Raw genomic sequence first — 107798 nt, 5'->3', positions numbered from 1 at the left:
ACCGGCGAGGCCTCCTGGAGCGTGTCCTACGGACACCTTCGACGGGTCATCGACATCTGACTGGTCCGTAGCTGTTCGCCGTCAAGCGACGGGGAAGACCGGACAGACACGTCGCAACCGCACCTTCATCTGCCGCACGGCGCCGAACGAGTGATTCAATCAAGAGCAAATACCAAACAGCCGCTCATCAAGGAAGAACAGCCAAAATCCAAACACATCCACCTGACTCTGCGGGAAGTCCTTGTAGGCGGCTTAGGACGGGCGGCTCGTCTGCGAGCCGCTTGGGCAACACGCCGTCCACTTCTTTTGCCGCGCCGGTCATCTCATGGCTGCTCCCTCAGACCTGTCTCTGGCCGAGTTAGCCGCGACGCCGATGATCGGCACGCGCGCTTCCGTACGCCTTGGTCCTGTGCTCACGCGCTTCGACGGCCGCGCAGGTTCGACCGACAATGCCCCGGAGACTTCCTGTCGTCGCGGGAAGTCGATTCGGCCAGGCTGGCGAAATCCACCGTCAATCGAGCGACGCCATCAGCGTGTCGGCGCTGAGCCAGATCGCGGACGAACTGGAGGCTGGCACGCTCGCTCTGCTGCCACTGCGTTCAGATTGGCTCACGCTCAGCCATGGTTTCATTCGCCGTCGTGACCTGATCGCATTGCCTTTTCGAAGGAGGAAGGATCGTTGCCTAGGGGCTTCACCAGCGGCGACTTTCTCGTCGACACCTCGACGCTCGGCCAAGTGAACCTGATTGTGCAATCGGGCGGCTTTGCGCTGCAGTACTGGGACGGCACCAACACTACGGCCAACAACGCGGTGGATGGCGGAACGTCGACCTGGAACACCACGACAACCAACTGGACCAACGCCACTGGCACGGTCAATGCCCCTTGGCAAAGCGGCTTCGCCGTCTTCCAAGGGAGTGCAGGGAGCGTGACACTGGGCCAGGACATCGCGCTGGAAGGCATGCAGTTCCGCACCACCGGCTACACCATCGAGGGCAGCGACTTCGCACTGGCGGGCGGGCCGGAGACGATCATCCGGGTCGATCCGGCCATCACCGCCACGGTCAATGCAGTACGCCGCGCGCCTGGCTGAAGGCCATGAGGTCGAGTAGTGCCTGAACGAGCAATGGTTCGAGGCACTGCAGAAAGCCAGATCGGCCATCACGCTCTGGCGCCACGACTACAACGAGGTAAGGCCCCATAGCAGCTGCCAACACATGCCCCCGGCGAAGTTCGCTGAGCTGCATCGCCAGCGCGCTGGCGATGCAGCTCAGACCATCCCAACAACCACCGAGATCAATTAATCTTGCAGCCACCGCTACGGTCCCGACCGATACAAGGGGCCGCTATATGTGGTGCGTGAGTGTGAGGAATTCTCTTCTTTATCACGGTACGAGTCGATCCGCTGGCGAGGACAGCGCCGACGCGTTGGAACCCGCCTTCGCGAAAGCGTTCGCGCTGGTTCCGCAGGTCGCCCGGCACTATGCGCCCACCGCGTGCAGGCAGCACGCCAAATAGGCGGCAGACGTGGCAAGGGCGCGCGACAAGGTAATGGGAAAGGCCTTGGCTGCTCACGCCGCCCAAGCGGCCTGCGGCTGATGCACAGGATCGGCGCGTGGATGCTGCGTTGCTGCGTGCCAACATCGCCATCGTCGACTTCGCCTATGGGCTGGCCAAGCCTGCGCTGAACATGGCAGAGGCAATCGTAAACAGCGCATGTTTGCCAGATGCCGCCCGCCTGATGACCCAAGAGTCGATTTGACATGCATGAGCGGGCAACACATGCTGCGGCGGGTAACTATGCTTCCAAGTTCGGGAATAACTTTCGATGAAGAATCGCTATGCGATTGGGTACAGAGACAGCGCAGGCGGTAGCGTTCACCTGGGCGGAGGTGGCAGGCGCCCTTTTTGCAGCGCGCGGCATCACTGAGGGGTTTTGGAGGCTCAGCGTTGCGTTCGAATTCGCGGGCGTCACAAACGAATGAACGAATGCGGTGACGGACCACAGCGACGTCGCGCCGACCGCGTTGGTGGGCATTCGAGGCCTGGCGATCGAACCGGCATGCACTCTTGCTCCGATGGTTTTTGCTGCCCGCATTTCATCTTCGTAGCTGACCGGACCAATTCTTCCGGAGGGGGTGGTCCGCTACCTTGGAGAGCCGGCGCCGATGCCGCACGCCTTGGCCTCCTTCCTCGCACGCATTTGTGATGCAAATGTCCGCTGTTCCCACTTCTTGCGAATGGATCGTTGAGGGGAAACAGAGAAAGGTCGATGCCTTCAAATGGAGAATGTCGATGGATCCGGACGAGCATGGCGACGCGCGGGCACATGGATCGCTGACGACACAACCATGCCAGCCTCGCCGACAAAGGTCTTGTGGAGGCCCGATGCGGCGCCCGTGTTCACGACGAATCGGTCCGCGAAGTCTTCACGTCTTCACCTCGATGGTCTCGAGCGCGCGTCGCAATTCCGCCGGCAAGGGCACGGGGCGACGCGTGACGCGGTCCACGTACACGTGCATAAAGTGGCCCTGCGCCGCAGCCTGCTGCCCGTCGTTGGCGAAAAGACCCACCTCGTAGCGCACGCTGGAGGCACCCAGATGCACCACGCGCAGGCCGGCACGTACGATGTCCGGGAAGGCGATGGAAGAGAAGTAACTGCAGCTCGTCTCGACCACCAAACCCACTGTTGGGCTGCGCTTGAAATCGAGCACTTTGCGCTCCAGCAACCACGCGTTGACGACGGTGTCGAACCAGCTGTAGTACACGACGTTGTTGACATGCGCATAGACGTCGTTGTCCATCCACCGCGTGGTGATGTCGCGGAAGTAGCGGTAAGCGCTGCGGCTTTCCGGCACGGGCTTTGCCATGGCTTCAGGCCTCGGCTTTCACGCGGCGCACGAGGATGGCTTCGACGGTGCCGCGCACTTGCGCCTGGTTGCCGGCCTTGGCCTGGGCGGTCTGGCCGCTCTTGATGACTTGGATCATGGGTTCTCTGTGGGGTTGAAGATATTCGCTATGCGGCCTGGGGGCGAAGCTCGGGCGCGACCCGCCGGAAGACGGTCAGCAGGATCAACGAAGCCACCACGTACACGCCCATCACGAAGTAGAGGCTGTGGACCGTGCCTCCGGTCGCGGCGTTGATGGCGGTGGTCACGGGCGGGGCAATCGCGCCGCCGAGGTTGCCGATGCTGCTGACGAGCGCGATGCCGGCCGCCACCGAGGTCCGGGGCAGGTATTCGGAGACGATGGCGAAGAACACGGGCGGCACCGAGGCGATCCCCATCACGGCCAGGCTCAGGCCTGCGATCGACGCCGCGAGATTTTCGTCCGCCATCGCGATGACCGAGAGGCCTGCCACCACCACCAACGCCGCGCCGGTGAAGTGCCAGCGCCGCTCCTGATGGCGATCCGAGCTGCGGCCCAGGAGGACGACGCCGAACATCGCGCACACCTGCGGCAGCGCCGCGTAGACGCCGATCCTGAGCATGTCGTTCACGCCCCAGCTCCGGATCAGCGTCGGCGTCCAGAAGGCGATCGAATAGGTGCCGGCCACGACGAGAACGTAGGTCAGCGACAGGGCCCAGACCTTGGGGTCGCGCAACAGGTCGATGAGGGACGCATGCGCGGCCTTGTCCACCGATGGGCCTTGCGCATCGAGCTGGTGACGCAGGGCAGTCTTCTGCTCCGTGCTGAGCCACGAGGCCTGCTCCGGCTTGTCCACCAGGACGAACCAGGCCACGATGCCCAGCAGCGGCGCAGGCAGGCCCTGCACGAGGAAGAGCCACTGCCAGCCATGCCAGCCGTTGGCGCCGTTCAGGTACTTCATGATGGCGCCCGAGAGCGGCCCGGCGATCAGGCTCGCCACGATGGCGCCGAGCAGGAAGACCGCGATCATGCGGGCGCGTCGCGCCGGCGGATACCAGAAGGTCAGGTACAGCAGCACGCCGGGCGTGAAGCCCGCCTCGAAGGCTCCGAGCAGGAAGCGCAGCACGTAGAACTGCATGGCCGTCTGCACGAACATCATCGCCACCGCCACCCCGCCCCAGCACACCATGATGCGCAGCAGCGTCTTGCGCACGCCGATCTTCTCGAGCATCAAATTGCTCGGCACCTCGAACAGCAGGTAGCCGATGAAGAAGATGCCCGCGCCCAGCGCATAAACCGCATCGCTGAAGGCCAGCGTGTCCTTCATCTGCAACTGCGCATAGCCGACGTTGATGCGGTCGAGGAAGGCGACCACATAGGCCGCCAGCAGCAGCGGCATGATGCGCCAGCTGATAATCGAATACATCGCGCGGTCGGCGGGCGTTTCCGCCACCGTGTTCGACGTCTGGTTCATGAATTGTCTCCGTAGTTGATGTTTGCAATGGGCTCGGGAACCGCCCTGCCCCTATGCGCTCGAGCCCAGCACGAGCCGGCCCGGCAGTTCGCGCAGCGCCTCGGAAAATGAGCCGCTTTGGCGGCCTTCTTCAAGAGAGTCCGATGACGCAATCGATCATTTCACTCGCCGGCTGAGGCGCGGTAGTCAGCTCAGCAAATCCTAGGGATGAACTGCACGAGCGCCCCCCTCACTTTTGGGCGGGTCGCCGCATGCCGAGTAACGCTGTTACAGCCTTCCTGAATTCACCGACACGATGGCCGCAGCGCGTTTCCTGCCACGCGCGGCGGAAGCTGCTTTCCCGGCACTCTCCTCTATCCGACGTACTGAATCCCTATAGCACGCGCGCACGCACGAGTGACGGCCGGTCTTTCTGATGCGGCATTGCGCATGTTGAGCGGCCCCTCGCAAGCTGGATCATGTGCGCTTTCAATGGCCGGTCCGGACTCAAATGCTTGGCAGACGCTGATCTTGCTAGGGAAACGCTGATTTATTGACCCAGCCGGCACGGCGTATGCATGCGAGCGAGGACCAGATTCCTGAGGCCTGATCGACATGAGCCAACGCAGTTTTGCCAGCGCCGAGTACGCATTGAAGAAGAAGCGAACGCGCCGCGAGAAATTCCTGGGCGAAATGGAACGCGTCGTGCCATGGGCGCGCTTGATCGCGGTCATCGAGCCGATGTATCCGAGGAGCGGACGCGTCGGTCGGCAGCCTGTCGGCGTTGCGCGGATGCTGCGCATGTACTGCCTCCAGCAGTGGTACGGCTTGGCCGATGAAGCGCTGGAAGACGCGCTCTACGACAGCCAGGCGTTGCGCGACTTCGTGGGCATCGATCTGTCGCGCGAATCGGTGCCCGACGCCACGACGCTGTTGAAGTTCAGGCGCCTGCTGCTGGACAACGACCTCACCAAAGCTCTGTTCGAGGAGATCAACGCTCACCTTGCCGAGCAAGGGCTTCTGATGCGCGCGGGCACCATCGTGGATGCGACCATCATCGCAGCGCCGAGTTCGACCAAGAACGCGAGCAACACCCGCGACCCCGAGATGCATCAGACCAAGAAGGGAAACCAGTGGCACTTCGGGATGAAGGCCCATATCGGCGTTGATGCCGAGTCGGGCCTCGTGCACACGGTGCTCGCAACGGCGGCCAACGTCAGTGACGTGACGCAAGCCGGCGCGCTGCTGCACGGCGAAGAGGCCACCGCCTTCGGCGATGCCGGCTATCGGGGTGTCGACAAACGCGAAGAAGCGCGGGCACCGACGTGGCACGTGGCAATGCAGCCTGGCAAGCGCCGACAACTGGACCTGACCCGCAAGTGGGCGCGCATGCTTGAGAAGGCCGAGCAGTTGAAGGCGAGCATCCGCGCCAAGGTCGAGCACCCGTTCCACGTGATCAAGAACCTGTTCCGTCACAAGAAGACCCGCTACAAAGGTCTTGCGAAGAACGAGGCGCAGCTGTTCAGCCTGTTCGGTCTGGCCAACCTGGTCATCGCCAAGAGATCATTGATGCGTGCCACTGGCAGAGGTGCGTCCTGAACCGAGAAAACGGCCTCCAGAGCTGCTCAAATGCCGCGCTGAACGCCCCCGCCATCTCGATGTTGCGGGATCACGCGGTCGCACGCGTTGTGGTTGCGTCGACCCGGCTCAAGGAGCCCATAGTTCAGCGTCTCCCTAGAGGATTGGCCGGCCATTGCGCTCGCGCTGTTCGCCTGACACGACTGGCCCCACGAACGGCCGCGGCGCGCCGGTTACCCATCGCGGCCAGCGCGTGGCCGAATACAAAGAAGAGCGTCAGCCGCCAGAACAATTTGCGAAACATCGGCCTGAAGGCTCGGGGTGCATGGCTTGCGCTGCTGGAGAACCGTTATTCCCCGCCGGAGCTTTCTTCAACTTTTGGTACATGCGGTCAATGGCCTTGGGGCGTCGAAAGCAGTCGGCTTCGTCCCGACTGCTTGACAAGCCCTTAGGTTGAGTTACCCGCCATTCGCGTTCCCCGCCCCCGAACCCGCTGTACGCGCCCCCCACAAAAGGGCGGGCCACAGCACGCCCTTTGCTCCTATGCTCCATGCGCCACAACAGTAACGGGACATGTGCAAGGCATTCGAGCCATTACCTGATGACAGACCTGCAGCCGATCGGTGGTGACAACAACCCGCGACGGATTTCCGCGGCGCGTCGGGTGCAGCGGCAGCCGCTGCTACACGCAGTACAGGACGCGTGCTCTCTGTGCGGTGTCATCAATGGTGTCAGCGGCCCGCACATACGAACATTAAATCTACTTCGAAAATGACATGAGAAAGATCGATCTGACCGGCAAGATTGCCATCGTCACCGGCGCGGGCGCCGGCCTCGGGCGTGAGCACGCCCTGTTGCTGGCGCGCCTGGGCGCGAAGGTGGTCGTCAATGACCTGGGCAGCGACCTCAACGGCCGTGGCGGCAGCGCCTCGGCGGCGCAGAAGGTGGTCGACGAGATCATCGCCATGGGAGGCCAGGCCGTGGCCAACGGAGCCTCCGTCACTGACTTCGAAGCCGTGCAGCAGATGGTGGCCGACACCGTGGCGCGCTGGGGGCGGGTGGACATCCTGATCAACAACGCCGGCATCCTGCGCGACAAGAGCTTTGCAAAGATGGAGATGGAAGACTTCCGCACTGTCGTCGAGGTGCACCTGATGGGCGCCGTGCATTGCACCAAGGCCGTGTGGGAGACGATGCGCCAGCAAGGCTGGGGCCGCATCGTGATGACCACCTCGTCCTCGGGCCTCTACGGCAACTTCGGCCAGGCCAACTACGGCGCGGCCAAGATGGCGCTGGTGGGCCTGATGCAGACGCTTTCACTCGAAGGCGAGAAGTACGGCATCCGTGTGAACTGCCTCGCCCCGACAGCGGGCACGCGCATGCTCGACGGGCTGATGCCCCAAGACAAGCTGGACGCCCTGTCGCCAGCGGCCGTGAGCCCTGCCATCGGCGCACTTGTCACCGAAGACGCGCCCACGCGCATGGTGCTGTGTGCCGGCGCGGGCAGCTTCGAGGCAGCGCACATCACGCTGACACGCGGCATTCACCTGGGTACCGGGGAGCAAGTCGTGCACGAACTGGCCGCGCGACTGCCCGAGGTGGCCGAGCGCGATGCAGAGACTGTGCCCCGCAGCGGCGCGGCGCAAGGCGACCTCGAATTGAAGAACGCCGGTTTCGCACCCGCCACCCTTGACGCCATCGCGGCTTGAAACACCCACTGAGAAACAACACATGATTGACGCAGTGATCGTCTCCACCGCCCGCACGCCCATCGGCAAGGCCTTTCGCGGGGTCTTCAACGACACCAAGTCCCCCACCCTGCTCGGTCACGCTATCGCGCATGCAGTGCAGCGCGCAGGCATTGAACACGACCGCATCGAGGACGCCGTGATGGGCTCGGTGCTGACCGCGGGAACCGCTGGCTCCAACATCGCTCGCCAAGCGGTGCTGGCCGCTGGCCTGCCGGCCACGGTCGCCGCGCAGACCATCGACCGCCAGTGCGCCTCCGGCCTGATGGCCATTGCCACCGCGGCCAAGCAGGTGATGGTCGACGGCATGGAGGTCGTGCTGGCGGGTGGACAGGAAAACATCTCCGCCGTGCAGCAGCGCTACTTCGAGTGGGTGGGCGCGGAGCAGGACCCCAACGTGCTGGCCCACGTACCGCACGCACACATGCCGATGCTGCAGACGGCAGAGTTCGTCTCGCGCAAGTACGGTATCTCGCGCGAGGGGCAGGACCAGTACGCATTCGAGTCGCAACAGCGCACCGCGCGCGCACAGTCGGAGGGTCGCTTTGACGCGGAGATCGTGCCCATCACCACGCAGATGGTGGTGACGGACAAGGCGACGGGTGAGACGAGCCGCAAGCAGGTGACGCTTGCCAAGGACGAAGGCAATCGGCCCGAGACGACGCTGCAAAGCCTGGCCGCGCTCAAGCCCGTGGTCGAGGGTGGCATGGTCACGGCCGGCAATGCCAGCCAGCTTTCCGACGGCGCGAGTGCCTGCGTTGTGATGAACGGCACGCTCGCGCAGCGGCTCGGACTCCAGCCGCTGGGCATCTACCGCGGCATGGCCGTAGCCGGCAATGCGCCTGAGGAGATGGGCATCGGTCCCATCTACGCGATTCCCAAGCTGCTCAAGCAGCACGGGCTGCGGGTGGACGACATCGACCTGTGGGAACTCAACGAAGCCTTCGCTTGCCAGGTGCTTTATTGCCGCGACCACCTGGACATCGACCCCGCGAAATACAACGTCAATGGCGGCAGCATCTCCATCGGCCATCCCTACGGCATGACCGGCGCGCGAACGGCTGGACATGCGCTGATCGAAGGCAAGCGGCGCTGGGCGAAACGCGTGGTTGTCTCCATGTGCGTGGGTGGCGGCATGGGCGCTGCGGCGCTGTTCGAGATTGCCTGACAAACCCCTCCTCGAAGCGGCCGATCGCCGCAAGGAAAGGGAGGTCGGCGTCAAAAGTCGCGCCTGCTTGTTGTAGCGCATTGGGATCCCCCCGCTCTCCATTCGGCCAAGCTTCGAGTCGTCGAAATCGGCCTGCCCGAACGAAGTCAGCACGGGTGAAGTGCTGTCGCAGTCCCGGGGGCTTCTTCAGCTTCTTCACGTGCCCCCAGCGCAGAACGACCGATATAGCAGCCGCTGCGGTGCGAGCTTCTTCGCTTCTTCCAGACCTGAATGGCCGGGCGAGCAACCATCGATTGCGTCGACGTAGGCGACAACCGGTCGGGACGGTGGTCCGCGCCGTAACCTTGATCCGATCGCGCCCTTGCTGGGGCTGCGTGCTGACAGCGCGGCCACGCATGTCAGCAATTCGTGATCCGACCAAAGGCTATACGGCTGGAGGCGGACGGGGTGAAAGATGGACGGTGAGGCGGCCCCACGCTGCTCGGCCACCGTCAGGGCCGACGGCACCCTGCTCGGCTTCGCTCGTTGCAGGCAGCGCAATCCCAGGCGTCTAGGGGCCTCCCAAGGCCAGACTCGTTGACAATCATTCGTGCCTCGCGCAACGCGCTGTCCTTGACAGCACCACTCGCGGTCCCTGCGCGACTACGGCGCCGACGAACTTGAGGCTGCAATGGTTGCGGCCTCGGCGCTGCATGCAGCCGTAGGCGCGCCCCCTGCGGTACGGGCCTTGGCGATTTCGGCCCGTGCGGCGGCCATTTGTGCATTGAATACCGGATTGGCATGCAGGCGTGCCACTGTGGCGGCACCGACCAGGCGGCCTGCCTCGATGTCACTCTGCCAATGAACGCCGCAAATGGCGCGGCTTTGCGAGAATGCCCGCCCGCGTTGCAGCAGCACGTCGGCACGGTCGGGCGTCAGTTCGGTCAACATGAGTGCCCAGCTCCAGCCGATGGCCGAGTGGCCAGACGGATAGGAGCCGTCTTTGGCCAGAGCGGCTTCTTCCTTTGGTGTGCAACTTCCACTGTTGAGCATGACGAACGGACGCGTGCGCACGTACTTGTCCTTGGCTTTGTAGGTGGCCAGCGCGGAGTCGGTCAAGGTACGCCGCAGCAGCATGTTCAGGTTGGGCGTCGCTTGCTCGGAAATCTGGATGCCCAAGGCGCACGAGAAAACCGCAGCAGCCTCGGGAAAGCGCAGATTCGCGTCTGTCACGGCCATGGCGCCGCGCGGCGTATTTTGAAGTTTGGTAAGGCTGCGGAAGGTGTCAATGTCCGCCGTCAGCGCAGGCGAGCCTTCAGCCGGTGGCGGTGGCAACAGGGCGAGGCTGTCGGGCAACTCGGCGGGCGCGAGATAGCCTTTCAAGACTCCGGTGCCAGCGCGCAACTCGCCCACTTCGGCCGGCGAGACGGGGGCCACAATGCGGGGTGCCAATGTGCACGCACTGGCGACAAGCGCGGCCGCAATTGCTGCGGTAAGGGATTGAATCTTCATCGATGTCTCTTTGTGAAGCGGACGTGCCCACTTTAGCGGCTGTGCGAATGATGCGTCCAACTCAGCACGTTGCCTCGATGCGAAGGCAGTTGAACACTGCGCTGCCTCCTTTCTCGTGGCCAGCCGGGCCGGCAAATGATTGCCATCTGGGAACGGCGCGGGGCAAGGTGTTTTGAAGCCGCGGTCTACGCCATCTCGAAGTCGCAACGCGAGCGACAACGTTCTACGAGCGGACTTAATTTTCATGGTTCCATCGCGTCATCGCGGGGTCATCCGTATTGCGCCATCCAGGCGCACGCTCGCGCCATTGAAGTACGTCAGCCGGATCATGGCCTCGACCAGTCTGGCGAATTCGTCCGGGTCGCCGGCGCGCTTGGGAAAAGGCACCGATGCGGCCAGAGCGGAGGTCACCCCCTCGGGCGCCGCGCGGAAGAGCTCCGTGTTGAAGATGCCGGGCATGATGGTGTTGACGCGGATGCCGTGGTCCATCAGGTCGCGGGCGATGGGCAGTGTCATGCCGACGATGGCGGCCTTCGACGCCGAGTAGGCTGCCTGTCCGATTTGTCCGTCCTCGGCGGCAACCGAGGCCGTGCTGATGATCACGCCGCGCTCTCCATCGGCCAGTGCCTCCAGCGCCAGCATGCCGGCGGCGGACTTCGCGATGCAGCGGAAGCTGCCGACCAGGTTGATCTGGATGATGCGATCGAAGCTCTCGAGCGGGTAGTGCAGCGCGGCGCCCGTCGCCTTGTTCAAGCTCGCCGTCCTGATCGCTTCACCGGTGCCAGCGCAATTGACCAGCAAACGCTCCTGCCCGTGCGCTTTTCGGGCTAGGGCAAAGCCGGCATCGACCTGGGCCTCGCTGGTGACGTCGACCTTGCAGAACACGCCCCCAACCTCGGCCGCCAGCGCATTGCCGGCTTGGGCGTTGAGGTCAAACAGCGCCACCTTCGCGCCCAGGCTGGCCAGATGTCGGGCGGTTGCTGCGCCAAGACCGGAAGCCCCCCCGGTGACGACGGCTGCTACGGATTCGAGTTGCATGTCTGAATGCTCCTGAAGTTTCGGATCTCACGTGCGGTGCAAGGACGTCATCGATCGCGTACGCCGCTGAGAGGCTTTGGTGGTGGCCGTCGCTACACTGGATTTCCACGGCGAGAAAGGTGCCGGGTTACTGGGGGTCCTGTTGGAGAGCAAACGGCGATGTTCCCAAGAGCGCACGCACGGCTGCCACTGACGCCTCACCACGCTCGTCCATCTCCCGCACCGCAAATGCGAGCAGCGCCTGTTCGTGTCTGGTGATGTGGCGTAGCAACTGCCGCTCCCGGCTGTCCTTCGGGGCGAGCCGTTCGGCCGCACTGAACTCGGCCACAAAGTTTTCCAATGCCGGGCGCATCACGTTCAGGAACTCCAGCCACGGCAGAGCGGAGAGCTGCTCTGCGAGCTGCCGGCCGCGTTCGATGACATTGAGTGGCTCGCCCGGCTCCACGCCAAGACCCTTCAGCGCAGCACGAATGTGTTCCTTCGTTTCAGTTTCAAGTTGCGCCAACAATTGCCACCTGCCTTTCCGGTCGCCGTCCCCGGCGCGTTGTGACATGCCGCGGAAGAATGCCTCGCCCTCGACCTCTCCTTCAAATCGTTCGATCAGGTATTGCTTGTATTCGGTACTCAAGCGTGCTCCTCGTTAGATTGGTCTCATTTTCGACACCGCTGCGCAGCACAGCGGTTGAAATCCGGCGATGTCATGAAGGCCGACGCACCGCCTGGTCCCGTCGATGCTCGGGCCACAGGACCTTCAACGCTTCGCCGCTTTCGCGATAGGCATGGCAGCTCCCCGCCAGTCCTGGCCTGGGAAGAGGGTCGGTGCCTTCCAGCATGCGCCTCAAGACGCCGTCTGCGCGGCGCACGGCGTACATGGTCTGTATTGCCGTGGTCGCAAGCGGCCCCATCAATTCCGTCAGATGGGTACAGCCCTTGTCACCGCCAACGATCTCATGGACCTTTTTCTTGAAACCCGGCCCGATCCGCAACCCCTCGAGCGCCGCATAGAACCGGCCGGCTTGCTGGCAATCCTCCATCGGGCCCTTGGCCGTGTGCGCTTCCATGCGATGGATCAGCAGCGCGCTGTCGACGGTCATGACGACGCGCATGTCGTGAATGCTGTCGCCGGCATCCAAGCGCTTGAAGAACATGTCGGTCGCCACCGGTGTGATGTCGCGCAAGCTGGCCTCGATATCGTACAGGCCGTCATCGCGCTGGAAGCCTTGGCACTCGATGCGGCGCGTGTGCAACAGCCTGCGACCGGTCATGCCTGCCGGTGCGGTGCAACTCATGCCAGGCTGCGCCCGATGATGAGCTTCTGGATGTGGCTCGTGCCCTCGTAGATCTTGGTCACGCGCACGTCGCGGTAATAGCGCTCCACCGGGAAGTCGGTGAGGTAGCCATAGCCGCCATGGATCTGCAGTGCATCGGAGCAAACCTTTTCGGCCATCTCGCTGGCAAACAGCTTGGCCATCGAGGCCTCCGCGGCGCAGGGGATGCCGGCCTCGCACAGGCGGGCCGCGTGCAGCATGAACTGATAGGCCACTTCGACCTTGGTCGCCATGTCGGCAAGGTCAAAGCTGACGCCCTGCAGCTTGATGATGGGTGCGCCGTAGGCCTCGCGCTCCTTGGCGTACTTCACCGCCGCATCCAGCGCGGCGCGCGCCGTGCCGATGGCAACGGCCGCGATGGCCACCCGTCCTTCGGAGAGCGAGCCCATGATGCGCTTGTAGCCCGAGCCTTCCTCGCCGATGACGTCCTCCACCGGCACGCGGCAGTCATCCAGCTGGATCTGCGCCACATGCGCCGAACGCTGGCCGAGCTTGTGCTCCACGCGTGCGACCTTGTAGCCTGCCGCCTTGCCGTCGACGATCAGCAGGCTGCTGCCGTTCTTGCCCGCAGCCTTGTCGGTCACGGCCAGCACCAGCCCCACGCTGGCCTCGCTGCCGTTGGAGATGAATTGCTTGCTGCCATTGAGCACGTAGTGCGCCCCTTCACGGCGCGCGAAGGTCCGGAAGGCCGCGGTGTCCGAGCCGGCGTGCGGCTCGCTCAGCAGGAAGGCGCCGATGTGCTCGCCCGTCGCGAGCCGGGGAAGGTACTTCTGCTTCTGCGCTTCGGTGCCCGATTTCGAGATCATGAAGCCCACCGAGTTGTGCACGTGCATCAGCGTCGCGAAGCCTGCATCGGCCGCTGCGAACTCCGTGATCGCCAGGCAGTACTCGACGAAGCTCGCACCCGAGCCGCCATGGGTCTCCGGCGTGAGCATGCCCATGAAGCCGAGTTCGCCGACGGTCTCCAGTTCAGCGCGCGGCCATGCGCCGGTGCGGTCGCGCTCGGCGGCGGTCCGTGCCACGACTTCCTGCGCCACCTTGCGGGCGCTCTCGCGGATCATGGTTTCCTGTTCGCTCAGGAAGGCGGTCGAGGTGTCGGTCATTGCATGCACTCACAAGAAAGAGGTTTCAGGCTGGGAGCTCGTCACAGGGCGGCTTGTCGAATCGATGGCGCTCGCTTCATCGGTGCGCTTGGTTGCACCCACACCGCGCAGCAGGAAGTGCGACAGCGCGGGAATGAGGACCAGAGCGCCGAGCATGTTCCAGAGGAACATGAAGGTCAGCAGGATGCCCATGTCGGCCTGGAACTTGATCGGCGAAAACGCCCAGGTGACTACGCCCGCCGCCAGCGTGACTCCCACCAGCGCTACCACCTTGCCGGTGAAACGCAGCGCCTCGCGATAGGCCTCGGCCAGCGTGCAGCCGGCACGCTGGCGCGCCAGCTGGATGCTCAGCAGGTACAGCGCGTAGTCCACGCCGATGCCCACACCCAGCGCGATCACCGGCAGCGTCGCCACTTTCACGCCCATGCCCAGCATCACCATCAAGGCCTCGCACAGGATGGAGGTGAGCGCGAGCGGCACCACGGCCACCACCACCGCGCGCCATGAGCGGAAGGTGATAAAGCACAGCACGATCACCGCCGCGTACACGTAGATGAGCATGCTCACGTTGGCCTGCTTGACCACGATGTTGGTGGCGGCCTCGATGCCGGCGCTGCCTGCGGCCAGCAGGAACTTGTGCTCCGGCGTGCTGTGCGCGTCGGCGAAGCTCCCGGCGGCCTTCACCACGCGCTCCAGCGTATCGGCCTTGTGGTCGGCCAGGTAGGCGATCACCGGCATCACCGAGCATTCGGTGTTGAAGAGTTCCGGGTTGCTGGTGATGGCGGTGCGCGCGGCGTAGTTCAGCACGTCCTGGTTGGGCGAGATGCTGAGCCACTTGGGGTTGCCCTCGTAGGAGCCTGCCGTGATCTTGCGCACCGCGTCGGCCAGCGACACCGTGCTCTGTACACCCGGTACTTGCTGCAGCGCCCAACCCAGGCGGTCGGCTTCCATCAGCGTCTGGTACGTCAGGCAGCCCTCGGCGGGCGTCTTCACGATCACCGCGAACTGGTCGCTCGACAGAGAGTACTTGCCGTTGATGTAGGCGTTGTCCAGGTTATAGCGGGAATGGGGGCGCAGCTCGGACGCACCCGGATCGAGGTCGCCCACGCGCAACTGCGTACTCACGGCGAACCCGGCCACGGCCAGCACTGCCGCGGCGCCCAGCGCGACGGTGGCCCAGCGACGCTGCGTGAAGCGTTCGAGCCATTGCCATATGCCGCCAGACTCGCGCTGGTCGGCACGCAGGCTGCGCTCGGCCGCTTTCGGGCTCACGCCGGTGTACGACAGCATCACTGGCAGCAGCACGAGGTTGGTCACCACCAGGAGCGCCACGCCAAGGCTCGCCGTGATCGCGAGTTCCTGGATCACGGGGATGTCGATCAGCATCAGCACCGCGAAGCCCACCGCATCGGCCACCAGCGCCGTGAGGCCCGCGAGGAACAGGCGCCGGAAGGTGTAGCGTGCGGCAACCAGCCGGTGCGTGCCACGTGCCACGTCCTGCATGATGCCGTTCATCTTCTGCGCGCCATGGCTCACGCCGATGGCGAAGACCAGAAAGGGCACGAGGATCGAATACGGATCGAGCTCATAGCCCAGGAGCGTCACCAGCCCGAGCTGCCACAGCACTGCCACCAGCGAGCAGGCCAGCACCAGCGCGGTGCTGCGCACGCAGCGCGTCCAGCCGAAGAGGATGGCCGCGGCGATCACTGCGGCAATGGCGAAATAGCTCATCACCTGCGTGAGGCCGTCGAGCAGGTCGCCGACCACCTTGGCGAAACCGACGATGCGGATCTCCACGTCGGCACCGCCCGAGTGGGCGAAGCGGCTACGGATGTCCTCCAGGCGCTTGGAGAGCGCCTGGTAGTCCAGCGGTGCGCCGGTGCGAACGTCCTTGTCGAGCAGCGGCACGAAGATCATGCTGGAGCGCCAGTCGGTGCCCACAAGGCTGCCCAGGATCTGCGCGCGCGAGATGTTCTGCCGCAGCTGTTCGGTGCTGGCCGGGGAGCCGTCGTAGCGATCGGGCATCACGGGTGCGCCGGTGAAGCCTTCCTCCGTCACCTCGTTCCAGCGCACCACCGGCATCCACAGCGACTTGACGTTAGCGCGGTCCACGCCCGGCGTCAGGAAGAGTTCGTCGTTGACCTGCTTGAGCGCTTGGATATATGCCGGATCGAAGATGTCGCCCTTCTTGTTTTCGACCACCACGCGCACCGCGTTGCCGAGACCCTTGAGCTCGGCGCGGTTTTCCAGGAAGTTGCGGATGTAGGGCTGGTGAAGAGGAATGGTCTTCTCGAACGCCGCATTGAGCGTGAGCCGCGTCGCCTGCCAGCCCAGTAGCACCGTGGCCAACGCGCACAGCACGACCACGATCAGACGGTTGTTGAAGATGAGCCGCTCGAAGCGGTTTCCGCTGTGCGCGTCGAAGTCCTTGAGGTCCCGGATCACCGGCATGACCTGGGTGTTGTCGTCACTGAGCACGGTTTGTCTCCTTGTTCTTCAGCCATTCAACGCGCACGCCGTCCGGTCCGCCCAGGGCCACGCCTTGTGCAGTGGAAGCGGCGAGCGCGAATACCGGCGCCACGCGGGGGAGCGGCACGCGATCGAAGCTGGCGCCCTGGTCCTTGCTTCGCAACAGCTGTCCGGCCTGGCTGGCCAGTAGCATCGAGCCGTCCTTGCCCACCGCACCGCTGACGAGGCCGGCATTCACGCCGGTGTCGGTGCGCGCCCAAGTCGCGCCGCCGTCGGTGCTGCGCCAGGCGTTGCCGCGCAGTCCGTACACCATCACCATCTGAGGCGTTCCCATGACGCCGAACAGGGTGCCCTTGTAGGGCAGCGCGACGCGCTCGAAGCGGCGCTGCTCGCGGTCGAGCTTGAGCACCAGGCCCTGCTCGCCCACAATGAAGAGCGTGCCGGCGGCGGGCCGAATCGCATACAGGTGCAAGGCGTCCGGGTTGTCCACGCGGTCCAGCCATGGCGTCCAGCTCTTGCCGCCGTCTTCGGTGCGCAGGATCAGGTTGAAGGCCCCAATGGCAAAGCCCTCGCGCTCGTTCTCGAAATAGACGTCCAGGAAAGGCTTGTCAGCGCCTTGCTTGGCGAAGGTGGCAGCGTCGCGCGCCAGACGCTCGGCCGAGGCGTCTCCGGGCGATGAGGGTTGGCCGTACCGATGCACCAGCAGTTGGGCTGCGCGCTCGCCGTCCAGTTGCACCTGCCAGGTCGCGCCGCTGTCGGCGCTGTGCAGGATCACGCCTTCATGGCCGGTGGCCCAGCCTTGGTGGGCATCGACGAAGTAGACGGCAGTGAGGTCCGAACTGACGGGCACTCCCGCCTGCGTCCAGGTCTTGCCTTCATCGTCCGAGTACAGGATGTGCCCGCGCTGGCCGGCGGCCACGAGGCGGGTTCCGGCCATGGCCAGTGCATTGGCGGGGGCGCGGCTCGCCAGGGCGCTTGGCGCCGAAGGCAGGGTCAAGGGCGATTGGAAGGCCGGTTGGCCCAGTGCCGCGCCCGCGACGACAGCGACCATGCCGGCCAGCGACCATCGAATGAGTTGAGGAATGTGCAACGACATGGTTGCTCCAGGGAAGATGGGGCGCGGCGCAGGTGGTCTGGCTGCGCCCCCTTGAAGAAATCGGAAGGGGCACGGGCGAGCCGTGCCCCGCGGGATCAGCGAACCCCTTGCGACGCCAGGGCGTCGGAAGTCCAGTTCGAATCGGACTGCAGGGTGTTCAGCACCTTGATGCCGCTGGCACCCGGCCACTGGTTGATGTAGTAGGTGCCGGCGATCAGGTCATAGTGGCCCGACACCGCGTTGCTCGGCACGGCCGACTCGTAGTGCTGCGTGAAGTACGCGAAGCCCGGGCGCCAGAGCTGGCCACGGCCGTCATACTGGTCGGAAGCCAGGATCATCCAGCTGTCTTCGTCGATGTAGAAGGTGCGGCGCGAATAGATGTGGCGTGCGCCCTCCTTCAGCGTCGCTTCCACCACCCACATACGGTGCAGTTCCCAACGCACGAAGTCCGGGTTGATGAACTTGGGCTTGAACAGGTCTTCCGCCTTGTCGTGGTAGACGAAGCGGTAGTCGTTGTACGGAACGTACATCTCCTTCTTGCCCACCAGCTTGAAGTTGAAGCGCTCCTGGCTGCCGTTGAAGAGGTAGATGTCGTCGATGGTCGACATGCCGCCGGTGCTGGAGTTGGGCGTGTCGAAGGCGAGGTCCGGCGCCAGGCGCACGCGGCGCTGGCCGGGCAGGTACTGGTAGGCGCGTCGGCCCTTGGCGTCGTCGATGAAGTCGTTGGTCATGACCGACTCGCCGGCGCGGCGGGCCGGCCCGGTGTAGTTCGCCTTGGCGCGCGTGATGAGCGTCGGATACGCGGTGTTGCTGTCGTCATAGAAAGGCAGCTCCACCGTCCACACACCCTGCGTGCTCAGCACCAGCTTGCCCGCCGCATCGATGTTGTAGGCCGAGTACTTGGGCATCACCGTAGACAGCCCCTGCCAGCGGGCGATGTGATTGAACATCACCTCGTTGCCGGTCTTGGGAATCGGGAAGGGAATGCCGCCGCGCGCGCCGCTCAGCGCAAGCCCGTTGTCCGAGAGCTTGCCGCGCGTGGCGTTCTTCAGCGTGTTCTCCAGCACGAAGGGCGGGTACGCTGCGGTGCGGTGCGTCGGATAGACGTCGACACGGTAGTCGGCATTGGCCTTGATCAGTGCCTTGGTGCCTTCGGTCAGCTTGTCGGCGAACTTGTCGACGTTCTTCGCGTCGATCTGCACCACCGGTTTCTCGCTGGCGAACGGGTCGGGGCGGACACCCTTGTCCTTGTCGAAACCGGCGGGTGGGGTGGTGAGGCCGCCTGTATACGCGGGAATGGTGCCCTCCTTGTTGCCGGCCTTCTCGGCGCCGACCGGTGTGAGTTCAGTGCCGAGCTTCTTTGCTTCGTCAGCGGACACGCCTGCGAGCGCCGCGGACAGCAGCCCCGCGCAGAACAATGCTGTGGTGAGTTTCTTCATGATGCTTGTCTCCGTTTAGAACGTTGTCTTGAAAGTGAGATAGACGGCGCCGCGGTCCTTGAGCAGGGCCTGGCTGCCATTGGCTGTCGCCACCACCGTGCCGGCGGGGTTGAGCGCGTTGTCGCCGTAGTAGCCGACGTACTTCAGGTCGAATCGGTACTTGCTGTACACATCGAGTCCGAGGCCCACCGCGTAGCTGCCGGCGTTCTTGCTGCCACCCGTCGCCACGGCCGAGTTGCCCGAGATGCCCCTGGAGTAGCTCAGCGGCATCGACAGGTCCATGCCCGGGAAGACCTGGTACCAGGTCGGCGTGAAGTTCAGCGCGAGGCCGACGGCGTTCTTCGAGACCCGGTCGATGGCGGTGTAGCCATCGCGTCCCTTGAAGTACTGCGCGCCCTGGGTGACCGACAGCCACTGGCTGAAGGTCAACTCGGTGGACCACGTCGCACTGCTGAAAAAGGGCGTTGCACCGACGCTGCCGATTGCATTGAGCACGACGTGTGCCGTGTTGCCGCGCGCGCCGAGCGTTTCACCCTGCGCCGGCAACTGGCTCGCGGAGCGGACCGAGACGATGTCGCTGACCAACGGCATGTTGCGGCGGTAGTTCACGTCCAGGCCGAAGCTGATGCCGCCAAGCTCCTTGGACAGGCTCATGCCGTACATGTCGATGTCCGACGCGTAGTTGAAGAAGTACTGGCTCCTGGCGCCGGCCAACAGGACCACCTGCGGGATGGTGTCGGAGAGGTTGCGGGCGTAGAAGCCCATCGTGCCGTCCAGCCACTGCGGCGCCCAGCGCGCCATCACTCCCCAGTCGCCGCTTTCCTTTGGCGTAATGTCGTTGCCCCGATACGCGCGGCCGCCGGGCAGGGCCGGGTTGATCAGGGACTGGCCGCCAAACTGGTAGAAGTCGCCAAAGCCCAGGTAGGTGCCCGATTCGGGAACGCGTGTGGGGCGCCACTCCAGGAAATACTGCGCACCAATGGCCAGCTCCGGCGTGGCCTGCAGTTGCGCGGAGACCTGGTTGCGCGGGATGTACAGCTCCTTGGCCTCGATGCCTGGAACCGCCAGTGCCTTGCCCTGGTCGAGCGGCGCCTGGCCATAGGCGATGCCGTGGATGGCGCCGGCGCCCAGCAGCGATTCGCCCCAGTTCACCGTGTGGCGGCCGAGCCGCATGCTCAAGGGCATGCCCGCGACCTCCGCGGAGCCGAAGACGAACGCGTCCATGACTTCCGCGGACGGGCCTTCGTAGTAGCGCTTGGCGTAATCACTCAGGCCGAAGGCGGGACGGCCATAGTCGATGTGGTTCTCCGTGGCCAGGCTGGTGTTCGCGAAGCCACCGGAGTAGGCAGCGTCGTACCACGAGGCGGCGCTCACGCGCGCACCAAACTTCTTCTGGTACACCAGGTCGAACTCGGTCAGCACGTCGACGCGGTTGTTGATCGTGTCGCCCTTGTTGAAGTTGCGGTCGCCGTCGTCGTAGTTCGGGTTGGCGATGATGGTGCTGTCCTGCCCCTGCACGCGCTTGCCGTAGTTGTAGCGGACCGTGTTGTCCAGACGCACCTGCACGTCTTCGTTACCCGTGTCGAACTCGAAGGCGCCGGCATTGCCGCAAGCGGCTGCGCAGAGCGCCAGTGTGGCGATGCTCAAGGCGTGGCGACGCGCGTGGGGGGCCCCTGCCGGTCTGAAACGATTCATGTGTCTATCTCCTCGGAAATTTCTTGGGTGTGGTTCGGTTGCGCGGGAAAAACTCTGTGGAAAGGCAGGGATGCGGCCCTCGGTACGCCGGGACTTCAGGCCGTGGCCTTGAGGCCGTTCATGACGGCTTCCATCAGCGCCTGCACCTGGCCGTTGGAGTGCTCGTAGGGGCGCTGCGTGTCCCAGTCGGTGATGCTGGCGAAATGCTCGGCGACGCCCTCGACCGAGCAATCGGCGCCCGCGAGGTAGACGGGCTCGGTGTCGACGAGGCGGGTCGAGGTGAAGGCACCGCCACCGGCCGACAGCGTGATGCGCGACGGCGCGTTTTCGCTCACGAGGAACAGGGCCGCAGGCGTGACCTTCTCTGGCTGCACCGCGGCGAGCATCTCGGGCGGCATGACGTCCTCGGTCATGCGCGTCGCGCCGATCGGGGCGATGGTGTTGACGCGTATGTTGTTCTTGGCGCCTTCGACGTGCAGCATGTGCATGAGGCCGACCAGTGCCATCTTGGCGGCGCCGTAGTTGGCTTGGCCGAAGTTGCCGAACAGGCCCGAGGCCGAGGTCGTCATGAGGATGCGGCCGTAGTTCTGCTCGCGCATCGTTTCCCACACGGCCTTGCTGCAATTGGCCGAGCCCGTGAGGTGCACGTCGACCACCGCCTGGAAGTCCGCCATCTCCATCTTCGAGAAGGTCTTGTCGCGCAGGATGCCGGCGTTGTTGATGAGCACGTCGACGCGGCCGAACGCTGCCTTGGCCTGCGCGACCATGTCCTGCACCTGTGCGAAGTCGCAGACGTTGGCGCCGTTGCTGATGGCCTCGCCGCCGGCGGCGCGGATCTCTTCCACGACCTTCTGCGCAGCTTCTGAAGAGCCGCCCTTGCCGTCACGGCTGCCGCCGAAGTCGTTGATCACCAGCTTGGCACCGCGGCGCGCCAGTTCCAGTGCATGCACGCGGCCCAGGCCGTTGCCGGCACCGGTCACGATGGCCACGCGGCCGTCAAATCGAATCGTCATTTCTCTCTCCTCAAAAATTGAACAAAAGGGATTCCCTGCCGGCCGATCGCAGCGATCGCCGGGCATGCGGAAGTTGTTGGAAAAATCAGTAGCGGCGGGTGATGGACTCGGCCACGCAGACGGGCTTGTCCGAACCTTCAAGTTCCATCGACACTTCGATCGTGAGTTGCGCGCCACCGTTGTCGATCGCATCCCAACCCACCAGCTTGAAGTGCCCGCGCACACGGCTGTTCACCGGCACCGGCTTGATGAAGCGGACCTTGTTGAGCCCGTAGTTCACGCCCATCAGGCTCTTGCGGATCTCGAAGCCCGTGCCCATGAAGGCGGACATGAGGCTCAGCGTCAGGAAGCCATGGGCGATCGGCGTGCCGAAGGGGCCGTGCTTCGCACGCTCCGCATCGACGTGGATCCATTGCATGTCGCCGGTGCACTCCGCGAACATGTTGATGCGCCGCTGGTCGATGAAGACCCAGTCGCTGGTGCCGATGACTTCGCCCACGAGGGGCTTGAGATCGGCGAGGGTTTCGTAGCTTTTCATGGGGTCTGCCTCAATAGCCCTTGAACTGCGGCTGGCGCTTCTCGACGAAGGCATTCAGGCCTTCCTGGATGTCCCACGAGCGCTGGTGGTCGCGCAGCTCGTGCAGTTCGTGGCGCAACGCATCGGCCGTCGACTTGTCGGCGGCCTCGTTGGCGACCTTCTTCATGCGGGCCAGCACCAGCGGGCTCTTCTTGGCGAACTTTTCGCCCAGGGCCTGCGCGCGCTCCGCCAGCTCGGCGTCGGCGACGACTTCATTGACGAGGCCAAGCGCCTTCATCTCGTCGGCCGAGATCGCATCGCCCGTGAACAGCAGGTACTTGGCCACGTTGGCCGGCACCTTGCGCGGCAGGATGGCCGCGCCGCCGCCGCCGGGGAACACGCCGAAGTTCGAGTGGCCATCGCCGAGGCGCGCGCTCTTCGCGGCCAGCACGATGTCGCACGCCAGCACGGCTTCCAGGCCACCGGCCAAGGTCAGGCCGTTGACGGCCGCGATGGTCGGCTTGGGAAAGGCGCGCAGCGTGTCGAAGAAGATCACGATGTGGTCGAGAAAGTCCTTCTCGCCAGGTGCGACGGCGGCGCTGGCCGTCTTCAGGTCGGCGCCGGCGCAGAACGCGGGGCCGGTGCCTGTGATCACCACGGTGCGGACGTTGGGGTCGTCCGTCCAGGACCGCAGGGTGGCGGTCATGCCTTCGATCATGTCGCGGCTCAAGGCGTTCATCGCCTTCGGACGCTCCAGCGTGATCCAGCCGACCATGCCCTTCTTTGCTTGCGAAAAACTCATCTCGTTAATCTCCAGATCGCAGTCGTTGCGTGGAGGTGAGATTAGGTGGTCTGGTCTTGCAAACCCCCCTTACTTTGGAGTGGGTGGGGGTGAGGGGCTGGAAAACCCTATGGGAGCGCGTTCACGGATGCTTCGCGGATCCACGTCCGGGCATGCCAATCACGGTACAACGACGCAGCGTAGGAGTGGCAGCGGCGAAGAGTGCAGCACCGGGTGAGTGCGGCTGCTCACTTGCCCCAGTGCGCAATGCCAAGGACCCAGCCGCAGCGTTGCCTGCCGCGGGCCTTGTTGTGCAAGAGTCTCCTTGCCTCCAGCCCCCTGCAATCGCAACGCGGCTTTCCACCCATCGTGTGAATCGGCCCTACGCGATCAAGCCATGCTTGCGCGCCCAGGACATCGCGTCATACCGGCTCGACAGATTGAGCTTCGTCAGGATGTTGCGCACATTCCATTTCACGGTGTCCAGCGAAATGTTGAGCGTGAGCGCAATGCGCTTGTTCGTCATTGCCTGGGCCACGAGGCCCAGGATCTCAAGTTCGCGCGGTGTAAGGTTGACGCCCGCGGGCACCTTCGCACCGCTGCGAAGCGGCACTGCGGGGCGCGATCCCTCGGCTTGGCCGAAGCGTGCGAGGAGATCTTCGAGATGCGCAGCAGCCGTTTCGTCCAGCCGGGTGTCGCCCCGCACGCTCTCAAGCAGATCCCCGGCGCGCGCGCCCTCGTCGAGCAGCGTGCGCAGCAGGCCGAAGCGTGATGCAATCTGCACCGCCTCCACCAGGCGCGTGGCCGTGTCTTCGAAGCGCTTGAGCTCGTCCAGCGCGAAGGCGGCCAGCAGGTTTTCCTGCACCTGCATGCGCGCACGCCTGTACTGCTGCGCATGTTCGCGCGCGGCCTGCAACGCCAGCAAAGCCTCGTGGGGATCATTGCCAGCCAGCGCCATTCGCGCACGCGACATCGCGGCCACTGCGGGAATCTCGGCGCGCACACCGTCTGCGCTGCAATGGGTCACGCCCAGTTGGCTCAGTCGCGCCGAGACTTGCCCCGCACGCGCCTTCTGCCCCATGTTCAGCAGAATGCGCACCTGCTCCGCCTGCATGCAGGCCACCAGCCGGTGCAGTCCCAGCGCCTGGTAGTGCGTCGCCTGCGATTCAAGGAAGGTCAGCACGGCCTCGGGCGGCATGTGCAGCAGATCGAGTCGGGCCGTGACCAGCGCGGCGTTGAGCATCACCGGTGGCATGGAGGCTTGCATCACCAGCCGTGCGCGGTTTGCGAGCAACTCGCGTGCCTCGTCGATGCGATCGAGCTCGTAGTAGGACTCTCCCAGCGTGGTGGCCGTGACCGAGGCGCTGACCGAGCGCCGCCCATGCACCGACTCGGCCACCGCGACCAGTTCGGCGCCGATGCGCGCAGCCTCCCGCACATTGCCCTCGGTCAGCAGGAGCAGGCCGCGAGAACCTTCGGCGACCAAGGCGATGTCGTTCTTGCGCTCTGCCGGGTCGATGGGGTTGTCGTCCAGCAGCTTGTGCGCTTCGTCGAAGCGGCCCACCGAGGCATAGGCGTACCCGAGCAGGCAAAGGTAGAAGTGCAGCAGGTACGGGCTCTCGGACACGATGCCGTGCAAGGGCTCCAGCAGGTCGATACAGCGACGGGTGTCGTCGCGCTGCATCGCCACGGCCGCGTCCGCCAGCGGCAGCTTCGAGGAGATCACCGGGTTCTTCGCCGCCACGCTCTCGCGCACCTGTGCGATCCAGCGCTCCGCCTTGGCATGGCGCGCCGTCATCGACAGGGTCAGGCAGCCGAGGAAGAAGAGGCGCGGATGCGCGAAGAGCGTTTCCTGCGGCAGGCGGTCCAGCAGATTCAGCATCAGGCTGATGAAGCTCAGGCTCCAGGTCTCCTTGGCCGCCTGATCGATCGCATCGGCCGCGAATTCGAGATCGCCACCCCATACGGCATGGCGCACGGCCTCCACCAGCAGGCCATGCTGCGCGAACCACTGGCTGGCGCGCCTGTGCAGCGCGTTGACGCTGGCCGCGCCGCGCCGCGCCTGGCGCGCGGCCAGGAACTCGCCGAACAGCGGATGGAAGCGATACCAGGGCAGCCGGTCATCCCACTCGACGCGGTACATCAGCAGGTTCTCCTCCTCGGCACGGCGCAGCAGCGCCGACGCATCGGGGCTGCCCGTGACGGCCTCGGCCAGTTCGATGTTGAAGCGTCGGCACACCGACACCTGCTCCATGAAGTCGATCATCTCCGGCGGGAGGTTGGCCACCACTTCTTCCGCGAGGTAGGCCTGCAGGTCGGACGAGCTCCAGCCGAGTTCGCCCAGTCGAGCCCGGGTTTCGGGCCGCGAGCGCAGCATGATCGCCATCAGCTCCAGGCTTGCCGGCCAGCCACCCGTCTTGTCGTGGATCAGGCGCATCTCCTCGGCGCTGAGCTTGACCGTGCCAAGGTTCTGCGCGAGGAAGCTGCGCGTTTCCTCCGCGTTGAAAGGCAGTTCGCCGAAGCCGATCTCGGTGACGCGCCCGAGCACGCGCAGGCGACTGATGAGCAGCGGCGGGGCCGCCCGCGAGGCAATCGCGATATGCAGGTTGGCGGGGCAGTGGTCGATCAGTTTTTGCACCAGCCGGTGCGCGCGCTGGTCGTCGACGTGGTGATAGTCGTCGATGACGAGGTACAGGTCCTTCTGGACGAGCCCTGCCGCGTTGAGGGTGGCCGCCACCACGTGGTCCATGGCCTTGACAATGTCTCCGTCCAGGCCGTCGAGGCCTTCCAGCAGCATCTCATCCTCGACCGGAATGCCCAGGCGCCGCAGGGCGGCGGTCAGGTAGGTTGCGAAGCTGGCGAGCTGCTTGTCGTCGTGACTCAAGGACAGCCAGGAGACCTCGTCGCCGGCCTTCATCAACTCGAGGCGCCACTGGGCCAGCAGGATGGTCTTGCCGAAGCCCGCGCCGCCGGTTACCAGCACAAAGGAACAACGCTGCCCGTCGCGCAACTGGTCGAGCAGATGCTTGCGCGAAATGAAGCGCGAGCCGATGTGGGGCGGCGCGAACTTCGTGGAGACGAGCAGCTTGTCGAGTTCCATGCGAACAATGTAAGGCTTGGCAGACCAGGGCGGCCGGGGATTATCGGCCACACCACCCGCACCCAATCAGCGTGCGCGGCACTTCACGCGGCACACGCTGCTTCGTGCCGGTCGATGCTCCCCAGTTCCAGTTCGGCCACGACGGCGCGCTTGAAGTAGTGGCCGATCAGGTATTCCTCGGTCACGCCGATGCCGCCGTGCAACTGGATGCCCTGGCCGCAGACGTACTTGGCCGCCCGTCCGATCAAGGCCTTGGCGGCCGACAGCGTGCGCTGCCGCGCGGCATCGCCGCTCTCCATGCTGGCCAGCGCGGCGTAAAGCATGGAGCGCGCCGTCTCCATCTCGGTCGCCATGTCGGCAAGGCGATGTTGCAGCGCCTGGAAACTGCCGAGCGGCACGCCGAACTGCTTGCGCGTCTTGAGGTAGTCGGCGGTGAGCTCGATGACTTTTTCCATCGCGCCGACCAGTTGCGCGCCGTGCGCGACGATGCCTTGGGCGAGGCCGGCTTGCAGGGCTGGCAGTCCGCGGCCGGGCTCGCCCAGCACGTCCTTGGACGGGACCTTCACGCCTTCCAGCACCAGTTCCTCCGCCCACGTGCCATCGTGCAGCGGCAGCGATTGGCGTTGCAGGCCGGGTGCGTCCGCGGCGACGAGGAAGAGCGTGATGTCCCCAGCCGGTGCGCCTTCGACACGCGCGGAGACGATGTACTGCTGCGCAATCAACCCGCTCAGCACCAGCGACTTGCGGCCGATCAACAGGTAGCCGTCGCCATCCAGCTTCGCCGAGCTGTTCACGGGCAACGGCATGCCGCGCGAAGCCGGCTCGCTGTAGGCGAGCGCGATGCGCAATGAGCCGTCCGCCAGCGCAGGCAACAATTGCGACTTCTGCGGGGCCGTGGCGCCTGCAGCCAAAGTCTGCGCGGCGGCCACCGCACAGCCCACGTAGGGCTCCAATACAAGTCCACGGCCGCACTCGTGTGCGATGAGCGCCGTTTCGACCGCGCCGGCACCCAGCCCCCCATACTCCTCGGGCAGCGCCGCCGCCAGCCAGCCGTTGTCCGCGAACGCCTGCCAGTGGTCCACGCTCGCGCCCTTGCGCGACTTGAGCATCGCGCCACGCGCCTCGAATGCATACACCTTTTCGACATAGCGACGCACGCTGTCCTGCAGCAACTGCTGCTCCGAATTCAGGTTGAAATCCATGGGCCCTTGCTCACAGTCCAAAGAGCAGCCGGGCGACGATGCCGCGCTGCACTTCACTTGTTCCGCCGTAGATGGTCGAGGCGCGGCGGAAGAACATCTCGTTGGCCAATCCGCGCGCCAGTCCGTGCATCGGCAAGGACTCGTTGTTTGCCTCGCCCTCCTCGGCCGGATTGGGATAGGCCACGGCGCCATGGTCGCCGAGCGCTTCCACGTGGGCTTCGGTGATGCGCTGCTGCAGTTCGGTAGCACGCACCTTCAGCATCGAGCCCATCGGCTGCGCCATCGGGTGATGCGCCATTTCCAGCGCCGCGACGCGCTGCACGAACATGCCGACAGCCGTGACCTCGGCCTGGAGGCGCGCCAGTTTCAGCGCGAACTCGGGCCGATCGCGCAGGCGCCCGCCGCCCATGAGCGGCGTATCCGCCAGCACATCGAACTGGCGCAAGTAGTGCTTGAGCATCGGCAAATCGGCCGTGGTCGCATGCTCGTTGTTGAGCAGGAACTTGGTGATGGCCCAGCCTGCGCCCTCCTCGCCGATGCGGTTGGCCACCGGCACCCGCACGTTGTCGAAGAAGGTCTCATTCAGGTGGTGCGCATCGTCGATGCTGCGGATTGGCCGCACCGTGATGCCAGGCGTCTTCATGTCGGCCAGCAGGAAGGTGATGCCGGCCTGCTTCTTCGCACTGGCGTCGGTGCGCACCAGCAGGAAGATCCAGTCGGACTCGTGGCCATGGCTGGTCCAGATCTTCTGGCCGTTGACAATGTAGTGGTCGCCATTGTCGTCATGCTTCAGCTCTGCGCGCGTGCGCAGCGAGGCAAGGTCCGAACCCGAGCCGGGCTCCGAGAAGCCCTGGCACCACAAGCGCTCGCCATTGAAAAAGGCCGGCAGGTGCGCTGCCTTCTGCTCGGGCGTCGCGAAGTTGTTGAGCACCGGGCCCAGGAGCTTGTGCACCATGCCGTCGAGCGTGGGCGCGCCGGCGGCCACGCATTCCTCGTCGAACACGAGGATCTGCTGCATCGTCCAGCCTGTGCCGCCATGCTCTTTCGGCCAATAGGGCGCGCCCCAGCCGCGAGCGTGCAATACCTTTTGCCAGCGCGCGACGGCCTGCGGCTTGGAGCGCGAGAAGGTGGGCGTGACACGCAGGTCGGCCGGCAGGCTGTGCTTCAGGAATTGCCGGACCTCCTCGCGAAACGCGTCGAGGCCGGGATCGGGACGGAAGTCCATTGTCTTGTTTGCTTTTCAGTTTCTGTACATCGTCACGACGGCCGCGCCGCCGATGCCGACGTTGTGCTGCAGGGCGATGCGTGCGCCCTCCACCTGGCGCTTGCCCGCCTGGCCGCGGAGTTGCTGCACCAGCTCGAAGCACTGCGCGAGACCTGTGGCGCCCAGCGCGTGGCCCCTGCCGAGCAGCCCGCCTGACGGGTTGACCACATAGCGACCGCCGTACGTGTTATTGCCCGAATCGACGAACTTCTGCGCGCCGCCTTCGGGGCACAGGTCCAGCGATTCGTAGCTGAGCAGTTCGTTGTGCGCTACGCAATCGTGCAGTTCAACCACATCGAGGTCGTCAGCACCAATACCCGCTTGCTCGTAGACACTGCGGGCGGCGGCGCGCGACATGCTGTAGCTCGCCCCGTCACTCGCATCGACGCCAGGCAGAGCCTTGGAGCCCACCGTGGTCATGGCCTGCCCCGCAATCCATATCCGCGAGTCGAGCTTGTACTGCCTCGCATAGGCCTCGCTGCACAGCACGGCCGCTGCAGCGCCGCAAGCTGGCGCGCTGGCCATCGCGCGGGTCATCACGCCGGGCCAGAGCGGCGTGTCTGCCAGCACCTGTTCCGGGGAGAGAATGTTGCGCGACATCGCCAGCGGGTTGTTCGCGGCGTGGCGGCTGGCCTTGGCACGGATCTTCGCGAAGGTCTCCAGCGGCGTGCCGAAGCGCTTCATGTGCTCAAGGCCGGCGGCCCCGAAGATGCGCAGCGCGGGCGGAATGTCGATGCCGCCGGCCCGGGGATCGCACTGCGCGAAGGAAGGTTCGAGCGGGCTGGGCCGATTGGCGAATTGCGCCTGCGGTGCGCCAGGGTTCAGCTGCTCGAAGCCCAGGGCGAGCGCAATGTCGGCCTCGCCGCTGGCGATAGCCTGGCGTGCCATCCAGAGCGCCGACGAACCGCTCGCGCCGCCGTTGCGCGTGTTGAAGATCGGAATGCCCGTGAAGCCCAGGTCGTACAGCACGCGCTGGCCGGCGGTGGAGTCGCCGTGGACATAGCCCACGAACGCCTGCTGCATCGACTCGTAGCCGGCACGCGCATCGGCCAGCGCCAGGCGCGCCGCCTGCGCGCCCATCACGACATAGCTGGCGCTCGCCGTGGGCTTGCGGAGCGGGATCATGCCGACCCCGGCCACCACGACCTTCTTCGTCACGCTTGCTCTTTCCGCCGGAGTGCGTCGATCAGGCGCGGGCGAAGATGCCGATGTGCTCGGTCGCCTCTTCCACGCGCCACAGGCCACCGCCGTTGCCCTGGATGGCAAAGCGCGCGCCTTCAACCTGGCGCGGCCCGCATTCGCCGCGCAGTTGCGAGACCAGTTCGAAGATCTGGCCGATGCCGGTGGCGCCGATGGGATGGCCCTTCGACTCCAGGCCGCCGGATGGGTTGACGGGGATGGAGCCACCGATGCTCGTCTCGCCGCGCTCGGCCAGGTAGCCGCTCATGCCGGGCGAGCTCAGGCCCAGGCTTTCGAAGGTGAGCAGTTCGCCAATGGCCGTGGCGTCATGCACTTCGGCCACGTCGATGTCGCTCGGTGCGATGCCGGCCTGCTCGAACGCGTCCTTCGCGGCCTGCTTCGTGCAGCCGTTGTCGTAGTCGAGTGCGTCGCGTGCCGAGGCAGAACGCACCACGGTCGCCAGCACCTTGACGGCGCGGCTGCGGTCGAAGCCGTACTTCTTCAGCGCCGACTCTGTGCAGAGGATGGCTGCAGCGGCACCGTCGGAAATGGGCGAGCACATCGGCATCGTGAGCGGATAGGTGATCGCGGGCGCCGCCAGAATCTCCTCGATGCTCATCGGCTTGCGGTACTGCGAGCGCTCGTTGTGCACCGAGTGGTTGTGGTTCTTCGAGGACACCGCGGCGAGCTGGCGCTGCGTGATGCCAAAGCGTTCCATCAGGCCGCGGCCAAGGGCCGCGTACACGTCCATGAAGGGGCTGTAGGGCTTGGGCGACTGCGAGCCTTCCGGCGGCACGATGGTCTTGCCCATCGAGGAGAGATAGCCCTTGTTGGCCTCGAAGGTCTCGATGTCCCAGGCCGATTCGAAGCACGAGAACATCTTGCTCTTGTCGTCCGAATACATCTTCTCGGCGCCGACTGCCAGCGCCACGTCCGCCGCGCCCGCGCGCAGGTGCATCACGGCCAGGTTGAAAGCGTGGCTCGACGACGCGCAGGCGCCTTCGAGGTTGTAGATCGGGATACCTTCGATGCCCAGCGGCAGCAGCGCAACCTGGCCGCGGATCATGTGCTGGCCGTCGAAGTGACCCTGCGTGGTGTTGCCGAAGAATGCGGCGCGGATGGCCTTGCGGTCGCAGTTGGCGTCCTTGAGCGCGTCTTCCACCGCCCAGGCGGTGAGTTGCTTGACGGTCTTGTCCATGTGGCGGCCGAAGGGCGTCATGCCGGCGCCGACGATGTAGATGTTTTCCATGGCGGTATGTCTTGATGAAGGGGTTGGATGCGTCGAAGTTACGCGGGGCAAGGCGGCAATTCCCCCCTCCTTCGGAGTGGGGGGCGCGCCCTTACAGGCTGCGGCCGATGATCAGCTGCTGGATGTGGCTGGTGCCTTCGTAGATCTTGGTGACGCGGGCGTCGCGGTAGTAGCGCTCGACCGGGAAGTCGGTGAGGTAGCCATAGCCGCCGTGGATCTGCAATGCATCGGAGCAGACCTTCTCGGCCATCTCGCTGGCGAACAGCTTGGCCATCGAGGCCTCCTTGGCGCAAGGGATGCCCGCCTGGTGCAGCCGCGCGGCATGCAACACGAACTGGTGCGCCACCTCCACTTGGGTGGCCATGTCGGCCAGGTCGAAGCTCACGCCCTGCAGCCGGTTGATCGGCGCGCCATAGGCCTCGCGTTCCTTGGCGTACTTGACAGCCGCGTCGAGCGCGGCACGCGCCACGCCCACCGCCACGGCCGCGATGCCGATGCGGCCTTCCGACATGCCCGAGAGCATGCGGGCATAGGCGCTGCCCTCTTCGCCCAGCAGGTTGCTGGCGGGGACGCGGTGGTCCTCCAGCACGATCTGCGCGACGTGCGCCGAGCGTTGGCCCAGCTTTTCCTCGACACGGGCGACGTTGTAGCCGGGCCCCTTGGGATCGACGATGAACAGGCTCGCGCCGCGCTTGCCGGCGTTCTTGTCGGTGATGGCCAGCGCAAATGCAAAGCCCGCCTCGCTGCCATTGGAGATGAACTGCTTGGTGCCATTGAGCACGAAGTCGTCGCCCTCGCGCCGCGCCGAGGTGCGGAAGTTCGACGTGTCGGAACCGGCCTGCGGCTCGGTCAGCAGTCCGCAGGCAATGGTTGCGCCGCTGGCGATGCCGGGGAGGTACTTGTCCTTCTGCGCCGCGGTGCCGTAGCGATTGACCCAGTCGCCCATGCCGTTGTGCACGTGGATGATGGTCGCAAAGCCGGCGTCCGCGGCGGCGAACTCCTCGATCGCCAAGCAGTACTCGACGAAGCCGAGCTTGCTCCCGCCATATTCCTCGGGGATGTGCATCCCCAGGAAGCCCAGCTCGGCCACGGCCTGGAGTTCCTCGCGCGGCCACGCGGCGGTGCGATCGCGCTCGGCGGCGGTCGCGGCGACCACCTCCTGCGCCACCTTGCGCGCCGAGTCGCGGATCATCGTTTCCTGTTCGCTCAGGAACGCACCCGAGTTGTCTTGCATTTTCAGTTTCCTTGAGGTTGGTGTGCGGGCACCGCCTGTTATTCAATGGGGCGCCGACTCTGGTGAACCGACTATGGCGAAGCACAACGTCTGGAAGCCCCTCACTTTGGAGTGGGCGGGGCGCATCACAGGGTAAACCCTTCCCCCTCCCCTTGGAGTGGGGATGCCGAGACACGCGTCCGGAACAATCCGGCATCCTCAAGAGCTGACACTGGAGACAGGACAATGAAAATGAATTTCGCACGCGTGATGGGCAACCTGGCTCTGCGTTTTGCCGACCAGGAAGCCGTGGTCAACATCGAGCGCCAACGCCGCTACACCTATCGCGAGTTCCACGGTGCGACCAACCGCATCGTGAACATGATGCGCGAGCGCCTGCAGCTCGGACGCGGCGATGTCTACCTGTGCATCCTGGAGAACGACAACCTGTCGCTCCTGCACGCGTGGACCGCCTTCAAGGGCGAGGCCGCCGTGGCCTACACCAACTACCGCGACTCGATCGACGAGCACCGCTGGCAGGTCGAGTTCATCCAGCCGAAGGTCGTGTTCATCGAGAACGCGCTGATCGACAGCCACTTCGACATGCTGCGCGAGCGCGGTGCAACGGTTGTCTGCATGGACCGCCCGGCCACGCCGCGCGATGGCCTGCTCGTCTTTGAAGAACTGCTCGAAGGCGTGGCCGACGCCAACCCCGACGTCGAGCGCGACACCATGAAGGACATCGTGATCTACCGCTTCACCGGCGGCACCACCGGCAAGAGCAAGTGCGCGCAGTACACCATGGACAACTGGCTGGCCCTGCGCGACGCGCTCTACACCGAGGGCGAGCAGATCTACGACCCGGACCAGCGCTACCTGCACATGGCGCCGCTGAGCCACGGCTCGGGCCTGGGCGTGCTTGCCACGTTGTTTCGCGGCGGCTGCACCGTGACGCAGAACGTGCCGGACCTGAAGACCTGGTGCCGCAACGTCGAGGCCGAGCGCGCCACCACCACCCTGATGCTGCCGACGCTGGTGTATCGCCTGCTCGACCTGCCTGAGGCGAAGCAGCATGACCTGTCGAGCCTGCGCACCATCGTGTATGGCGGTGCGCCGATGAGTCCGTCGAAGCTGCGCCAGGCGCAGGAGCGCTTCGGCAACATCTTCGTGCAAGTCTATGGCGCGACGGAGTGCCTGACGACCGCGGCGATGCTGTCCAAGGCCGACCATCTTTCGGTCGATGGCGATGAAAAGCACCTGTCTTCGGCCGGCCGCATTTCAACGGTCGTGGAACTGAAGATCGTCGACGACGAAGGCAAGGAACTGAAGCAAGGCGAGACCGGCGAGATCTTGCTGCGCTCGCGCGGCACGATCACCGGCTACCTCAACAACGACGAGGGCACGGCCGCGGAGTTCCAGGATGGCTTCTGGAAGTCAGGCGACCTCGGCTACGTTGACGCGCAAGGCTTCCTGTACCTGGTCGACCGGAAAAAGGACATGATCATCACCGGCGGCTTCAACGTCTATGCCGTCGAGGTGGAGGCAGCACTGAGTTCGCACCGTGCCGTCGCGATCGCAGCGGTGGTGGGCGTGCCGCACGCCGAGTGGGGCGAGGCCGTGCATGCCGAGGTGGTGCTGCGCGACGGCGTCGAGGCAACGGCCGAAGAGCTGGTCGATCACGTGAAGAACCAGCTCGGTCGCTTCAAGGCGCCGAAGGCGGTGGTGTTCGTGGAGCAGTTGCCGGTGAGCGTGGTGGGCAAAGTATTGCGGCGCCATGTGCGGGACAAGTACTGGAAGGACCAAGCGCGGCGAGTGTCTTGAGAAGTAGAGGGCGTGAGGGAAATTGGCTTGGGCTTGCGTCAACAAAGAGATGCAAGCACAGGCTTCTTCGCGCGACCTGTCTCCTGGATCCCGGATCCTTCTGAAGCGCAACTGCTGCGCAGCGGGCGAGGGCGAGGCGTTCGGGCGCGATCTCCGACGAGCTCGCACTGCCTGATCCGCGCGAGCGCAGCGGTTCCGGGACACCACCCGCTGCGCCATTGCTTTCATAGGTGGTCCGAGATCGTTCGTTCACATATCGCCAGACCTCGCTATCGCCTGCCCAGCGGGTGCCCTTTCCCGCGCTCCACAGTCATCGAGACGCACGGCACGCGAAAAAGCGTTGCATGAAAGTTCGGAATAATGCCGCGCATGGCCGAGACGCCCAAATACCTTCCTGCATTGCGTTCAAACGTCTGCAGCGAGAGACCATTGCGCGACGCTGCAGCGGCAGCGGGCGAGCGCACCTACGTGTCTTTCATCCTGTGCCGACGCTCGCGCCATGTCGAGACGGGAGTGCTGTTGCGCAGCCTGGCCGGTCGCTGCGTCTCATGTGATCGGGAAGCCGTTGCGCGAAGTATTGGCAAGCGACGCACCATCGTCGAACTGCTTGCACGCATCGCATAGATATGCCGACGGAACCGCTTCGGCTGCCGCCGCGCGCCGCTGTCTGACACCGTAAAACCGAGCCCGAGCAGCGCCATCTCCTCACGCGGGGGATGGCGAAAGGTAGTGGCCGAAGGTTCGCATTCCCACAGATACACGACCGACCTCTTGAGGGCCATGACCTTCGCCGATTCTTCGATGCTTCAACCGACTGGGTCGTTTAACTTCAACCTCGTCCGTCTTGTGTCGGACTCGAGGATTGCGGTAGGACCCGAGGGTGACCTGCTACTTCGGGAACAGGAAGGTCACGACAAAGCGCAAGCCCAGTCCCTTTGGTCCCGAGTCGGGGCCTTCGGCCCAGTAGCGCAGGCCGCCGGTCAGGTTGATCGGCTGGGTGCCCACCTTGATGAGCTTGCCCACCGTGAAGTTGATCGGCACCGACCACTGCCTGTTCTTCCAGTCGTAGGTCGACTCGGTGTTGATGCCATAGGTCCATGCGTCCTTCGTGGTGTACGAGAGGAAGGGCTGGACAAAGGTGTTGCTGATGCTGGGCCGGTTGGAGTCGCCGCCGCCGGCCCAGATGTGATTGGCCAGCATGCCGTAGGTCCATGGGCCTTCCTGTTTCAGCAGCACGAACGTCGGGCCCGCACCCCACTTGCGTGCACTCAGGGCGGAGTCGGTGCCCGTGGGCAGCAACAGCACGGGGCCGACACCCCAGATCAGGCCCCCCGCACCGGGCTTCTTGGGCGAGAAGAAGAAGCTCTGCGTGATGTCGCCCAGGCCGGACTGGCTGGTACCCGACTGGATGTTGGTCTGGCTCACGATCGGCACGATGGTGCGGCTGATCAGGTTCCAGTCGGCATTGAGCTCAATCGGCACCACCGGCTGCACGTTCAGGACGCTCTTGTGGCCGGAGTCATCCGTGCCGTAGCGATGGTCGTAGTTGTACTGGAAGGGCACGCTGATCATTGCGGCGACCGGGTTGGACAGCTTCTTCGCCAGATCTTCGGCGTCCTGCGCACGGGAGGCCGGCGCGCAGAGAAGAGCGGCCACGGCGAGGGAGACCGCGGGGGCCACGGAACCGCATTGAAAGTTCATTCGCAGGTCGTTCAAGTGAAAGGCATGAAAGCCCATGCCGAGGCGTGTCAATGGCACTCAGGGAGTCGCGGAAGGTGCGTGGCAAAGGAGCAATCATCCGCGTCAATGCGCATGTGCCGGCCGTCAAGACATGGCCATCCTCACGCCAGCGTGTACGTCAATCGCTGGATGCCGCGAAAAGCACCAATCACCCCTACGAAATAGAGCACCATGCAGGCCAATTGCATGAAGAGCCAGAGTTTCTTTCCGGCATCGATTGGCGTGTAATAGAAGCTCGGCCAAAAGATGTCGACCACGAAGTAGCCAACGTACCCAGTCAGGAACATGGCCACCAACGAGATGACGCACAGCGTCGGCGCGCCCCGCTCAAACGCACTCGCCGGCGCTGTCGTCGGTGCCGCCTTGGCAACAACGCCGTACGCTGCGCCGATGGCCACCAGCCCCACCGCACCGCCGATCACGACAGCCGTCGAGAGCGTCCAGGGACAGGCAAACCACAATCCAACATTTTTCAGGAACGCAGCGCCGTTGTCGTATCGGGCGCCCGCGATGTAGTGCAGAACCATGCCGAAGCTCATGACGGAGCCCAGCAAGGCAAGCCAGAAACCCGAGCGAATGAGTTTGCCGGCCAGTTGCAGCTGCGACGGATTGCTCGTCATTGAGTAACTCCTCCAAGGAGGGCATCACGCGCTGAAGATCGCCCGAAAACTCGAAGCCCGATCGTCGAGAGCCCAAGCGCCGCAAGGAGAAGGACGCTGAGCGCCGCGAACTCCGCAACAGATGGTGGTTCGTCGGCGCCCACCGAACACACGGCCGGTGACGCGTTGTACGACAGGTAGAACAGCCAGGCAAATCCGACAGCCAAGCTACTTGCAAAGGCTGCCATGCCCGCGCAGACGAGGACCGCGTTGAGGTTTTTCAAATGGGTTCCAGGGGCTGAGCTTCCAACTCTCGTCGAATCTAAAGCCGCCGCCCGCGGCCATGAGTGGTTCAATCATGCCGAGCCGGTAGGAAAGCCGGCTCCATGTGGCGCGGGCGTCGCGGCGACGGTCATTGTTTATCCAACTTCGGCGGGAAATAGCTACGCTCTGCCACGGCTCCCTTAGGACGATAGAAGCGGAAGGTCAGGCTGTAAGCTTGGCCCTTGGGCGTTGGCAACCAGTTTCCTTGCGGGACATCAGCAGGTTTCGCGTCGCTGAAATACAGGGTCAGCGAGCCATCAGGCCCGTACTGCAGCTTCGATTCCTTGTTCAGGAGATAGCGCTTCTGGGGATTGGGCAGCACGCGCCGCTCGACCGAGTCGACCGCGATGACCGACCAGAAATAGCTCGCATACTGGAGCGGCAACTGCTCCTTGGTGAAGCGCAGTGAATACGAATGGTCACCCGAAAGGGGCACACCGTCCACGTCGGTAAAGGCCTTGTAGTAGATGACCTCCTCCGGCACGTTGGCCCAGATGCCGCCAAGGTTGATGAGCGTGCGCACAAGCCAGTTGTTGCCGTACACACCCGATGTAGACGGCAAGACCCAAGCGTTCTCGACCTTGCTGCCGCCTACCGTGGGCATCGCCTTCTTCAGGTCGCCAAAAGCCTTGCTGCGCACCACCTGGTCGATGCGCTGGCGCTGAGCTGGGTCCTTCACCGCCTTCGCAATTGCACGTGTGCTGGCTTGCAGCGATTCCATGCCTGGGTTGATGTCCTGCTCGCTGTCCAGTGCCGCGTCGGCGGAGTCGAAGGCCTCGACGCCGGGCAGCTTGCTCATCTCGAACATCACGGTTTTGGGAATGGCGGGCAAGGCGGGTTTGCCTGTCGAGCGGATGGCGAATTTCTTCTGCAACGCCACGGCCTGGCTCCAGTCGGCGCCAAGCTCCACGCGGGAGAGCACGCGCATGTATTTCACAGGCACATCGATGCGCTGGGCTTTCGCCGGCAGCTTCACCTGCGCGCCCTTCAGGCAAACGGCGAACTGGCCATCAGGATGCGTGGGGAAAACGCGTTCGTTGATGTTGGCCACGGTCTCGCCCCAGCCATTGAGAAACTGCACGGTGTAGTACCGGCCGGTGACTTTGGGCACCGTCACCAGCGCGCAGCTTTTTTCGTCCACCGCGACCCACGCCTCCGAATAGGCGACGTCCAGGTTGGGATTGGGCCAGGCGACCTCACCGGGCTTGCGGTGGACAAGCTGATTCCACTTGAATCCTTCCTTGAAATCGAGTTGCTCCTGGCGCAAGACCAGCAGCCTGCCGAGCAGATAGATGTAGCTGTCGCTGATTTCCTGCTCGCTGGGCGCGGCCGCAGCGGGCGCCTGCTGCGCAAGACAACTGGCGCCCGACAAGATGGCTGTGAAAGTGAGGGCACGCAGAATGCCCGTGGATACGGTGGAATTGGTTCTCATGGAGTTCCTTCGGAAGGTGGGTACTTGCAACTCCCGCCCGGGGGCGTTGCGCTCGTGTTGCGTTATCCAGCATCTCAACGCAGCGGTCTGGATCGTCACTAGTTCACCTGTTCGGCCGCCGGCGGAATCCAGCGCCCTTCAAGGATGTCCGCCTTGGGCCAATAGGCGCGGATATACAGCGAAAACTCGTCGGCTGGCGTCGGAACCCAATTGCTTTCCTTGTCCTTGCCGGGTGACTGGTTCTGGAAGTAGAGCGTGAGCGAGCCGTCTGCGTTCTTCTTCAAGTCCTTGCTCTTGGTGCCCAGCGAGAAGCGGTTGAGTGCATTGGGTTCGAACAGGTGCTCCTTGTTGTAAACGGTGAGCGACCAGAAGCCATTGACGGGCGGCGTCTGCCCGGCGGCAAAGGTCACCGCGTAGCGCTTGCTGCCGTGCAGGCGCTGGCCGGTCTTGTCGAGGTCCGTGTAGATATAGCGGGTTTCCTCGGGCGCGTTGTCGTACATGTTCGAGCGCGCCGTTGCGGTGCGCGACAGGTAGTCGTAGCCCCACCGCGCCCCGTTGGGCGGGGAGTTCCACCCGTTGCCGATGGGTCGTCCGTTGTTGCGGAATTCGAACAGGGGCTTGATGAGTTCCTCTTCGGCGGACACCGCACTTTGCACGAGCACCGTCTTCAAGTCGGGATTCTTCCCCGCCGCGTCGATCACCGATTGGATGGTGGCGTACAGCGCTTCCTCGCCCGGCAATGGCGGAATCTCTCGCATGACGATGGGCAGCTCGTCCCAGAATTTCTCCGGCACGACCCACTTGGTCTCACCCGCGCCCTGTCCAGGCGGGGCGGGAAAGGATGGCGTCTTGCTCCAGTCCTTCGTCTTCATCTTGCCGGTGTACTCCGACAGAGGGTAGACCATCACCTGGCTCAGGACCGACTGAATCGCTTGCTTGTCCTCCCGCGTGTCGTCCTGGAAGATGCGCGGCAATATCGCTGCCAGGTCGGTCGTAGAGCGAAGGACCGCCTGGACGCCCTTGGGTGCCTGGCCCTTCCAGGCGGGGCCCACCACGAGATACAAGCCCGGCTTGGTGCCGTACTGCCTGCCGAGCTTGCCGAAGGCATTGGTTCGCGCGTCTGCGAGTTGGTAGACCCAAAAGCGCTTTCCGAAGTCCGGCACCTGCACGATGACCGGCTTGCTGTTCAAGCGATGGAAGCCCGCGCCGTACACCGTGTCCTGGTTGGGACACGTGACGAACCGCTCCCCCGCATCGATGTAGTCCGTGAGCATGGAAACATAGCCCGGCGGCGATACCGGAACGATTCCGCCAAGGCGCCCGGGCTCGGGCACATCCTTCATGGCGATGGAACGATTCAGGTTGTTGACCAGCGGCCATCCCCAGATGTAGGCCATGCGTCCAACGGTTGCCACGTACTCCCTGCTCATCACGGTACCTGCTGGCGTACCTGCGATGCTTGGTGCGGGCGCGGGAGTTCCCGTGGAAACCTGCGCATGCGCTGCGCACCCGATTGCCAGGGCAGCCATCAGGGGCAGGTGGCAAATCAAAAACCTTATCCTGGATTTCATGCGTCATACCTTCCGTGAACGTTGAAGTCTGCGGGACCCACCGACCGGCGCGAACGCCGGCTCAAGCACTGCTTTGCAGGCAATTCTGCAGCATTGATGTCCAGCGCTGCGGGCCCAGTCTCGAGCGTGGGCACGCAAGGCAGCAGCGCATGGCCGCTTGGACCTTGCGCGAGCGTCGATCCGGCTAAACACGGCTTCTGTCCTTATTCGCGGCATTCCGGGCAGGCGAAGCTGGCTGCAATCTGCAATGCCATGTCCGCCCGGCGATCGAACTCGCGCTGGGCGTCACTCCTTACCTCGGAGGTCAACCTCGCGGGCGCCGGCCCGACCGCCCGCGACCCGCCGGCGATGCCGATACCGGCAGCCGCTAAAACGGCGGCCAGCGCGAGGAGCAGGTCGATTGCTGCAGACTTGACCGCCGGACAGAGCATCAGCACATTGCGCCGCATGGCCAGTTGTTCACTCAGCGGCCGTGGGCCTGACGCCCTTCCTGGCCATTGCCTTCTTCTTCGCAGCGACTGTGGTCGCCACCGGCGCCGTGCTCGCAGTGGCGCTCTTCGTCGCGATCTGCTTGGCAGGAGCCTTTTTCGCCGCTGCCTTCTTCGCCGCTATCGCTTTCGCAGGCATCTCCTTTGCCGCGGCCAGCTTTGCCTGCTCCGCCGCCGACGCAACCACTGCGGCCGCAGCCCCCTTCATGTCCTCGAACGACTCCCTCACACACTGTGCGAGAAACTCCGGATCCGGCACCACATTCGGCGAACTCGTCAGCGAAATGAACACCTTCCCGCAGTAGCTCGACGGGTTCCAGATCAGCGACATCCCATCGGTCACCGGCCCCACGCCACCCCAGTGCACCAGCTTCGCTCCCAGCATGTACAGCGGCGTCGCAGGCCCCGGGATGTTGGTCACCAGGCAGTTGTGCAGCGGCATCGGCCCCTTGCCGCCCTGGCCCGTCAGTGCCGCCAGCTTGCCTGCCAGTCCCAGGGTCGCAGGCGGTGCGAACTTCTGCAAGTCGGTGAGGTGCTTCGCGCCAATCGCGTTCTGGATTTCCTTGGACTCCGTGGTGGCAGTGTGCACGGCCGCAAGGCGTGCGATCGGGTCCTCGATGTCGCTGCCCATCGCAAAGCGCAGGATCGAGATCGTGTTGCCGGCTGCGCTTTCCTTGGTGCCTTCCGCTCGCGTGTTCACCGGTGCCAGCGTGACCATCGACTTCGCAGGCAGCTCGTCCTTCGACTCAAGGTAGCGGCGCATCGCACCACCGATCAGCGCGATCAGCGCATCGTTGACGGTGGCGCCCGGCACCACGCTCTTGATCTTCTTGATCTCCGCCAGGTCGAGCGTCACCGAGTCCCAAACGCGCTGGGCCACCACGTCGCCGTTGAAGCGGGTGCGCGGCGCGCCCAGGTCGGCGCCACTGCGCGTGCGCTTCAGCATGCGCAGGCCCGCGGTGGTCAGTCCCGGCAGGGCCTGTGCCAGCGGCAGCGCCATGCGGGCGGTCGCCATCAGGTTCTCGCTGAAGGCCGAGGTGAGCATGTTGAGCGACCGCAGGCTCAAGGTCTGCGGGGGCGTGGAGTGCTTTACATCGACGACCGGCTCGGTGCGGCCCGCCCTGCCCTGCACGTCATGCAGGGCCCAGGTCAGTTCAGTGGCCGCGGTGCCGTCCATGGCCGCATGGTGGATCTTGCTGAGGACCGCGAAGCTGCCCTTCGGAATGCCCTCGATGTTGTCCAGGCCCTCGATGACATACATCTCCCACGGTGCCCTGGCAAGGTCGATCGCGCGGGCGTGGATGCGAGACACCATGATGCAGAACTGCCGCCAGTCGCCGGGCTTGGGCAAGGCGAAATGGCGCACGTGAAAGTCGATGTCGAACAGTTCGTCCTCGACCCAGAACGGATAGCCCAGCCCGAAGGGCACCTGCACAATCCTGCGTCGCAGCACCGGCGATGCATCGAGCCGATCCTCCATGTGGCGCACGATCTCCCGAAAGCCGAGCGTCTTGCCGCCGAGAGTGGACTGGTCGTAGATGTAGATCATCGTGCCGTGGGAAGCGGCATGTGGCAGATCTGCGTGCAGGAACATGGCGTCCTGTCCTGTGAGTCGGTGGGTCATGGCTTGGTGGTTGGGGGGTTGACTGATTCCGATCTTAGGAACGGACAGCTCCCGCAGGCCCGCCCGTTTGGGATGGGCAGGCCGATCGCGCATGCCTCGCCTGCGGAAATTGCAGGCCGTCCCACCCCAAAAGGATGGGCACGGCACGTGCCCTTGCGTCTATGGTTGGCGGATGCCTGAGAGAACCGACGACACCGTGCGCACACCTATAAAGCCCCAACGAACAAGAAATCTCGCATCCGATCCCGCCTGGTGGGAGCAACTGCCGCAAGACTTCAACCGCCGCACCGTGCACACCGGCCTTGGCAAAAACCAATGGTTGCAGGTGCAGGGCCTGTCTGCCCTCGAATGGATGGCACGAGTTCCGCTGTCCACTGCCGTCGCCGCGGCGATGGCCGCATCATCGTTGGGCGAGGCCGGCAAGACAGCCCGCGAGTTCGAGGCCCTGCGCTTCTACGAGCCGCTGGCGCGCGCCGGCGATGCCTCGCGCGTCTTCACCCCGCCGCCGAAGGACATCCGCATCGAGGAGCACCCGATGCCCTCGACCGGTTTGAAGGACGCGCCGATCCAGCGCCGCAAGCTGCGCTTCGCCAGCCCCTTCGTGCCGCTGAACCCGGCCGCTGTGCCGGCCTTCGCGCGCATGCAGCGCGTCGGCACCGCGAATGCCGAGCACTGGTGCCACGGCGACAGGCCGCGACCGACGCTCATCGTGGTGCATGGCTTCGGCGCCGACATGCCGTGGCTCAACGCGCACGCACTGTCGCTGCAGGCGCTCTACCACGCTGGCCATGACATCCTTCTGTTCACGTATCCGCACCACGGGCCGCGGGCCGAGCCGTGCACGCCTTTCAACGGCTACGGCGTCTTCGGCAACGGCCTGCTGCAGTTCAACGAGGCGTCGCTGCTCGCCATCCATGACCTGCGCGTGTTCATCGACCACCTTCAGGCGCGCGGGGTCGAGAAGATCGGCGTCACCGGCATCTCGCTCGGCGGTTACACGGCAGCACTGCTGGCGAGCGTCGACGCGCGGCTCGACTACTGCATTCCGATCGTGCCGGCGGTGAGTCCGATCGATGCCTTCCTGGACTGGCAGCCCACGGGCATGCTGCTGTCGAGCAGGATGGCAAGCAACGGCGTCGACGCGACCGAGATGCGTGGATTGGTCGCCGTGCACAACCCGCTCACCTATGCATCACCGATGGCGGGAGAGCGCGTGCTGATCATCGGCGGTGCTGGCGACCGCGTGACCGAGCCGCACCATGTCGAGCTGCTGCATCGCCATTGGCCGGGCAGCACGATGCACTGGTTTGCGGGCAACCACCTGCTGCACTTCGGCCGCCGCGAATACCTGCGACTCATGCGTGAGCACATCGGGCGCTGGAGCGGGGCATGAACGAGGCGCGTCGAGGGCGACCCACCGGAACCTGGCGGCCTAAAGCCAGCCCGCAAGAGAGCTGTCGATCCAGATAGACAGCCGGGCTCAGGTCGCTCTCATTGGCGCGATTTCAAACAAGGAGCGTCCGAATGGAAGCCTGTACGCGGTGGGGCTGCGCGTTGCTTGCGGTGCTGTCAGCGACGTCAGCGCATGCCGACGAAGGCGGCGCCGGATTCTGGATCCCGGGCCAGTTCGGCGCATTGGCTGCCGTGCCTTCCGATGCGGGATGGTCTCTACCCCTTCTGTACCTTCACAATTCTGTCGAGCAGGACGCCAGCCGCTTGGCCCTGCGCGGCGGCCGACTGGTCGCCGGCGTCAAGGCACGCGCCGACAGCGTGCTGGCTTTTCCGACCTATACCTTTGAGTCTCCTGTGCTCGGCGGACAGGCAGCCTTCGGGCTCGGAGCAGGTCCGGGCGTGATGGATGTCTCCGCAAGCGCAACCTTCAACGCGCCCGGGCGGCCGCCCATTTTCGGCAAGCGAAGCGACTCGGTTTCGGGCGGAAGCGACCTTTACGGCCAAGGCACGCTCAAGTGGAACGAGGGCGTGAACAATTATTTGGTGTACGGCATGTTCGGCGCGCCAGTCGGCGCCTATCGCACGGATCGGCTGGCCAACCTGAGCCTCAACCACTGGTCGGTGGACGCCGGTGCGGGCTACACGTACTTCGACAAGAAGAATGAGTTCTCCGCGGTCCTGGGGTCCACCTACAACTTCAAGAACAGCGACACGCAATACCGCAATGGCGTCGACGGCCATCTGGACTGGTCCGCCTCCCGCTTTTTCACGCCACAGACCCACGCGGGCTTCGTCGGCTACTACTACAGGCAACTCAGCGGCGACAGCGGAAGCGGCGCGGTGTTCGGAAGCTACAAGTCCAGCGTCACTGGCTTGGGCCTGCAGGTCGGCCACTTCTTTCCGGTGGGTCGTGCAACCTGGTATGTCAACGTCAAGGCCTACGACGAGTTCTCGGCGAAGAACCGACCGGCGGGCTGGAACTTCTGGATCAGCCTGCTGGTGCCTCTGACCGTGCCGTCCAGATGACGCACCTGCCCCAAGTCGTGAACTCGTCCCCGGAGCCCAAATGGCCAAACGTCTCTCCTTTGCAGTCGCGATCGTGAGCAGATCGGCGCTTGCGCATGCGCAGGTGCCACCCAAGCCGAACATTGTCTTCGTCCTGATGGACAACCTTGGCTACGGCGAGTTGGGCGTTTACGGCGGCGGTGTCTTGCGTGGAGCAGCGGCGCCTTATCGACGCCGAACTCACCCGCCGCAGATCTTCGACTTGATCAACGAGCCCAAGGGGGAGTACCCGGCAACCGCGACGGCCAATCATGGGTCGGTGGCCCCATGATGAAGATCATGGCCGATTTCAAGCAAGTCTGCGCAAGTATCCGCCGATCGCGCCAGGGACGACGGAGCCCTACGCCCCCGCGCAACCCAAGTAGTCGGGGAGCCCTCGGATCAGTGCTCCCCGACGGCTGCCGCGACTGCCGCCGCAAGCCTCAACGCACGCCCTTCCCCGCAAGGTTGTCCGGGCTCCACGACCCTTCCGGTTGCAGCGCATCGAACACCTTCATGCCGCCCGAACCCGGCCACGAGTTGACGTAGTAGGTTCCCGCCACGAGGTCGTAGTGGCCTGAGGCGACGTTGCTCGGCGCCGGCACGTCGTAGCTCTGCGTGACGTAGCTGAAGCCCGGTCGCCAAAGCTGGCCGCGCCCGTCGTACTGGTCGCTCGCGACGATGGTCCAGCTGTCCTCGTCGAGGTAGAAGGTGCGGCGCGAATAGATGTGGCGCTCGCCGGGCTTGAGCGTGGCATCCACCACCCACACGCGGTGCAGTTCCCAGCGCACCATGTCGGGGTTGATGAAGCGCGGTTGCAGCGCGTCCTCGGGCTTGTCGTTGTAGGTGAAGCGGTAGGTGTTGTAGGGGACGTACACCTCCTTCTTGCCGACGAGCTTGAAGTCGAAGCGGTCCAGCTTGCCGTTGAAGAGGAGCACGTCGTCATAGGTGGACATGCCCGCGGTGCTGGAGTTGGGCGTGTCGTGGCCGATGTCGGGTGCGAGGCGCACGCGGCGCTGGCCCGGCAGGTATTGCCACGCGCGGCTGTCGCCTTTGGTGTAGTCCTTGGGCTCGATCGCGATCAGGGCCTCGCCGTTGCGCCGCGCCGGGCCGGTGTAGACGGCGCGGTTGCGTACCAGCAGGTTGTCTGCGCTGCGCGCCGCATCGAAGAAGGGAGAGTCCTGCGTCCACACGCCCTGCACCGTCATCACCGCCTTGCCGGCGCTGTCGACGTTCCAGCCGGTGTACTTCGGCATCACGAAGGACATGCCCTGGAAATTGGCGAGGTAGTTGAACATCGCCTCGTTGCCGTTCTTCGGCATCGGGAAGGGAACCCCGGCGCCTGCGCCTTCGATGCTGAGCCCGTCGGCCGAGAGCCTGGCCTGCGTCGCGTTCTTCACCGTGTTGTCGAGCACGAACTTCGGATACGCGGCCGTGCGGTGCGTCGGGAACACGTCGACGCGAAAGCCCGCATGAGCCTTCATGAGGGCCTTGGTGCCTTCGGTCAGCTTGTCCGCATGCGCGCCCATGTTCTTCGCATCGATGGAGGCGACCGGCTTCTCGCTCGCGAAGGGGTCCGGGCGCACGCCGCGCGCCGCGTCGTAGTCGGCCGGCGCCTTGGCCAGGCCGCCGGTGTAGGCGGGAATCGTGCCCTCCTTGTTGCCGGCCTTCTCGGCGCCGACGAGGGTCAAGGTCGAGCCGAGCTGCTTGGCTTCTTCGGCCGTCACGGCCGCGTGCAGCGTGCCCGCTTGCATCGCCAGCAAACCGGCGACCATCAATGCGTGGCTCAGTCTGTTCATCTCTTGCATGGGTTGCATCTCTTTCTTCAGAAGGTGGTCTTGAAAGTCATGTACACGGCGCCGCGGTCGCGAATGGCGCCATTGCCGCTGGCCACGGCGACAGCGCCGGTCAGCGGATCCAGCGTGCGGTCGCCGAAGTAGTCGACGTACTGGAGGTCGAAGCGGTACTTCTGGTACATGTCGAGCGCCAAGCCCACCGAGAAGCTGCCGCTGTTCTTGTTGCCGCCACCCAGCACGGCCGAGTTGCCGGCAAGGCCCGTCGAATACGCAATCGGTGTCGACAGGTCCGCGCCCGGGAACACCTGGAACCACTTGGGCGTGAACTTCAGGCCGAGGCCCACGTAGTCCTTGGTGACGCGGTCGATGGCGGTGTAGGCCGCGCGCCCCGTGAAGATGTCCTGCGGATCGCTCTGCACCGACAGCAGGCGGTTCCAGCTGAGTTCTGCGACCCAGCTGGCGGCGTCGAAGAGCGGTGTCCTGCCGATCGAGCCCAAGGCGTTGAACACGCCGTGCAGCGTCTTGCCGCGCGGTGTGAGGATGTTGCCGCGCGAGGGAAGCTCGTCGGCCGACGTCACGAGTGCGCCCTCGTTGTTGAGCGGCATGTTCTTGCGGTAGTTCAGGTCCATGCCGAAGCTCACGCCCGCGACCTGTTTCGAGAGGCTCAGGCCGTACAGGTCCACACCGGCCGCATAGCTGGTGTAGTACTGGCCCGAACCTGCGTCGACGATGAGCTGCGGCATCTTGTCGGAGAAGCGCCGCGCATAGGCGCCGGCCGTGCCGTCGAGCCATTGCGGGCTCCAGCGCGCCGACAGGCCCCATTCATCGCCGTTCTTCGGAATGATGCGCGGGCCTTGGGTGAAGAACACGCCGGGCGCGAAGACGATGGATTCGCCGCCGCGCACCAGCGGGTCGATGTCCATCGTGTAGCTGCCCGACTCGGGGAAGCGGTTCTCCTGCCATTTGAAGATGTACTGGCCGGCGAAGGAGAGTTCAGGCGTGGCCTGAAACGTGCCCGAGATCTGGGGAATCGGTCGGAACAACTCCTTGGCCTCGATGCCGGGCGTCGAGTAGGCCTTGTTCAGGTCGAGCGGCGCCTGGCCGTAGGCGATGCTGTTGACCGGGTCGAGCAGGCTCTCGCCCCAATAGATCGAGTGCTGGCCGGCGCGCAGCGTGAGTGCCTTGCCGCCAATGTCGAAGGCGCCGAACACGAAGGCATCGAGCCATTCGCCCGAAGGCCGCTATAGCGCTTGGTGTAGTCCGACAGGCCCAGCGCCTGCTCGCCGTTGACGATGTGGTTGGAGGTGCCGACGCTGGTGTTGTCGAGCCGCCCGGCATAGGCATGGTCGTACCACCCGGCGGCGCTCACCCGCGCGCCGAAGTTGTCCTTGTAAACGACGTCGAGCTCGGAGAGCAGGTCGATGCGGTTGGTGACCGTGCTGCCCTTGGCGAAGTTGCGGTCGCCGTCGTCCTTGTTGCGGTTGGCCAGGATGGCCGGATCCTGCGCCTCGGTGCGCCGGCCGAAGTTGTAGCGCAGCGTGTTGTCCCAGTTGAGCTTCACATCGTCGTTGCCTGTGTTGAGCTCGAACGCGCTGGCGGTCGTGCACAGCCCGGCGCACAAGGCAGCGGCCGCGAAAGCGGCAAGGCTGCGCCTGCCGGGCCGGCATTCTCTTGGAGTCATCAGTTTCCTCGGGTGGTTGTTATCGGGGGTCGGCCGCAGGGGGCCGGTAGGGATCGGGCGTGCCCATCGGAATCAAAGGCGCCTTTTTCACACTGGCTTCGAAAGCGCCGATCATCTTCAGCATGGGCCCCAGCACCCAACCCGCAGTGACGGTCCTCTGCGGGTCCTCGAGAGGATTGGCGTGCAAGTCGAACAGCATGGGCACGCCCAGTTTCATTGGCGGCGAGAACATGGTCTCTTGCTGATAGAAATGAACCTTGTAGTTGCGCCACTTGACTGCATGTAACCGGTCGCCGACCCAGATGAGAATACCGTCGCGGCCGGACTTGTCGGTCTTGCCCGTGAACAGGCCCGACTGGTCCACGCCGTCGATCGGGCGATCGTTGGGCACCTTGCTGCCTGCCAACTGTGCCAGCGTCGGGAACAGATCCACGCCGTGCACGATCTCGTTGGTGGTCCGCGCGGCAGGGATTTTCCCCGGCCAACGGATCATGAATGGCACGCGTATGCCGCCTTCCCAGGCCGTGAAATAGCCGCCTCGCCACGGCCCGGACCAGCCCTCCTGTGCATCGGCGCCGTTGTCGCTGGCGAAGATGACGATGGTGTTGTCGCGTATTCGCAAGCGCTCCACCGCGTCCAGCATCTGCCCGACGTTGTGGTCCATCTCGGCCAGCATGTCGGCCCATTCGCCGTTGCCGGTCTTGCCAGCGAACTTGCGGTTGGCCAGCACCGGGTAGTGCGGCTGCGTCAAACTGGCGAAGGCAAAGAATGGCTTGCCCGCATTCGTCTGGCGCTCCATGAAGTCGATCGAGCGCCGCGTGATCTCCGAATCCAGCGAGCGCCGCTCCTCCAGGTCGTAGACCCGGACGTCCCGGCTCTTCTCGCCTTTGCGGCCTTCCATGATTTGCTCCGGCGGCATAAGTTGGGCGCTGTAGCCCGGCGTGCCGGGCCACAGCGACTCGTTGGTGGTACGCGGAATGCCGTACCACACATCGAAGCCCTGATCGTTGGGCAGGCGGCCGTTCTCGCTGCCCAGATGCCACTTGCCATAGAGCGCGGTGGAATACCCGGCATCCGCCAGCGATTCGGCCAAAGTCACTTCCCATTGCGTGAGCCCTTCGGCCATGCCCGCATAGGCCACCGAATGGGTACCCGAACGGACCGCATAGCGCCCCGTCAGCATGGAAGAGCGACTGGGCGTGCACTGCGGCTCCATGTTCATGTTGGTGAGCCGCAATCCCTCGTTCGCAAGCCTGTCGATGCGCGGTGTGGGGGAGCCGCGCGTGGCTCCGCCGCCGTAAACGCCCAGTTCTCCATAACCAAGGTTGTCCACCAGGATGAACAGAATGTTGGGCTGCTTTGCGCTCTGCGCTGCTGCCGGCGTGGCAGCCAGCAGGCTGGCCACCAGCAGGCCGGCGAGCCCGAGCCAGTGTGAGGGGTGCGTGCGCTTCATGGCGAGGGCTCCTCGGCTTCAGCCGAGCTTCGTCTTCACGCGCTGCGCGGCGGCGCCACCGGCACCGATGGCGCCGTCGATGAAGCCACGCCAGCCTTCTCCGTGGTCGCCCTGTCCGAAGAACACGTTGCCGCGATCCTTCTGGAAGTGGTCGTAGTACTTGACGAACCAGCCCGGCTTGTAGTTGCACCAGGTGCCGCGGGCGTAGGGGTCATCGGTCCACGGGTGGTGGTCCACCGCCTCGACCTCCGCATCCGGAAAGTAGTCGCGCAGCGCCTTCTGCACGGCCGCCTTGTCGGTGTAGTCGATGAGCTTCGGGTTGGGGCCGAACATCACGAGGATGGTGTGGTCCGCGGCCTGCGAGTAGGTTGCGATGAAAGGCAGCGGATGCGTCTCGGCCGCCACGGTGCTCACGCGCGTCTTCGCCAGTTGGCCCTTCACGCGGATCAGCAGCTTGATCCCGGTGCCCGCATGCTTCTCGCGTCCCGCCTCGGCTACCAGCGGATCCAGCGCCGGCGAGAACTGCACGTTCTGCACCACGTTCATCGGCAGGCCCACGATCACGGCGCTGGCGGTCACGCGCTCGCCATTTGCGGTGGTGACGATGACATGGTCGCCCTTGTCTTCCACCGACTTGACGGGCGAAGACAGGCGGATTTCCGGCTTGCCGTCCTCCACCATGCTGTTGATCAGGTTGACCGTGCCGTGCTTGAAGCGGTAGCGTCCGCACGAGTCGTGCAGCGCCGTCATGCTGCTGCCCGGCAAGGCCCACCAGCGGTTGTTCTCCAGGTACGACACATGCTCCATCGGCGCGTGCGAAAGGCCGGCGGCATAGGCCTCGACCGCGACGCGCTGGACCGGCGTGAGCTGCATCTTCTCGATCACCTGCGCCGCGCTGAGCTTGTCGGCCTTGAGGAGGTCGTTCCACTGGAAGGCAGCGTCGTACGGCCGCTCCCAGTACTGGCCGACGTCGGCGAAGTACTTGTTGATCGCGCCGAGCACCGGCATCAATTGCTCAGTCCTTGTCAACACCTCGCAGCGACCTTCGACCAGCACGCGCAGTTCGGCGCCGGGGTCGATCGTGCCGTCCGGCGTCTCTTCCACTTCGAGCTTGTAGCGCTGCACTTCGGACCACACGAAGGGTTGTGTCCAGTGGATCCAGGTGCCGCCCATCTCGACATGGTGGCCGGCGAACTGCTTGGTCCAGGTGCGGCCGCCGAGGCGATCGCGTGCTTCGAGCAACAGCGTCTTGTAGCCGTTCTTCATGCTGTCGCGCGCCGCGGTCACGCCGGCGAAGCCGCCGCCGAGCACGATCACGTCGTAGTCGACGCCCTTGGCGCGGGCCTTGCGCTGTGTGCCTTGTGCAGCAGTGGCTGCATTGGCTGAGGTGAAGGCGCCTGCTGCCACGGCGCCTGCGGCACCGGCGCGGCGGATGAAGCCACGGCGGCTGAGGTCCTTATTTGGCGAAGCCATGTCCGCCTGATCCTTCGTGTGATGCTGTTGCATGTTCTGTCCTTCAAATCGATCGGGGTATGGCCTTCGAGAATAGGAGCGGGGCCGACAATTGCTGATCCAAAATCGGCAACACGGCTTCGAGTAGCGGCTCGGGTTTTCCCGTAGTAATTCAGGGCCGCGCGCGCGGCGTCTGCGAGGGGAGTTCGTCGAACAAGTTGCGGTAGTCCTTCGCAAAATTGCCCACGTGAAAGAAGCCCCAGCGCGCGGCGGCATCACCGACGGACAGCTCGCTTGCGGGCACGGTGCGTAGCAACAGACGCACGCGGCCCATGCGCATGCAGCGCAGATAGGCCGACGGCGACTGACCGAGAACGAGCAGGAAGCTGTTGTGCAAGGTGCGGCGCGACACGCGCAGCTGGGCGCACAGTTCGAGCACCGATGGCGGACGGTCGGGGCTCGCGAGCGCCAGTTCCTGGCTGCGCCTGACGATCTGCTGGTGGCTCAGCCAGGTCACGTCGGCCCGGCCTTGGGGCTGGGACTCGCACAGGGCCTCGAAGAAGTTTTCCAGCAGGTGCTCGCGCAGCGACGCGCGAACCTGGGCGTTGGCCATGCGCGGCGCCTGCCTTTCCACTTCGGAGACGCACCACTGCATGTTCGCCAGTGCGCGGGCGCTGGGCTTGATCGGTGCATGCCGCGTCAGCGCAATGGACACGCCAATGGACTCGGCCAGTCGATCGATCTCGTCCGTGGGCATGGTGATGCCGAACAACTCGATGCCGGGCTTGAGCCTGAACATCCAGTCCTGGCCGCCACGCAGCATGGCGGCGGAGGTTTCGACGACCTGTCGAGCCCCGCGGGCGGAGGCGCCCCGCCTGCCCCATCCCATCGCTATGCAGTTCTTGTTGAGATGGGTGTGCTGCACGATGCCGCGATCCACGCTTTCAACGTAGATGCGCAGCCCTCCGAACTCGGCCTGCGTCAAGGCGCTGCCGAACGGGCCGTCCTCGACCTGCACGTAGTTCTGGTCGAAGTCCCTGAGGCTGGTTGCATGCGCCTGCGGGTCTGAATAGCGCAGGGCCGAGAAGTGGCCGTTCATTTGTGGTTCCAAGCCGGTCATCGCAGCCGCGCCGGGGCCGTCACTGGACCTGCATGCCCTTCATCGACGCCATGTCGATCACGAAGCGGTACTTCACGTCGTTGGCCTGAAGGCGTGTGTACGCGTTGTTGATGTCGCCGATGTCCACCAGTTCGCACTGCGGCAGCACCTGGTGCTCCGCGCAGAAGTCGAGCAGGTCCTGCGTCGCGGGCAGCCCGCCGATCAGCGAACCGGTGAGCCGGCGGTTGTTGCGGATCAGCAGGGCGCCGTGCACAGGATCGAGCAGGTCGATCGCGCCGACGACGCACAGCACGCCGTTGCGGCCGAGCAGCATCAGGTAGGGGTTGACGTCGTGGCGCTTCGGAATCGTGTCGAGGATGAAGTCGAAGGCGTTGAGCGAGGCCATCATGGCCTTCTGGTCGGTGGACAGCAGCACCTTGTGCGCGCCGAGTGCGAGCGCGTCCTCGGCCTTGGAGGGCGAGGTGGTGATGACCGTCACCTGCGCACCCAGTGCGACGGCGAGCTTCACGCCCATGTGGCCGAGACCGCCAAGGCCCACGACCGCGACCCGGGTTCCCTTGCCCACGCCATGTTCGCGCATCGGCGTCCACACGGTGATGCCGGCGCACAGCAGCGGCGAGGCGTATTGGAAATCGAGCGCATCGGGCACGCGCAGCACGAACTTCTCGCGCACCACAATCTTGTCGGCGTAGCCGCCCAAGGTGGTCTCACCGGTCACGCGGTCCTTGCCGTTGTAGGTGGGGGTCGCGCCACCGGTGCAGTGCTGCTCCTGCCCGAGCTGGCAGGATTCGCATTGGCCGCAACTGTCGACGAAGCAGCCGACCGCGACGCGATCGCCCGCCTTGTATTTGGTGACCTCCGGTCCGACAGCGGTCACGTGGCCGACGATCTCATGGCCCGGCACACAGGGATAGACAGTGTTCTTCCAGTCGTTGTGCACCTGGTGAACGTCGGAGTGGCAGACGCCGCAGTAGGCGATCTCGATGGCGACGTCGTCGGCGCGCAGGGCGCGGCGCTCGAAGAGCTTGGGCATCAGCTGGCCATGCGCTTCGCAGGCGCAGAAGGCGGTGAAGGTGGTCATTTCGAAAAGGTCCTTGGAGAAAGCAAAAAGCCCCGGAGCGGCCGGGGCAGTGAAAAAGGGATCAGGCAGGAATCGATGGCCGCAACCAGAGCGCAGGTGTGGTCTCGGGCGACGCGATCTGGTTGGAGATCCACTTGCCCATGCGGCGCATCGGCTCGATGGCGTCTTGCGGCGCAGCCATCTTCATCGCGCCCGCATAGCCGAGCGAGACGATCCGCTGCGCGCCGTGCAGCGGCAGCAGGTCCTTCAGCTCATCCTTGAGTGATTCGGGATAGATGCCCACCGTCTGCGTGTAGGCATCGACGGCGTCCATCACCTCGTCGAGCGAGTCGACCGGCACCAGGTTGGCGGTGCGGTCGTCCAACTTCGTGTAGAAGGACACCGCCTCGGGGAGCTTCGACACGATGACCGCGCCCTCCCCTTGCTCGCCGCCGATCACCTCGTACCACTCGTCATCGAGGCGCAGCGCGTCGACCTCGGCCTTGAGGCCCGCGTCGTAGCGCTTGGCGGCGGTGCTCACACTGTTGGGCAGCTTCAGCATCGCGTCGTGCACCATGCGTCCGAAGTCGCCGAGCTTCTTCACGCCGTCTTCGTCCGTGCCGCTCTGCGCGTAGACAACGCGAGCGCAGACGCAGCCCTTCTGGTTCAGCACCCCGATGTCCGTGGCCAGGCGCACCGCGGCTTCGCGCATCGTGTCATCGCTCTCGAAAGTCTCGGCGCCGATGATGCTGGCGCTGCGCTTAGGATCCAGCGAGATCAGTTCCAGCCCCGGCTGCACGTAGCGCGTCACATGCTTGAGCGATGCGAAGCCGCCCCACGCGACGATCTTCTCGATGTTCTGCGGCTGGTACAGGCGCTCTTCGAACGCGGTGTCGCCGCCCTTCCAGTAGGCCACGCTCACGTGTTTCGTCAGCGGATGGTCCGGCGCCATCTCGATCATGGTGCGGGCAATCGCCAGCGCGGTGAACGGGTCGTTGGACGGGGCCTTGATGATCGCGTCGCTCCTCAGCACCATGTTGCGCAGGATGGTCCACAGGGACAGCGCAGGTGCGTTGCCGGCCACGATGTGCAGCGCGCGCGAACCGAAGCAGCGCACTTCAAGCTGGGTGCCGTCGATGAGCTTCTGCGGCACCCAGCCTTCGAGGTACTGAATGCCGACGCTGGCCTCCACTGCCTCGATGATGTGCTCGCGCTCGAGGATGCGGCTCAGGCCCATGTAGCTCGTCTTCACGAGCGAAGGCGTGGTCGGCGCTGTGAGGTAGGACAGCTCGCAGGCTTCCTGCAAGTGGCGGTTGTCCGCGAGGTTGAGCCGTTGGCCCAGCTCCACGGCGTAGTCGAGGATGTCGTCGAAGCTGAGCTTGTACAGGTCGGCCAGCTTCGTCGGATTGCTCAGCGGAAGTTCGTCGATGTAGCGGTTCCAGTCGGGCGTGAGGAAGGCGAGATCGCCGCCGCGGCCGCCGACTTCGACGAGGTGGTCGGTGATGACCTGCCCGCGGATGATCATCGGGGCGACGGGCTTGTTGTGAGTGCTCATGGCGTTCAGGATTCGAGGGTTGTCAAGAAGTCCATCGCTTCGCGATGCGAGTCTTCGGTGGCGGCGCAGGTGATCTTGTCGTCGCCGCCGTTCTTGTCGCTGTAGCGCTGGATGGGCGCTGCCACATAGGCGCTGTGACGCCCGCAGGCGCAGGGCTTGTCCCATTCGACGGTGATCTCGTCGCCGGTGATGAAGCCGCCCCAGCGGGTGTCCGCGCCCAGGTCCAGGAAGCCGGCGCGGCCGGTCTGGCGGCCGGTGCGCGGCAGGGGCTTGCTGGTCTCGGGATCAAGCAGGAAGGGGATGACGGTGTGCGCGAAGTGGTAGTGGCCGTGCTCGCAGCGGGCATGCGAGCCGCTGGGCGTTTCGGACATCGCATAGGTCTCGTTCAGCACCTTTGCGCCGGTGAAGCGCAGCACGTCCTCGCGCCAGCCTTGGGGCTGCACCACGCCCTTGGCGCCGCCGGTGGTCGTGATGTAGGAGTCGGGGGCGAACACCCCTTCGAGGCCGCGCTCCAGGCCTGCCTTGGCCATGCCGTGCAGCAGGTTCCAGGTCGCGCCGATGTACACGCGCTTGCCGCGCAGCTCGTGCGTCGCGCGCTCGAAGAAGGCGGCCAGGTGCTGCGGCATCTCGGCTTGCAGCTTGTCGAAGGCCAGCTTCTTGGCCTTCATGGTCGGCGTGATCTCGAGGCGGTCCAGCGTGCCCTTGGCCTGCGCGGCGCGGATCTTTGCGCCCAGGTGCAGCACGTCGCTCGACAGCGTCGACGGATAGGCCGGGTGGAAATTGGCTTCACTCGGCAGCAGCGCCTCGATCAGGAAGTCGTTGGCGCGCACATGGCTCAGGTAGCCGGCGCGGTAGTAGGGATAGACCGTATGCAGGTCCGGGTCCGGGGTGTCGGGGCCGGCCATCCCCCAGATGTACATCTTGCGAACCTGGCAGGCCTTGCGCCATTCGTTCACGCTCTGCGGCAGGAAGGAGACGGTGCCCGAGGTGCCAGACGTGTGGCTCATGCGAAGTTCTGGCACGGCCTTGTCCATGCGCTCGAACCAGTCGTCCAGGCCCTCGCAGCCGCTCACGTCGGCGGCGGCGAGCTTCTCGGCGATCTCTGGCGTCACGAGCTTGCCGAGCCATTTGTTGATCTGAGCGAAGTTGCGCTTCTCGAGCAGCGAAGGCGGGTAGGACTTGTAGACGGTGTGCTCGAACAGCAGCGGCACGACGTCGTCAACCTGCTCGACGCGCTCGACGCCTTGTGCATCGGCGAGCTTCTTCAGCATCGGAATGCGGTCGCGCAGTTGCGCAAAGCGCTGCTTGAGCGCTTCGAGCTGCAGCGACTCGATCTCGGCACGCGGCATGCGGGCCCAGGTATCGAGTGAGTGGCCCGCCAGGGCCGCAGGCTCGCTCAGCAGCGCGCGCGCTTTTTCTTCAAGGGAGGCTTGCGAAAGTGTCATCGTTGTCTCGGTGGTTCTGCGTTGGTATCGCGTCAGTTTAGAAACGAAGACCGCACTTCCCAATCCGGATTGGGACTTGCCATGGCTTGGTGCAAGTCGTTGTCAGGCAAGGGAAAACAGCGCAGTCCCGGAGCCGAAAACCCCTTTACTCCGCCTTCGGATCCGCATCCTTGCCAAGCGCCTGAGCGAAATGGGTGGAGTCGACGCCGGTGCGCTGGCTGCTGCGCATCGCGGCGGCAGTCCGGACAACAACGTCCTGCAGGAGTTCGCGCCGCAGATGGCCGCGCGCAGCGATCTGCAGACCGGCGCTCTCAGCCGTGCATCAAGGATCTGGCCGGCGTACACGCACTTGCGCGCTCGGCCGGTCCGGCACTGCCGCCGACCGCAAAGGCCTGTTCGGCGCATTCATTCGAGCCTGCGCAGATAGCACCGCAGGCAGGTCCACTCTTGGCCGGTCGATGCGGCAGTTCGACGATCTCCCGTGCGATGCGGATCGAGGATCCATCCCTTCAACGGGGCTTCGGATCCGAGGCGTCGCCCGGGGTGGTCATGAGCGCATACAGCATCCGCGCGATGAGCAGCGGCGTGTCCTGCTCACCAAGATACTGAGGGCGGCCGAGCACGATGGCACGGGGGATGGCCAGCAGCACATGGTGGGCAAGGAAAGCCGCCTTTTCGCGGTCGCGAACCAGCACCTCGTCAGAGAATTTCTCCATGAGCGCGGGCATCGCGACAGCCGACCAGAAGTGCTCCGACTTGACGAGTTCGAGCCGCACCAGTTCCTCGTAGTAGGTCGACTTGAGGTTGAACTCAGGATCGACCTGTGCCCACTTCTGCATGGCCACCAAGCCGAAGCGCAGCAGCGAGACAATCCCCTCGAACAATCCCGCGGAGCGCGGCAGCGCGGCGATGTGCTCGACCACCTCCCGCCGCGCCTCGCTGCGGTAATCATTGAAGATCGCCGCGATGAAAGACTCCATCGTGGGGAAGTATTCAAAGATCGAACTGACCGCGACGCCCGATCGTTCGGACAGGCTCTGCACGCTCAGGGCATCGCGGCCTTCGCGATCCAGAATCTCGCGCCCGGTCTGCTTGAGCGCTTGCACCAGCGCAACGGAGCGCATCTGGCGCGGACGCTTGCGCGGCTTGGCCGGCACCTCGATGCGCACGATCTCGCTGCCCGAGGACTTGGGGCGCGTCATGTCAGTCCAGCTTCACGTTGGCGTCGCGGATGGCCTGCGCCCAGTACGCCTGGTCCACTTTCAAGAGTTCGGCAAATGCTGCGGGCGATGTGCCCTTGAAAACGATGCCGATCTCCGCCATGCGCCTGCGCAATGCCGGGTCGGCCACGATGCCGTTCGCGTCCCGGCTGATCTGCTCCACGATCGCTGCCGGCGTGCCGGCAGGCGCGAACAGGCCGAACCAGCCATCGCGCTCCAGGCCTGCGAAGCCCGCCTCGCCGAAGGTGGGCATGTCGGTCAGCAGGGGCGAGCGTGTCGAGCCCATCACCGCCAGCGGCCTGATCCTGCCGGTGCGTGCGTGCTGGGCCGCGGCGGCCGCGCTGATGGTGCCCAGGGCCACCTGCCCGCCCAGGAGTTCATTGATGAGCGGGTTCTCGCCCTTGTAGGGCACATGCACCAGGGGCAGCTTGGCCACGCGAGCGAAGATTTCCATCTGCAGGTGTGCGCTGGAGCCCTGGCCGTAGGTGCCGTAGGTCAAGGGATGGCCAAGCTTGGCGACATGGGCTGGCAAGTCCTTCACTTGCCGCACCGGCAGCTCCGGCCCGGCCACCAGCACGACGTGCGCGCTCGCCAGTTCACTGATGGGCGCGAAGTCGCGGATCGGGTCGTAGCTGGCCTTCGCATAGAGGCTGGGCGCCTGCACCAGCGCAGAGACCGTCATCAAGAGCGTGAGGCCGTCCGGTGCTGCCTTGGCGACCGTGCTTGCGCCGATCATTCCGGTCGCGCCGGGGCGGTTGTCCACGATCACCGGCTGGCCCCAGGCCTTCGCCAGCCGCTCGCAGACGAGGCGCGCAATCACGTCCGAGCTGCCGCCGGGCGGAAACGGCACGATGACGCGCACCGCGCGGCCTGGAAAGGCAGTCTGTGCATGCGCCGCAAAGGTGCCAATGCTGCCGAGGAGGCCAGCAGCCGCACCGGATGCGAGCTGCTGCAAGAGGCGACGTCGATGCATGTCCGATGCCTTCAAGGCGAGACGATGTTGAACGCGGGCTTGAAGGTGTCCATCATGCCGAGCAGTTCGGTCAGCTTGCCCGCATCGCCCACGACCCGAATTTCGCCCTGCTTGAGCGCCGTCGGGAAGTCGATCTGCCGCAGGCTGATCCTGTCCAGCACCGCCTTGCTCATGCGCACGCCCACGTCGGCCTTCGCATGCTGCGTGCCGTCGCGGTGCGTCAGCACGCCGTTGCGCAGCGTCAGCGCAAAGGACTGCTTGACGTCCTCGAAGGCCCAGTTCAGCGTCATGTCATGGCCCTGCGCTTTCTCGGAATCGAGGCGTACGGCCAGGTAGTCGAAGAACATCGCCGGCGTCGCGCCCTTGACGAGATCCTCGGTGGTGCGGGTTGCGAGTTCGGGCACCCCATTGCGCAGGTCGGCCGCACCGGACAGGTAGATGTTGCGCCAGACGGCCGATTCGCTCTGGTAGCCGAGTTGCTCCAACGCATCGGCCTGCGCCTCGCGGGCTTCCTTGTTGTCGGGCTCGGCAAAGACCAGATGATTGCCGATCTGGACCGCCCAGCGGTAGTCGCCCTTGCCCATGGCCTCGCGCATCTGCGCCAGCACTGCGGCGGAGCCGCCCATCGCGGCCACATAGCGCTTGCCTGCATCCTCCGGCGGCAGCGGGTCGAGGTTGCCCGGGTTGGCGTCATAGAAGCCGAGGTAGCGCTGGTAGACGGCGCGCACGTTGAAGCTAAGCACGCCGTAGTAGCCGCGCGTGTACCACTTCCGGTCCAGGTCACCCGGCAGCTTCTGGACGGCGGCGGAGATCTCGTTGGGCGTGAGCCCCTGGTTAGCCAGGTGCAGCGTGCGGTCGTTCATGAAGGCATACATGTCGCGCTGGTCGGCCAAGAGCGTGCGGATGTTCTCGCCGCCCCAGGTGGGCCAGCTGTGTTGGGTGAACATCACCTCGGCCCTGTCGCCGTAGCGCACCAGGCTGTCGTCGAGGTACTTCGACCAGCCCTTGGCATCACGCACCTGTGCGCCGCGCGGCGTGAGGAGGTTGTGCATCATGCGCGTGGCGTTCTCGGCCATGCAGAGTGCCTTCTGCCTCGGCAGGTACATGTGCATTTCCGAGGGGGCCTCGGTGTCGGGGGTGAGCTGGAACTCGATCGGCACGCCGTCGATGACGTGCGACTCGAATTCCTTCTTGATGAGGTGGGTCGGCGCGATCAGCGTGAGGGTGGCGCTGCGCGGCGTGCCCTTGCCCAGGCCCGTGTCGATCTGCGCGCGCTCGCCGCGCGGCAGGGCAGAGCCGGCCTGGTACATGCCGCGGCGGAACATGGCGGTGCCAGCCAGCAGATTTTCGCTGATGGCCTCTTCCATGAAGCCGGCCGGCGCGTAGATCTTCACCTTGCCGGACTTCACGTCCGCTTCATCGACCACGCCGCGCACGCCGCCGAAATGGTCGACGTGGCTGTGCGAATAGATCACCGCCACCACTGGCCGGGCCGGGCGATGCTGGCGGTACAGCGCGAGCGCGGCCCGGGCCGTCTCGGCGCCCAGGAGCGGGTCGATGATGATGAGGCCGCGATCGCCCTCGATCACCGTCATGTTGGCCAGGTCCATGCCGCGCAGCTGGTAGACGCGGTCGGTCACCTTGAAAAGGCCTGCCTTCGTGTTGAGTTGCGCGTGGCGCCACAAGCTCGGATTCACGGTGGCGGGGGCCTGGTCGGGCTGGAGGAAGTCGTAGGCGTGCGAGTCCCACACGACTTGGCCGGCATCGTTCTTGATCTGCCCTTCAAAGGGGGCGATGAGGCCGCGGCTGGCTGATTCGAAATCGGCGCGATCCTCGAAGGGGAGTTGCTTCAGCACTTCGGCGTTGCGCGCAGCGGTGGCCTCGCTGGCGGCCTTGGCGGGACCGGCCGGTGGCGCATCGGTCGGTCCGGCGTGGACCGAACCGAAAGCCAGCGCGAGGGCGAGCGCAATCGTCGTTGATTTGAGGTGCTTCATCTTGTCTCTTCCTTTGTTTGCGGATGCATCGTTCGTCATTGGTTCGTGGGCTTCAGCGGCGGTCGCTTCCACTCACCGTCCAAGGGTTCGGGCTTGGACCAGCACCGGCGCAGTGCCGCGAAGAATGCCGACCAGCATGCGCGAAGGGAGCTCCTCCATTTCGCGATCGCCATAGATGTAAGCGCCTTTCGCAAGCGCGCGAGCCTCGTCCAGGGAAAGTGTGGGGCTGCGCGCCAGCGAGGCCGAGCAGCAGCATGGCGCCGATGAGCGGGCCACGATCCGGGCGTGCGGACATGGTCTGGGCTCGGAGGACGGATGGCCTTCAGCGCGTCACCGGCTGCGCCTGCGGAAAGGTCCACGCGCCGCTCAGGACCTCGGGCCTTGCCTGGTAAAGCCGCACCATGTAGTTCCAGCCCGGCATGGTCGGCAGGCAATTGGGGCGCTGGCCGTCGCACCCGCCGAACTGGATGTCAACCGAGCCGTCGGCACCCCGCTTGGCGGTGATGTCGTTGAGGGTGTAGGCCTCCTGCGGGTTGGGCTTGAAGAAGCCGCGCTCGTCGTACACGCTGACCGACCAGAAGCCGTCCACCGGCACGTCCTTCACGTGCATGCGGTAGACGGTGGCGCCATCGTTGCGGCTCGGCGTCACGTTGAGATAGAGCGCGTCCTTCTCGTTGTTGCCGCCCCATGCGATGGCCGAGCCGATCAGGCGCCGCACCGGCGCCACCTGTTCGCGGTTGCCGAACATGCCGCGCGAATCGGGCACGGTCTTGCCCAGTTCGAACAGGGCTTCGCGCATGCGCCGGAGGCTCGCCGCGTCCCACGCAGGCACCTCGAAGCGGCCGATGCCGTCCTGCCGCGTCTGGATTGCATCCTGCACCGCATGCGCCTGCTGCCGGTCGGTCGGGCTGGCCGGGTCGAACAGCGTGCGAATCCCGATCATCGCGTAGCGGGTGCCCAATTGCTCGCGGGAGAATGTGTAGCTGCCCGGCTTGTAGATCGCGGGCGAGGCATAGTGGTCCTCGCTGTAGGCTACCAGCGAGATGTAGCGCTTGCCGGTGTCGGGCAGTGTCACCGTAACCGGCCCCGCGTCGAGATCGAACACCCCCACCGAGTAGAGCGTGTCGCGGTTGATCCGGACGACTGCCACCTTGTCGAGTGGCACGAAGTCGCGGTAGTGCCTGAGCTTGCCGAAGGCGTACGACGCGACGTTGGCGAAGTAGCGGTCGGTCTCGGCACGAATGAAGTTGTCGGGCGTGACGGACAAGGCGGGGACTTCGGCCAGATCCGCCTGGGCCGATGCCACGGCCATGCTGGCCAACAAGGCCATTGCGCGGTGCCAGTATTTTTTCATCGCTGGTGTCTCCTACAGTTGTTTCGGGGCTGCGTTACTTCGAGGACTTGAGCCAGTCGTCGAGCACATCGGTCTGGTGTTGCCCGCGCTGCGGCACGCCACCGGCACGTGCGGGCGTGCGCGAAAAGCGCGGTGCCGGGCTGGCCTGCAGCACGCCGTCCACGCGCCTGTACACCTCGCGTGCGGCCATGTGCGGATGATTGGCCGCTTCATCGGGATCAAGCACCGGCGCAAAGCACGCCTCGGTGCCTTCCAGCAACGCGCACCATTCGTCCCGCGTGCGTGTGGAAAACAACTGGGCAAACGCCTGATGCGACTGCGGCCAGGTCGCTGGAGCGCCCTGGCTCGCGTGGGCCGGATCCTTGGACAGACCGAGCTTGTCGATCAGCACGCGATGGAACTTCGGCTCGAGCGCGCCCACGGTAATGAAGCCCCCGTCCTTGCAACGATAGCTGCGATACCAGTGCGGTCCGTCGAGCAGGCTCTGACCGCGCGTGTTGCTGAACTGCCCGGCGGACTTCAGCCCCATCAGCAGGTTCATCAGGTGGGCGCTGCCGTCGACGACGGCCGCATCGACCACCTGGCCCTCCCCGGTCGCCCGCGCATGCATCAAGGCAGCAAGCACACCCACGGCAAGGTACAGCGCGCCGCCGCCCATGTCACCCACGAGGCTCGGTGGCGTCATCGGCGCCTCGCCAGGTTGGCCAGCGTACCAAAGCGCTCCCGAGAGTGCGATGTAATTGAGGTCATGGCCGGCCACCTGCGACAGGGGCCCCGTTTGGCCCCAGCCGGTCATGCGGCCATAGACGAGCTTCGGATTGCGTGCGAGACAGGCCTCGGGCCCCAGTCCCAGGCGTTCCATCACGCCCGGACGCATGCCCTCGATCAGTGCATCCGACTGCCCGACGAGTTGCATCAGGGTCGTCACGCCCTCCGGAGTCTTCAGGTCGAGTGCAATGGAGCGCTTGCCGCGATTGATGACGGCATGGCGACCGAGGTCGCGGTCATCCGGTCCCATCGCGGCGCGGTCGACCAGCACAACATCGGCACCCAGGTCCGCAAGCAGCATGCCGCAAAAGGGCGCGGGCCCGATGCCGTAGATCTCCAGAATGCGCAAGCCCGCGAGCGGGCCGCCAGCGTTGCAGTTCATTGGCGGCCGCGTGCTCAGATGCGGTACATCGTGACGACCGCCGCACCGCCGATGCCGACGTTGTGCTGCAGCGCCACACGCGCCCCTTCGACCTGCCGCTGGTCCGCCGTGCCGCGCAACTGCGACACCAGTTCGTAGCACTGGGCCAGACCGGTGGCCCCGATGGGATGTCCCTTGGAGAGCAGCCCGCCCGAGGGGTTGACCACATAACGGCCGCCGTAGGTATTGTCGCCGTCGTCGATGAACTTCTGCGCGCCGCCCTCGGGGCACAGGCCCAGCGCTTCATAGGTCAGCAGCTCGTTCTGCGCGAAGCAGTCATGCAACTCGACGACGTTGACGTCCTCGGCACCGATGCCAGCCTGCTCGTACACGCGCCGGGCCGCCGCACGCGACATGCCGAATCCGGCAAGGTGGCGCATGTCGCCGGAGTTGAAAGTCTCCGGGCCGTCCGTGGCCAACGCCTGACCGGCGATCCACACGCGTGCGTCGAGGCCGTGCTTCTTCGCATAATCCTCGCTGCACAGCACCACGGCGGCCGCGCCGCAGGTGGGCGGGCAGGCCATCAGGCGCGTCATCACGCCGGGCCACATCACCTGGTCGGCCATCACGTCCTCGGTGCTGACCACTTTGCGGAACACCGCGAAGGGGTTGTTGGCCGCATGGCGGCTGGCCTTGGCGCGGATCTTCGCGAAGCTCTCCAGCGGCGTGCCGAAGCGCTTCATGTGCTCCTGCCCGGCCGCGCCGAAAAGACGCAGCGCGGGCGCCACGCCTTCGGGTACGACGCTGGCGCAGGCCTTCTGGAACAACTCCAGCGGCGCGGGCCGGTCGGTGTACATGTCGCCGAGCGCACCCGGATTCATCTGCTCGAATCCGAAGGCCAGCACCACCTCCGCCTCGCCACTGGCAATGGCCTGGCGCGCGAGATAGAGCGCCGACGAACCGCTCGCGCAATTGTTGTGCACGTTGATGACCGGAATGCCCGTCATGCCCACGTCGTACAGCACGCGCTGCCCGGCGGTGGAGTCGCCGAAGATGTAGCTGGCAAAGGCCTGCTGCACCGACTCGTAGCCCACGTGGGCGTCCGCCAGCGCGAGGCGCACGGCCTGCGCACCCATCACCGGGTAAGTATCGCTCTGGCCCGGCTTCTTGAAGGGGATCATGCCGATGCCGGCGACCACTACTTTGCTTGTCATTTGTTGCTCCTAAAGAATTCTTGAAATTTCACTGCGCGGACGCATCGAATCGGGGCGCACCGCCATATGCGGGCGCCTCGCGGGAGAGAAAGCGCTCCAGCGCATTGGCGTGGTAGTTGCTGCCGGCGAGGATCCCCTGCAGCGCGGCTTCCCATTGCGCGAGTCCGTACCTGTCGGACTCGAAAGCGCGGTTGAGGATGTTCTTGGCCAGCCCCAGCACGTGCGTGGGCGCGTCGTCAAAGCGCCGGGCGAAGGCGAGCGCAGTGTCGAGCAGGCGCTCGGGCGGCACCACTGCCTGGACCAGGCCCATCTGCAAGGCCTCTTCGGCGGGAATATCGCGCGCGCTGAAGGCGATCTCCTTGGCGCGTGCGAGGCCCACGAGGCGCGGCAGCACATGCAGCAGCGACAGGTCCGGCACGAAGCCCACTCGCGCGAAGCTGGCGGCGAACTTCGCACGCTCCGAGGCAATGACAAAGTCCGCGGCAAGCGCCAGCGAAAACCCCGCGCCCACTGCAAAGCCATCGACCGCGGAGATGACGGGCTTCTCCAGATCGGCCAGCTCCGCGAACCAGCGATGAGCATCGAGCAGCAGGTCCCGGACGGCGAAGGGCTTTTCGGCGCCCTCCCCGGCGTTCGACAGGTGCGCGCCGGAGCAGAAGCTGCCGCCCGCCCCCGTCAAGACCACCGACGCAACCGATGCATCCTGGCGCGCGGCGCGGATGGCCGCTGGCATGGCCGCGCGCAGTGAATCATCGAGCGCGTTCTTGTACTTGGGCCGATTCAGCGTGATGACGGCTGTCTTGCCCACTTTCTCGTAGATCAGGACCTCTTCGCACATGGGGCGGACATGTTCAGTAGACATGTCCGTCAGGTTAGCCATCGCCCCCGCGCAATTCCCCACCCTTTGAGGATGGGGGCTCCGTAAAGCCCCGCGCCTACAGAACTTCACGATAAAGCAGCACGGCGTCGTTGCGACTCAATTCGCGTGGATTGTTCACGAGCAACCGGGTCTGCTTCATCGCGTCGTCGGCGAGCATGGTGACGTCTTCTTCTGTGATGCCCACCTCGCGCAGCCGCGTCGGCAGGCCGAGTTCCCCGGCGAGCCCCCCCAGATAGTCGATCAACGCCCGTGCCTTGTCCGCCTGCGTGCCGATGACGCCGGGACACACGATCTCGCTCAGCTGCGCGTATTGCGGAGTCGCGGCCTCCAGGTTGAACCGGATCACCGGCGCGAGCACCAGCGAATTCGACAGGCCATGCGGCACGTGGAAGCGCGCACCCACCGGATAGGCCAGCGCATGCACCGCCGCGACAGGTGCATTGGCGAAGGCCATGCCCGCGAGGCAGGCGCCCAGCAGCATGTCTTCACGCGCCTGCACATCTTGGCCATCGCTGCATGCGCGATGCAAGGCGCCCGACAGTAAGCGCAGCGCTTCGCGCGCCAGGCAGTCCGACAACGGGTTCTTCAGGCGCTTGCTGGTGAAGGCCTCGATGGCATGCACCATCGCGTCGATGCCGGTGGCCGCCGTCACATGCGGGGGCAAGCCAAGCGTAAGTTCTGCATCGAGCAGCGCCAGGTCGGGCAGGAGGAGGGGTGACACCACACCCTTCTTCTCGCCCTCGCCAGTGGTGACAATGGAGATCGCGGTCACTTCGGACCCGGTTCCGGCGGTGGTCGGCACCAGCACGAGCGGCAGCCGGGGGCCTTTGGCCTGGTCGACGCCATAGACGTGCACCAGCGACTCACCGCTTCGCGCCAACAAGGCCGCGAGCTTGGCGACATCCATCGAGCTGCCACCGCCGAAGCCGACCACGCAGTCGGCCTCGCAATTGCGCGCGGCTGCGACGGCGGCGAGGATCACGTCCTCGGACGGGTCGGCCCGCACGTCGGAAAAGATGCTGGCGCGCAGGCCCAGTCTTGCGAAGCCCGTCAAGGCCTCGTCGAGCATGCCAGCAGCACTCAGCCCGCCGTCGGTCACAACGAGCGCGTTGCGCGCGCCCAAGGCCATGACGCTCTGGGCGAGTTGTGTTGCGCCGCCTCGAGCGACTTTGAGGGAACGAGTGGTGTTGAAGACGAAATCGTGCATGCGGCGCAGCTTAGGCGGCCTGTGCGCCTCGGCCTCCCCTCATTTAAGGGTGGGGCCAAACAGGGGCTTTTATGGTCTCCTTGCAGATCAAATCCGAAGCCGCGCTCCGCATGAACCCAGAACTCCTCCTCTCCCGCAGCGACCTCGACTTCCTTCTCTTCGACTGGCTCCAGGTCGACACACTGGCCCAGCGCCCCCGCTTCGCTGGGCAGGACCGCTTCGACTACGCGTCGGTGCTGGACACCTACGCCCGCATCGCCAGCGAGCGTTTCGCCACGCACAACAAGAAGAACGACAGCCAGGAGCCTCACTTCGACGGCGAGTCGGTGAGCGTCATCCCTGAAGTGGGCGTGGCCGTGCGCGCTTTCTCCGAGGCCGGGCTCATGTCCGCGGCCTTCCCCGAGGAATGGGGCGGCATGGGCCTGCCCACGGTGGTGGAGCGGGCCGGCATGGCCTGGATCATGGCGGCCAACGTCGCGACCGCGGGCTATGCCTTCCTGACCATCGGCAATGCCAACCTGCTCATGGCGCACGGCCAGCCGGAGCAGGTGGCGAAGTACGTGCCTGCGATGGCGCAAGGTCGCTTCTTCGGCACGATGTGCCTGTCGGAGCCTCAGGCCGGTTCCAGCCTGGCCGACATCCGCACCAAGGCCGTGCCGCAGTCCGATGGCCGCTACCGCCTGTTCGGCAACAAGATGTGGATCTCGGGCGGCGACCATGAGGTGTCCGAGAACATCGTGCATCTGGTGCTGGCCAAGATCCCCGATGCGAACGGGCAGTTGCCGCCCGGCGTGCAGGGCATCTCGCTGTTCACCGTGCCGCGCCGGCTGGTGAACGAGGGTGGCAGTTCGGGCGAGCGCAATGACGTCGTGCTCGCCGGCGTGAACCACAAGATGGGCCAGCGCGGCCTGGTCAACTGTCTGCTCAATTTTGGCGAAGGCAAGTTCAGGCCTGAAGGCGAAGCCGGTGCGCTCGGCGAGATCGTCGGCGAGCCGGGCAAGGGCCTCGCGTACATGTTCCACATGATGAACGAGGCGCGCATCTCGGTCGGCCTGACCGCGGCCTCGCTGGCCTGCACCGGCTACCTGCATGCGCTCGACTATGCGAAGACACGCACCCAGGGCCGCACGCGCAGCCAGCGCGACCCGGCATCGCCGCCGGTGGCCCTCATCGAGCATGCCGACGTGCGGCGTATGCTGCTGGCGCAGAAGGCCTACGCCTCCGGTGCGCTGGCGCTGTGCCTGTATTCGGCACGGCTCAACGACGACGTGCATTCGCTGGAGGGCGAAGCGGCGCGCGACGACGCCCACCTGCTGCTCGAACTGCTGACACCCATCACCAAGAGCTGGACGGCGCAGTGGGGCCTGGCGGCCAACGACCTGGCGATCCAGGTGCATGGCGGCTACGGCTATACCCGCGAGTACAACGTCGAGCAGTTCTACCGCGACAACCGCCTCAACCCGATCCACGAAGGCACCTTCGGCATCCAGGCCATCGACCTGCTGGGGCGCAAGACACGGGTCCATCAAGGCCGTGCCATGCAGTTGCTTTCGGCGCGCATCGCGCCCACCGTCAATGCGGCGATGCACGTGTCCGCCCTGCAGCGGCACGCCGAAGCGCTCGAAGCGGCGTGGGTGAAGTTGTGGACGGTCACCCGACAGCTGCACGCGCTGGATGATGCCGAGGCGCAGCTCGCCAATGCCGGCCCGTACCTGGAAGCCTTCGGCCATGTCGTGGCCGCCTGGCTGTGGTTGGACCAGGCCATCGTCGCCACCCGGCTGCTTGCGGGCCCGGATGGCGGTGACTTCCATCGCGGCAAGCTCGCCGCCTGCGACTACTTCTTCCGCTGGGAGATGCCCAAGGTGGCCGCATGGCTGGCGGTGCTCGACCCGGTCGAGCGCACGCCACTGGACACGCCCGCCCATTGGCTGTAGGCGGCGCGCACCCGCTACGCGGCGTGCATAACGCGGCTGATGGCGCGGTCAGCTGAACTGGGCAATGCACTGGGCTCGAACGCGAGCACCCGCGCAGGAAGCGCCTGCAGCAAATTTGCGTTGGGCTCAAGCGCCTCGCCCTCGGCGCTGTCGAGCTGGCCATCGCAGTAGAAGTCCTGCGACGGGGACCATTCGCGGCGCTTCACACGAAGCTCTCGCAAGCATTGACGAAGGAGTGCCATTCCGGACCTCTCAAGGCGGTGTTCTGGGGTCGCGCGTTTTCAACACGCGTCATGAACGAAAGATAGCCACTGCTCAGAGATGTGGCCCCACCCTTTCGGAGCGGTTGTGCCCCTGCGCACCTACCCCCCTCTCTAATGGTGGGTAGTGGACAAGAGCGCTCGGGCTATCGTTCGGCAAATCCACTGCGTTTCGCAACTGGAGCAATCATGGAAAGGCTAGGAAAGAGATGAAGGCCCTGATAGCGGTCAAGCGCGTCGTGGACGCGAACGTCAAGGTGCAGGTGAAGTCCGATGGTTCCGGCGTCGACATCGCCAACGTCAAGATGAGCATGAACCCCTTCGACGAAATCGCCGTCGAAGAGGCCGTCCGTTTGAAGGAGAAGGGCATCGTGACCGAAGTCATCGCCGTCTCCTGCGGTGACGCCAAGTGCCAGGAAACCCTGCGCACCGCGATGGCCATCGGCGCCGACCGTGGCATCCTGGTCGAGACCTCCGAGGAACTGCAACCCCTGGCCGTGGCCAAGCTGCTCAAGGCCTTGGTCGAGAAGGAACAACCCCAACTCGTCATCCTCGGCAAGCAGGCCATTGATGACGATGCCAACCAGACCGGCCAGATGCTGGCTGCCTTGGCCGACCTGCCGCAAGCCACCTTCGCGTCGAAGGTCGAGCTGGCCGGCGACAAGCTCAACGTCACGCGTGAAGTCGACGGCGGCCTGGAAACCATCTCGCTCTCGCTGCCGGCCGTGGTCACCACAGACCTGCGCCTGAACGAACCGCGCTACGTCACGCTGCCCAACATCATGAAGGCCAAGAAGAAGCAGCTGGACACCTTCAAGCCCGAAGACCTCGGCGTCGATGTCAAGCCGCGCCTGAAGACCCTGAAGGTCAGCGAGCCGCCCAAGCGCGGTGCCGGCATCAAGGTGCCCGACGTGGCCACGCTGGTGGACAAGCTCAAGAACGAAGCCAAAGTGATCTGAAGAGGAAAGACAAGAACATGACCGCACTCGTCATTGCCGAACACGACCACGCCACCGTCAAGCCGGCGACCCTCAACACCGTGACCGCCGCAGTTGCCTGCGGTGGCGACGTCCACGTGCTCGTGGCCGGTGCCAATGCCGCGGAAGCCGGTGCCGCCGCCGCGAAGATCGCGGGCGTCTCCAAGGTCATCGTGGCCGACAGCCCGAGCCTGGCAGAGAACCTCGCCGAGAACGTCGCAGCCCAGGTGCTCGCGATCGCTGGCAACTACAGCCACATCCTGTTCCCCTCGACCGCCAACGGCAAGAACGTCGCACCGCGCGTGGCCGCCAAGCTGGATGTGGCACAAATCTCCGACATCACCAAGGTCGTGAGCGCCGACACTTTCGAGCGCCCGATCTATGCGGGCAACGCGATCGCCACGGTGCAGAGCGCCGATGCGACCAAGGTCATCACGGTGCGCACGACGGGCTTCGATGCCGCCGCTGCAACGGGTGGCAGCGCAGCGGTCGAGAACGCAGCCGGCGTCGCCGACAGCGGCAAGTCGACCTTCGTCGGCCGTGAAGTCACGAAGAGCGAGCGCCCCGAGCTGACCGCCGCCAAGATCATCGTCTCCGGTGGCCGCGCACTTGGCAGCGCCGAGAAGTTCCAGGAAGTCATGGCCCCGCTGGCCGACAAGCTCAACGCCGGCCTCGGTGCCAGCCGTGCAGCCGTCGACGCCGGCTACGCCCCGAACGACTGGCAAGTGGGCCAGACCGGCAAGATCGTCGCGCCGCAGCTCTACATCGCCGCGGGCATCTCGGGCGCGATCCAGCATCTGGCCGGCATGAAGGACTCCAAGGTGATCGTGGCGATCAACAAGGACGAAGAAGCCCCGATCTTCTCGGTGGCCGACTATGGCCTGGTGGCCGACCTGTTCACGGCCGTTCCAGAGCTCGCGGGCGCATTTTGAGCATCCAAGCAAAATTTCTGCTGCCGTGAACCGCTCGTCGTCTCAAGGACAAACCATCGCGACGAAGCCACTCGTCTAACTCTGCAGCTCTACAACGAGACGCGTGCAAGCTGGAAGTCCACTTTGCAAGGCGCTCAGAAAAAACCGCGGAGGGACCTTTGGGTTGCTGCTTCCGCCCGGTCGCGGCCCGGGCGAAGCCGGACCAGCTCACCCCGCCGGCAGTCCACGCCACTGGGTCATTTCGCCCGTATGGACCCGTGCCGCCGCTTTTCGACAGGACGACGACTGCCGCAAGTCGAACGCAAAAAGCCAATCAAAGAGTGGCAACGCGAGCCTCACAACGACGAGCAGAGGTGCCCACCGTCCACCGGCACACAGGCGCCGGTCATCCACGATCCGGCTTCGGTGGAAAGCAGCAGAAGAAGTCCGTCGAGTTCTTCGGCCTTGCCCAGCCTGCGCATCGGAATGCGGGAAATGAGTGCCTTGCCCTGTTCAGTCTCCCACATGCCGTCCGTCATCTCGGTGCCGATGTAGCCAGGCTCGATCGCGTTGACGCGGATGCCGAAGGGCGCCCATTCGAGTGCCAGGCTCTTGGTCATGTGCACGACCGCGGCCTTGGAGGTCGAATAGGGCGCGATGCCGGGCATCACGCGCTCGCCTTGGATCGACGCGATATTGACGATGGAGCCGCCGCGGCGTGCTTTCTTCCAACGCCTTGCGGCTTGCACGGAAACCAGCCAGACGCCGCGAACATTGGTCGCCATCAACGCGTCGAATTCGTCGATAGGCAGCGCCAACGCCGAGCCTGAGCCGGCGACGCCCGCGTTGTTGACGACCACGTCGAGCATGTCGCCCGACGCGTCGATCGCGGCAAATGCCGCTTCGATCGACTGCTCGGAGGCCACGTCCATCTCGACGACGGTGACTTGCGCTGCGCCGAGCTTCGCGAGGTCTTCGGCGAGCGCATCGAGCTTGGCCTTGCGACGGGCTGCGATCACGACCTTGGCCCCATTCCGGGCCGCCAGGCGCGAGAAGTTTTCTCCGAGCCCCGACGAGGCTCCCGTCACCAGCACCCGCTTGCCCGCAAGCATTGCACCCAGATCCATGTTCGCTTCCTTCTCAAGTCAATTTGAAGTCTTGGATCGTAGGCAGCCCCGTGTGTGCGCGCGCCCTCCCAATGGGATGGGGGCACACCTCACGGACAGCTGTGGGTACCCGAGAATGCGCGCCGGAACCCCGAAGCGCCGTTCATTGAAGGCCAGAGTGCACTAGATTGGACCGAAATGTTCAATGCTGCGCCCTTCCATCGAGCGATAGATCTCATCAGCAAACAGCCTCGTGAGCGCTTGTCGCGCCTCAAGATTCCTGCCGAGCATCAGCAGACAACTGGCCATCGTGGCGTTAAGCACGACGATCGCGTCGGGACTCTTGGATGTCGGCTTCCGATAGTCCCTCGCCACGTGGGCGCAAGGCTTCACCGCAGCCCCGCACACCGAACCGGGCAACTGCGAATATGGTTCTTGGCAACACCGTCCTGGGCCGAAGCTGCAATACCCGTTGGCCACAAATCGCCACATCTCGAGCAGTATTTCAACTCCGCGCGTACAGCGTCACCACGCCCGCGCCGCCGAGGCCGAGATTGTGCTGCAGCGCGAAGCGCGCACTTTCTACTTGGCGGGCGTCCGCCGTGCCACGCATCTGGTGCGTCAGCTCATAGCATTGGGCCAAGCCAGTGGCGCCTAGCGGATGCCCCTTGGAGAGCAGGCCCCCGGAGGGATTGATCACGACCTTTCCGCCATAGGTGTTGTCTCCGGCCTGGACGAACCGCTCGCCCTCACCCTCATCACAGAACCCAAGTCCTTCGCAGGTAATCAATTCGTTTTGCGCGAAGCAGTCGTGCAGTTCGCATACCTTGATATCGTCCGGCCCGACGCCCGCCTGCTCGTAGACATCTTGCGCAGCTCGACGCGTCATATCGGCACCGACGACGCGAATCATCGAAAGCGGCTCGTAAGAACCCGGCGCATCGGTGACCATCGACTGGGCGACGATGTGAACGTCTGTGCGCAGGTTGTGCTTCTTTGCGAAAGTCTCGGACACGATCAGCGCCGCGGCAGCACCACAGGTCGGAGGGCAGGCCATCAGGCGCGTCATGAGGCCGGGCCACATGGCCTGCTCGGCCATCACCTGCTCAGTGGTGACCAATTTGCGGAACAGGGCAAGCGGGTTCCTTGCCGCGTGCTGGCTCGCCTTCGCGCGGATTTTCGCGAAGGTTTCGAGCTTCGTGCCATAGCGCTGCATGTGCTCACGCCCCGCGGCGGTGAAAACGCGCAGCGCAAGAGGGAGTTCCGACAGGTCGTCGGCGAGTTGCTCGGTCACCTTTCTGGCCGTGCCCAGCGACGGTGGTCGGTCGTTCCAGATCGATGCGCCAGCATCGCTTGCGCCCGGTCGCATCTGCTCGAAGCCAAGTGCAAGCACGCATTCGGCCACGCCGTGTTGCACGGCCTGTCGTGCAAGGTACAAGGCAGAGGAGCCACTCGCGCAATTGTTGTTGACGTTGATGACCGGGATTCCGGTGATCCCGACTTCGTACAGGGCGGATTGCCCAGAGGTCGACGGCCCGTGAACGTAGCCGCAGTACGCAACCTGGATCTTGTTGTACTCAATGCCTGCGTCCTCGAGAGCGCGGCGCACGGCCGCGGAACCCATCTCGACATACGTCCCGCTTGCGCCGGGCTTCTGAAACGGGATCATGCCGACCCCGGCCACGTAGACCTTTTTGCTCATGCCATTTCCTTCCAATTGATAAACACGGATTTCGTCCTGCTCTTCATCTCTTGCTCATTTCTGTCGTCGTAGAGGCCAGAGGCATTCAGCGGAAGGCGCCGATGCCCACCAGTTCGCGGCCCTGGATCAAGGCCAGGATGCCGTTCATGCCGTCCGGCACCTGGAACATGCGCGCGTCGCGCCACATGCGCTCAATGCCCAGTTCCTGGCTGATGCCCATGCCCCCATGCACCTGCATCGCAAGCTGGATGGCGCGTTCGCAGGCCTGCGTCGCATAGCGCTTGGCCATGGCCGAGCTGCCGTTGGCGCGCACGCCGCGGTCGATCGCATCGAGTGCGCTGTAGCAGAGCAGGCGCGCGGTGACGATCAGCGTCTCGACATCGGCCAGGTCCTGCTGCACCAATTGGTGCGCCGCGATAAGCTTGCCGAACTGCTTGTGCGCCTTGGCATGCGCCAGCGCGAGGTCAAAGGCCTTCTGCGCCAGATGCACGCACATCAGCCCGAGGAGAGGACGGTTGCCGTTCCATGCCATCGTGAGCGTCTTGGCCGCATCGCCGGCCTCGCCGATCATGTGGCCGACCGGCACGCGCGTGCCTTCGAACACTACTTCGCTCAAGTGCCCTTGCTGAAGACCCATGACCGGCGTCTCGCGCACCTCGAACTCGCATTCGCTGCGGTCCATCAGCACGCGGCGCGCGATGGGACGGCCGTTGTCGTCGTTGCCCAGGGTGCAGGAGACGTTGATCACGTCGGCCACCGAGGCATTGGTGATCCACATCTTGCTGCCGGTTACGAAGGCATGTTCGCCGTCGACCTTGAGCCGCGTGCGCACCGCGCCGGAATCCGAGCCGGCACCTGCTTCGGTATTGGCCGTGCAGGCGATCTTGCGGCCGGCGATCAGGTCGGGCAGATAACGCTCGCGGATGTCCTTGGGGCAGCCCGCGTGGATGCGCGAGATGGTGCCTTCGTGCGAGATCAGCGAGAGCGCGACCACGGGAGGAAGCTGCTCGATCATCATCCCGTAGTCGAGCATCTTGAGCCCGCCGCCGCCGGCTTCCACCGGAACGCGCGGCGCGGTGATGCCGAGCTCGGCAAGCACGGCATAGATCTCGAGCATGGCCGACTTGGGCAGCGGCTTGTCGATGGGGTGCTGGCGCAGCACGGGCTCGATGCGCTCCTGCGACATGCGTCGCGCGGCTGCGACCATCATTTCCTGGTCTTCGCTCAGGGAGAAGTTCATGAGGTGTCTCTTGTGTTGTTGTCGCGGTGCAATCAGGCCCCGCGGAATTGCGGCGACCGCTTCTGCGCGAAGGCTTTGCGGCCCTCCATACGGTCCTCGCTGTCGCGCAGCAGGCCCCAGTGCAGGTTCGACTGCTCGACGAAATCGCGTGGCGCGAGGTGCGCGGTCTGCACTGCGAGGCGCTTGATGGTCTGCACGGCCAGCGGGCCGTTGGCTGCGATGCGTTGTGCGATGGCCATGGCGCTGTCCATGAGCGCGACGGCGGGCACCACGTCGCTCACGAGGCCGATGCGGGCTGCCTCCTGTGCATCGATGCGGTCGCCGGTCAGGGCGAGCTTCATCGCATGTGCTGCGGGAATCGCGCGCAGCAGGTACTGCACGCCGCCAACGGCGGGAATGCTTGCCACCTTCGCTTCAGGCAGCGCGAAGGAGGCGCTATCGGCCGCGATGCGCAAGTCGCATTGCAAGGCCAGCTCCAGGCCGCCACCAAGGCAATAGCCGTTGATGGCCGCGATCATCGGCTTCCAGAGCTCCAGATCGCTGAGGTCGATGAGCCGCGTGTAGCCGCCCATGCGTGCCTCGGCATCGCGACCGCGCAGGTTGCCCGTTGCGAATCCACTTGCGGGCGGCAGCGTGGCCTTGAGGTTGGCGCCGGTGCAGAAAGCCCGCTCGCCGGCGCCCGTGAGCACGATGACACGCACGGCATCATCGTCACGGCAATCGGCAAGGCGCTGCCGCAGCGCGAGCAGGTCATCGATGGCCAGCGCGTTGAGCGAATCGGGCGCATCGAGCGTGACGACGGCAACGTGGCCCTCCAAGCGGTACTGGATCGGCATGTCGTGTGCTCAGGCGCTGGGGCTGGACAAGGAGCGACCACCGCAGACGTAGATCGTCTGCCCGGTGATGTACGAGGCCTCCGGGCTCGCGAACATCAACATCGCATGGGCGATGTCCGCCGGTTGCCCGAGCCGCCCAACAGGGATCGTGCCCATGATCTTGCCGCGCTGCTCGGCGCTGAGCGGCGCGAGGATCGGCGTGTCGATGGCGCCCGGCGCGATGGCGTTGGCCGTGATGCCGTGCTTGGCCAGTTCGATCGCCATGGTGCGCGTCAGGCTCACGACACCCCCCTTGGCCGCCGAGTAGTTGGCCTGCCCGAAGCCGCCGAGCCAGGCGCGCGAAGAAATGTTGACGATACGGCCGTGCCCCTGCTCGATCATCCCGGGGATGACTTCGCGTGCGCAGAGGAACTGCGACTTGAGGTTCACGTCGATGACGAAGTCCCAGTCCTCCTCGCTCATCTTGACGATGCGCTTGTCGCGCGTGGCGCCCGCGTTGTTGACCAGCACGTCGGGCGTCTTCCATTGATGCGCGACGCGTGCCACCGCATCGCGGATCTGCGCGGCGGAGGTCACGTCCACCTTCAGGCCCATCAGGCGCTCGGCGTCCGCGCCGGCGCGCTCGATGACCGCGTTCATCTCGTCCTGGTTGAGGTCGAACATCGCGACTGCATAGCCCTGATCCAGCAGCGCGTGCGTCAGGCCGAGGCCGATGCCCTGGGCGCCGCCGGTGACGATGGCGACGCGCTTGTCGAAAGTTTTCTTTTCCATGGTGATTGACTTCAGGTTCCGAGGATGTGGACGGCTGATGCCGCGTGATCGACACCGGCGATGCCGCCGCCGGTGCACTGGGTGAGTGCGAGCGAAGCGCCCTGCACTTGCCGCTCGCCGGCGCGGCCTTCGAGATGCCACACGGCTTCGACCATCTGGGCGACGCCGCTGGCGCCGAGCGGATGGCCCTTGGCGAGCAGGCCGCCGCTGGGGTTGACGGTGACGCGGCCGCCGAAGGTGGTGCCGCCACTCTTGAGCAATTCGTGCGCCTCGCCACGTTCGCACAGGCCGAGCGCGTCGTAGTAGATGAGTTCGGCAATAGAGAAGGCGTCGTGCAGTTCGATGACGTCGAGGTCCGCGGGTTTCATCCCCGCCTGCTCGTAGGCCTTGCGGGCCGCACGCGCGGTGATCTCGGCGGCGAGGATGTCGTCGCAACCGGTTTCGAGGCGGCCGGACTGGATGCTCGATGCGAGCACGCGCACGGGCCTGGCACGCTGCGTCGGCTTGCGCGTCGTGAGCACCAGCGCCGCTGCGCCATCCACTGCGGACGGGCAGCATTGCAACAAGGTGAGCGGATCGAACACCATGCGCGAGTTCATCACCTCGTCGATCGAGACTTCGGTGCGTGTCTGCGCATAGGGGTTGAGTGCACCATGGCGGCGGTTCTTCACCGTGACCTCGCCCAACACATCGGCGTCGACGCCGAACTCGTGCAGGTAACGCGTCGCCCGCATCGCATACACCGCCGGCAAGGTCAAACCGGCACGCGCATAGAGCTCGGTCATGTAGTCGTTGCGCTGCAGCGGGATCGTGCCACCGCCCAGTGCCGTGAGCTTCTCCACGCCGAAGACGACCACCGTGTCGTAGACGCCGGCCGCCAGCGCGTGACAGGCCAGGTGCACGCCAGTGGCACTGCTCGCGCAGGCGTTCTCCACGTTGTAGATCGGCAGGCCCGGCAGATCCAGGTCGCGCAGCAGCACTTGCCCCAGCGCCATGCCGCCGAACACATTGCAGGCGTAGAAGGCCTGCGCGTCGGGCAGTTCCAACCCTGCATCGGCAACCGCTTCGCAGACGGCCGTCTGGGTCAGGTCCTGCATCGAGGCCTCGTGGCGGCCGAAAGGAGTCATCGCCACGCCGGCGATGTAGATCGGTGTCTTCATGCTTGAGCTTCCTCATGGACGGGACGGAAGGCGTAGATCGGACCCGCCTCGTTGGGCTCGATGCACACGCGCATCGGTTCGCCAATCACGGGGCGGCGGCCGCCGGGCATGTCGAGGCGGCCGAATACACGCACACCTTCGGGAAAGTCCACCTGGCCCAGCGGCTGCGGCGCCTTGTTGGCCTTGGGGCTGGAATGGACGACGGTGTAGCTGTACAGGCTCGGCGTGCCGATGAGTTCGACCAACTCGCTGCGCGCGGCCAGCGGCGAGGTGGCCGGCATGGGCGGGAAGTGCAAGGTCTCGCGGCCGGCAACGCGGCTGGCCAGCAGCACGACCTTGCCGTCGCGTTCGCGCCAGGGTTGCTGGGAAGCCGTGGTTGCCACTGCGCCTTGGGTGATGTTCATGGAATTCCTTTGACTAGGGTGGCGCGTTGTCCCGCCGTCGTGGTCAACGATCTGGCGAGAGGAAAACGGTCACGTCAGGGGGGCATGCCAGGAGAAGCTTCGCGCGCACCGATGGGCACGGCGAACGAAAGATCGGCAACTCGTCGCTTCGAGACCGAGCCGGACCAGACCAGGCCCACCGCAGATCCTGCGGCGGCCATGTCGGGAATCAAGTCGCGCTCCGGATGTCGTGAGACAGCGCGAACCTGAGCCAGGCAATATCTGAGAAGCGCCACAGTGGACTTCGCTAGGTTATCGGCGCGAGCGCGAGTTCGCCATCAGCCATAGCGCCCGCCGGTGACGAACAGCGTCGTTCCGGTGATGTATCGCGCGCGTTCCGATGCCATGAACGCGACGGCACCGGCGATGTCGCTGGGCTGGCCCGCAAACGGCACCTGATTCTTGGCCTGAGCGTTCTGACGGATCGTGTCGATATTCGGCAGGCCCAGGATGTACTCGGTCTCGATATATCCCGGCGCGATGGCATTGACGGTCACGCCGTTCTTCGCCTGCTCCGCCGAAAGAGCACACGTGAATCCCACAAGGCCAGCCTTCGCGCTGGAATAGTTGGTCTGGCCGGGGTTGCCGAAAAGAGCGCGCGAGGCGATGTTGACGATGCGGCCCCACTTGTTCTCGTGCATATAGGGCAGCGCGGCCCGGCAGCAGTGGAATGCGCCCTTGAGGGTGACATCGATGACCAGATCCCAGTCGGCTTCGTCCATCTTGAGAAGCGAACGGTCCTTGACCAACCCGGCGTTGTTCACCAACACGTCGATGCGACCAAACGCTTCACGGCCTGCGGCCACCATGGCGCGCACCTGCTCTTCGTCGCGCACGTCGCACCGAACGCCGATAGCGCGGCCACCGGTCGCCTCGATCGCGCGCGCCGTTTCCACCGCCCCTTCATTGTCGAGATCGGTGATCACGACAGCCATGCCTTCGGCAGCCAACAAGCGTGCCGTTTCTGCGCCGATGCCCCGCGCTGAGCCTGTGACGATCGCCGCACGGTCCTTCAATCCAAGATCCATGATTCACTCCTGCTCTTTCAGTTAAGTTGATTCGTTTTCAGCCAGCAACGAGTCGCGTGCGTCGCCCAGCGCCCGCAGAAGGCGGTCGTGATGGGTGGCGATCCGTTGTGATGGGCCGGCAAGCGAAATGGCCACCGGTTGTCCGGCGAGCCACCCGGAGACGGCCAGCGCGGAGACATGTTCGGCACCTTCGCCTTTCGCCTCGTACCAGCCTTGGCGGCGCCCATGCTCGACCTGCTCGATCAGTTGCCTCGTGTTCGTGACCGTGTTCGAGGTCAATGGCTGTAGGTTGAGCCGCTGGACTTCGGCCGCCAACTCTTCACTCGAAAGCAGGCCCAGCAAGGCCTTCCCTAGCGCAGAGCCGTGCAGCGTGATGCGCTCGCCGATCTGGACGATGAAGCGCAACGGCAGGCGACTGGATTGCGTCGCCACCACCTTGGCTCCCGATTGATCCAGAACACCGAAGAATGCCGTCTCGTTGGTCATCTCGGCGAGCTGATCGACCGCTTCCTGCGCCACAGCTCGCAGAGGGTCGCTGTCTCCAATCTGGCGCGCCATTTCATACCAGCGCCCGCTCGGATAGAAGCGCAGCGTGCGCGGCGTACGCATCAGATAGCCTAGCGAGTGCAGCGTGTGCAGCAGGTCCAGGCAACTGCTGTCGGCCAGGTTCAGCAGGCGCGCCAACTCCTTGTTGGACAGTGCACGCTTCTCGCGTGCAAAGGCTTCGAATGCCGCCATCGCTCGACTGACGGCGGGAATTAAGGAAGGCATCTGGAAAATCTCTTAAGCGGTTGGTCGATTCAGCAACTCGTAGTAGCATACAGCTGCTCGCATTCGAATTCAACCTATCAAAGCTGAAAAGGAGCCGAAATGATTGATAGAAACTTGATAGGGCAATCCCTGGGGACCCGAACGCTTGCGGTCGAGGAAGGTCGACTGCGCTTCTTCGCCAAGGTCATCGGCGAAATGAATCCGATCTACACGGACGCCGCAGCCGCTCATCAAGCTGGCCATCGCGCAGTACCGGTCCCACCGACCTTCCTGTTCTGCCTGGAAAGCGACGCGTTCGACTCGGTGGGGACGGCCAAGCTCACGAAGCTCGACCCGGCGCGCATTCTTCATGGCGAGCAACAGTTCGAATACCACGCCATGGCGTACGCAGGCGACACCTTGACTTTCGACGTGAAAGTCGCGGACATCTATGAGAAGAAGGGGGGCGTGCTGGAGTTCCTGGTCAAGGAGACGCGCGTCACCGACCAAGGCGGCAAGCACATCGCGGACCTGCGCGCAATCGTCGTTCAACGCAACGCCTGAGGAAGCACCCAAATGACAGCACCATCTTTCGACGCCGTCCAGGTGGGCGACACCCTGCCCGTACTGACGCTGCCTGCAATTTCGCGCAAGACTCTCGCGTTGTATGCAGGTGCATCCGCCGATCATCATCCCCTGCACATCGATCTCGACTACGCGCGAGACGCCGGCATGAAGGACGTCTTTGCACACGGGATGCTTTCCGCGGCCTACGTGGGGAGGCTTCTGACTAGCTGGGTGCCGCAGGAGTGCATTCGTAGCCTGTCGATGCGATTCAGCGGCATCACGCAGCTGTACGACGTCCCGACCACCAGCGGCCGCGTTATCGAGAAGTTCGAGCAGGACGGCGAGAAGCGCGCCAAGCTCGCATTGAAATGCACCAACCAGCACGGCGAAGAGAAGATCGTGGGCGAAGCGGTCGTGGCGCTTGCCTGAAGGTCAAGGAACTCTGAATCATGAACATACTGTCTGGTGTCAAAATCGTGGAGATCGCCGGTATTGGCCCGGGTCCTTTCTGCGCGATGCATCTGGCCGACTTGGGTGCGGAGGTCATCACGGTGCAGCGTCCCGATGGACGAGCCGGCTCCCTGGGCCCGGAGACTTGCATCAATCGTGGCAAGCGCGCCATTGCGCTGGACCTGAAGTCCGAGGAAGGCCGCGAAGCGGTGCTGCGTCTGGTCGACGGTGCGGATGCCCTGATCGAGGGGATGCGCCCGGGCGTCATCGAGCGGCTTGGCCTTGGGCCGCAGGCGTGTCGAGCGCGAAATCCGCGTCTTGTGTTCGGTCGTATGACTGGCTGGGGGCAATCCGGACCCCTGGCGCAAATGGCCGCACATGACGCGAACTACATCTCGCTGTCGGGAGCGCTTTGGAACGCGAGCCCCGCAGGACAGGCGCCAGTCACGCCGTTCTCTGTCGTGGGAGACATTGCCGGCGGAGCGTTGTATCTCGCCATCGGCATTCTGAGCGGCATCCTGAACGCTCGCAGCACGGGCGTGGGCTGCGTGGTGGATGCCTCGGTGGTGGACGGGTCGGCGCATTCTCTCCATCTGCTGCTCGCGGCCAAGGCCAGGGGCCTGATCAGCGAAAAGCGCGGCAGGAGCATCCACGATGCCTCGCCTTTCTACGCGACCTACCGATGCGCCGACGGCGGCTACCTCACGGCCGGAGCGATCGAGCCGCAGTTCTACCGGGTGATGCTCGCGAAGCTCGATCTGGCGAACGATCCGGACTTCGAACGGCAATGGGACCGCGACCGGTGGCCTGAATTGAAGGAACGGTTGCAGGCCGTCTTCGCGACCCGCACGCGCGACGAGTGGGAAAAGGTGTTCGAGGGAAGCGATGCATGCATCGCGCCGGTACTGAGCCCGGAAGAGGCAGCGCGCCATCCGCACAACGTGGCGCGAGAAACGTACTTCGAACGCGAGGGTTTCCTCCAAGCCGTTCCATCGCCGCGCTTTGATGACCGTGTCTGCGTGCCCGGGCCGATCCCGCGACACGGTCAGCACACGGACGAAATCCTAGCGAAGCTTCACGGTGACGAGCCGGAATCGGCATGGAAAAGCCGCGTCTAAGAAGTAACAGAGCCTCGCCCCAGGCTCTCGTTCCGGCCGAGATGCGCGATTCGTGCGCTACCTGAGTGCGGACAACCCAAGTTCAGCCTGTGCCATCAGCATCCCCAGGATCTGGTTGGTGCCTTCGCCGATACTCAAGTGACGCGCGTCGCGGTAGTAGCGCTCGACCGGGAAGAGCGTGGTGTAGCCCGCACCGCCATGAACTTGCAGGGACAGTTCTGAGACGCGCAGCGCTGCATCGCTCGCGTATCGCTTCGCCATTGCGCACAGTATCTGATTGCCGGGAAGGTCGCGGTCAAGCGCGTCGGCAGCTCGATAGCACAGTAGCCGCGAAGTTTCGACATGCGTCATCATTTCCGCGACCATTTGCTGTACGAGTTGGAACGAGCCGATCGGGCGGCCGAACTGTACACGGTCCTTCGCGAAACGGATCGCGGCTTCGAGCGCCACCTCTGCGATCCCCAGCGACGCAAAGCCGACGATGCTGCGACCGATGTTCAAATACTTCTTCGCGATCGAGAAGCCTCCGCCGATTCTTCCGACCAAGTTCTCTGCAGGCACCTCGACGTCATCAAACAGGAGTTCACCCAGCGAGCAACTGTGCATGCCCATCTTGCCGAGTGGTGTGCAGGAGAAGCCCGGCATCCCGCTCTCGAACACCAGGCAGGAGACGCCGCGCGTCCCATCGGCCAATGGCGTGTTGACGAACACGATGCCGAGATCGCACACCGGACCGTTGGTGATGTACAACTTGCGGCCGTTGATGCGCCAGCCGGAGGACGTGCGCTCGGCGCGCGTCTGGACGTTGGCCGCATCGGAGCCGATGTTTGGTTCACTCAGCGCGAAGCAGGCGATGGTTTCTCCGCGCAGGATACGCGGCAGGTACTTTTCGCGCAGGACGGGACTACCGCTGCCGGCAAGCACCGAGGCCGTCAGGTTGCTGACGCTCAGCGTCCCTCGCAAAGATGGCCAGACCCGGGCGACTTCGGTGATGAGCATGCCGTAAGTCGTCATCGAAAGTCCGAAGCCACCGTCGGCTTCCGGCAGCAGCCCACCGATCAGGCCGAAATCGCGCATGGCTGCGACGACCGGTCGCGGCACGGGTGTCTTGTCCGATTCGTGGCTGTGCACGATGGGCGCCACTTCTGCTTCCAGATAGCGTCGCAACGAATCCTTGAGCGCGATCTGTGTGGCATCAAGCAAAAAATCCATCTCACATTTCCTCGATGTTCACCTGTCAATTTCGAAGCCCTTTGCAGAGACCACCCTTTTCCATTTCGCGTAGTCGGATTGCAGGAGGGTCGACACCGCGGTGGCGCCACCTCGCAACGAGACCATGTGCATCCGTTTGAGGAAGGCCTGCGTGTCCTGTTCGTCCGAGATTTCGTCCACTGCCACTTCGAGCAGTTTGAGGACTTCTGGTGGAGTCTTCGCGGGTGCCATCAGGAAAAAGCTGCCGGTGGTCTCGAAGCCCGGAAGGCCCGATTCGGCGATGGTGGGGACGTTGGGCAGTTCAGCGCTGCGTGAACTGCTGCTGATCGCGATGGGCCGAAACTTTCCGGCCTCGATGAAGGTTGCAGCCCCGGCGATGTTGTCGAACATCACATCGATTTCTCCGGCCATCAAGGCCTGTTCGGCCGGAGCTGCGCCGCGATATGGAACATGCGTCATCTCGACGCCCGCCATCTGCTTGAACAGCTCGCCAGTCATGTGCATTGACGACGTGACGCCCGCAGACCCGAAGGTCACGTGTGTCTGTTTGGCCTTGCGAATGACGTCCGCAACGGTACGAATGGGAGACTTCTCTGGCACGACCAGCACGTTCGGCGCGGCGGCCAGAAGCGCGATGGGCGCCAGATCGCGTTGCCAATCGTAGCTGCTCTCGCCGAGCGCAGCGTCAACGGCGATGCCGGTGGTGCCCAGCACGATTGTGTAGCCATTGGCCGGTGCATGTGCCGTCGCGTATACCGCGATCGCTCCGCCCTTGCCTGGCTTGTTGTCGACCAGAAAGGGTTGCCCCAGCTTTTCCCCGAGGCGCTTCGCGTAGTGGCGTGCCAACAGGTCGGTCCCCCCTCCTGCGGCGAATCCGACGTTGATCTTGACCGGGTTGACAGGGAAGGAAGTTAACTTCCCTTGCGCATAGCTTGCGCCACCGACAAGTAGGGCCAAGGTTAACGCGAAAAGTCTCTTCATAGTTGCCACCGTCTATTTAAATCGGATGCCCGCACTGCGAGTACTCGCATTTGCGTGCGTCCCATTGTATTTCGTTGGTCGGTGACTCGCAACTTAATGCGACATGGCGCGCGTTGGTCGCTTCGTTTGGATGCTGAGTGGTTGGTGCTGCTAAAGAGGAAGTACGAGCACTCCCCATGCTCGATCCCAGGTCTGTCTCGCTTCGCACGGCCTCGCAACATCTTGTTCGTGGGCAGCCTCCAGCGAGCGAACAGACTGCCAGGCTTGTCGAGACACTGCGCATCGAGGCCGAACGCTGAGCTGTTCGACGGCAATGCGCTCATGGGCAACGGCGGCCGGTACGCGTCGTCTATCGCCGAGGTGCTGCCGATGTACATCGACCTCGCGGCTTTTCGCCGATGATAGTTCGGGCTGCGCGCCTGCGCGGTCAGAGTTGTTGCGCGCGTCGTCATCACGTCCTGCGACTTCGCCGAAGTGCTGGCGGCACTGCGGGACCTTGAGAGCTAGTCGGTCGGGCGCCTCGAGCGTCCGCATTCATAAAGCTGCTTGGAGAACGCGAATTTGCCGTCGAAGCCTTGCAAAGGACCACATGCGTCGTGAGAGCGCTTGTTTAAACCGTTCCCGGGCTCGCGGGTTTCGATGAACCGTCGTGCGGCCATGCGAAGAGCTGCTTTTCCTTTGCAAGAAAGCGCTTGAGTGCTGCGAGGTGGTAGTCGCTGCTCATCGAGATGCCTTGTCCATCGGCCTCCAGCATCAGCATCGTCGAAAGGTCGCTGGTAGGCGATGCATTGAGCGCGCGCTTGGAAAGGCTGAGCGCAAGTGCCGAGGCGTGCGTGAAACTGCGCGCGATGTCCATGGCGCGGGCTAGCACGTCATCTGGGGCATGCGTCTCCATGACAATGCCCAGGCGCTGCGCCTCGGCAGCCCGCACCTCCCGACATGAAAAAACCAGCTCCTTGGCCTTTTGCACTCCCACCACACGCGGCAGCGAATAGAGGACTCCGAAGTCCGGAACCAGCCCGAGGCGGCCGAAGGAGAGGCAAAAGCGCGCGTCGTGGGCGGCTAGTACGATGTCAGCGGTGAGTGCGATACCGAAGCCTGCACCGTAGGCGACACCCTGCACCGCGGCGATGACGGGCCGGTCGAATTGCAGGAGGTTGCTGACCAGGCCGCTGATGTCGACGAGCCGCTGACGGCGCGACTCGGCAGATGCCTCCCCAAGTCTTGCGCTGTCGTTCAGGGAACCGAGATCGCCACCTGAGCAGAAGTTGCCTCCCGCGCCCGTGACGACCAGCGCGCGCAGGCTGCGATCGAGACGGAGTTCGCCGATCAGGTGCGCCAGTTCCCGGCGCATGACCATGCAGATGGCGTTCTTGACGCGCGGACGGTCCAACGTGATGACGCCCACACCGTCCTGGGCGTCGTACTTGATCGTTTCGTACATATGCTGCGAGATGCCTATTGACTGAAAGTCGGTGGGGTCGTTGAAAGAATCAGCGCGTCGAGCGCATATGCGCCCTCGCCTTTTGGGCCGACCCAGACCGGGTTGAACTCGGCTTCCTCAATCTCGGTGTGCTCCATTGCGAACGACGAGATCCGGACTAGTAGTGCTTCCAGCGCCTCAATGTCCGCGGCGGGGCGGTTGCGGAACTCATTGAGCCACGCGGCATGGCGAAGTTCGCCGAGCATCTGCTTCGCGTCGCCCTCGGAGATAGGCAGCATCCGATGCGAGACGTCCTTGAGCAACTCAACGAAGATGCCCCCCAATCCGACCGTGATCACGCGCCCGAATACCTCATCAGTATGGATGCCGACGAGCATCTCGCGACCGCGCTCGTCGAACATCTTCTCCACTAGCACGCCGTCGATGCGGGCTTCCGGACGCAGGATGCCGACCGTGCCGACGATGTCTCTGAAGGTCGAAGTCGCTTGCTGCGTGGACAAAATGCTCAGACGAACGCCGTTGACTTCCGTCTTGTGAAGAATCTGCTCGCTCGCCACCTTCATGACGACGGGGAAACCTAACTTCTCCGCGGCGTCGGCGGCTTCCTCGGGCGTTTTGGCGAGGATGCCCTCGGGCACTGGTATGCCCGCACGGCTAAGCATCTGCTTGGCGGCGGCTTCGCCGCTGGCAAACAGTCTGTCGGCGGCGCAGTCTTGTGATGGATCGGTCGCTCCCTCCCTTTCGACGGACGCCGCGACTGGGTCACCGGACCCGACCGCCTTGCGCAGTGCGGACAGCGCGCTGGAAAGTGAAGTGAACGGCCCAAGGCCGCGCTGCTCCATCAACTCGAAGCCCGGCCCCAGCCGGCGGCTCATCCACACGGGGAGAATCGGCTTCGCAATTTCCAGTGCCACATCGGCGACGACCTGCGACAGCGAATCAGTGATCGCCGCATAGTCGGCCGGAATCGGGATCACGATCGCACCCACGCCCGGATCATCTGCGATGGCCCTCAGACAGGCCGACGTCGAATCCGGGTTTTTCAACGCGTCTGCGGTCACATCCACTGGATTGCTCGTGGACGCGAAGTGCGGCAGACAGGCCCTTAGCCGGGAGACGGTGTCGGGTGCCAGATTCGCCAGCTGCAACCCTTGCAGCCCCGTATGATCGGCAGCCATCGCTCCAGCACCTCCGGAAAAAGTGATGACCGCGACCGCAGACGATGTTGGGCGCGCGGGGCTCGCAATGAGGCGAGTCACGGCGACGAGTTCGTCGATATCGTCAACCTCGATCGCGCCGAACTGCCGGAACACGGCACGGTTGACGTGCGCGGCGCCAGCGATGGATCCGGTGTGCGAGGCCGCCGCCTTGGCCCCGTACTCGCTGCGCCCCACCTTCAGTATCACCACTGGCTTACCGCGTTCGCGCGCGAGTTCGAGGGCGGCCGCCAGGCGTTTGCCATGCTTGATCCCCTCCAGCACGACTGTGATCACATCGATGTCCGGATCGTTCGCCATGTGCGCGATGAATTCCGCGGAGCCCAGATCTATTTCGTTGCCGCCCGACAGCCAGAGTCCTACCCCCACGGCACCGAAGGCAAGGCCCTGCAAGACATTGCGGCCCGCACCGCCGCCCTGTGTGACCAGGCCGACGCGGCCGCAGTGGATGTCGGTCTTATAGGCTGGCGAGAAGGTCATCCCGACGCGGTCGCGGATGTTCGTGAGACCGGGACAGTTAGGCCCATAGACGCGCAGCCCGGCTGTTGCGCACAGCGCGCGGATCTCTGCACCCAGCGCCTGCCCTTCGGGTCCTGCCTCATCGAAGCCGGAGGACATCACGATAGCAAAAGGAATGTTTCGGTTGGCGCATTCGCGCAGGATCCCGGGAACCAGCGCGGCCCTCACCAAGACAAGCGCCACGTCAATCGCCACCGGGGGAATGGAGGAAACCGACGGCCAGCAGCGCTGTTTTTCTTCGCCCGTCATCTTTGGGTTGACAACAAAGACTTCGCCGCCCAGGTTGGATGCTGCCAGGTTGTTGAGAAGCCTGGCGCCCTCGCTGTTGGGCTTCTGCGACCCGCCAACAACAACAAGGTTGCGAGGCTGCACGAGTTTCGACAGATCAGGGAAAACGGTCATGTCTCGCTTTCATTATTTGGAACTGCCATTGTACAATGGCTCGCATCGCTATGCGCCCGTTTGTATTGAATCGCCTTCAAGCCATCAACCAACCGCTACACCCAAAAAGGAGACACCATGAAGCACCTGCCCGAACAACATGTGCCCGCGCAATCGCCTCAGCGCAGGCGCCTGCTCGCTTCCGCTGCAAGCATTTCGCTGACTGCCTGTGGATTGCTGGCATCTCCTTTGGTACTGGCCCAATCCGACTATCCGAACAAGCCCATCAAGCTGGTGGTGCCTTACGCGCCGGGAGGTTTCTCGGACGTGGTGGCCCGGGCGATCGCATCGGAGTTGCAGAAGAATCTTGGTCAAGCGGTAGTGATCGACAATCGTGGCGGTGCAAATGGCGTCATTGGAACGGCTGCAGTGGCGCAGGCGCCCGCGGACGGCTACACCGTGCTGCTGGCACTCGACTCGCACGCGAGCAACCAGAGCCTGTTCAAGACACTGCCTTACGACAGCATCAAGGACTTCGCGCCTGTCATCTTCCTTGGCACTGCGCCGATGGTGATGATTGCCAATAGGGATTTCGCGCCGAACAACGCGAAAGAGCTGGTGCAGCTTTTGAAAGCTGCCCCGGACTCGGTGAGCTACGCCTCGCTTGGGCCGGGCAGCCAGATTCAGCTTGCCGGACGCATGCTGGAGAACAGCGCGGGCGTGCGGATGACGGCGGTACCCTACAAGGGAGGTGCTCCAGCGCTCAGCGACCTCATGGGCGGGCACATTCAGGTAATGTTCGCCTCGGCAACCTCGGCAGCCCCGATCATCGAGCAGCATCGCGCCAAGGCCCTGGGCGTCGCGTCGGCAAGGCGGCTGTCGATGCTGCCGGACGTGCCTACGTTTGCGGAACAGGGCTACCCCGGCGTCGAGATGGGTTTTTGGGTGGGGATGATGGCGCGCGCAGGAACACCACCAACTGTCATCGACAAGCTGAGAGCGGCGACGGTGCAGGCGGTGGCGCAGCCTGAAGTGGCCAAGCAATTGCGCAATCTCGGTTTGGTCGTGGATCTGAAAGGCCCTGCCGACTTCGACAAGTTTCTCCAGGCCGAGATTGTCCGTTGGGGCGACATGCTGCGCCGCGAGAACGTGAAACCGACAGACTGATCAGCGCCTTCTATTCCGTGGCACGTGGATTTACGCGACGGAATTTTTAGCGCCTACCACGCACAGAGCCGACGATTTGGCTATGCCGAGTCATCGTTGCTAAGAAGAGCCTCTCGCACCTCGAGAAGCGAACGCAGGATGCTCTTATGATTTTTCGCGATCCGCTCTGTGGGTCCTGCCAGGGTGATCGCCGCTGGCTGTCCGGCAATCCAGCCGGAGACCGCGAGCGCGGAGACATGCTCTGCTCCTTCGTCCACGGTCTCGTACCACCCTCGCTCGCGTGCTGCCTCGACATCCTTTTGGAACTTGCGCTTGCTCGTGATTGTGCGCGATGCCAGCGGCTCGAGGTCTATGCGCTGCATCCATTCTTCGAGTTGATCTTGAGGAAGTGCCCCAAGGAGAGCCTTGCCTAGGGCCGTGCCATGCAAGGACGCGCGTTCACCAATCTCCACAATCAACCGAAGTGGCAGACGCGTCGATTGAGTGGCGACGACTTTAGCCCCCGACTGGTCCAAAAGCCCGAAGAAGGACGTTTCGTTGGCCTTTTCGGCGAGTACATCTACCGCTTCCTGCGCCATGCGACGCATGGGATCATTCTCGTTGACCTGCCGCGCCATCTCATACCAGCGACCCGTTGGGTAGTAGCGAAGGCTCTTGGGAGTGCGCAGCAGGTAGCCGAGCGAATGGAGCGTGTGGAGCAGGTCCAGACAACTGCTGTCGGGCAGATCCAGCAGGCGTGCCATGTCCTTGTTGGACAGGTCGCGCTTTTCTCTTGCGAAGGCCTCGAAGGCGGCCATGGTACGACCAACGGCGGGAATTATCGAAGGCATGGGTCTTCAGAAACGGACTGGCGGCAATTCAGGAATTGGAGAAAGTATACGAGGCATCGAATGTCCGTGACAATCAATCACGCCGAAGAAGCCCTGCCAGCCCCGGCTCAATTTCACGTTCACCAAGAAGGCTGGGGAGCTGCTTTGGAGAATGTAAATACGAACTGGCAAACTGCCGAAGCGGCAGTACGCGGACGAAGGTCCAGGTGAACAGACTGGCGGAATCGGTTGGCAGCCACGAGGCACCAGGCCGACTCGGCGTGCCGATGGCAATGTTGGGTGACTGGAAGCGACGGCGAGCAGACGACTGGCATTGCAGCGCCCGAACTCTTTCGGGAGCGCGCCACAAGCCATCGCCGTGGGCGCTATTGATGTGCCACCAAGCGGCACGCACGTGAGAGCGTGCCACGGACGGACCCGCCCGGCATTGCAAAGCGTGTTCCGACAACCTCGGTGGCATCCGCATAGTGCGCCTCAAGCAGCAAATAGACAAGACTGCTGCAATGCGACTTAGGAGAGCGATAGTTCTGCTCTTCTTGTCGGCGAAATCCGCGATGATGGCGGCCACCCACCGCCTAGAGGGGCACAAACTGAATCCGCTCATCGCTTCGCTCGTCGTGTTTCTTTGCCTGGGGACGGCTGCGCTGGCCGGCATGTTTTTCTATGCCAGCTTTCGCTCCCAACACCGCGGTGACGAGACCACCAACGTGATCCGATTGGTGGCCGGCATCTTCGTTGTGATGACCTCGCTGGTCCTCGGCCTGATGCTCAACACGGCCAAGAACAGGTTCGACGGCGTCAACCGTGACGTCCACGCGTTTGCGACCGAACTCATTTTGCTTGAACGCAATCTTCGTCTTTATGGCCCAGAGGCCGATGCCAGCCGTGAGCGTCTGAAGGCGTATGCCGAGTTCGTGTCGAAATGGAAGGCCACGAGCTACGACCCGACGCTCATCTCAGATCCGCTGTCGGAGGACATGCTGAACCACGTTGGCAAAGCTCTCCGAGCCATCTCCCCACCCGACTCCGAACATCTCGCGCTCTGGAACAACGCCAGGCAGGACTACGAAAGAATCGTGTCCCTTCGCTGGGCGGTGCTGCAACAGTCCGAAGGATCGATTCCAGTGCACATGTTGGTGATGGTGACCTGCTGGCTGACGATGATCTTCGCGAGTTTCGGCTACGGGGCGCCACGCAACGCGGTGGTCGTGATCAGCCTGATACTTGCAGCCGCGCTGATCGCGGCGACGATCGACTTGATCTTGGAACTGGATTCTCCGTTTTACGGGTCGATCACCATGTCCCCCAGACCCATACAGCGCGTCCTGGACGAGATGCGTCGCTGACACTGGATCATGGCGGGAGCGCAAGGGCGCTGTCACGCAGGTTGAAATGTAGGGCTTACTCCCTTCTTCCGTCAATCGTTGTGTTGCCTGTGCCGCTCGAGCGCGTTCTTATCGAGGTGGTCCGTGGGTGGGGGGACGCACTCGCAGTCTTGAACATCGAATATGGCGTAGCGATCCCCTGACAAAGTCTTGCAAATAAATGAAGCCCATAGGGTATGGGGCGGTTCAGAATCGCGCGAATAGTCAGAGGGAACCGGGCCGAAAATTGGGCTGTGCGTTCGACGCGCTCAGCATGTCCGTGCATGAGGAGCACCAACTTGATCTACGGCATCGTCTGGAATGATCGTTCGCAGTCTTGGGTTGTCGCTTCCGAGCTTGCCAGGGGCAAACGCAAATCCAGCGCAATGAGTCAGGCTGCTTTTGCAGTTACTCTAGCGTGGTGCGGGGTCGCGCAGGCGCAAGTCGAGGCACTGCCGACTGGGGGGTGCGGGACCAACAGCGCGCTCCAGTACAACAACATCGCCTGCACGAGCGCTGGGACTGCCACGGTAACGGCGAAGTCACCGACTACCGTCACCATTGCCACGCCCAATACCACCAGCGCGATCGACTCCATTCTTGCGTCGACCACTGCGACCTCGAACGCCACCATCACGGTCAATGTGACTGACGCGATCATTACCAACAAAAACCAGCCCACCGGGGCTGGCAACGTCGGCCTCGGCATCAACGTCTTAGTGTCGACGGGCGGCGCAAATGTCAATGGCGTCCTGAACATCGACGGCACGACTTCCATCCAGACTGCCAAGGGCGGCGGTGCACTGGTGAACGTGTTCGGCAGCGGCAACGCGACAGCGACTATCAAAGGCAACTTCAGTGTCAATAACCTGACGACCAATGGCAATGGCGATGACGATGTGGAAGTGACAGTCCGCGGTGGAAAGGCCAGCCTTGACATGTCGCAGAGCACCGGCATCTTGTCTGTGATGGCGGGAAACGGAATCATCATCCGGTCGCTTACCGGAAGCGGCGTCGCCGTTGGCCAAATCGGCTCGGGCGTCGATGTGGAGGTCAACAACCTCGCGTCGGGCTCCAAGGGGTTTTCCAATGCGGGCATCCTCACCACGGTCATTCAAAACGGAACAATTGACCTCGGCACGGCAGCCAAGATCAACACGGTGGGCGACAACGCGGACGGCATCACGTCGACCAACCGGTTCGGGCAGGCGCAGATCACCAACAGCGGCGCCATCACCACGTCCGGCATCTTGAGCCGCGGCATCAACGCCTCCGGCTCCACGCAAGACAACCCAGGCGGCGCAGTCATCGTCAACAATTCGGGTTCCATCGCGACCGCAGGTGGTACAACAGCGGCCAATGCAAGCAATGGCATCTTGGCCGTATCGACCACGAACGGCGCTGGAGCCGCTGGCCCAGTCACCGTCAACAACTCAGGCTCGGTGAATGCGCAGGGGCTCTTCACCGATGCGATTAGGGCTGCCTCCGCCGTGATCGGAACGGGTGCTGGTGCGACCGGGCTCGTGACGGTGATCAATTCCGGCACGGCAAGTGCGACGGGCCGCAATGCGAACGGCATCTTTTCGCAATCGACGCGTGGCGCGGTGCAGGTCACCAATGCTGTCGGAGGCAATGTATCGGGTGCTTCCAATGGTGCTGGCGTCGCTATGGGAGGCACCAGCCAGAGCTTGGTCAACAGCGGTCAGATCGGTTCTCTCAGCGATCGTGCGGTGGCCACCGATGCAACAGGTGGGGTCAGCAATGTCTCGGTCAACAACGCCGTGGGCGGCGCGATCACCGGCAGCATTTCAGCGGCAACTTCACCAGTATCCATGTCGAACGCTGGCACCTGGAATTTGCGAAATTGGTCGGACACGGTCGGCAACGGCGTACGCGACACGCTGGCGGTGGCGAAGAGCGACTTCGGCACTGCGGCCGGCAACGTGATCAACAACAGCGGCACTGTGGCCTTGCTCACCCACGATGGCACAGCGACGACTCTGGACAACATCGGCCAGTACTTGCCGTTGGGCAATCCGAACAATGCCATGGCACTGCACAGTCCGACCCAAGGACAGATCTTGGGCGTTGCGACTTTTAATCACAACGGCCTCATCGACCTGACGACGAACCCAAGCGCTGGCGATGTGCTCGTTATCTCCAAAGGTCACACAGCTGGGGCGGATGGTGGCGGCGTTTTTGTGTCCAATGGCGGCACACTCAGGCTCAATTCAGTGCTGAATGCAGGGGGCGGCAACAACAGCATCTCGGACATGCTGGTGGTCGACGCAACGCGCCTGGGCACGGCCCCTACTGGAATCAGTGTGGTCAATGTCGGCGGACTGGGCGCGCCGGTCACGTCCGGGGACGGCATCGCGTTGGTCGAAGTCCTTAACAAGCCGGGCAGTGCGGCTGGGATGTTTACGCTGGCGACTGCGGCAGTAGCAGGGCCATATGAATATCTGCTGTATCAAGGTGGCAATGCCCGAAATGGGGGAGACCCTGCAAACGGCAACTGGTACTTGCGCTCCGAGGTCGTCGTGCCACCGCCACCGCCACCACCACCACCACCACCACCTGCACCTGCACCTGCACCTGCACCTGCACCTGCACCTGCACCTGCACCTGCACCTGCACCTGCACCTGCACCTGCACCTGCACCCGCACCCGCACCCGCTCCCGCTCCCGCTCCCGCTCCCGCTCCCGCTCCCGCTCCCGCTCCCGCACCCGCACCCGCTCCCGCACCCGCACCCGCACCCGCACCCGCACCCGCACCCGCACCCGCACCCGCTCCCGCACCCGCACCCGCACCCGCACCCGCTCCCGCACCCGCACCCGCACCCGCACCCGCACCCGCACCCGCACCCGCACCCGCACCCACTCCGCCCCCGCCTTTGCCTCCGGTCGTCAGGCCTCTATATAGGCCTGAGGTTCCGGCCTACCTGTCCAACCAGCGCCAAGCGGCCGCAATGTTCCTGCACAGCCTGCATGACAGGCTGGGCGAACCGCAATGGATCGAAGGGCAAACTTTCGACAACCAGGACGATAAACGCCGGTCGGCTTGGCTTCGCGTGGTAGAGAAGCGGACCGAGGCCACATCGAAGGACGATACCTTTGGTGTCAGGACGGACACGAGCCTCATTCAAGGGGGGGGCGATCTTGCACGCTGGCATTTGGGTGGAGATACGGGCCGCTTGCATCTTGGCGCGATGCTGGGCTACGGCTCCTCACGCAGTGATGCAACTGCCCAGGCCAATCCGCGCCAGGCCCGAGGCAAGGTGGAGGGCTGGAGCCTCGGCCTCTACGGAACCTGGTACCAGAATGATGCCAATAAATTGGGGGCGTACGTCGATGTCTGGGGTACTTACGGATGGTTCAACAATTCCGTCTCGGGCGACAGACTGCCTGAGGTCAAGTACAGCGCCAATGCGTTGACGCTGTCGGGCGAGACGGGTTATGCCATCAAAATTGGCAGCAGCGACTGGGTGGTTGAACCGCAGGCACAGCTCGTATATGTGAAGTACGACGAAGACGACATAACGGAGCCCAACGGCACGCGAATCAGCGGCAACAAAGGCAGCGGATGGACGTCCCGGCTGGGCGTGCGAACCTATCGAACATGGGTGCGTGATGATGGCCGCAAACTGGAGCCCTACCTGACCTTCAGCTGGTGGCATGACAAGGTCGACAACCAACTGCAGTTCAACACCGTGGTACTGGAGAACCTCTATCCTGGCAATCGTTATGAGATCAAGCTCGGCCTCAATGCCGATCTCGCGAAGGGATGGACGGCTTGGGGCATTGCTGGCTACCAGTGGGGTAACCAAAGCTATAAAAACACCAGCTTGCGCCTAGGCGCCAAATACACTTGGTAGCTGACGGGGCACGGCCACTCGCGACAACGGTTCTCGCACGACGCGTCGACGCGGCTTTACCTGCTGGCCACCGGCACTGACGGTGTGCCCCACGGCATCAACAGGTCCTGCAGAGCGAGCCGCGCGGCGAGTTGGATCATCTCGCAGCGGAAGAGAGTTCAAGAGTCCAGGAGCTTATCCATGAGCCCGTGTTTGCTTCAGCAGCAATCGTGCGGAAGGCGTCGATGGCAGCGACAAGGTATTGGAGGACGGTGAAGCTCTGCTCGAGCCTCTCGTGACGCACCAGCAGATTGCGAAAGTGCAGTTGGACCTGCCATAGCAGAGCCCGACGATCCAGCCTCGGTCATCTCGGCGGATTGCCCTGCTTCATGTCCCATTGAATCCGTCGGCCAACAAACTATGGGGACGCAGCCGAAGTGCGCGGAGCCCCACGGTAGACCCCCGCCGACTCACAGATAAATGTGCCGCCGAACCGGTGGCTCCTTCCGCTTGTTCGCTCGCGTCGGGCCCCGGCGCACTACAAGTGACGATGGAAGCGAAGGCCGTCGAGCAACAGATAACGTTTGTTGTTGATGTTCCCATATTCGACTGGTTAAGCCGACGCCTTGCTGGGCCAGGGCGGGTTTGCCCTTGGGCGGGCTCGGCCGTCAGGCCGGGCCCTGCTTCGCTATCGGATATGAAGGCCTTCGCGGACAGCGCGAACAGGCCCTACCTTCACGCTGTCAATGGGGCTTCGCTGACAAGCTCGGCTTGCGCGGGGTGATCGAGGCGCCCGAAGAAATCGAGGCAAGTCGGGCTCAGAAGGAGATCGATTTCAAGACCATCCGGCACATCGTCGTGGTGGTCGGCAATTCATGATCGGCGCCGCCTTGAGCATTGAACTGGCCGCGCGACTTCGTGTCTTCGGTAACTGGGCGCCCGGGCCCCAGCCAAGCACGCGAGGCCGGTCGCGGCAACGATTCCGCTTGGACGGCTGCATCAGCATCAGACAGCAGGTGCACGGCGTGCTACCCGCGCGAGGTGCCCCGACACCCGCTTCCCGCAAGCGGCGGTGACTGCTAAAGTTCCGCGGCTTGCCGGCAATCCGGCAACTCACGTGAGGTGCCATGTCAAATCGTTCACCGCGTGCTGCATCGGGCGGTCGGCCCAAGGCTTATCCGGGCGGATGCCGCGCCTCGTCCACGACGTGGGCCGCGTCGCTGTTCTGCCTGCTTCCCGTAGCTGCGGGCGCACAGCAGATCATCGCGAACGGCACCATGCGAACCGCAAGTGGAACGATCAACACGGGCACGGTCGCGCCGACCGCAGGCTATGCGCTTTACGCGCTCAACGGCGGCATCATCGAGGGCTCAGCCCTGACCCTGGCCACGGGCGGAGCCGCCTCGCATGCAGTAGCGGCGCTGAGCCGGGGCACCATCACTCTCAGCGGCAGCCTCGCGGCGAGCACGTCCGGGGCTGGTGCCCACGCCCTTGACGCCGAGGGCATCGGGTCGAGTATCTCAGCCACGAACGTCAACCTCAACACGACGGGCCTCAACGCATTTGGTGGACGGGCGGCCGCGGGTTCGACGATCACGATCACAAGCGGCACGATCACCAGCGCGTCGAGTCCTTTGCGTACGGACACTGGCGGCACGATCATCGCGAACAATGTCACCTTGAGGGCGACGGGCGGCAACGCGGTCGCCGCCAACGCCGATCAGGGCACGATTCGCATGACCGGGGGCACGATCACCACTGTGGCCGGCATCTTCAACTACGGCCTGCGCGGCGGTCAAGGCACCAGTGTCGTCAGCGGCGATGGCGTGACGGTCAACGTCACCGGCGATGGTGTGAACGTGGAAAACGGTGGGCAGGCCAGCTTCATCAACGGCACGATCACCAGCGTCGGTAACGGCGTATCCGCCTCCTCAGGGTCCCCGGCCGACGTCCAGAACAGCAGCATCACCGTCACCGGCGCGAATGCGGGACTGCTTGCCAGAGGTCAGAGCACTCGCTTGACGGCGACGACGGTATCCATCATCACCTCGCAAATCCTTGCCCACGGCGTGCTGGCGGATGCCGGCGGAACGGTGCAATACCAAGGTGGCCGCATCACAACAGGTGGCGCGAACGCGCTCGGTGCGCTGGCCCGGTCCGGGGCTCCGGCGACTCCTGGAACCTCGAACGTGACGCTGACAGGTGTCGGCATTGCCACGTCCGGGGAAGGTGCGCATGGCGCCATGGCCTGCTCGCTGACTTCGATCGCCGCGCTATGCACCACGGCGCCCGGGAGCGATGTCGCTGGGGCTGGCGGCCCGGCACAGCTTCACTTCAACAACGCCACAATCGAGACCCGGGGGACGAGCGCCTTCGGCTTACAGGCCATGGGCAGCGCGGCGCGGCTCGACGCCAGCGGCGGCACGGTGAGCACTACGGGTCCGGACGCCCATGCCGCCGTCGTGCGCAACGGCGGCACGCTCAGCGCATCGAACTCGACTCTCTCAGCCATCGGGTCCGGCGCCAGCGCTCTGTTCCTGACCAGCCCTGTTGGCGCATCGTCCTCGGCAAGCCTCACCAACGTCACACTGAACAGTACAACCGCGTCCGCTATCCGCGTGGAGGGTGGCGCCGCGCAGATCGAATTCAACAACTCGCGCGCGCTCACCAATAACGGCGTCTGGCTTCAAGTGGGGAGCGCCGATGCGGCGAACCCCGCGATCGCCGAAATCACCATCGACCCATCCCAACTCCAGGGCGCGGCAGTGACGCAGGCGGGAAGCACCTCCCACCTCACGCTGACCGGCGGTTCGACCTGGACGATGACGGGCGACTCGAACCTGAGCAGCCTGACGAATCAGGCCAGCTCGATTCTCTTCTCGGCGCCTTCCAGCGGGGCATACAAGAACCTAAAGGTCTCAACGTATACCGGCACTGGGGGCGTGATCGGGCTCAACAGCTTCCTGGGCGGCGATGGCTCGCCCTCCGACAAGCTTGTGATCGACGGCGGCGCGGCAAGTGGCCAGAGTTACCTGCGCATCACGAACAACGGCGGGCCGGGCATCGTATCTTCAGGCAATGGCATCCAGGTCGTCGACGCGGTCAGCGGCGGAACGACCTCAGCGAACGCCTTTGCATTGCAATACGCGGTTGTCGCCGGGCCGTACGAGTATTTGCTCTATCGCGGCAGCAAGGACGGCACTGCGCCTCAGGCCTGGTATTTGCGCAGCGAGGCGCCCATCCCGCCGCCGCCGCCGCCGCCGCCGCCACCGCCACCGCCACCGCCACCGCCACCGCCACCGCCACCGCCACCGCCACCGCCACCTGCACCTGCACCTGCACCCGCTCCCGCTCCTGCACCTGCACCTGCACCTGCACCTGCACCCGCACCTGCACCTGCACCTGCGCCCGTGCCCGCGCCGCGCCCGCTGCACCGCCCCGAGGTCGGCGCCTACTTGTCCAACCATCGGGCTGCCAGCGGCATGTTCGTGCACAGCCTGCACGACCGCGTAGGCGAGCCCCAATACATCGAAGGACAGGCCTTCAGCACTCAGGACAGCTCGCCGCGCTCGGGGTGGCTGCGCATTGCCAACAAGCAGACCAAGGCCACCTCAGCCGACGGCATCTTTTCGGCCGATACCGACGAGACGCTGATCCAGGGTGGGGGCGACATCGCACGCTGGAAGGTCGGCGGCGACGCGGGCCGCCTGCACCTGGGCGCCATGCTCGGTTACGGCTCCTCGAGGAGCGACGCCAATGCGCAATACAACCCGCGCCAAGCCCATGGCAAGGTCGATGGCTGGAGCATCGGGGCCTACGGCACCTGGTACCAGAACGATTCAAACAAGCTGGGCGCCTACGTCGATGTCTGGGGCACCTATGGCTGGTTCAGGAACAAGGTGCAGGGCGATCTGCTGCCCGAGGTGAAGTACGACGCCAAGGCGCTCACGCTGTCGGGCGAGGCGGGCTACGCGATGAAGATCGCCAGCACCGACTGGGTGGTGGAGCCGCAGGCGCAGCTCATCTACGTGAGGTACGACGAAGACAGCATCACCGAGCCCAACGGCACGCAGATCAGCGGACGCGACGGCAGTGGCTGGATCTCGCGACTGGGCGTGCGAACTCATCGAACGTGGGTGAGGGAGGATGGCCGCAAGCTGCAGCCGTACCTCACGCTCAACTGGTGGCACGACAGCGCGAACGCGACGCAGGTGTTCAACCAGATCGCGATCAATGCCATGTACCCGAGCGACCGCTACGAGCTGAAGCTGGGGCTCAATGCCGATCTGGCCAAAGGCTGGACGGCCTGGGGCAACGCGGGCTACCAGTGGGGCGCGCAGAGCTACAAGGCCACAACCATACGACTGGGGGCCAAATACACTTGGTGAAGCTTGCGCTCTGCATAGCGCGCAGCTTCGAGCAAATAGCCAAGAGCGCTTCATCGAGCCCGACTCGTTAGTCAATTCGGTTGCCCTGAGGGAGATCCAGCGCTCTTTCCAAAAAAGATGTCCGCGGGCCAATACGCGCGGATGTAAGGGAGAGATCGATGTGGAACCTGGCAGGCTGCCGAAATGCTTTTGAGCGTCCTGCTGTCCCCCATGACTTGACGGCGTCAAGATGACGTCAGTCTTCAGCATCAGTGATTAGGCGGGGAGAGATGGCCTCGGAAATTCGAACACGGCGATAAGTGGTCAAAGTGCATATCACCCCGGGCTGAGGGCTCGAGAACGCAGGAAGATCATGAGCAAGAGACCGCGCCGTAATCACTCACCGCTGTTCAAGGCCAAGGTGGCGCTGGGCCATCAAGGGCGAGAAGACGCTGGCGGAGCTGGCCAAGCTGCACGATGTGCACCCTAACCAGATCGTCGATTGGAAGAACCAGTTGCTCGAACGCGCCGCCAGTGTGTTCGGTGCGGAGTCGACACCGCAGCCGGCGATCGATCTGAAGGAGCTGCACGCCAAGATCGGGCAGCTAGCCTTGGAGAACGATTTTTTATCCGGCGCGCTCATCAAGGCCGGCATGCTGAGCGCAAAGCGATGATCGACCGCAATCACACCCTGCCGCTCAAGAGGCAAGCCGAGTTGGTGGGCATCAGCCGAGGGAACGTGTACTACCTGCCGCGCGGCGTCTCACAGGCCGATCAGAGCCTGATGAAGCGCATCGACATGATCCATCTGGCGCATCCCTTTGCGGGCAGCCGGATGCTGCGCGACATGCATAACCGCGAGGGCTTTGAGGTCGGGCGCCGGCACGTGGCCACGCTGATGCAGCGCATGGGCATCGAGGCGCTGTACCGCAAGCCCAACACGAGCAAACGGCACCCGACCCACAAGGTCTATCCGTACCTACTGCGCGGGCTGAAGACCGACTGCGCCAACCAGGTGTGGGCGACTGAACCGCCCCGGATTTTGAGGAGGCTCCTTCGATTGAGAATGGAGCCAAGATGAGGAAGTCACCGAAGTTTTCCCCCGAGGTCATGGATCGCGCGGTGCGCATGGTCTTTGACGCCAAGGACCAGTACCCGTCGCAGTGGGCGGCGATCGAATCGATTGCCGGCAAGATCGGCTGCACGGGCGAGACGCTGCGCAAGTGGGTGCGCCAGGGCGAGCGCGACAGCGGCGTACGGCCGGGCGCGACCAGCGTCGAACAGCAGCGCATCAAGGAGCTCGAGCGCGAGGTTCGCGAACTGCGTAAGACCAATGAGATCCTGAAGTTGGCCAGCGCGTATTTCGCCCAGGCGGAGTTCGACCGCCAACTCAAGAAATGAACGCCTTCATTGACGAGTATCGCGCTCGTTGCGGGGTCGAGCCGATCTGCCGCGCGCTGCAGATCGTCCCGTCGGCATACCGGCGCCACGCGGCGCGCCAGCGCAACCCGGCGCTGCTGTCCGCGCGAGCCCAGCGTGATGCGAGCTGCTGGTGCAGGTGCAACGCGTCTACGACCAGAACCTGCGGGTCTATGGTGCCGACAAGGTCTGGCGGCAACTGCGCCGCGTAGGCACGGCCGTGGCGCGATGCGTGAGGGGCGCATCATCGAGATGCGCGATGCGCAGGTGACGTTGCATGGTTGCATGACACGCAGCAGCGAGTGAAGTGGAAGTTGCCCTACGCAGCGATCGAGCCGCCCCAGTCCGCAGCGCAGCAAAGCCCGGCAACACCGCCGACACCACCCACGCCTCCAGCAACCCCGAAACCCACACGCTGACTTCGAGCGCGGCGACAAGGTCTCCTTCACCGATCGCCATTTGCAGACGCACGGACGCACGTGGGCGTCATCACCCGCAGCAACCCCAAGACCGCCACCATCGGTACCGGCGAGGCGTCCTGGAGCGTGTCCTACGGACACTTGCGACGGGTCATCGACATCTGACCGGTCCGTAACTGTTCGCCGTCAAGGGACGAGGGAGACCGCGATCTGCTGGGGAGACCAGCGCCAGTCCAGCAGGGTCAACACAGCTTGCCGCGTGCGCCTTGCATGTCGAGCTTGCGTGGCGCACGCGCGGCCTGGTGTCGCCCCTGGCTACAGGCTTGAGTCGAGTGCGAGGCGTAGGGCAAGTCGCCAAGCGTGTTGCGCTCCAGTTCCCTGCTGATCGTGGACGCGGAGCGCCCGAACATGCGGCCATCGCCCGCATGCCTAATTTGGGATGACAGCGTTCGATGGGGCGCGATCGTCCAGGAGTCGGGCGCCAAGGACATACTTGGGTGCCCTTGACCGTCATGTTGCATGCAGCATCAATTGTCACGGGATGGGCCGGCCTTCAAGGAGGGCCAGCAGCGCATGCGGTTGCAGCGGCTTACCCAAGTGCGCATCGAATCCTGCTTCGGTCGCCCTGGCGTGGTCTTGGGGCCGGGTAAAGGCGGTGTGCGCCACGCAGAAAAGCCGCGGCCTGCCCAGCGCATGCTCGCGTTGGCGCACTTCCCGTATCAGGTCGTAGCCGTCACGTCCCGGCAGGCCGATGTCGCTGACCAGCACATCGGGCCATTTCTGGTCGAACAGATGTAACGCGCTTTCAAAGTCGCTGCCCGGGCGCACGATGGCGCCTGCATCAGACAGCACCACCGTCATGATCTCGATGGCGTCAATGTTGTCCTCGACCACTATCACGTCGAGACCGGCAAGCATGCGTTCGACCGGCATGGGGAGCTGCGCATCGCGGGCAAGAACCGTGTCCAGCAGCGCTGCCGGCGCCTCGCCAGATGGCACCACGCACAGCACCACACGCAACCTGGCGCCCTGGCCTTCGCCCTCGCTATGCGCCGACACGCTTCCCCCGTGCAGTTCGGCCAGGTTCTTCACGATCGACAGGCCGAGGCCCAGGCCGCCATGGTGGCGGTTGTCAGGCGAATCGCTTTGCGAAAAGCGATCGAACAGTTGCAGCAGAAAATCTTGGCTGATACCGCGGCCGAAGTCCTGCACGGACAGGACGAGCTGATCGCCGCGGCGATGCAACTCGACGACGATGCGCCCCCCTTCAACGGAAAACTTGATGGCATTCGACAGCAGGTTCCAGACGATCTGCTGAAAGCGCGTGGCGTCGAGCCATGCGGGCGGGTCCGCCTGGTCCGGGTCGAACTCGATGCTCAGCCGCTTGGCTGCGGCGGGGGCGGCCAGCGCCTCGATGGCCGCCGTCACCAGTGAACGCGCATCCGCCCACTCCCGATGCAGGCGCAACTTGCCCGAACTGATGCGCGACACGTCAAGAATGTCGGCGATCAGCCGCGTCTGTGCCTTCACGCTGCGGTCGATGGCGTTCAGACCCTTTTCCATCTGTTCCGCCGTGCGGTTGCCTGCCTTGAGCGCGTGTATCCAACCGCCGATCACGTTGAGCGGGTTGCGCAGTTCGTGCGACAGCACGGCGACGAAGTCGTCCTTGGTTCGGCTCAGGCGCTCAGCGGCGGCGCGCGCGGCCTGCTCCCGCTCCAGCACCTCGCGCCGGCGCGCCTCGAGCTCGAAGCGCTCGGACACATCCAGCGCGATGCCTACGCGCAAGCCCGGTTCAATCTCCGCCGAAGTGGTCCAGTCCAGCCGGATCCACGAACCGTCTTGGCGCAGCAGCGGGAACTCGCCCTTCCAAGATGTCACCAGCGGCTGCGCTTCTGCGGTGTGTTCCTTGACGAAGCCCGTCCACTCCTCCGGCGCGAAGTCGCTCACCAAGCGGCCAATCAGCGCATCGCGCGATTTGCCGAGCATGGCGACCATTGCCGGATTCACATCGGCGAACCGGCCGACGGCATCGATCAGCGCCATGCCAGTGGGCGCATGGGCGTATATGGCGCGAAACCGCGCTTCGCTGCTGCGCTGATTTTCTTCCGCCATGCGGGCGCGGATGAGCGCCTGCAGTGTGGCAATCAGCACCGGCGGTTCGACCGGGTGCACCAGGTAGGCATCCGCGCCGGCATTGAGTCCGGCCACCTTGTCCGCGTTTTGCACAAAGGTAGCTGATAAGTGCACCACCGGCAACGTGGCGGTCGCGGGCCTGATGCGCAGTTCGCGGCACACCTCGAAGCCGCTGAGGTCAGGCAGGTGGACGTCGAGTACGACGGCCGAAATCTGTTGGGTGGCCAGCTGCAAAGCCTCGCTGCCGGTGCTCGCCTCCCGGGTCTCGAAACCCGCAGCGCGGATCACGCGCGCGGTCGCATAGCGAGTGGTGGGGTTGTCGTCCACCACCAGCACGACATGGCGCGATCGGTCGATGGTCGTGTTGATGAGCGGTTCGGCTGGCATACTTACTCCGAACGCGCAGCATCCTGGCGCCGCAGTTGCACGGGCAGCGTGACGGAAAACACGGAGCCCTTGCCCAATTCGCTTGCGACCTCGACATGACCGCCCAGCAGCAGGGCCAGCTGACGACTCAGCGACAGGCCCAGCCCTGTGCCGCGCAGCCGCTTCTGCACAGGCGAGTCGACCTGCGAGAAATCGTCGAACACCGCCGCATGGTGCTCGGGCGCGATGCCAATACCCGTGTCCGATACGGAGAACTTCACCGCGTCGTCGCCCGCGCGCATCGCGCTCACCCGGACCTCACCGCGTGGGGTGAACTTGAGCGCGTTGGAGATGAAGTTGCGCAGAATCTGCGAGAGCTTGCGGTCGTCGGTGTACAGCTTGGGCAGGCCCTCGGGCTCTTCGAAGATCAGCGTGGTGGCCGGGTTGTGCAGGACCGGACGGAACATGCCGCGCAGCGCGGAGAACAGGTCGACCATTTCGAACCAGGCGGGCGAAATATCGATCCGGCCCGCCTCGATCTTCGCCAGGTCGAGCAGGTCATCAACCATTTCGGCGAGTTCGGATGCAGTGGTGTCGATGAAGCCGACCTGCTTCTCCTGCTCGGGCGCGAGGGGCCCGTCGACGCGGTCGCTGAGCAGCCGCGCGATGCTGCGGATCGCGCTGATCGGCGTGCGGAACTCGTGACTCATGTAGGCCAGGAAGCGGCTCTTGAGTTCGGTGGCTTTCCTGAGTTCCTCGGCCTGCGTGTCGAGTTCGGCGTAAAGCGCCACCACCCCGCGGTTGGTCTCCTCGAGCTCCGCGCGGAGTTCGTCGACTTCGCGCCGGCACGCGGCCAGCGCTTCTTCTCCATCGGCAACGCCGGTGCTGTTCATCGCTTATTCCCTTGGGCGGATCACCACGACGGTGGCATCGTCGCGGTGACGTGTGTGGTCGCGCAAAAGAACCGCCGCTAACAGCGTTGGGTCCTTTTGAAGCAGAGGGCGAACGTGTTCGACCGTCCAGCGTGTCGCGATGCCGTCGCTGTGCAAGATCACCAGGGCATGCGCCGGAAGCTCGAGCGAGGTGGCCTGCGGCTTTCGGATCTGCACGCCGGCGGTGCCGTGTTGGGTGATGAGCGATTTGTCGAACACACCCGACAGCACGCGGCCTGCGATGTTGCCCGCACCGCTGTAAGTGACGGTGTTGTTGTCCATGGCGACGCGCAGCGCAAGCACGGCCGCCCCACGGGTTGTCCGCAGCTCGCGATGCACACGCTGCACGGTGTCGCACACGTCGGCCTCCGGCGCTGATGCAAAGGCGCCGAGCGCGGCTTGCGACGCCTTGGCCGCATCGGGGCCGTGCCCCAACCCATCGGCCACCAGCACGGAGGTCTGCCCACCGTGAATCGCAACTGCCCAGGCATCGCCGCACACCGTTTCGTACGGCGCGGGTAGGCAGATCGCGCCGATCTGCAACGCCATGGCGGACCCGTGGGCAAATCCCGCTGCAGAGGGACGCACCCGCGCCACGCTCACGGTGCCGTCCGGCACCGCGGAATGCATGTCGAACTCGCTCGCCAGGCGGCGCACCGCGCCAAGCCCCGTGCCGGGCGTGCTTCCCGAGGAATGGCCGTCCTGCAGCGCGAGCGCGATGTCCGGAATGCCGGGGCCTTCATCGATTGAGATCACCTCCACCGCACAGGCTTGCGCACGGACCGCGATCAACAGCCTTCCGTGCTTCGCATGGCGCTGCAGGTTGGTACCCAGTTCGGTGACGACCAACGCAAGGCGCCCGGCATCAACTTCCCCCCAGCCCATGTCGGCAGCGGCGTTTGCCGCGTGCCGACGCGCCTCGCCCACGCAGCTGGCGTCGTCCATCGGAAAGGCCTTGTGCGTCCAGCCCGTGATGACGGCTACTTCCACTTGGTAATGCTTACCCGGGTGCCCTGCCCCGGCGTTGATGAAAGCTCGAATTCGTTCACAAGTCGCTTGCTGCCCGGTAGGCCGAGGCCCATCCCTTTGCCGCTGGTCCAGCCGTCGCTCATCGCCAGCGCGATGTCCGCAATGCCGGGGCCCTCGTCCTCGAAATGCAGCACCAGCCCGCGCCGCCCGTTCCGCTCGGCCAACTCCCAGCGCATGCGCCCGCCGCCGCCGTGGATCAACGTGTTGCGCGACAACTCACTGGCGGCCGTGATCATCTTGGTCTGGTCGACGAGCGAGAGCTTCAGCTCCTGGCACAGCGCGCGCGTCACCTGTCGGCATGCAACGATGTTCTGCTCATCGAGCAGCGGCAGCGTGCCTCTGGGTTCAGCGGCCAAGGACGTTCTCCAGCCGGGTACGGCAAAGAAGTTCCATGCCACGCTCGACATTGAGCGCTGTTTTGACGCCCTCCAGTGACAGCCCCAACTCGACCAGCGTGATCGCCACCGCCGGCTGCATGCCGACGACCACCGTGGTCGCCGACAGGATGTGGGCAATGCCCGAGATGCTGGTGAGCATCCTGCCGACGAAGGAGTCGACGATCTCCAGCGCTGAGATGTCGATCATCACGCCCGAGGCGCCAGTCTTCGCGATCTGGTCGGCAAGCTCGTCCTGCAGCGTAAGAGCGGTCTGGTCCTGCATGTCGACCTGAATCGTCACCAGCAAGGTGTCGCCCATGCGAAGAATGGGAATTCGGTCCATTACGTGCCGCCCGTTCAATTGTCGCGCGACACGCGCCAGCCGGTCTGCTTCAGAGCGAGCGCCAGCGCATCTGCCAGCGTGGCCTTGGTGCGCACGCCTTGCAGGTCGATGCCCAGGTGCACGATGGTCTGCGCGATCTGCGGGCGGATGCCGCTGATGATGCAGTCGGCGCCCATGAGCCGGATGGCCGTCACCGTCTTCAGCAGGTGCTGCGCCACCAGCGTGTCGACCGTCGGTACGCCCGTGATGTCGATGATGGCGAGTTCGCAGCCGGTCTCCACAATTTTCTGCAAGAGCGCTTCCATCACCAATTGCGTGCGGCTGCTGTCCAGCGTGCCGATCATCGGCACGGCGAGCACGCCGTCCCACAGCTTGACGACCGGGGTGGAGAGTTCGAGCAGTTCTTCCTGCTGGCGCCGAATGATCTCCTCGCGCGCTTGCTGGAACGCGCCGACCGTGTGCTGCGCGAGCGCGTCGACAACGGTCGACACCGTCCACAGCGCATTGGACATGGCAGCGGCGTCGGCACCCAGACGGCGCTGGATGGCCGCAAACAAAGGCTTCTTGAACGCGAGCACGAACAGGCTGGTATCGGCTGCAGTTTGGCCCTTGGCCGCACGCGACTTCGAGAGACCCGTCAGTGTCTCGCGCAAACCAGCCCACCCGCTGCTATCCAAGCGCGCCGGATCGACGCCGGTTTGCAAGCCTTCGCGCAAATGCCTCACGATATCGGCGGCCTCGGCTTGCGCAGCCCGACGCGCACCGGGTTCGTCGACTTGCGCTTCATTGAGCCAGGCCGCGACGACACTGTTCTCTTCTTCGCGCACAGTGTTCAGCAACGCCGCGTAGTCGTTATTCATTGGGGTCCTTGGTATTTGAAGTCGCCCGTGAAAGGGCCGGACCTCGTGAAGAAATGGCGGACCTTGCGGATGCGCTTTCAATTGACTGATCGTACCCGCGGCATTCGTGCGTACCGCTTTCAATGGTAGCAAGGGAAGCGCGTCTTCACGTAGGCCCATTCCCACGGACAGCCTGCGCGTTCGCAACTTTATGCAAGCATTCGACCCTGCGTGAGGAGCCACATAGTTCTAGTCGTTGGGATGACGAAGTTTCGCCCTTGGTCGGGCTTGCAGTGCTCTCCTCGGCGTGGACTCCCGCGGAACGCCTCAAGCGAAAACAAAGAAAGCAGAGCTTCAGCTGGGCGAGGTTCGTCGGCCCGATCCGGCATGTTGTTGTGCGATATCGGGATCGAATCGGCGGCCTTGACCCGGTAGGGCCCGACGCGAGCGCCGCGTCTTTAAACAGCATCTCTCACCCACTGATCGCGCTGAAAGCCCAGTTCCCTCAAACGACGCTCGACCAGATTCCATTCGCTCTCTGCGATAGAGCTGGTCCGCGACAACACCCACATGTAGCTGCGCGAAGGCTCCGTGACAGTTGCCAGATGCTGATCCGGCGACAGATAAACGATGTCGTAGTTGGCCCAAAACAGCGGTGCCCACCGAAGCCAACTAGGTACAAAGGCGACCTCCAGCAATGTAGGCCGCAACTGCCCCGAATCGACTACTACACCCGACCGAGGCCGCGCAACGCCTGCAACGGATTCCAAGCCAGACTTCGTACGGCACTCATTGCGGACCGCAACCTGCCCCGATGCAAGCCGACGGTAGGAAGCTTTTGCACCCGACACACACTTGCGTTGGAACCAATTTGGAATGTGCGCCACCTGATGCCACTCGCCCATGTAGCTGATCAGGTCTACCGCGGGAGGCGCAGCCTGATCACGGTCTTCCTAGCTGGCATCATTTGACCTTCAGGGTACCAACCTGGCCCTACTGCGACAGAACCAAATACTGCGTCTGAGAGTCCGAGCCCTTCATGGACCCGCCTGTTCAGCAGCTTCGCGCAGAGTCTTCTGATGAGTCGGAGCGCGGCGACTGTACGGAAGATGTCGCAGTGCGCCTTGGTCGCGACGCCGTCGCTGCGACACCATTTCTCCCCGGCGGCGCAGGACGTTCCCCGCGCACGGCTAGCGCATATTTGGCCAGCACTCCCGTCAGTCCCTCGTGAGTCTCGGGCGTATCGGCAGGCGTCAATGCCTGGCGCGCGATTTCCGCGATATGCGTATCCATCGCAGCCATCACCTCCTCGACCTTGCCCGAACCGAAGCGGCGGATGATGTCTTCATGCTCCCGGATGGAGCATTCGTTCGAATGCGGCCCGGCGTGCACCGCGAGGATCAGCGAGCAGCGCGACACGGCCTCGGACATGAAACGCATCAGCAGGAAGTTGTCGGCCATTTCCGCCAGCGCGGTGTGGAAGTCGCCGGCCAGCCGGCTGGAGGCGCGCAGGTCACCGGCGTCGTGTGCGTCCTGTTCGGCCTGCACGATCTTCTGCAGGCGCTTCGCGAAGGCCGGCGTCCAGCGCTGCGCCACCAGGCGGACCACCTCACGCTCCAATGCGCGGCGCACTTCGAAGACCTGGCGCGCCTCGCCCAATCCGGGCTCGGCGACCGCCGCCGTGCGCCGGCCACCCCCGGCCACCAAGCCTTCGGCCTGCAGCCTGGCGAGC

The 107798-nt window shown here is 64.4% G+C and carries 87 protein-coding genes, 3 pseudogenes and 1 other annotated feature; of the genes and pseudogenes, 24 read left to right on the top strand and 66 right to left on the bottom strand.

Going from position 1 to position 107798, the window contains the following annotated elements; translation table 11 throughout:
• Positions 1-679: 679 nt before the first annotated feature.
• The 3 genes from WKW79_RS30050 to WKW79_RS30045 all read left to right on the top strand — a co-directional run bounded on the left by WKW79_RS30050 (position 680) and on the right by WKW79_RS30045 (position 1762).
• Positions 680-1093 carry a hypothetical protein gene (locus WKW79_RS30050; protein WP_340338901.1) on the top strand — a complete coding sequence of 138 codons (414 nt, stop codon included), beginning with the start codon at positions 680-682 and terminating at the stop codon, positions 1091-1093.
• A 22-nt stretch (positions 1094-1115) separates the two neighbouring features.
• Positions 1116-1304 (top strand): integrase core domain-containing protein, encoded by a 189-nt coding sequence (locus WKW79_RS37095; protein ID WP_422823983.1) that lies wholly within the window; start codon positions 1116-1118, stop codon positions 1302-1304.
• A 311-nt stretch (positions 1305-1615) separates the two neighbouring features.
• Positions 1616-1762 carry a hypothetical protein gene (locus tag WKW79_RS30045; protein WP_340338900.1) on the top strand — a complete coding sequence of 49 codons (147 nt, stop codon included), beginning with the start codon at positions 1616-1618 and terminating at the stop codon, positions 1760-1762.
• Positions 1763-2429: 667 nt separating this feature from the next.
• Here WKW79_RS30045 and WKW79_RS30040 read toward each other — a convergent pair.
• Together WKW79_RS30040 and WKW79_RS30035 are read right to left on the bottom strand one after the other, a co-directional pair.
• Positions 2430-2870, bottom strand: a complete 441-nt coding sequence (locus WKW79_RS30040) for an acyl-CoA thioesterase (protein ID WP_340338899.1) — start codon at positions 2868-2870, stop codon at positions 2430-2432.
• A gap of 146 nt (positions 2871-3016) precedes the next feature.
• Positions 3017-4342, bottom strand: coding sequence for an MFS transporter (locus tag WKW79_RS30035; protein ID WP_340338898.1), 1326 nt, complete (start codon positions 4340-4342; stop codon positions 3017-3019).
• 594 nt (positions 4343-4936) lie between these two features.
• Here WKW79_RS30035 and WKW79_RS30030 point away from each other — a divergent pair.
• From WKW79_RS30030 to WKW79_RS30020, 3 genes are all read left to right on the top strand, one after another.
• Complete coding sequence (locus WKW79_RS30030) at positions 4937-5920, top strand: IS5 family transposase (RefSeq protein ID WP_340338897.1); 984 nt, start codon at positions 4937-4939, stop codon at positions 5918-5920.
• A 755-nt stretch (positions 5921-6675) separates the two neighbouring features.
• Entirely contained in the window at positions 6676-7608 is a 933-nt protein-coding gene (locus tag WKW79_RS30025; protein WP_340338896.1) for an SDR family NAD(P)-dependent oxidoreductase, read from the top strand.
• Positions 7609-7630: 22 nt separating this feature from the next.
• Positions 7631-8815 carry an acetyl-CoA C-acyltransferase gene (locus tag WKW79_RS30020; protein WP_340338895.1) on the top strand — a complete coding sequence of 395 codons (1185 nt, stop codon included), beginning with the start codon at positions 7631-7633 and terminating at the stop codon, positions 8813-8815.
• 642 nt (positions 8816-9457) lie between these two features.
• Here WKW79_RS30020 and WKW79_RS30015 read toward each other — a convergent pair.
• The 18 genes from WKW79_RS30015 to WKW79_RS29930 all read right to left on the bottom strand — a co-directional run bounded on the left by WKW79_RS30015 (position 9458) and on the right by WKW79_RS29930 (position 32013).
• Positions 9458-10306 carry an acid phosphatase gene (locus WKW79_RS30015; protein WP_340338894.1) on the bottom strand — a complete coding sequence of 283 codons (849 nt, stop codon included), beginning with the start codon at positions 10304-10306 and terminating at the stop codon, positions 9458-9460.
• Between the two features lie 258 nt (positions 10307-10564).
• Positions 10565-11344, bottom strand: a complete 780-nt coding sequence (locus WKW79_RS30010) for an SDR family NAD(P)-dependent oxidoreductase (protein WP_340338893.1) — start codon at positions 11342-11344, stop codon at positions 10565-10567.
• 127 nt (positions 11345-11471) lie between these two features.
• Positions 11472-11972, bottom strand: a complete 501-nt coding sequence (locus tag WKW79_RS30005; protein ID WP_340338892.1) for a hypothetical protein — start codon at positions 11970-11972, stop codon at positions 11472-11474.
• 70 nt (positions 11973-12042) lie between these two features.
• Entirely contained in the window at positions 12043-12591 is a 549-nt protein-coding gene (locus WKW79_RS30000; protein WP_340338891.1) for a DUF2889 domain-containing protein, read from the bottom strand.
• A gap of 38 nt (positions 12592-12629) precedes the next feature.
• The gene (locus WKW79_RS29995; protein ID WP_340338890.1) at positions 12630-13775 is read right to left on the bottom strand and encodes an acyl-CoA dehydrogenase family protein; all 1146 of its coding nucleotides are present in this window, start codon (positions 13773-13775) and stop codon (positions 12630-12632) included.
• Between the two features lie 9 nt (positions 13776-13784).
• Positions 13785-16226 (bottom strand): efflux RND transporter permease subunit, encoded by a 2442-nt coding sequence (locus WKW79_RS29990; RefSeq protein WP_340338903.1) that lies wholly within the window; start codon positions 16224-16226, stop codon positions 13785-13787.
• Between the two features lie 16 nt (positions 16227-16242).
• Positions 16243-17340: a WD40/YVTN/BNR-like repeat-containing protein gene (locus tag WKW79_RS29985; RefSeq protein WP_340338889.1), complete on the bottom strand. Its 1098-nt coding sequence runs from the start codon at positions 17338-17340 to the stop codon at positions 16243-16245.
• A 95-nt stretch (positions 17341-17435) separates the two neighbouring features.
• On the bottom strand, positions 17436-18779 hold the full coding sequence (locus tag WKW79_RS29980) for a DUF1329 domain-containing protein (protein WP_340338888.1): 1344 nt from the start codon (positions 18777-18779) through the stop codon (positions 17436-17438).
• 15 nt (positions 18780-18794) lie between these two features.
• Positions 18795-20474: a DUF1302 domain-containing protein gene (locus tag WKW79_RS29975; RefSeq protein WP_340338887.1), complete on the bottom strand. Its 1680-nt coding sequence runs from the start codon at positions 20472-20474 to the stop codon at positions 18795-18797.
• A 95-nt stretch (positions 20475-20569) separates the two neighbouring features.
• Complete coding sequence (locus tag WKW79_RS29970) at positions 20570-21487, bottom strand: SDR family NAD(P)-dependent oxidoreductase (protein WP_340338886.1); 918 nt, start codon at positions 21485-21487, stop codon at positions 20570-20572.
• Positions 21488-21572: 85 nt separating this feature from the next.
• Complete coding sequence (locus WKW79_RS29965) at positions 21573-22025, bottom strand: MaoC family dehydratase (RefSeq protein WP_340338885.1); 453 nt, start codon at positions 22023-22025, stop codon at positions 21573-21575.
• A 10-nt stretch (positions 22026-22035) separates the two neighbouring features.
• The gene (locus WKW79_RS29960) at positions 22036-22806 is read right to left on the bottom strand and encodes an enoyl-CoA hydratase/isomerase family protein (protein WP_340338884.1); all 771 of its coding nucleotides are present in this window, start codon (positions 22804-22806) and stop codon (positions 22036-22038) included.
• Between the two features lie 361 nt (positions 22807-23167).
• Positions 23168-25885, bottom strand: coding sequence for a winged helix-turn-helix domain-containing protein (locus tag WKW79_RS29955; RefSeq protein ID WP_340338883.1), 2718 nt, complete (start codon positions 25883-25885; stop codon positions 23168-23170).
• 83 nt (positions 25886-25968) lie between these two features.
• On the bottom strand, positions 25969-27087 hold the full coding sequence (locus WKW79_RS29950; RefSeq protein WP_340338882.1) for an acyl-CoA dehydrogenase family protein: 1119 nt from the start codon (positions 27085-27087) through the stop codon (positions 25969-25971).
• A gap of 10 nt (positions 27088-27097) precedes the next feature.
• Positions 27098-28312 (bottom strand): acyl-CoA dehydrogenase family protein, encoded by a 1215-nt coding sequence (locus tag WKW79_RS29945; RefSeq protein WP_340338881.1) that lies wholly within the window; start codon positions 28310-28312, stop codon positions 27098-27100.
• A gap of 15 nt (positions 28313-28327) precedes the next feature.
• Entirely contained in the window at positions 28328-29509 is a 1182-nt protein-coding gene (locus WKW79_RS29940; RefSeq protein WP_340338880.1) for a thiolase C-terminal domain-containing protein, read from the bottom strand.
• Between the two features lie 28 nt (positions 29510-29537).
• A complete protein-coding gene (locus WKW79_RS29935) occupies positions 29538-30779 on the bottom strand; it encodes a thiolase family protein (protein WP_340338879.1) in 1242 nt (413 codons plus the stop codon).
• A gap of 91 nt (positions 30780-30870) precedes the next feature.
• Positions 30871-32013, bottom strand: a complete 1143-nt coding sequence (locus tag WKW79_RS29930) for an acyl-CoA dehydrogenase family protein (RefSeq protein WP_340338878.1) — start codon at positions 32011-32013, stop codon at positions 30871-30873.
• Positions 32014-32238: 225 nt separating this feature from the next.
• On the opposite strand from WKW79_RS29930, the gene WKW79_RS29925 reads away from it, so the two are divergent.
• Together WKW79_RS29925 and WKW79_RS29920 are read left to right on the top strand one after the other, a co-directional pair.
• Positions 32239-33813: a class I adenylate-forming enzyme family protein gene (locus tag WKW79_RS29925; protein WP_340338877.1), complete on the top strand. Its 1575-nt coding sequence runs from the start codon at positions 32239-32241 to the stop codon at positions 33811-33813.
• A 369-nt stretch (positions 33814-34182) separates the two neighbouring features.
• Positions 34183-34437, top strand: a complete 255-nt coding sequence (locus WKW79_RS29920) for a hypothetical protein (RefSeq protein ID WP_340338876.1) — start codon at positions 34183-34185, stop codon at positions 34435-34437.
• A 264-nt stretch (positions 34438-34701) separates the two neighbouring features.
• Here the strand turns inward: WKW79_RS29920 and WKW79_RS29915 are convergent, their stop codons facing one another.
• The 7 genes from WKW79_RS29915 to WKW79_RS29885 all read right to left on the bottom strand — a co-directional run bounded on the left by WKW79_RS29915 (position 34702) and on the right by WKW79_RS29885 (position 41591).
• The gene (locus tag WKW79_RS29915) at positions 34702-35514 is read right to left on the bottom strand and encodes a transporter (RefSeq protein WP_340338875.1); all 813 of its coding nucleotides are present in this window, start codon (positions 35512-35514) and stop codon (positions 34702-34704) included.
• Between the two features lie 140 nt (positions 35515-35654).
• Positions 35655-36173, bottom strand: a complete 519-nt coding sequence (locus WKW79_RS29910; protein ID WP_340338874.1) for a hypothetical protein — start codon at positions 36171-36173, stop codon at positions 35655-35657.
• Complete coding sequence (locus WKW79_RS29905) at positions 36170-36436, bottom strand: hypothetical protein (RefSeq protein WP_340338873.1); 267 nt, start codon at positions 36434-36436, stop codon at positions 36170-36172. The genes WKW79_RS29910 and WKW79_RS29905 overlap by 4 nt, the downstream gene beginning before the upstream one ends.
• A gap of 128 nt (positions 36437-36564) precedes the next feature.
• Positions 36565-37908 (bottom strand): DUF1214 domain-containing protein, encoded by a 1344-nt coding sequence (locus WKW79_RS29900; protein WP_340338872.1) that lies wholly within the window; start codon positions 37906-37908, stop codon positions 36565-36567.
• A 98-nt stretch (positions 37909-38006) separates the two neighbouring features.
• Complete coding sequence (locus WKW79_RS29895; protein WP_340338871.1) at positions 38007-39323, bottom strand: DUF1254 domain-containing protein; 1317 nt, start codon at positions 39321-39323, stop codon at positions 38007-38009.
• A 359-nt stretch (positions 39324-39682) separates the two neighbouring features.
• A complete protein-coding gene (locus tag WKW79_RS29890) occupies positions 39683-39928 on the bottom strand; it encodes a hypothetical protein (RefSeq protein WP_340338870.1) in 246 nt (81 codons plus the stop codon).
• Between the two features lie 10 nt (positions 39929-39938).
• The gene (locus WKW79_RS29885; protein ID WP_340338869.1) at positions 39939-41591 is read right to left on the bottom strand and encodes a wax ester/triacylglycerol synthase family O-acyltransferase; all 1653 of its coding nucleotides are present in this window, start codon (positions 41589-41591) and stop codon (positions 39939-39941) included.
• A 172-nt stretch (positions 41592-41763) separates the two neighbouring features.
• Between WKW79_RS29885 and WKW79_RS29880 the strand changes: the two genes are divergently transcribed.
• The 3 genes from WKW79_RS29880 to WKW79_RS29870 all read left to right on the top strand — a co-directional run bounded on the left by WKW79_RS29880 (position 41764) and on the right by WKW79_RS29870 (position 44379).
• Positions 41764-42984, top strand: coding sequence for an alpha/beta hydrolase family protein (locus WKW79_RS29880; protein ID WP_340338868.1), 1221 nt, complete (start codon positions 41764-41766; stop codon positions 42982-42984).
• Positions 42985-43115: 131 nt separating this feature from the next.
• On the top strand, positions 43116-44069 hold the full coding sequence (locus WKW79_RS29875; RefSeq protein ID WP_340338867.1) for a SphA family protein: 954 nt from the start codon (positions 43116-43118) through the stop codon (positions 44067-44069).
• A gap of 40 nt (positions 44070-44109) precedes the next feature.
• Entirely contained in the window at positions 44110-44379 is a 270-nt protein-coding gene (locus tag WKW79_RS29870) for a hypothetical protein (protein ID WP_340338904.1), read from the top strand.
• A 151-nt stretch (positions 44380-44530) separates the two neighbouring features.
• Here WKW79_RS29870 and WKW79_RS29865 read toward each other — a convergent pair whose 3' ends face one another.
• From WKW79_RS29865 to WKW79_RS29790, 16 genes and pseudogenes are all read right to left on the bottom strand, one after another.
• Positions 44531-45895 carry a DUF1329 domain-containing protein gene (locus WKW79_RS29865; RefSeq protein ID WP_340338866.1) on the bottom strand — a complete coding sequence of 455 codons (1365 nt, stop codon included), beginning with the start codon at positions 45893-45895 and terminating at the stop codon, positions 44531-44533.
• Between the two features lie 17 nt (positions 45896-45912).
• A pseudogene (locus tag WKW79_RS29860) lies at positions 45913-47564 on the bottom strand (DUF1302 domain-containing protein).
• Between the two features lie 19 nt (positions 47565-47583).
• Positions 47584-49017: an arylsulfatase gene (locus tag WKW79_RS29855; protein WP_340338865.1), complete on the bottom strand. Its 1434-nt coding sequence runs from the start codon at positions 49015-49017 to the stop codon at positions 47584-47586.
• 18 nt (positions 49018-49035) lie between these two features.
• Positions 49036-50490 (bottom strand): flavin monoamine oxidase family protein, encoded by a 1455-nt coding sequence (locus tag WKW79_RS29850; RefSeq protein ID WP_340338864.1) that lies wholly within the window; start codon positions 50488-50490, stop codon positions 49036-49038.
• A 151-nt stretch (positions 50491-50641) separates the two neighbouring features.
• On the bottom strand, positions 50642-51568 hold the full coding sequence (locus WKW79_RS29845) for a helix-turn-helix domain-containing protein (RefSeq protein ID WP_340338863.1): 927 nt from the start codon (positions 51566-51568) through the stop codon (positions 50642-50644).
• A 40-nt stretch (positions 51569-51608) separates the two neighbouring features.
• Positions 51609-52670, bottom strand: a complete 1062-nt coding sequence (locus WKW79_RS29840; RefSeq protein WP_340338862.1) for an NAD(P)-dependent alcohol dehydrogenase — start codon at positions 52668-52670, stop codon at positions 51609-51611.
• 61 nt (positions 52671-52731) lie between these two features.
• A complete protein-coding gene (locus WKW79_RS29835) occupies positions 52732-54204 on the bottom strand; it encodes an acyl-CoA reductase (RefSeq protein ID WP_340338861.1) in 1473 nt (490 codons plus the stop codon).
• Between the two features lie 5 nt (positions 54205-54209).
• The gene (locus tag WKW79_RS29830) at positions 54210-55649 is read right to left on the bottom strand and encodes a hypothetical protein (protein WP_340338860.1); all 1440 of its coding nucleotides are present in this window, start codon (positions 55647-55649) and stop codon (positions 54210-54212) included.
• A 509-nt stretch (positions 55650-56158) separates the two neighbouring features.
• Positions 56159-56818: a TetR/AcrR family transcriptional regulator gene (locus tag WKW79_RS29825; protein WP_340338859.1), complete on the bottom strand. Its 660-nt coding sequence runs from the start codon at positions 56816-56818 to the stop codon at positions 56159-56161.
• 34 nt (positions 56819-56852) lie between these two features.
• Positions 56853-57842, bottom strand: a complete 990-nt coding sequence (locus WKW79_RS29820) for a Bug family tripartite tricarboxylate transporter substrate binding protein (protein WP_340338858.1) — start codon at positions 57840-57842, stop codon at positions 56853-56855.
• A gap of 11 nt (positions 57843-57853) precedes the next feature.
• Entirely contained in the window at positions 57854-59836 is a 1983-nt protein-coding gene (locus WKW79_RS29815) for an alkyl/aryl-sulfatase (protein WP_340338857.1), read from the bottom strand.
• 322 nt (positions 59837-60158) lie between these two features.
• Positions 60159-61190: a DUF1214 domain-containing protein gene (locus WKW79_RS29810; RefSeq protein ID WP_340338856.1), complete on the bottom strand. Its 1032-nt coding sequence runs from the start codon at positions 61188-61190 to the stop codon at positions 60159-60161.
• Positions 61191-61224: 34 nt separating this feature from the next.
• Positions 61225-62340 (bottom strand): CaiB/BaiF CoA transferase family protein, encoded by a 1116-nt coding sequence (locus WKW79_RS29805; protein WP_340338855.1) that lies wholly within the window; start codon positions 62338-62340, stop codon positions 61225-61227.
• Positions 62341-62354: 14 nt separating this feature from the next.
• Positions 62355-63533, bottom strand: a complete 1179-nt coding sequence (locus tag WKW79_RS29800) for a lipid-transfer protein (protein WP_340338854.1) — start codon at positions 63531-63533, stop codon at positions 62355-62357.
• Between the two features lie 28 nt (positions 63534-63561).
• A complete protein-coding gene (locus tag WKW79_RS29795) occupies positions 63562-64371 on the bottom strand; it encodes an enoyl-CoA hydratase/isomerase family protein (protein ID WP_422823982.1) in 810 nt (269 codons plus the stop codon).
• Positions 64372-64468: 97 nt separating this feature from the next.
• Positions 64469-65620: an iron-containing alcohol dehydrogenase gene (locus tag WKW79_RS29790; RefSeq protein WP_340338852.1), complete on the bottom strand. Its 1152-nt coding sequence runs from the start codon at positions 65618-65620 to the stop codon at positions 64469-64471.
• Between the two features lie 110 nt (positions 65621-65730).
• Here WKW79_RS29790 and WKW79_RS29785 point away from each other — a divergent pair, with 110 nt between their 5' ends.
• A complete protein-coding gene (locus tag WKW79_RS29785; protein WP_340338851.1) occupies positions 65731-67554 on the top strand; it encodes an acyl-CoA dehydrogenase in 1824 nt (607 codons plus the stop codon).
• A gap of 14 nt (positions 67555-67568) precedes the next feature.
• Here WKW79_RS29785 and WKW79_RS29780 read toward each other — a convergent pair whose 3' ends face one another.
• The gene (locus tag WKW79_RS29780; protein ID WP_340338850.1) at positions 67569-67796 is read right to left on the bottom strand and encodes a hypothetical protein; all 228 of its coding nucleotides are present in this window, start codon (positions 67794-67796) and stop codon (positions 67569-67571) included.
• Positions 67797-68023: 227 nt separating this feature from the next.
• Between WKW79_RS29780 and WKW79_RS29775 the strand changes: the two genes are divergently transcribed.
• Together WKW79_RS29775 and WKW79_RS29770 are read left to right on the top strand one after the other, a co-directional pair.
• Positions 68024-68773: an electron transfer flavoprotein subunit beta/FixA family protein gene (locus WKW79_RS29775; RefSeq protein WP_340338849.1), complete on the top strand. Its 750-nt coding sequence runs from the start codon at positions 68024-68026 to the stop codon at positions 68771-68773.
• Between the two features lie 17 nt (positions 68774-68790).
• Positions 68791-69723 (top strand): electron transfer flavoprotein subunit alpha/FixB family protein, encoded by a 933-nt coding sequence (locus WKW79_RS29770; protein ID WP_340338848.1) that lies wholly within the window; start codon positions 68791-68793, stop codon positions 69721-69723.
• Positions 69724-70058: 335 nt separating this feature from the next.
• Here the strand turns inward: WKW79_RS29770 and WKW79_RS29765 are convergent, their stop codons facing one another.
• From WKW79_RS29765 to WKW79_RS29725, 9 genes are all read right to left on the bottom strand, one after another.
• Positions 70059-70829: an SDR family NAD(P)-dependent oxidoreductase gene (locus WKW79_RS29765; protein WP_340338847.1), complete on the bottom strand. Its 771-nt coding sequence runs from the start codon at positions 70827-70829 to the stop codon at positions 70059-70061.
• 484 nt (positions 70830-71313) lie between these two features.
• Entirely contained in the window at positions 71314-72510 is a 1197-nt protein-coding gene (locus WKW79_RS29760; RefSeq protein WP_340338846.1) for a lipid-transfer protein, read from the bottom strand.
• 85 nt (positions 72511-72595) lie between these two features.
• Entirely contained in the window at positions 72596-73750 is a 1155-nt protein-coding gene (locus tag WKW79_RS29755) for an acyl-CoA dehydrogenase family protein (protein WP_340338845.1), read from the bottom strand.
• Between the two features lie 32 nt (positions 73751-73782).
• On the bottom strand, positions 73783-74586 hold the full coding sequence (locus WKW79_RS29750; protein WP_340338844.1) for an enoyl-CoA hydratase/isomerase family protein: 804 nt from the start codon (positions 74584-74586) through the stop codon (positions 73783-73785).
• A 9-nt stretch (positions 74587-74595) separates the two neighbouring features.
• On the bottom strand, positions 74596-75357 hold the full coding sequence (locus WKW79_RS29745) for an SDR family oxidoreductase (protein WP_340338843.1): 762 nt from the start codon (positions 75355-75357) through the stop codon (positions 74596-74598).
• 11 nt (positions 75358-75368) lie between these two features.
• Positions 75369-76517, bottom strand: a complete 1149-nt coding sequence (locus WKW79_RS29740; RefSeq protein ID WP_340338842.1) for a thiolase family protein — start codon at positions 76515-76517, stop codon at positions 75369-75371.
• The gene (locus WKW79_RS29735; RefSeq protein WP_340338841.1) at positions 76514-76921 is read right to left on the bottom strand and encodes a Zn-ribbon domain-containing OB-fold protein; all 408 of its coding nucleotides are present in this window, start codon (positions 76919-76921) and stop codon (positions 76514-76516) included. The genes WKW79_RS29740 and WKW79_RS29735 overlap by 4 nt, the downstream gene beginning before the upstream one ends.
• Positions 76922-77238: 317 nt before the next feature.
• A complete protein-coding gene (locus tag WKW79_RS29730; protein WP_340338840.1) occupies positions 77239-77988 on the bottom strand; it encodes an SDR family NAD(P)-dependent oxidoreductase in 750 nt (249 codons plus the stop codon).
• 21 nt (positions 77989-78009) lie between these two features.
• Positions 78010-78759 carry an IclR family transcriptional regulator gene (locus WKW79_RS29725; RefSeq protein WP_340338839.1) on the bottom strand — a complete coding sequence of 250 codons (750 nt, stop codon included), beginning with the start codon at positions 78757-78759 and terminating at the stop codon, positions 78010-78012.
• Between the two features lie 99 nt (positions 78760-78858).
• Here WKW79_RS29725 and WKW79_RS29720 point away from each other — a divergent pair, with 99 nt between their 5' ends.
• From WKW79_RS29720 to WKW79_RS29710, 3 genes are read left to right on the top strand one after another with little or no spacing between them, the layout of a single operon-like run.
• Complete coding sequence (locus tag WKW79_RS29720; protein ID WP_340338838.1) at positions 78859-79302, top strand: MaoC family dehydratase N-terminal domain-containing protein; 444 nt, start codon at positions 78859-78861, stop codon at positions 79300-79302.
• Between the two features lie 12 nt (positions 79303-79314).
• Complete coding sequence (locus WKW79_RS29715; protein WP_340338837.1) at positions 79315-79734, top strand: MaoC/PaaZ C-terminal domain-containing protein; 420 nt, start codon at positions 79315-79317, stop codon at positions 79732-79734.
• 20 nt (positions 79735-79754) lie between these two features.
• Positions 79755-80873: a CaiB/BaiF CoA transferase family protein gene (locus tag WKW79_RS29710; protein WP_340338836.1), complete on the top strand. Its 1119-nt coding sequence runs from the start codon at positions 79755-79757 to the stop codon at positions 80871-80873.
• 57 nt (positions 80874-80930) lie between these two features.
• On the opposite strand, the gene WKW79_RS29705 is transcribed toward WKW79_RS29710, so the two are convergent.
• From WKW79_RS29705 to WKW79_RS29690, 4 genes are all read right to left on the bottom strand, one after another.
• Positions 80931-82085 (bottom strand): acyl-CoA dehydrogenase family protein, encoded by a 1155-nt coding sequence (locus tag WKW79_RS29705; protein WP_340338835.1) that lies wholly within the window; start codon positions 82083-82085, stop codon positions 80931-80933.
• A gap of 18 nt (positions 82086-82103) precedes the next feature.
• Complete coding sequence (locus WKW79_RS29700) at positions 82104-83066, bottom strand: tripartite tricarboxylate transporter substrate-binding protein (RefSeq protein WP_340338834.1); 963 nt, start codon at positions 83064-83066, stop codon at positions 82104-82106.
• A 610-nt stretch (positions 83067-83676) separates the two neighbouring features.
• A complete protein-coding gene (locus tag WKW79_RS29695; RefSeq protein WP_340338833.1) occupies positions 83677-84510 on the bottom strand; it encodes an enoyl-CoA hydratase/isomerase family protein in 834 nt (277 codons plus the stop codon).
• A 14-nt stretch (positions 84511-84524) separates the two neighbouring features.
• A complete protein-coding gene (locus tag WKW79_RS29690) occupies positions 84525-86648 on the bottom strand; it encodes an acetate--CoA ligase family protein (protein ID WP_340338832.1) in 2124 nt (707 codons plus the stop codon).
• A gap of 117 nt (positions 86649-86765) precedes the next feature.
• Here WKW79_RS29690 and WKW79_RS29685 point away from each other — a divergent pair, with 117 nt between their 5' ends.
• A complete protein-coding gene (locus tag WKW79_RS29685) occupies positions 86766-87794 on the top strand; it encodes a Bug family tripartite tricarboxylate transporter substrate binding protein (RefSeq protein ID WP_340338831.1) in 1029 nt (342 codons plus the stop codon).
• Positions 87795-87874: 80 nt separating this feature from the next.
• Here WKW79_RS29685 and WKW79_RS29680 read toward each other — a convergent pair whose 3' ends face one another.
• The gene (locus WKW79_RS29680) at positions 87875-88624 is read right to left on the bottom strand and encodes an IclR family transcriptional regulator (protein WP_340338830.1); all 750 of its coding nucleotides are present in this window, start codon (positions 88622-88624) and stop codon (positions 87875-87877) included.
• A gap of 554 nt (positions 88625-89178) precedes the next feature.
• Here WKW79_RS29680 and WKW79_RS29675 point away from each other — a divergent pair.
• The 6 genes and pseudogenes from WKW79_RS29675 to WKW79_RS29650 all read left to right on the top strand — a co-directional run.
• A complete protein-coding gene (locus WKW79_RS29675) occupies positions 89179-89970 on the top strand; it encodes a bestrophin-like domain (RefSeq protein WP_340338829.1) in 792 nt (263 codons plus the stop codon).
• 317 nt (positions 89971-90287) lie between these two features.
• A complete protein-coding gene (locus tag WKW79_RS29670; RefSeq protein ID WP_340338828.1) occupies positions 90288-93863 on the top strand; it encodes an autotransporter outer membrane beta-barrel domain-containing protein in 3576 nt (1191 codons plus the stop codon).
• Between the two features lie 630 nt (positions 93864-94493).
• Positions 94494-94721 (top strand): hypothetical protein, encoded by a 228-nt coding sequence (locus WKW79_RS29665; protein WP_340338827.1) that lies wholly within the window; start codon positions 94494-94496, stop codon positions 94719-94721.
• A gap of 248 nt (positions 94722-94969) precedes the next feature.
• On the top strand, positions 94970-98230 hold the full coding sequence (locus WKW79_RS29660; protein WP_340338826.1) for an autotransporter outer membrane beta-barrel domain-containing protein: 3261 nt from the start codon (positions 94970-94972) through the stop codon (positions 98228-98230).
• 352 nt (positions 98231-98582) lie between these two features.
• A pseudogene (locus WKW79_RS29655) lies at positions 98583-99239 on the top strand (IS3 family transposase); the annotation flags it as partial.
• Positions 99240-99286: 47 nt separating this feature from the next.
• A pseudogene (locus WKW79_RS29650) lies at positions 99287-99860 on the top strand (transposase); the annotation flags it as partial.
• Positions 99565-99681, top strand: a sequence feature (AL1L pseudoknot). It overlaps the preceding pseudogene by 117 nt.
• A 721-nt stretch (positions 99861-100581) precedes the next feature.
• Here the strand turns inward: WKW79_RS29650 and WKW79_RS29645 are convergent.
• The 8 genes from WKW79_RS29645 to WKW79_RS29615 form a co-directional block, all read right to left on the bottom strand.
• Positions 100582-102567 (bottom strand): hybrid sensor histidine kinase/response regulator, encoded by a 1986-nt coding sequence (locus WKW79_RS29645; RefSeq protein WP_340338825.1) that lies wholly within the window; start codon positions 102565-102567, stop codon positions 100582-100584.
• A 2-nt stretch (positions 102568-102569) separates the two neighbouring features.
• On the bottom strand, positions 102570-103439 hold the full coding sequence (locus WKW79_RS29640; protein WP_340338824.1) for a sensor histidine kinase: 870 nt from the start codon (positions 103437-103439) through the stop codon (positions 102570-102572).
• Between the two features lie 3 nt (positions 103440-103442).
• Positions 103443-104468, bottom strand: a complete 1026-nt coding sequence (locus WKW79_RS29635; protein ID WP_340338823.1) for an ATP-binding protein — start codon at positions 104466-104468, stop codon at positions 103443-103445.
• Positions 104459-104863: an anti-sigma regulatory factor gene (locus tag WKW79_RS29630; RefSeq protein ID WP_340338822.1), complete on the bottom strand. Its 405-nt coding sequence runs from the start codon at positions 104861-104863 to the stop codon at positions 104459-104461. Before WKW79_RS29630 ends, WKW79_RS29635 begins: the two co-directional genes overlap by 10 nt.
• Complete coding sequence (locus WKW79_RS29625; RefSeq protein WP_340338821.1) at positions 104853-105227, bottom strand: STAS domain-containing protein; 375 nt, start codon at positions 105225-105227, stop codon at positions 104853-104855. The genes WKW79_RS29630 and WKW79_RS29625 overlap by 11 nt, the downstream gene beginning before the upstream one ends.
• 14 nt (positions 105228-105241) lie before the next feature.
• On the bottom strand, positions 105242-106087 hold the full coding sequence (locus WKW79_RS29620) for an STAS domain-containing protein (protein WP_340338902.1): 846 nt from the start codon (positions 106085-106087) through the stop codon (positions 105242-105244).
• Between the two features lie 437 nt (positions 106088-106524).
• Positions 106525-106980, bottom strand: coding sequence for a lipocalin family protein (locus tag WKW79_RS37090; protein ID WP_422823981.1), 456 nt, complete (start codon positions 106978-106980; stop codon positions 106525-106527).
• Positions 106981-107119: 139 nt separating this feature from the next.
• Positions 107120-107798, bottom strand: a 679-nt coding sequence (locus tag WKW79_RS29615) for a GntR family transcriptional regulator (protein WP_340338820.1), incomplete at its 5' end; no start/stop codon positions are given.

The organism is Variovorax robiniae, from assembly GCF_037889955.1.
GTDB lineage: Bacteria > Pseudomonadota > Gammaproteobacteria > Burkholderiales > Burkholderiaceae_C > Variovorax > Variovorax robiniae.
This window is presented reverse-complemented; position numbering and strand designations above follow the sequence as displayed.

Excerpts from the sequence above, each read along its gene's own strand:
- WKW79_RS29925 (WP_340338877.1), top strand. The coding sequence starts at position 32,239 with ATGAAAATGAATTTCGCACGCGTGATGGGCAACCTGGCTCTGCGTTTT.
- WKW79_RS29920 (WP_340338876.1), top strand. The coding sequence starts at position 34,183 with ATGGCCGAGACGCCCAAATACCTTCCTGCATTGCGTTCAAACGTCTGC.
- WKW79_RS29805 (WP_340338855.1), bottom strand. The coding sequence starts at position 62,340 with ATGAACTGCAACGCTGGCGGCCCGCTCGCGGGCTTGCGCATTCTGGAG.
- WKW79_RS29995 (WP_340338890.1), bottom strand. The coding sequence starts at position 13,775 with ATGACCGACACCTCGACCGCCTTCCTGAGCGAACAGGAAACCATGATC.
- WKW79_RS29795 (WP_422823982.1), bottom strand. The coding sequence starts at position 64,371 with ATGTGCGAAGAGGTCCTGATCTACGAGAAAGTGGGCAAGACAGCCGTC.
- WKW79_RS29775 (WP_340338849.1), top strand. The coding sequence starts at position 68,024 with ATGAAGGCCCTGATAGCGGTCAAGCGCGTCGTGGACGCGAACGTCAAG.
- WKW79_RS29830 (WP_340338860.1), bottom strand. The coding sequence starts at position 55,649 with ATGACACTTTCGCAAGCCTCCCTTGAAGAAAAAGCGCGCGCGCTGCTG.
- WKW79_RS29755 (WP_340338845.1), bottom strand. The coding sequence starts at position 73,750 with ATGAACTTCTCCCTGAGCGAAGACCAGGAAATGATGGTCGCAGCCGCG.
- WKW79_RS29620 (WP_340338902.1), bottom strand. The coding sequence starts at position 106,087 with ATGAATAACGACTACGCGGCGTTGCTGAACACTGTGCGCGAAGAAGAG.
- WKW79_RS29865 (WP_340338866.1), bottom strand. The coding sequence starts at position 45,895 with ATGCAAGAGATGAACAGACTGAGCCACGCATTGATGGTCGCCGGTTTG.
- WKW79_RS30025 (WP_340338896.1), top strand. The coding sequence starts at position 6,676 with ATGAGAAAGATCGATCTGACCGGCAAGATTGCCATCGTCACCGGCGCG.
- WKW79_RS29730 (WP_340338840.1), bottom strand. The coding sequence starts at position 77,988 with ATGGATCTTGGATTGAAGGACCGTGCGGCGATCGTCACAGGCTCAGCG.
- WKW79_RS29950 (WP_340338882.1), bottom strand. The coding sequence starts at position 27,087 with ATGGATTTCAACCTGAATTCGGAGCAGCAGTTGCTGCAGGACAGCGTG.
- WKW79_RS29725 (WP_340338839.1), bottom strand. The coding sequence starts at position 78,759 with ATGCCTTCCTTAATTCCCGCCGTCAGTCGAGCGATGGCGGCATTCGAA.
- WKW79_RS29820 (WP_340338858.1), bottom strand. The coding sequence starts at position 57,842 with ATGCATCGACGTCGCCTCTTGCAGCAGCTCGCATCCGGTGCGGCTGCT.
- WKW79_RS29985 (WP_340338889.1), bottom strand. The coding sequence starts at position 17,340 with ATGTCGTTGCACATTCCTCAACTCATTCGATGGTCGCTGGCCGGCATG.
- WKW79_RS29640 (WP_340338824.1), bottom strand. The coding sequence starts at position 103,439 with ATGAACAGCACCGGCGTTGCCGATGGAGAAGAAGCGCTGGCCGCGTGC.
- WKW79_RS29700 (WP_340338834.1), bottom strand. The coding sequence starts at position 83,066 with ATGAAGAGACTTTTCGCGTTAACCTTGGCCCTACTTGTCGGTGGCGCA.
- WKW79_RS30015 (WP_340338894.1), bottom strand. The coding sequence starts at position 10,306 with ATGAAGATTCAATCCCTTACCGCAGCAATTGCGGCCGCGCTTGTCGCC.
- WKW79_RS29885 (WP_340338869.1), bottom strand. The coding sequence starts at position 41,591 with ATGACCCACCGACTCACAGGACAGGACGCCATGTTCCTGCACGCAGAT.
- WKW79_RS29975 (WP_340338887.1), bottom strand. The coding sequence starts at position 20,474 with ATGAATCGTTTCAGACCGGCAGGGGCCCCCCACGCGCGTCGCCACGCC.
- WKW79_RS29845 (WP_340338863.1), bottom strand. The coding sequence starts at position 51,568 with ATGAACGGCCACTTCTCGGCCCTGCGCTATTCAGACCCGCAGGCGCAT.
- WKW79_RS29785 (WP_340338851.1), top strand. The coding sequence starts at position 65,731 with ATGAACCCAGAACTCCTCCTCTCCCGCAGCGACCTCGACTTCCTTCTC.
- WKW79_RS29780 (WP_340338850.1), bottom strand. The coding sequence starts at position 67,796 with ATGGCACTCCTTCGTCAATGCTTGCGAGAGCTTCGTGTGAAGCGCCGC.
- WKW79_RS29800 (WP_340338854.1), bottom strand. The coding sequence starts at position 63,533 with ATGACAAGCAAAGTAGTGGTCGCCGGCATCGGCATGATCCCCTTCAAG.
- WKW79_RS29870 (WP_340338904.1), top strand. The coding sequence starts at position 44,110 with ATGGCCAAACGTCTCTCCTTTGCAGTCGCGATCGTGAGCAGATCGGCG.
- WKW79_RS29930 (WP_340338878.1), bottom strand. The coding sequence starts at position 32,013 with ATGCAAGACAACTCGGGTGCGTTCCTGAGCGAACAGGAAACGATGATC.
- WKW79_RS29815 (WP_340338857.1), bottom strand. The coding sequence starts at position 59,836 with ATGAAGCACCTCAAATCAACGACGATTGCGCTCGCCCTCGCGCTGGCT.
- WKW79_RS29690 (WP_340338832.1), bottom strand. The coding sequence starts at position 86,648 with ATGACCGTTTTCCCTGATCTGTCGAAACTCGTGCAGCCTCGCAACCTT.
- WKW79_RS29765 (WP_340338847.1), bottom strand. The coding sequence starts at position 70,829 with ATGGATCTGGGTGCAATGCTTGCGGGCAAGCGGGTGCTGGTGACGGGA.
- WKW79_RS30030 (WP_340338897.1), top strand. The coding sequence starts at position 4,937 with ATGAGCCAACGCAGTTTTGCCAGCGCCGAGTACGCATTGAAGAAGAAG.
- WKW79_RS30020 (WP_340338895.1), top strand. The coding sequence starts at position 7,631 with ATGATTGACGCAGTGATCGTCTCCACCGCCCGCACGCCCATCGGCAAG.
- WKW79_RS29735 (WP_340338841.1), bottom strand. The coding sequence starts at position 76,921 with ATGAACATCACCCAAGGCGCAGTGGCAACCACGGCTTCCCAGCAACCC.
- WKW79_RS29715 (WP_340338837.1), top strand. The coding sequence starts at position 79,315 with ATGACAGCACCATCTTTCGACGCCGTCCAGGTGGGCGACACCCTGCCC.
- WKW79_RS29680 (WP_340338830.1), bottom strand. The coding sequence starts at position 88,624 with ATGCCTTCGATAATTCCCGCCGTTGGTCGTACCATGGCCGCCTTCGAG.
- WKW79_RS29965 (WP_340338885.1), bottom strand. The coding sequence starts at position 22,025 with ATGAAAAGCTACGAAACCCTCGCCGATCTCAAGCCCCTCGTGGGCGAA.
- WKW79_RS29685 (WP_340338831.1), top strand. The coding sequence starts at position 86,766 with ATGAAGCACCTGCCCGAACAACATGTGCCCGCGCAATCGCCTCAGCGC.
- WKW79_RS29695 (WP_340338833.1), bottom strand. The coding sequence starts at position 84,510 with ATGTACGAAACGATCAAGTACGACGCCCAGGACGGTGTGGGCGTCATC.
- WKW79_RS29660 (WP_340338826.1), top strand. The coding sequence starts at position 94,970 with ATGTCAAATCGTTCACCGCGTGCTGCATCGGGCGGTCGGCCCAAGGCT.
- WKW79_RS30035 (WP_340338898.1), bottom strand. The coding sequence starts at position 4,342 with ATGAACCAGACGTCGAACACGGTGGCGGAAACGCCCGCCGACCGCGCG.
- WKW79_RS30010 (WP_340338893.1), bottom strand. The coding sequence starts at position 11,344 with ATGCAACTCGAATCCGTAGCAGCCGTCGTCACCGGGGGGGCTTCCGGT.
- WKW79_RS29955 (WP_340338883.1), bottom strand. The coding sequence starts at position 25,885 with ATGGAACTCGACAAGCTGCTCGTCTCCACGAAGTTCGCGCCGCCCCAC.
- WKW79_RS29980 (WP_340338888.1), bottom strand. The coding sequence starts at position 18,779 with ATGAAGAAACTCACCACAGCATTGTTCTGCGCGGGGCTGCTGTCCGCG.
- WKW79_RS29740 (WP_340338842.1), bottom strand. The coding sequence starts at position 76,517 with ATGAAGACACCGATCTACATCGCCGGCGTGGCGATGACTCCTTTCGGC.
- WKW79_RS29645 (WP_340338825.1), bottom strand. The coding sequence starts at position 102,567 with ATGCCAGCCGAACCGCTCATCAACACGACCATCGACCGATCGCGCCAT.
- WKW79_RS30040 (WP_340338899.1), bottom strand. The coding sequence starts at position 2,870 with ATGGCAAAGCCCGTGCCGGAAAGCCGCAGCGCTTACCGCTACTTCCGC.
- WKW79_RS29675 (WP_340338829.1), top strand. The coding sequence starts at position 89,179 with ATGATGGCGGCCACCCACCGCCTAGAGGGGCACAAACTGAATCCGCTC.
- WKW79_RS29915 (WP_340338875.1), bottom strand. The coding sequence starts at position 35,514 with ATGAACTTTCAATGCGGTTCCGTGGCCCCCGCGGTCTCCCTCGCCGTG.
- WKW79_RS29625 (WP_340338821.1), bottom strand. The coding sequence starts at position 105,227 with ATGGACCGAATTCCCATTCTTCGCATGGGCGACACCTTGCTGGTGACG.
- WKW79_RS29810 (WP_340338856.1), bottom strand. The coding sequence starts at position 61,190 with ATGAAAAAATACTGGCACCGCGCAATGGCCTTGTTGGCCAGCATGGCC.
- WKW79_RS29840 (WP_340338862.1), bottom strand. The coding sequence starts at position 52,670 with ATGACCACCTTCACCGCCTTCTGCGCCTGCGAAGCGCATGGCCAGCTG.
- WKW79_RS29960 (WP_340338884.1), bottom strand. The coding sequence starts at position 22,806 with ATGAGTTTTTCGCAAGCAAAGAAGGGCATGGTCGGCTGGATCACGCTG.
- WKW79_RS29910 (WP_340338874.1), bottom strand. The coding sequence starts at position 36,173 with ATGACGAGCAATCCGTCGCAGCTGCAACTGGCCGGCAAACTCATTCGC.
- WKW79_RS29970 (WP_340338886.1), bottom strand. The coding sequence starts at position 21,487 with ATGACGATTCGATTTGACGGCCGCGTGGCCATCGTGACCGGTGCCGGC.
- WKW79_RS29935 (WP_340338879.1), bottom strand. The coding sequence starts at position 30,779 with ATGGAAAACATCTACATCGTCGGCGCCGGCATGACGCCCTTCGGCCGC.
- WKW79_RS29990 (WP_340338903.1), bottom strand. The coding sequence starts at position 16,226 with ATGCCGGTGATCCGGGACCTCAAGGACTTCGACGCGCACAGCGGAAAC.
- WKW79_RS29710 (WP_340338836.1), top strand. The coding sequence starts at position 79,755 with ATGAACATACTGTCTGGTGTCAAAATCGTGGAGATCGCCGGTATTGGC.
- WKW79_RS29750 (WP_340338844.1), bottom strand. The coding sequence starts at position 74,586 with ATGCCGATCCAGTACCGCTTGGAGGGCCACGTTGCCGTCGTCACGCTC.
- WKW79_RS29760 (WP_340338846.1), bottom strand. The coding sequence starts at position 72,510 with ATGAGCAAAAAGGTCTACGTGGCCGGGGTCGGCATGATCCCGTTTCAG.
- WKW79_RS29770 (WP_340338848.1), top strand. The coding sequence starts at position 68,791 with ATGACCGCACTCGTCATTGCCGAACACGACCACGCCACCGTCAAGCCG.
- WKW79_RS29720 (WP_340338838.1), top strand. The coding sequence starts at position 78,859 with ATGATTGATAGAAACTTGATAGGGCAATCCCTGGGGACCCGAACGCTT.
- WKW79_RS29745 (WP_340338843.1), bottom strand. The coding sequence starts at position 75,357 with ATGGAAAAGAAAACTTTCGACAAGCGCGTCGCCATCGTCACCGGCGGC.
- WKW79_RS29835 (WP_340338861.1), bottom strand. The coding sequence starts at position 54,204 with ATGAGCACTCACAACAAGCCCGTCGCCCCGATGATCATCCGCGGGCAG.
- WKW79_RS29850 (WP_340338864.1), bottom strand. The coding sequence starts at position 50,490 with ATGGCTTCGCCAAATAAGGACCTCAGCCGCCGTGGCTTCATCCGCCGC.
- WKW79_RS29880 (WP_340338868.1), top strand. The coding sequence starts at position 41,764 with ATGCCTGAGAGAACCGACGACACCGTGCGCACACCTATAAAGCCCCAA.
- WKW79_RS29705 (WP_340338835.1), bottom strand. The coding sequence starts at position 82,085 with ATGGATTTTTTGCTTGATGCCACACAGATCGCGCTCAAGGATTCGTTG.
- WKW79_RS29945 (WP_340338881.1), bottom strand. The coding sequence starts at position 28,312 with ATGGACTTCCGTCCCGATCCCGGCCTCGACGCGTTTCGCGAGGAGGTC.
- WKW79_RS29790 (WP_340338852.1), bottom strand. The coding sequence starts at position 65,620 with ATGCACGATTTCGTCTTCAACACCACTCGTTCCCTCAAAGTCGCTCGA.
- WKW79_RS29875 (WP_340338867.1), top strand. The coding sequence starts at position 43,116 with ATGGAAGCCTGTACGCGGTGGGGCTGCGCGTTGCTTGCGGTGCTGTCA.
- WKW79_RS29900 (WP_340338872.1), bottom strand. The coding sequence starts at position 37,908 with ATGAGAACCAATTCCACCGTATCCACGGGCATTCTGCGTGCCCTCACT.
- WKW79_RS29855 (WP_340338865.1), bottom strand. The coding sequence starts at position 49,017 with ATGAAGCGCACGCACCCCTCACACTGGCTCGGGCTCGCCGGCCTGCTG.
- WKW79_RS29890 (WP_340338870.1), bottom strand. The coding sequence starts at position 39,928 with ATGCGGCGCAATGTGCTGATGCTCTGTCCGGCGGTCAAGTCTGCAGCA.